Here is a 97,561-nt window from a genome sequence, read left to right on the forward strand (position 1 = left end):
ATAAATAGTGGAAATTATGTTTTTGAGTGTGGGTTAACACTTTTGAGATGAATGAGATAAATTTTGTTATCAATCTCACAACATGGGAGTACATACAGCAGTTCCCCTCACCCTAACCCTCTCCCCAAAGGGGCGAGGGAGAAAAGAGTGCACCACACCATCCCCTCTCCCCTTTGGGGAGAGGGTTAGGGTGAGGGGAAAATGAAATGAAAATTTCGTTACGGCGGAAAATCTTAATACTGACGGGCTTTTTTCACCTGCGCCTGCGTTTGCTCCGCGGCTTCACGCACGGCAGACGATTCCGCCACCTGCGCATCACCGGTTCGCCACCAGGAGGCGTAGTCGTGGGTCATGGTCTTCGGCAGCACCTTGATGTCCAGCAGCGTCGGGCCCGGATGGGTGCGCGACGCCTCCAGCGCCGCCAGCAGGGTTTGCTCGTCGTGCACCCGCCACGCGCGGCAGCCGTAGCTCTCCGCGTTTTTCGCAAAATCGACCTTCACCAGCGGCCCGTCAAGCCGTCCGGTTTCCGGGTTGCGATGGCGGTTTTCCGTGCCAAAGCTTCCCATGCCGTGCCCCATCTGCAGGTTGTTAATGCAGCCGAAGCTGGCGTTATCAAACAGCAGAACGGTGATCTTAATCCCCTCCTGCACAGCGGTTTGCAGCTCGGAGTGCAGCATCATGTAGGAGCCATCCCCCACCATGGCATAAACCGGCTGCTCGGGTTGGGCAAGCTTCGCGCCGATGGCTGCCGCAATCTCGTAGCCCATGCAGGAGTAGCCGTACTCCAGGTGATAGCTGTCCGGCGTTTTGACCTGCCAGAGGCGCTGTAAATCGCCCGGCAGCGAACCGGCCGCGCCCACCACGATGGCGTTATCTTCAATATGCTGGTTGATCAGCCCCAGCACCCGCGTCTGGGTCAGGCGGGTGTTGAGCGTCTCGCCGTACTCCGCCAGCTGCGCGTCCAGGTGCCCCGCCACTTCGGGCGCGTCGTCCGGACGCCACTGGCGATCCCACAGGCGACGGCACTCGTCGCGCCAGGCGGACTTCGCCTCAGCGATCGCCTCTCCCCAGCCGCTGCGGTAATCACCGAGCATGTGGGTCAATGCCTGGAGCCCGGTTTGGGCATCGGCAATCAGCGCCGTGGCATCCAGCTTCAGGGCGTCAAACTCGGCCACGTTCAGCAGCAGAAATTCGACGTCCGGATGGGAAAAGAGCGCCTTGGAGCCGGTGGTAAAGTCGGTCAGGCGCGTGCCGATACCAATCACCAGGTCAGCCTGCGGCGCGAGCTGGTTGGCCGCCATCCCGCCCGTCACCCCTACGCCACCGAGGTTAAGTGGGTGGTCACTCACCAGCGCCCCCTTTCCGGCCTGGGTTTCGGCAAACGGCAGCCGCAGCGTCTCGACAAAGCCGCGAAACGCCTCATGCGCGCCGGAATAGCGCACCCCGCCGCCGCATACCACCAGCGGACGCCGCTTGCGGGCGATCAGCGCCCGTGCCTGCGCCAGACGCTGCGGATCGGGCGGACGACGCTCGATGTGGTGCACGCGACGCGCGAAGAAGCTCAGCGGGTAATCCCACGCTTCCCCCTGCACGTCCTGCGGCAGGCAAATCGTTACCGCACCGGTATCTGCCGGGTCAGTAAGCGTTCGCATCGCGCTGAGCATCGCGCTCATGAGCTGCTCGGGACGGTTAATGCGGTCCCAGTAGCGGGAGACCGGACGGAAGCAGTCGTTGGTGCTGACGCTGAGATCGTGATACTGCTCGATCTGCTGCAGCACCGGGTCCGGCTGGCGGCTGGCGTAAATATCGCCCGGGAGCAGCAGCAGCGGGATGCGGTTCGCCGTGGCGGTTGCCGCCGCCGTGACCATATTGGCGGCGCCCGGCCCGACGGAGGAGGTGACGGCAAAGATGCGCTGACGCCGATGCTGTTTGGCAAATCCCGTCGCCATATGGGCGATGCCCTGCTCGTTGCAGCCCTGCATCACCTGCAGATGGCCGGGATTCTGCTCCAGCGCCTGGCCGATACCCAGCACGTTGCCGTGCCCAAAGATGGTGGCGACGCCCTCCACGAAGGGCGTTTCGTTGCCGTCCACGCTGACGTACTGTTGATTAAGGAACCGGACCAGCGCCTGGGCCATGGTCATACGTTCGGTTTGCATAACGCCTCCTGTCAGCCCAGCGTCGGCATGGAGAACGCAGCGCCTGTCTCCTGCTGCATTTCCGGCCAGCGCGCGGTGATGGTTTTCATTCGGGTGTAGAAACGCACGCCGTCGTTGCCGTGGACGTTGAGCGCCCCGAAGATGGAGCGCTTCCAGCCGCCGAAACTGTGGAATGCCATCGGCACCGGGATTGGCACGTTGACCCCCACCATGCCCGCCTGCACCTCTTCGCAGAAGCGACGCGCGCAGCCGCCGTCACGGGTGAAGATTGCCGAGCCATTACCATATTCATGGCGGTTAATCAGATCCACCGCGCTGGCGTAATCTGCTACGCGCACCACAGAAAGCACCGGGCCAAAAATTTCTTCTTTATAGATGGTCATCTCCGGGGTGACGTTATCGAACAGCGTCGGCCCGACGAAATAGCCCTGCTCGTGCCCCTTCACGCTGAAGCCGCGACCGTCCACGCGAAGTTTCGCTCCCTGCGCTTCCCCGCTGTCGATATAGCCCAGCACCTTGCTGCGGTGTGCGGAGGAGATAAGCGGTCCCATTTCGTTTTCTGGCGTCTGGTCCAGACCCGGCCCGACACGCAGCGCGGCAATCTGTTTTTCCAGCCTGGCGCAGAGGTCATCCGCAGTTTTATCTCCCACCGCCAGCACCACCGAGAGCGCCATGCAACGTTCCCCCGCGGCGCCGAAGCCTGCGCCCATAATGGCGTTGGCCGCCATCTCCATGTCCGCATCCGGCATTAAAATGCAGTGGTTTTTCGCGCCGCCCAGCGCCTGGCAGCGTTTCCCGTGGGCTGACGCGGTCTGGTAAATGTATTCCGCAATTGGCGTGGAGCCGACAAAGCTCACCGCCTGCACGCGCGGGTCGGTCAGAAGCACGTCAACGGACTCTTTATCGCCCTGCACCACGTTGAACACGCCGTCCGGCAGGCCGGCCTCTTTCAGCAGCTGCGCCAGCGCGAGCGCGAGAGAAGGGTCTTTTTCCGACGGCTTCAGCACGAAGGTGTTGCCGGTCGCCAGCGCAATCGGGAACATCCACATCGGCACCATCGCCGGGAAGTTAAACGGCGTGATCCCCGCGCAGACCCCGAGCGGCTGCATCAGCGAGTGGCTGTCGACGCCGGTCCCGACGTTCGCCGAGTGTTCGCCCTTTTGCAGATGCGGAATACCACAGGCAAACTCCACCACTTCCAGGCCGCGGGTCAGTTCACCCACCGCGTCGGAGAAGACCTTGCCGTGCTCTTCGCTGATGAGGCGGGCCAGGCGATCCATGTTCTCTTCCAGCAGCGCCTTGAAGCGGAACATCACGCGCGCGCGCTTAAGCGGAGCATGACGCGCCCACGCAGGAAACGCCTGCTGCGCGGCGGCAATCGCCTGCTCCGTTTCCTGCGCCGTACTCATCACCACCTGGCGGATCTGCTCGCCGGTGGCCGGGTTGAAGATCGCCTGAACGCGCTGGCCTGAACCGGTGACACATTCGCCGTGAATAAAATTCGCTACCGTCTCCATCCTTAACCTCTCGCTGTTGATACGTGACTGTGACCTGAACACTGTGTACTGAACACTATATATGAAACAAATATTCCATTTTAAGTTGAAATAAAATAAATGATGATTATTGTGATCAAGGATGGATTTTTATGTTAACAGCCAGCACCACTGACGCAGCGTGCGCTATTAAGGAATTTCGGGCGAGGAAATGACTGAAGCTTCTGTTTCATTTTTGCTGCCAGATGGATGGCCGACATTTAAAAGACGCGGTTTTGCGTTTAGAATCATAAGACTGTATTTGGGGGAAAAGATGACGACAGCAACCAGCCTGAACGAACTGCAGCAGCAAATCCGCGATCGCTACGATAGCCTGAGCAAGAGGCTGCAGCAGGTCTCCCGCTACGTGCTGGATAACACCAACAGCGTGGCCTTTGATACGGTTGCCGTTATTGCCGAGCGCGCCGACGTGCCGCCCTCGACGCTGATCCGCTTTGCCAACGCCTTTGACTTCACCGGCTTCAACGAAATGAAACAGCTGTTTCGCATGAACCTGGTAGAGGAGACCGCCAGCTACAGCGACCGCGCCCGGCTGTTCCGCGAGATGGAGAGCGAGGCCGTGCCGGAAACGCCGCTCGATATCCTGCAGGAGTTTGCCCGTTCAAACGCGCAGGCGCTGCAGCAGCTGGCCGCCCGCGCCGAGCCGGAGATGCTGGAGCGCGCGGTACAGCTGCTGGCCGACGCCGACACCATCTACATCGCCGGACTGCGCCGCTCCTTTAGCGTCGCCGCGTACCTCACCTATGCCCTGAGCCACCTCGAGTGCCGCCCTATCCTGCTCGACGGTATGGGCGGGATGCTGCGCGAGCAGATCAGCCGCATTAAGGCGCGCGACATCGTGGTGTCGATCAGCTTCTCGCCGTACGCGGAAGAGACGGTGATGGTCAGCGAAACCGCCGCCAGCGTTGGCGCGCGGCAGATTGTGATTACGGACAGCCAAATCAGCCCCCTGGCGACGTTCAGCGATCTCTGCTTTGTGGTGAAAGAGGCGCAGGTGGACGCGTTTCGATCTCAGTCGGCGACGCTGTGCCTGGTGCAGTCGCTGGTGGTGGCGCTGGCGTATCGGTTAGGTGGCGGGGAGAAATAGCCCCAATGCAGTTTAATGGGCCGGGTAAGGCATAGCCGATACCCGACCACCTGAAGAGCATCAGCCAGACATTAACGGCTCCTTATCTCGGGGCAATCAGAATAACTGACGGAAGAGAGGGAATTCAGACGTTGCCCCGTAATCTGTAACACCCGCAGTAAAAGCATAATGCCGCGGCGGGTATCAGGATCGTTAAGCATGGTGAACACCTGCCGAATCGAGATATCACCTTCCCGGTTAATTTGCTCTCCCCAGGCCATGCGTAGCGCGGTTCCCCCTTCCCAGCCGACTGTCACGACATCTTCAAAAACGCCAGCCAGTTTTTCGACCATCGCGCTATCGGCCATTTCCAGCAGGTCTGCGACGACGGCGAGCAGATCAACCAGATTATTCAGGCGATTGCCCGCCATAAGCGGGGCAAGGCTTTTTAGTAACTGTTCCTGGTCACTCATCAGAACATCCCCCTCACGACGCCCCAATACAGTCCACGGTTAAAACCGTTTCGCAGCATGCCGCCGAGTTTAGTCGCCGGCGTGGGGGTCACGTCATTGCGATAGTCATATACCAACGGCATGCCGGCCCAGAGCCCCATCTGCGCGACGGCCTGAACCCGTCCATCATAATGGTTACCGCTTCCGGGCGGTCTGCCGTACAGCTCCGCCACAATGTTGTCAGCAATGATGGGCGCCTGGTTGTGGCACGACCCTCCCGCTTTACTGATCGGGAGGTCAACGGTATCGCCGATCACATACACGCCTTCTAAGCCGTAGACGCCGAGCGTCTGGTGATCCGTCGGCAACCAGCCTTCACCGTTCTGAACCTCACTCAGTCCCGTATCACGCACCGCGTCGACCGCCCTGATGGGAGGCGTTGCCATCAGGATGTCGAAGTTCTGTGAATCGCCCTCGGCGGAATAGGCAATTTTGCTGTCAGGATCGACATGGCTTAGGGTAAAACCGCGCTGATGCTGTATTCCTTTGGCGGCAAAAATATCGCCCAGCGCCTCCCCCACCGGACGCTGCAGGAACAGACAGTTTCGCAGCAACTGCGCGACGGTCGGATAGGTATAAACAATCTCAACCTGATTACGCACCCCACGCTGGCGCAGATAGTCGTCAACCATCAGCGTGGTTTCAATAGGGGCAATGCCGCACTGGTGGGGAACATTCGGCGTTTCAGGAAAAGAGACGGTAATAAATATTCGCCCCTTTTTGATGGTGGAGAGCTTATGCGCTAATTGTCTGGCCGCCGCATATTGATAAAAATGGTCGCCCGCTTCGGCAAGGCCGGGGATTTTTTGTGTAAAAGGTGTGCAGCCGGTAGCAATAATCAGCAGGTCCCAGTCGTAATATCGTTTACTGGCACCGTACAGTCGACGCTGCTTAAAATCGAAAGATTCAATCCTGTCGGTAATAAATTGAATTTCAGGACTCAGTAACTGCCGTTCAGGCCGGGCCAGCTCATGATGATGGAAGAGGTTAAAGGCGACGTACATAAAGGCGGGTTTGTAGTAATGCACCGGTGATTCGGAAATCAGTATCAGCTCTACCTGACCGGCAGCAATTTCACGTCGTAATTTTCTGGCCAGCAGGTTGGCGACAATTGTTCCTCCCGTGCCGCCGCCGACAATCATTATGCGGTTTTTCATTCCTTTATTCGCTCATGGTAGTGAATGGGAATTCACGTAACCAGACCGCTTCACTGTTACGCTCAGCTAAAGGGTAGTAACAGAGCAATATTCCGCAACATAGCCTTTCACGAGAAATTTATTTTTGATAACCACATCATTATTTATAAAATATACTGCAAAATATAATTTATATCCCTATAACGCAGTCTCTTTTCATTACCATTATTCGCCAAAGAGCAGCTTTGTGTACTTTTTAGATACCGCACCGGAGCGCTGTCCGTTCGCGCCATAATAGCGATCTTCACGGCACAGTCGCTCCTTCACATCGCAGAAAACACCGTTTGCAAAGGTGAATTCAGTCAGATCGACATTGCTCGACGTGAACACCTCGTTTGCAGCAGCCTTCTTACCGAGATACGTCTCTGTCAAATCGCGGGATAATCCCTTGTCATTGGCGCATACATATCGGTCGCAGAGCACGCCCGATACTGGCGACTTGAGCCTGGCGGGGGTCCTGGCCTGGGCGGACATGGCGGACACGGCCAGCAGCGCGGCCACAGAGCATGCGAGTATTGACTTGTTCAAGATGATAATCTCCGTTGGTTAATGAGTGCCGGCTTTACGCCGGGCGCGGTGGAACCATGATGAGGGTGAACAACCCTGGAGGGTTTCAAGCTTCAGCAGGGAACGCCCCGTATGGCTTTTTGTCGACCGAAACGTCGTCGAAAGTTCAGTTCGGAGGCAATTGTAAGGGCCCTATCAAGGTGAGTCATGCGATTTTAAAGAGCTGAACTAATATGCTGTATACGGAGTGGGTTTGTGGGGCGGGTTAGGTCCGCTCTGAGCGAGAAGCGGAACATGAATGCCGTGACAGAGATTATCGATAAGAATCTATCAGCCAGGCTCGTGAAACTAGGAGTAAAGACTCATTGCGGCTGCTACGATTGCTTAAAAAATTAGATGGACAAAATCAGGAAATACAGAGATTCTCCTATATATAACCATCAGCTCAAAATGAAAAGTAGTTGCCCGAAATACGTTTTTACGTAAAGGTGAAATTTTATAGGAAAAAATTATGGATTGGAATCGTGTAAATGTTTGGACTCGCACCTTGTATACATTAGTGCACTCATTGCATATGGCAAAAGAAGTTGATTTTGGTGACAAATCATCACTTAATGAACGCATCAGAGATGCGAATAGTTGGATCTCACCAATTTGTTCATATTCCACTACCCTTTTACCACCACATACAAATAAAAAAAGGATTGAGTTTAGGCGAGACCCAAATGTGCATTTTGACGAGATCTCTAGTCAGGTAATTAAGATGCTTATTCAAGATTTGACAGTGATTTTCGATGAGATGATGGCAGATGCTATGGTTAAGTTAAAATTCAATCCCGATGTCTTCCCTCAATCAAAAGTTGAGAAGCTTTCAACGCTACTCCATGCTGACTACGAGTGGTCAAAAAAAGGTTGCCTGGAACTAATCGCCGTTAGAAATTCATTATGCCATGCTAACGGGCGTTGGAATACTAAGTCTCTTAATTTAATATCCGGGTTTATTAATCCAATGCCCGCATCTGGTGATGAAATTATTGTAGGCTTTGAAATGATTTTTAATTACAGAAAAGCAATCCGTACATTTTTGAATGAAACTTGCCCACCAGAGGCGACACCAAAATTAAGAAAAAAGAAGAAGAGATCTTCGCCATCTAAAAAACAGTTAAGAAGAATTTTGAAGCAGGAAAGAAAAGAACGCGGTAGGCAAGCAATGAAAGAATTGTTAAACGAAACCAAGAATTGATTACCATGGAGTTAGATAAATATCCAGATAGCTAAAAATGAAAGTAACGAACCAAGTATTAACACTAGACCGTCCAAAGAACATCGACCGATATGAGCGAGAAGAGAAAGTTCTTGTGTCCATTCTTAGAACAAACCGCGATTCAATTTATGGTATAATATTCCTTCAAATACAAGAGATAATATTTTTATGAAAATGAAGTCAAATAACAATCTAACTGGATATGTAGCGATTAATAATGATCTCGGTTTCTTTCTTGACGTAGAAAAATTCGCACCTTTACTAAGTATAAATGACGAAGCATCAGTTTTGCTAAGACTTAGCCTCTTGATTGAGAATTTCTTAGAAGTATTCATCAACAATGTTAGGAAACCTGGTACTGAGCAGTTCGTTAAACCATCACGATATTTTACTCCAAAACTGGAGATCTGTGTTGCTTTAGGCTTACCTCTCTCTATTGCAAATTCTTTAGTTAAGCTGAATTCTATCCGCAATAAATTTGCTCATAAAATAGACTATTCAATGACAAGTGAAGACTACCTCGATATAGAGAGGTCTGTTAATATCATTGATATTAACGAAGTGAATCCACTAGAGGCTTTTAATATGGAAAGTTTGCAATATATGTTCTCTGCTGGAGTTGATTCTTTAATGTTTATCAAAAATGCTGAATTCTCTATGCCCGAAAAAGTGAGGCGCTTACATCGGCTAGTAGGCGCTATTTACATTTTATCTAATAAATGTGCTTTTTTCACTTTAAATGAGCTTAAGCGCCAAGATCGACTTTCTATGAATAAAGTTCAGGGCTGACAACAAAACTGAATAGCTATTCCTATTTCAAATATCTCACTCATCTGAGAATCCTTATTCATTTTTATGACTGCCAAAATACAGCTTGGCGATTTACTTTTCAATATCGGAATGTCCGCTTCTGGCACGGAGCGGACATACCCATTGAGTTGAAGGCCCACTCTGAGCGAAGAGCGGACACTGGGTTTACCCTTTCGGTAAAACTTAACTGGAAGATTTCGATACGACTCCGGACCCGCTAAACAACATGCGGATACCGAGGCCTATCATGACAACACCTGTAAATCGTTCCTGCCATTTGATAAAGCCAGGGTGTTTACTTAGCCAGTTTCCAAATGTCCCTGATGCCATCGCGACTGACCCCAGGGAAATAATTCCTGCCAGCTTCTGGATACTACCCAGAACAAGCAACTGCAGCCAGACAGGACCCGCGGCAGGATCGACAAACTGAGGAAGAAAAGCAAACATGAACAGCAGGGATTTTGGGTTAGTCAGGCTGTTCAGGGCGCCTTCCTTAACGGCACTCCAGTCAGAAATTTTGGCCGTTTTTCGCAGCCGCGTATCTGTGCCTGAAGTCGCAATCATTTTTATGCCCAGCCACATCAGATAAGCCGCACCAGCCCACCTTAACAGATCTAGTGCAACCGGCCAGGCATGAACAACGGCTACCAGCCCCAGGACAAGAAAAGAAACTTGCACAAAACCAGCTACAAATACATTACCCAGTACCGTAAACAGTGCAATACGTCTTCCCTGACCGACGCCTCTGGCGATAGTTAGCATCATGTCTGGCCCCGGAGAAATCTCCAGAAGCGTTAGCGCGAGAAGAAAAGTGATAAACGTTTCGATGGAAGGCATCTTGGTTGAGTCCGGATAAATATTTCTGCTACGTTACCTCAGTCCGATTCGAGCCGAAAGTGGAATATACTGCAGCGTCTGCTGCAGGCACAGAGCAGACAGAGCAGATACAGAAGCATGATGTCCGCTGTGAGCGAGGTGCGAACGCTGACCTTTCATATTTGTACGATTTACACTCTGGCCTGATCTGACGTATGCATCATAGATACAGGAACTCACTAGCATGATCGGAGATTGCATATGCTGATATATAACGTTTTTGGACGGCATATTGGCGTTCAACGTAAGCATGATCGGTGGCTGGTATTTCGTGCTGACCTGACGGAGAGAAAGTTTTCTCGACTCTATGACATCGCTATTCCAGACGATATGACTGAAGGCGAGATTGCCGGCTGGCTGGGTGACATTTTCCATGAAGCCGCAACCGATCGTCATCCAAATGTGGAACGCATCGAATAAGGATTTAATGGATAGTATTACGTTGCGCCCGCTCCTGGCACTCACCTGAGATGGTGTTGCCAGCCATGGCCCAAAAAAAAGCCCGCAATCCGCGGGCTTAGAGATAATTTAGAACCTGTTAGTACCAGACGTATCCGGTTGGGAAATCATTCCCACTCAATCGTAGCCGGTGGCTTACCGCTGATGTCATACACCACGCGGGAAATACCGTTCACTTCGTTGATGATGCGGTTAGACACGCGGCCTAAGAAGTCATACGGCAGGTGCGCCCAGTGCGCGGTCATGAAGTCGATGGTTTCCACCGCACGCAGGGAAACAACCCAGTCGTACTTACGGCCATCGCCCATCACACCGACGGAGCGAACCGGCAGGAACACGGTGAACGCCTGGCTTACCTTGTTGTACAGGTCAGCTTTGTGCAGCTCTTCGATGAAGATAGCATCCGCGCGACGCAGCAGGTCGCAGTACTCTTTCTTCACTTCACCCAGCACGCGCACGCCCAGACCTGGACCCGGGAACGGGTGACGGTAGAGCATGTCGTACGGCAGACCCAGTTCCAGACCGATCTTACGCACTTCGTCTTTGAACAGCTCGCGCAGCGGTTCAACCAGACCCATCTTCATCTCTTTCGGCAGGCCGCCCACGTTGTGGTGAGATTTGATGACGTGTGCTTTACCGGTAGCGGATGCGGCAGATTCAATCACGTCAGGGTAGATGGTCCCCTGCGCCAGCCACTTCACGTCGTCCAGCTTCAGCGCTTCTTCGTCGAACACTTCCACGAACACGCGGCCGATGATCTTACGTTTCGCTTCCGGATCGTTCTCGCCTTTCAGCGCGTCCAGGAAGCGCTGCTCGCCTTCCACGTGAACGATGTTCAGACCAAAGTGGTCGCCGAACATGTCCATAACCTGCTGGGCTTCGTTCAGGCGCAGCAGGCCGTTGTCCACGAAGACGCAGGTCAGGTTTTTGCCGATGGCGCGGTGCAGCAGCATCGCGGTCACGGAGGAGTCCACGCCGCCGGAGAGACCGAGGATCACTTTGTCATCGCCAACCTGCTGGCGGATACGCTCAACGGCGTCGTCGATGATTTTTGCCGGGGTCCACAGCGCTTCACACTGGCAGATGTCGCGCACGAAGCGCTCCAGCATACGCATACCCTGACGGGTGTGGGTCACCTCCGGGTGGAACTGCACGCCGTAGAAGCGTTTTTCTTCGTTCGCCATGATGGCAAACGGGCAGCTCTCGGTGCTGGCAACGGTGACGAAGTCAGACGGGATAGCGGTGACTTTGTCGCCGTGGCTCATCCACACGTCCAGCAGCGGTTTGCCGTCTGCGGTCAGGGAGTCTTCGATACCGCGCACCAGGGCGCTGTCGGTCACCACTTCTACCTGCGCATAGCCGAACTCGCGCTCGTTAGATCCTTCTACGTGACCACCCAGCTGCATGGCCATGGTCTGCATGCCGTAGCAAACGCCGAATACCGGCACGCCAGCTTCGAACACGTACTGCGGCGCGCGCGGGCTGTTCTCTTCGGTGGTGCTTTCCGGGCCGCCGGACAGGATGATGCCGCTTGGATTGAATTCGCGAATCTGTGCTTCCGTGACATCCCACGCCCACAGCTCACAGTAAACGCCCAGTTCACGTACGCGACGCGCCACCAGCTGAGTGTACTGAGAACCGAAGTCCAGGATGAGAATGCGATGTTTATGAATGTTTTCCGTCATTGACGCTAATTCCGAGGCAAGTGAAACAAAAACAGAGCGCCCGGCAGGAGCCGGGCGCGGAAACTTATCAGGAGCCCAGACGGTAGTTCGGGGACTCTTTGGTGATCGTCACGTCGTGAACGTGGCTCTCCTGGATACCCGCACCGCTGATGCGTACGAATTCCGCTTTAGTACGCAGCAGGTCAATGGTACCACAGCCGGTCAGACCCATACAGGAGCGCAGGCCGCCCATCTGCTGGTGGATGATCTCTTTCAGACGGCCTTTATAGGCAACGCGACCTTCGATACCTTCCGGCACCAGTTTGTCAGCGGCGTTATCGGTCTGGAAGTAACGGTCAGATGAACCTTTGGACATCGCGCCCAGGGAGCCCATGCCGCGGTAGGATTTGTAAGAACGGCCCTGGTAGAGTTCGATTTCACCCGGGGATTCTTCGGTACCGGCCAGCATGGAGCCCACCATCACCGCCGCTGCACCCGCAGCGATCGCTTTCGCGATGTCGCCAGAGAAGCGGATACCGCCGTCAGCGATAACCGGAATACCGGTGCCTTCCAGGGCTTCAACCGCGTCAGACACCGCGGTGATCTGTGGAACGCCCACGCCGGTCACGATACGCGTGGTACAGATAGAGCCAGGGCCGATACCCACTTTCACCGCGCTGCAGCCAGCGTCAGCCAGCGCGCGAGCGCCTGCGCCAGTGGCCACGTTACCGCCGATGATCTGCAGGTCAGGGTATTTGGCACGGGTGTCGCGAATACGTTGCAGAACGCCTTCGGAGTGGCCGTGAGAGGAGTCAATCAGCAGGACGTCAACGCCCGCAGCAACCAACGCGTCAACGCGCTCTTCGTTACCGGCACCTGCGCCAACCGCAGCACCGACGCGCAGACGGCCATGCTCGTCTTTACAGGCGTTCGGTTTACGTTCTGCTTTCTGGAAATCTTTAACGGTGATCATGCCGCGCAGGTGGAAGTTGCTGTCTACAACCAGCGCTTTTTCAACGCGTTTTTCGTGCATTTTTGCCAGCACCACGTCGCGGGTTTCACCTTCGCGAACGGTGACCAGACGCTCTTTTGGCGTCATGTAAACGCTGACAGGCTGGTTCAGGTCAGTCACGAAACGCACGTCACGACCGGTGATGATACCGACCAGTTCGTTCTCTTCGGTCACCACCGGGTAACCGGCGAAGCCGTTACGCTCGGTCAGGGCCTTCACTTCGTGCAGGGTGGTGGTTGGCAGAACGGTCTGTGGATCGGACACGATACCGGATTCATGTTTCTTCACGCGGCGAACTTCTTCCGCCTGACGTTCGATAGACATGTTTTTGTGAATAAAGCCAATGCCACCTTCCTGTGCCAGGGCAATAGCCAGGCGCGCTTCAGTCACGGTGTCCATTGCCGCAGAGAGCATAGGAATGTTCAGGCGAATGGTTTTCGTCAACTGCGTGCTGAGATCGGCAGTATTCGGCAGAACGGTGGAGTGAGCGGGAACGAGGAGGACGTCGTCAAACGTCAGTGCTTCTTTAGCGATACGTAGCATGGGCAATATCTCTGACCTGGGTGGTTAAATATTGCCGTGGCATTATACAGAGCGTAACCGATTGCATCCACACTTTTTTAAAAAAAATGCTTGCGCTCACCTCTCAGCAGGTTACTATCGACTGAATAACTTGCTGATTTAGAATTTGATCCCGCTCACATGTTATCCTCTCAATCCCCCTCAATTTATACCGTCAGCCGCCTGAATCAGACGGTGCGTTTGCTGCTTGAGCAGGAAATGGGGCAGGTCTGGATCAGCGGTGAGATCTCTAACTTCACGCAGCCCTCCTCCGGCCACTGGTACTTTACCTTAAAAGACGACAACGCCCAGGTGCGCTGCGCGATGTTCCGCAACAGCAACCGTCGCGTGACGTTCCGTCCTCAGCACGGCCAGCAGGTTCTGGTGCGCGCCAATATCACCCTGTATGAGCCGCGCGGCGACTATCAGATTATCGTCGAGAGCATGCAGCCTGCGGGTGAAGGCCTGCTGCAGCAGAAGTATGAACAGTTAAAAGCCAGGCTCTCTGCCGAGGGACTGTTCGATCAGCAGTACAAAAAGACGCTGCCCTCGCCTGCCCACTGCGTAGGTGTCATCACCTCGAAAACCGGTGCGGCACTGCACGATATTTTGCACGTACTCAAGCGTCGCGACCCTTCCCTGCCCGTCATCATTTACCCGACCGCCGTGCAGGGTGACGATGCGCCGGGCCAGATTGTGCGCGCCATTGAGCTGGCGAACGCCCGTCAGGAGTGCGACGTATTAATCGTCGGGCGCGGTGGTGGCTCGCTGGAAGACCTGTGGAGCTTCAACGACGAGCGCGTGGCGCGGGCAATCTTTGCCAGCCTTATCCCCGTGGTGAGCGCCGTCGGCCACGAAACGGACGTGACGATAGCCGATTTTGTCGCGGATCTGCGCGCGCCTACGCCGTCCGCGGCGGCGGAAGTGGTCAGCCGAAACCAGCTGGAGCTGCTGCGTCAGATTCAGAACGGCCAGCAGCGTCTTGAGATGGCGATGGACTACTTCCTTGCCAACCGTACCCGCCGCTTTACCCAGCTTCATCACCGTCTTCAGCAGCAGCACCCGCAGCTGCGTCTGGCGCGTCAGCAGACCGTGCTGGAGCGCCTGCGCCAGCGCATGAACGTGGCGGTGGACGCGCAGCTTAAGCGCGCGGTATCGCGCCAGCAGCGCGTGACGCAGCGCCTGAACCAGCAGAACCCGCAGCCGAAAATTTATCGCGCGCAAACGCGGATCCAGCAGCTGGAGTATCGTCTGGCAGAGACTCTCCGCGCCCGACTGAGCACCACCCGCGAACGTTTTGGCAATGCGGTGACCCACCTTGAAGCGGTCAGCCCCCTCTCCACGCTGGCGCGCGGCTATAGCGTGACGACGGCGACGGACGGCAAGGTGCTCAAGCAGACCAAACAGGTAAATACCGGCGATGTGCTGACGACGCGTCTTTCAGACGGCTGGGTAGAAAGCGAAGTTAAATCAATTAAACCGGCGAAAAAGACGCGTCAGCGTAAAACCGGATAATTCTTCGCCAGTTACTTACTATACTGCTGCTATTCCCTTTTTTAATAAGGAGAGCAGCATGCCCCATCTTTATAGCGTTATTCCCCCTTATATTCTTCGTCGTATTATCGAAAGCGGTTCCGAGCCGCAGCAGCGCTGTGCCCGCCAGACCTTAACCCACGTCCAGACGCTGATGGCCCATATGCCGGGCAAACCCGCCGCGCCGCACGTGAATAAAGCCGGACAGCTGGAGCGCGATATTTACGACGCGAAGCAGACCCAGGAGCTGCCGGGTACGCAGGTGCGTTACGAAGGCCAGCCGTCGAACGGCGATGTAGCGGTGGATGAAGCTTACGATTATTTGGGTATTACCCATGATTTCTTCTGGAAAGAATATCAGCGCAATTCGCTCGATAACAAAGGGCTTATTTTAACCGGCACCGTTCACTACGGTCGGGAATATCAGAATGCCTTCTGGAACGGTCAGCAGATGGTATTTGGCGACGGCGACGGGGAAATATTTAACCGCTTTACCATCGCCATCGACGTGGTGGCGCACGAGCTGAGCCACGGCGTGACCGAGACCGAAGCCGGGCTTATCTACTTTGAGCAGTCCGGCGCGCTGAATGAGTCGCTGTCGGACGTGTTTGGCTCCCTGGTGAAGCAGTACCATCTGAAGCAAACCGCCGATAAAGCGGACTGGCTGATTGGTGAAGGGCTGCTGGCGAAAGGGATCAACGGTAAAGGGCTGCGCTCAATGTCTGAACCCGGCACCGCCTACAACGATCCGCTGCTTGGCAAAGACCCGCAGCCCGCGCACATGAAAGATTTCATCAAAACGCGCGAGGATAACGGCGGCGTGCATCTGAACTCCGGCATCCCCAACCGGGCATTTTATCTGGCCGCGACGGCGATCGGCGGCTACGCCTGGGAAAAAGCGGGTTATGCCTGGTACGACACGGTTTGCGATCGCAATCTGGCGCAGGATGCGGATTTTGAGGCCTTCGCAAAACTGACAATCGCGCACGGAGAGAAACGCTCCGGCGGCGACGTTGGGGCGGCCATTAAACAAGCCTGGGAACAGGTGGGAGTGTTGTAAATGCAGGTTCCGGAACTGACGGATGACGCCGTGGTTGAGCTGGCCCGGGAAGGCGGCGTCGCTTATATTCCTAAGCTGAGCGGCCAGCGCACCATCGCGCTCTCCTCGCTCAATGAGGCCCAGCGCCAGCGTCTGGTGAGCATCCTGGAGCAGGCCTTTCCGCGCGGTCAGCCGCCGGGACAGGCCTCGTCACCCGGCAGCGGCGACCAGCGCTATTTCCGCATCCAGATTATCTGGACCGGGCAAAATCAGGCGCACTACGCCGATATCATCGTGCTGGTACCGGAGCAGGAAGCGCCCGAGTCGCTGGTCGAGCTGTGGAAGAAAGGCGAAGGCTGCGTGTGCGATTAACCTTCGGCCCGAACAAACTCCACGCGTTTTTTAGAGATAAGACCGTGGCCGTTCTGGCAGAAATAATCCACCGCCCCGCAGGCTTTTAAGACCTGGAGTGGCTGATGACACTCCGGGCAGCGGGCTTCAAGCGCAATATCCTTATTACAGCTCTCGCAGTGTGCCACCCCGTTCACGGGCTCAAGCGGTGCCTGGCAATCCGGGCAGGTAATCGTCATGGTGACTCCTTCAAAGCGTTGAGGTCTGCGATAATTTTACCACGTTGCGTTCAGTGCGGGCCACGCAGCTGTTGCTGCAAGGTCAGCAGCAGCTCAACTTCCTCAATTCGGCGACGCGTCGTACGGCTCACCTCGTGCGGATCCCGTTCAAACAGGCTGTTGGCGCCCAGGATCTGCTCTGCAAGACAGTGCTCGTAGATCGTGCCGGGAATTGTCCAGCACTGGCGCGTGTCGCCATCGATCATCTCCAGTACATCTTCAGCGCCGCGCCGGTCGTAACTGATGGTCCGCCCGTCACGCAACCAGAGCCGTAAGCCTTTTTGCCCGCCAGCGGGTCCCGCATATTTATTAAGCCAGATATCCACCGGCACGCCGCTGATGCGGCCCTGCAGATGCGCCTCGCCCTCCGCCGTGGTCAGGTCGCCTTTTGCGATATCGCGGCCCAGGCGGTCTTTAGCCGTCACCACCTGCAACGTCATCTCATCATTCCCGCCCAGATATCGCACCGTTTCGCGCAGCATCGCTAGCACGTGCGTACCGATATCCAGAATCACGCCATCAGGGTGACGAAGCGAACGGGTGTCCGGCTCGCCGGTGGCAAAGTTAAGCGCGATGGGTTCCCCAGCGGCGTTAACTCCGCTCGGCTCCTGCAAATAGCCGTCGATTTTGACGATATCAGAGACATTGCCAACCAGCGACCGCTTAACCGTTTCGATGCGCGCCATCCAGTGATCGAGCGCCAGCACGCGGGATGCGACGTCAGGGTTTGCCAGCAGCGCGTTGAGCTTTTCGATTTGGGACAGCGTGGCGACAATCGGTTTTTCAACTACGATGCGGGAAACCGATGAGGCGAGAGCGTGTTCAAGCACCTCAAGATGGTGCAGCGACGCCGTGGTAATAAACAGGGTATCAAGCGGCTGGGAGAGGAGTTCAGCCAGTGTGGCACAACGCGTTACCCCCTCCGGCTGTTTTACGGGCTGGATATCAAAGCCTAAACAGTGAGGGATATTATCAAAGCATTTTCGTATTGCGGGCAGGTAAGCTGTTTCAACGACTGCGCCAAGACCCACAAACCCTAACAGCATATTCTTACCTCGTTGAGTAAATTGCCGGGGCATAACGCCGCCCCGGCAAGCTCGAGGTTTATGAGGCGTTAGCTGCCGGTTTAGTCTGCGCATTTTCCAGCATGCGGCGTACCGGCACAATGAGGACGATCAGTACCGCGGCACAAATCAGCAGCGCGACGGAGCAGCGCGCAAAGAGATCCGGCAGCATATCCAGCTGGTCGGCCTTCACGTGGCCGCCAATCAGGCCCGCCGCCAGGTTACCCAGCGCGCTCGCACAGAACCACAGTCCCATCATCTGACCGCGCATTCTCTCCGGCGCCAGCAGCGTCATGGTCGCCAGACCAATCGGGCTCAGACACAGTTCGCCGAGCGTCAGCATCAGGATGCTGCCCACCAGCCAGAACGGCGACACGCCCGCCCCACCGTTGCTCAGCACGTTTTGTGCCGCCAGCATCATCAGGCCAAAGCCCGCTGCGGCACACAAAATACCGATAACAAACTTGGTGATGCTGCTCGGGCGAATGTTCATGCTCGCCAGCTTCGGCCACGCCCAGCTGAACACCGGTGCCAGCAGGATGATGAACAGGGCGTTGATTGACTGGAACCACACCGCCGGGATTTCAAAATCGCCGATCATGCGGTTAGTGTAGTCGTTGGCAAACAGGTTGAACGAGGTTGGTTTCTGTTCGAACGCGGACCAGAAGAACGCCGCGGAGATCAGCAGAATAAAGCAGACCAGCAGTCTGGCGCGCTCTTTACGGTTCAGGCCCGCAAAAACAAACAGATAAATGAAGTAGAGGGCAACGGACGCCGCGATCACGTAGACCAGCACGCTGGCCACCGCGACCGGGTTAATCACAATCACGCCCTGCGCAATCAGCGTTACGATCGTTGCCACGCCAGCCGCCAGCGCCAGCAGCCAAACGCCCACGCCGTTACGCTTCACCACCGGGCTGTTCCAGGTAGAGTCGAGGCCGACTTCGCCGTCATAGCGTTTCATTGCCGGAACGGCAAACACGCGGAAGATAATCAGCGCCACCAGCATCCCGATACCGCCAATGCCAAAGCCCCAGTGCCAGCCGTGGGTTTTAATCAGCCAGCCGGAAATCAGCGGCGCGATGAACGAGCCCATGTTGATGCCCATATAGAACAGCGAGAAACCGCCGTCACGACGCGCGTCGCCTTTTTTATACAGGGTACCGACCATCACCGAGATACAGGTCTTGAACAGCCCGGAGCCGAGCACGATGAACATCAGGCCGATAAAGAACAGGTTGTTCCCCATCACCGCCGAGAGCGCAATCGACAGGTGACCGAGCGCAATCAGAATCGAACCGTACCAGACGGCTCTCTGCTGACCGAGCCAGTTATCGGCCAGCCAGCCGCCCGGCAGCGCGGCCAGGTACATGGTACCGGCAAAGATACCGACAATCGCCGAGGCGTTTTCACGCGCCAGGCCCATCCCGCCGTCATAGACGGTGGCGGCCATAAACAGGATCAGTAACGGACGAATGCCGTAAAACGAGAAACGCTCCCACATCTCGGTGAAGAACAGGGAACCGAGCGGATACGGATGGCCGAAGAACGTTCGGCTCTCTTTTTGATTAACAGTGGATTGCATAATTCTCCCGAAAGGTATGTCGTCGTGCTTGTAAACACCAGCAGGTACGCCGGCCAGTTACGTATCTGGCCGATTTTTTACGTGCGGCGAAAAGTTAGTTAACCATTTGATAACCAGGCGCTAGTTTTGTCTAGTACCGGACTCTGGACTTTAAGATGAAAATTCGACGATTGTCTACTTTCTTAGATTTAAACATGGTTAAAAGTGAATAGTGATTGACTTCACACAGGGAAAACCGGCGGTATGATTCGGCAAAAAAAAAGCCCGCGATAATCGCGGGCTTTCATGAGAGCGGCAAAGCTTATTTGCTTTTCTTAATGTGCTTAATCAGGCGCTTACGCTTACGCATCTGGTTTGGCGTCAGGGTGTTGCGCTTGTTGGCGAACGGGTTTTCCCCTTCCTTGAACTGGATACGGATAGGCGTGCCCATCACGTCCAGCGATTTACGGAAGTAGTTCATCAGGTAGCGCTTGTAGGAATCCGGCAGGTCTTTCACCTGGTTGCCGTGGATCACCACGATTGGCGGGTTATAACCACCGGCGTGGGCATATTTCAGCTTCACGCGACGGCCGCGCACCAGCGGCGGCTGATGGTCTTCTGCAGCCATGTTCATGATGCGCGTCAGCATCGCGGTGCTCTGACGACGGGTGGAGCTGTCATACGCTTCACGCACGGATTCGAACAGGTTACCGACGCCGCTGCCGTGCAGCGCAGAGATGAAGTGCACGCGGGCAAAGTCGATAAAGCCCAGACGGAAGTCTAGGGTCTCTTTCACCTGCTCACGAACCTCGTTGCTCAGGCCATCCCATTTGTTGACCACGATAACCAGTGAGCGCCCACTATTGAGGATAAAGCCGAGCAGAGAGAGGTCCTGATCGGAGATCCCTTCGCGTGCGTCGATGACGAGCAGCACGACGTTGGCATCTTCAATAGCCTGCAGGGTTTTGATAACGGAGAATTTTTCCACCACATCGGTGATTTTCCCGCGCTTACGCACCCCGGCGGTGTCGATGAGGACATATTCACGCTCATCGCGCTGCATAGGGATGTAGATACTGTCGCGGGTGGTGCCCGGCATATCGTAAACGACCACGCGCTCTTCACCCAGAATACGGTTAGTAAGTGTAGACTTACCTACGTTTGGACGACCCACGATTGCCAGCTTGATCGGCAGATCCTGCGGGTTGAAGTCGTCTTCAGGCTCTTCTTCTTCGCCCTCTTCTCCGTCTTCGAACTGCGCCCAGTATTCAGCGTCTTCGTCTACTTCTTCCGGCGGGTTCACTTCGTCAACCCACGGCAGCAGAACGGTTTCCAGCAGGCTGGTGACGCCACGGCCATGCGATGCCGCAATCGGGTAGATTTCACCCAGGCCCAGAGACCAGAAATCCGCGATGGCCTGATCGGCATCGATGCCGTCGGTTTTGTTCGCCACCAGGAAGGTCGGTTTTTCGCGTGAACGCAGGTGCTTAGCGATAGCGGAATCCGCCGGCATCAGGCCAGCGCGAGCATCCACCATAAACAGCACCACATCCGCTTCTTCAATCGCCAGCAGCGACTGTTCCGCCATGCGGGTTTCAACGCCGTCTTCTGTGCCGTCAATACCACCGGTATCAATACAGATGAACTCGCGTCCTTCCACCTCTGCACGACCGTACTTACGGTCACGCGTCAGCCCCGGGAAATCCGCAACCAGCGCATCACGGGTGCGTGTTAAACGGTTAAAAAGAGTGGATTTTCCAACGTTAGGGCGCCCGACAAGCGCGACCACAGGTACCATGTTTGAAGCCTCATAAAATTCAAAATAACGTCGCTTTCGCGGCGTTTTTAAAAATGTCAAAACGGCTCCTGAGTGAACAGGAGCCGTTTAGTATACTACAACCGCCGGGTAATTAACGCGTGATCGCGTACAGCGTGCCGTCTTTTGCCTGAATCAGCAGCTTGCCATCGGCCACAACCGGATCGGTCAGGAAACCAGAGCTGTCGACTTTTTGCTGTGCAACAAAGCGGCCGTTATCCGGATCGATCCAGTGCATATACCCTTCGCTGTCGCCCACAACCAGGCTACCGTTGTACAGCGCTGGCGAGGTCAGCAGACGGTGCAGCAGGTCGCTTTGCGTCCACAGCGTTACGCCGCCTTCGGTGCTCAGAGCCAGCAGACGGTCGTTCTGGTCAACCATATAGATACGGTTACCCTCAACGATGAAATCGTTCACAGAGCCCAGCTCACGTTTCCACATGATCTGGCCGCTGCGCAGATCCAGCGCGGTCAGGTTGCCGTTATAGGCCAGCGCGTAAACCACACCGTTAACGATGACCGGCGTTGTGTCTACGTCGCTCAGACGGTCAATTTCCGTTGAGCCAGTGGCCTGAGAGATACGCTGCTGCCAGATCATCTGGCCCTGCTGCATCAGCACTGCGCTCACGCGACCGTTGTCACCGCCCACAATGGCAGCGCCAAATGCGGTAGCCGGAGCGGATTCGCCGCGCAGAGAGAGTGCTGGCATATCCAGGTTAACGGTCCATTTCACCAGACCGTCCGCTTCGTTCAGCGCCTGCAGCTGGCCGTTGCTGGTATGAATCAGCACCAGGCCGTCGCTCACCACCGGGCGAGACAGGGATTCACCCGCTACGGTTGTTTGCCAGGCAATGGAGCCGTCGCTGCTGTTCAGGGCATAAACCTGCGCTTTTTCGCTGCCCACGTAGACGTGGCCACCGGCAACGGTCAGGCCGCCAGACAGCAGTGCAGGCTTACGGGAGAACCAGCCGTCTTTTTCCGCCAGGTTAACGGACCACACTTCTTTTCCGTCATCGGCGTTCACCGCTTTCACGGTACCTTTGCGGTCAGCGGCATAGACAACGCTGTCTGCATAGGCCGGATGAAGGTTGGAATAGAAATCACCAATCCCACTGCCCACGGAGACATCCCACGCGGTGGATGGGGTAAACTGGTTTTCAACCGTCGGCAGTGGGGACATTTTCACAACGTCTTCTTCGCCACTGAACAGTGAACAACCACTCAATAACGTAACAGAAAGCAGTCCTGGCAGAAGTAATTTACGCAATTGCATCGGGTCCCTCTCAGACGGACAAATTATTTATTTTCATCTGCATCATTTCGCTCAGCGCAGGTGAAGCATTGCTCTCTACGCCAGCTTGCCACGCTTTACGCGCGCCCGCTTTGTCACCTTTGCTCAGCAGTGCTTCACCGCGCAGATCGGCAACGATGGCAGCAAAACCTTCGCCTTTGATGGTATCGAGCGTTTTCAGCGCATCGTCAGCTTTCTTCTGCTGAACCTGAATACGTGCCAGGCGCAGATTGATCACCGCTTTCAGGTTATCATCGCTGGCCGCAGCAAGGCTCTGAGAGAGCTGAGCAGCGGCTTTATCCAGTTCGTTCTTATCAACGTACTGCTGAGCCACTTCCAGCGCAGCCAGTGCACCGTAGGTGTTTTTGTTGTCAGCCGCAAATTTCTCTGCCGCCGTCAGCGTTTGCGGCTGATCGGCACGAATTGCGCTCACGGTATTTTCATAGGACAGGGACGCGTCGCGCGCAGAATCTGCCTGATGATTGTTCCAGTAACGCCAGCCCACCAGCGCACCGACACCTAAAATAACCCCAACAACCAGCGCTTTGCCGTTTTCAACAAAGAAGCGTTTAATCGCGTCGACCTGATCGTGTTCGTTCTCGTAAATTTCCACGCAGTCCTTCTCCTTAGCCCAATAGTGTGCGCAAGTGCGCCGCAACGCCGTCCTGCGTTACCGTTGTCTGCTCACCAGAGCGCAGGTCCTTCACCACCACTTCGCCGTTAGCCACTTCGGACTCGCCCAGCACCAGTGCAATACTTGCGCCCCACTTATCGGCACGAGCAAACTGTTTTTTGAAGTTGCCGCCGCCATGGTTGGTCATCAGCTTAACGCCCGGCAGCGCATCGCGCACGCGTTCGGCAAGCTGCATCGCCGCAGACTGCGTTTCCGCGCCTGAGGCCACCAGGTATATATCGACAACGGATTCTGCTTTAAATTCCAGATTAACTGCCTGAACCAGCAAAACAAGTCGCTCAAGGCCCATAGCAAAGCCCACAGCAGGCGCTGCGCGACCACCAAGTTGCTCAACCAGACCGTCATAACGGCCGCCCGCGCATACGGTGCCCTGAGAGCCGAGGCTCGTGGTCACCCACTCAAACACGGTACGGTTGTAGTAGTCCAGACCGCGCACCAGGCGCTGGTTCACGGTATAGGCGATGCCTGCCGCTTCAAGCAGCTTGCACAGGCCCGCGAAGTGTTCGCGAGATTCTTCATCCAGGTAGTCGCCAAGCGCAGGCGCATCGTTCAGCAGTGCCTGAACATCCGCGTTTTTGGAATCCAGAACACGCAGCGGGTTGCTGTACATGCGACGCTTGCAGTCTTCGTCCAGCTTCTCTTTATGCTGTTCCAGGAACGCAACCAGCGCATCTCGGTAGTTAGCGCGAGCTTCCAGAGAACCAATAGAGTTCAGTTCAAGGGAAACGTGATCGGCGATACCGAGCGCACGCCACCAGCGGGCGGTCAGCATAATCAGTTCGGCGTCGATGTCCGGGCCCTGCAGACCAAAGACTTCCACACCCAGCTGATTGAACTGGCGATAACGACCTTTCTGAGGACGTTCGTGGCGGAACATCGGGCCGATATACCACAGGCGCTGCTCCTGATTGTACAGAAGACCATGTTCGATGCCGGCGCGTACGCAGCCCGCCGTACCTTCCGGACGCAGGGTCAAGCTGTCGCCGTTGCGGTCCTCAAAGGTGTACATCTCTTTTTCAACCACGTCGGTGACTTCACCAATCGCGCGTTTGAATAACGGGGTCTGCTCTACAATCGGCAAACGGATTTCGCTGTAACCGTAGCTGCCGAGCACCTGCTTCAGTGTGCCTTCAATGCGCTGCCAGATGGCGGTTTCGCCAGGCAGATAATCGTTCATGCCGCGGATGGCTTGAATGTTTTTTGCCACGTTTATTCTCTTTCTATATACAAAAAAAACCCAAAGAATGGGTTCAATCATACATGGGAAGCGGCACGCTTCCCATCACGTTATTTTTCAACCTGCTGAACGCTGATACGCTGTGTTTCGTCCATCATGGCGGCTTTGGCGCGGATGCGGGCTTCAAGCTGGTCGATCATGTCGCTATTATCCAGACGATCTTTACGAACGCCATCTTCATAGAGACCACTTTTCTTGTTACCGCCGGTTACGCCCAGGGTGGACACCAGTGCTTCACCCGGACCGTTTACCACACAACCGATGATGGAAACGTCCATCGGGGTGATAATGTCTTCCAGACGTTGCTCCAGGGCATTCACCGTCCCGATCACATCGAACTCCTGGCGTGAACAGGTTGGGCAGGCAATGAAGTTGATCCCACGCGCGCGAATACGAAGTGATTTCAGAATATCGAAACCGACTTTGATCTCTTCGACCGGATCGGCCGCCAGCGAGACGCGCAGGGTGTCACCGATCCCTTCAGAGAGCAGCAGCCCCAGACCGATCGCGGATTTTACAGAGCCGCTGCGCAGGCCGCCCGCTTCGGTGATCCCGAGGTGCAGAGGCTGGTCGATCTGCTTTGCCAGCAGGCGGTAAGATTCTACGGCAAGGAACACATCGGACGCTTTTACGCTGACTTTAAACTGATCGAAGTTGAGACGATCGAGATGATCGACGTGGCGCATCGCGGATTCGAGCAGCGCCTGCGGCGTAGGCTCACCGTATTTTTCCTGAAGATCTTTTTCCAGGGAACCGGCGTTAACGCCGATGCGGATAGGAATATTTTTATCGCGGGCGCAGTCCACGACCATGCGGATACGCTCTTCGTTACCGATGTTGCCCGGGTTAATACGCAGGCAATCGACGCCGTATTCGGCCACTTTCAGTGCGATGCGGTAGTCGAAGTGGATATCAGCCACCAGCGGAACGCTGACCTGCTGTTTGATCAGTTTGAACGCCTCAGCGGCATCCATGGTTGGGACGGAGACGCGAACAATATCCGCGCCTACACGTTCTAATGCTTTGATTTGATTGACCGTCGCTTCCACATCGGTGGTGCGCGTGTTGGTCATCGACTGAACGGCGATAGGTGCCCCATCGCCGATTGGCACATTCCCAACGTAAATCCGTTTCGATTTTCTACGTTGAATCGGAGCCTGGTTATGCATGAAAAATCTCCCGCGTTGCCCGTCTGTTACTGTGCTGCTGATTGTTCGGCATTAACGGTAAGACGTGCAACCTGGTTAGTTCTGATAAAGCGGCTCAGGTCGACAGGTTTTCCTTGATACTGGATCTGTACCGCTGCCGGAGCGCCGATTTTAAGTTTATAAGGAGCCTGGCCGGTTAGGTTTAACGTGCCATCTTTGCGCTGCAGGCCGCTGAACAGTTTTTTACCTGTCGCGTCAGTTACTTCCAGCCAGCAGTCGGCGCTGAAGTTCATCACCAGCGCGTTGGGATCGGCTGCTGTCGCCGTACCCGCCGGGCTGGTTGGCAGAGTCGCTGCGCTATTGTCTGCAGGCTGGGTAGCCGCAGGCGCGTTCGCCGCCGTATCAACATTCGCCTGAGAAGGGGCAACAACCGCGTTTTGATCCTGAGCCTGCGGCGCAGCGGTGTTAGCCGTTGCTACCGGGGTCTGTGCTGCACCGGTCGCCGACGCGTCTGGCGCTGCGGTCTGTGGCTCGCTGGAGGAAGCTGCACCGTCGGTATTCAACGGCACGCTCTGGCCGTTCTCACTTCCGGCCTGGTTGAGTTCGGCGGAGGATTGATCGGCCATGGTGGTGATCTCTTCCTGTTGCGCCTTGTGGTTTTGCCACCACCATGCACCGGTCAGACCGATGACCACAAACAGCACCAGCCAGGTAAAGCTCATCAGCCAGCCATCACGTTTTTTACGACGTTTCCCCAAGGAGAAGGTCTGCATCGGCGCAACTTTTGCTGCACGGACCGGCGCCTGCTTCTCCATCATTGGCAGTAATTCGTTTTCGGGGATGTGCACCAGTTTTGCGTAAGAGCGGATATAACCGCGCAAGAACGTTGAAGCCAGATCGGCAGGCGCCTTATCTTCTTCAATATCGCGAACCGTGGAAACCTTCAGGCACAAGCGTTCCGCAACGGCTTGCTGGCTGAGTCCGAGTTGTTCACGGGCGTTGCGAAGACGAACGCCAGTGGAGAGTGCTTCATGTTGGTCGTGAGTGGCTTCAGTATTCATTCGCTACAACTACTGGTACGTGAAAAATAAGGGTTCAGGCGCCGGTGAGTCACAATGCCACCCGCACCGCGAAACTTCTGGTCAGTTAACCTTGAACAGAGAGTATAAGACTGTCAGCCCGGAGATGACAGTACAGCCCTGCCCGTACGGCTAAACTGTTGTTACGTCGTTACATACTGCCCGAAAGTCGAATGAAACGCACCGTAATTATTGATCAGTCATCACGAATCTGACTGATTATTCAGTAAGGTTATGCTTCACGGCGCAGATAATGCGCCGCGAGTGCATAATAATCAAACAGCTTTAACCGCGATCGTCTCGCCCTGCATGCGTTTACGCAGGGTACGTTTAGTACGGTCAATGACATCACCTGCCAGCTGTCCGCATGCGGCATCAATGTCATCACCACGGGTTTTACGCACGATGGTGGTGAAACCATACTCCATCAGCACCTTGGAGAAACGGTCGATACGGCTGTTCGAGCTACGGCCATACGGCGCGCCCGGGAACGGGTTCCATGGGATCAGGTTGATTTTGCACGGCGTATCTTTCAGCAGTTCAGCCAGCTGATGCGCATGCTCGGTGCCGTCGTTGACGTGATCCAGCATCACGTACTCGATGGTCACGCGGCCCTGGTTGGCGTTGGATTTCTCCAGGTAGCGACGTACGGCAGCGAGGAAGGTTTCGATATTGTACTTTTTGTTGATCGGCACAATTTCGTCACGAATTTCATCGTTTGGCGCGTGCAGGGAGATCGCCAGCGCAACGTCAATCATGTCGCCAAGCTTGTCCAGCGCAGGCACAACGCCTGAGGTAGACAGCGTGACGCGACGCTTGGACAGACCAAAGCCAAAGTCATCCAGCATGATTTCCATCGCCGGAACGACGTTGGTCAGGTTCAGGAGCGGCTCACCCATCCCCATCATCACCACGTTGGTGATAGGACGCGTGCCAGTCACTTTTGCCGCGCCCACGATTTTCGCGGCACGCCAGACCTGACCGATAATTTCTGAAACACGCAGGTTACGGTTAAAGCCTTGTTGCGCGGTTGAGCAGAATTTGCACTCCAGCGCACAGCCAACCTGAGAGGAGACGCACAGCGTGGCGCGGTCTTCTTCCGGGATGTAGACAGTTTCAACGCGCTGATCGCCGACCGCAATCGCCCATTTGATGGTGCCATCTGCGGAGCGCTGCTCTTCCACCACTTCCGGTGCGCGGATTTCAGCCACTTCTTTGAGCTTGTTGCGCAGGACCTTGTTGATGTCAGTCATGTCATCAAAATTGTCGCTGCAGTAATGGTACATCCACTTCATGACCTGATCGGCACGAAACGGCTTTTCGCCCATCTCTTTAAAGAACTCGCGCATCTGCTGACGGTTCAGATCCAGCAGGTTGATTTTTCCATTTTTATTGGGAACCGCAGGAATGGCGACTTCGGAGGTATTCACTAGTTCAGACATAATATTTTCCGGCCTCGTTGTTACACGTTATGGCCCATGGAGGGTTGAATAGAAACGCCCCGGAAAGCAGTCTGCTCGTCCGGGGCGTTGCATTGTACAAAGTCTGGCGCAGGGATGCCACGTCTGGACGCGGCATTTACGAAAATAATGTGTAAACGAAACCGTTAAATTAACGGGTACGTGGACACACTTCGCCTTCTGCGAAGAAGAAAGCGATTTCGCGTGCAGCAGATTCAACAGAGTCAGAACCGTGGGTGCCGTTCTCGGTGAAGCTGTCCGCATAGTCAGCGCGCAGAGTACCGGCCAGCGCGTTGTCCGGGTTGGTTGCACCCAGCAGGTCGCGGTGACGCTGTACGGCGTTTTCGCCTTCCAGCACGGATACCACGATTGGACCGGAGGTCATGAACTCCACCAAGCCGTCAAAGAATGGGCGACCTTCGTGCTCAGCGTAGAAGCCGCGCGCCTGCTCAACGGTCAGGTGCAGCATTTTGGTGCCAACAATTTTGAACCCTGCAGATTCAAAGCGAGCGAAAATGCTGCCAATAACGTTTTTTGCCACCGCGTTTGGTTTGATGATGGAAAAAGTACGTTCAATAGCCATGATAACCTCTGTCAATGTTCTGTTGTTTTGCATACCTGAGTATGGTGTGGCGCGGATTATAATGAGCAATAGCGCCATTGCCTATGGATTCAGGTAACATTTTTTTAAAATAAGACGAGTTTTAGCAACAGCTCACATCTGAAAGCTGTTTTCAGATCACTGCAGCGTAAAATTCACCGTCGCGACCTGCCCGGTCTCATCCATAACGAGTAACTGATAATCGCCCGACTTATCAAGCTGTAATGTGTAAATCCTTCCCTTCACACTCAGCGGTTCACCGTTCAAAAACCACCAGCGCTCACCGCTGTTGCCGGTCGCCTGAAGCGGCAGCGAAACGCGGGATTCACCCGGGAGACGTTTGATAACGGCCCCTTCGCGCACGCCTGTCAGGATGAGTGGCGCAGGTGCGTCCTGCGACAGCGGAGGACAGGTTGTTGATGAAGGCGGGATCCGTACCGCGCGACGCTCGGTTGCGGGCAGCCACGGTTCCAGCGGCAGCGGCCAGACATCCAGGACTTTTTCAGTTGCATCAGGGCAATCTGCCGCCACACGCTTACCCGTTTTATCCAGCCAGACCGGGAAACGAATGCCGCGTATGCCTTCCTGCTCCGGCAAGAGCAGCGTGGGCGGTTCACTCCCTTCCAGCAGCCAGGTCGACAGGCGACGCCGACAGTTTTCACTCCCTTCCGGCAGCGACTGGCCGCCCGGCCAGCAGATCACGCCCCGCCCGACGCTCTCCGGACGCGGGTCGCGAGGCAGGCGGGCTTCGTCTACCGTTGAGCGCGACTGAAGCAGGTTATTGACCTGGTTTAACAGCGGAACCGCGCTGGCAAACCCAAACTGTCCCGCCACGGGCGTGCCGTCCGGTCGTCCGGTCCAGATGCCGATCACGTAGCGGGCATTCAGACCGATGGCCCAGGCATCACGGTAGCCGTAGCTGGTACCGGTTTTCCACGCCAGCGGCGCAACCTGGGGTAGCGCATTATCCGGCAGCGACTGCGCTTCATTGGCCAGAATACGGCGAATAATCCACGCCGAGCCAGGTGATAACAGCGGACGTTCTGTCAGCGGATCGCCCGGCTGTAAACGCAGCCGTCCCGCCTTACCGTGTCGGGCAAAGGCACTGTAAGCAGCGGCGATATCTGCCAGCCGCGCGCCTGCTCCACCGAGGATCAGGGAGAGATTCGGCTGTGCCCCCGCGGGCAGGATCAGCGGCAAACCTGCGTTACTGAGCATACCGGCAAATCGTTTTGGTCCGTAGGCTTCCAGCACCTGAACGGCAGGCAGGTTGAGGGAGCGCACCAGCGCTTCACTCATGCTGACCGGCCCGTGGAACCCGCTGTCAAAATTCCCGGGGCGATAATCACTGGTTTTTCTGGGAACGTCCTGAAGAAGCGAGGCGGGATGGATCAGGCCATCGTCCAGTGCCATACCGTAGATAAAGGGCTTCAACACCGATCCCGGGGATCGGATCGCATTGACCATATCCACGTGGCTAAAACGACTGTCATCGTTAATATCCACCGATCCGACCCAGCCTCGCACTTTCATATCGGTATGATCCACGACGATCATCGCCAGCGAGCTGCGTGCCGGCAGGCGAGATTTCCAGTTCATCGCCAGCTCTTCCAGCTGCCGCTGTAGCCCGGCATCCAGCGTGGTGACTATTTTCGTGTCGCGGCTTTTACCGAGCATCATGCGTGCAAAAAGCGGCGCCAGCTGCGGCATCTGTCGGGGCGCCAGCCATACCGATTCTTCACGGGACTCTTTGACCTGCTTCGCGGACCAGACGCCCTGCGTCGCCATGCGGTCGAGCACTTTATTGCGCGCCGCTTCGGCCCGTTCAGGCCAGCGATCCGGGCGTAAACGACTGGGTGCCTGCGGCAGCACCGCCAGCAGCGCCGCGTCGGAATAGCTGAGCTGCGACGGCGGCTTGCCCAGATACGTCCAGCTTGCCGCACCCACGCCCTGCAGCGTACCGCCAAACGGCGCGCGGTTGAGATAGAGCGTCAGGATGTCGCGTTTAGAGAGGTGCCACTCCAGCTGCATCGCACGCCAGAGCTGACGAATTTTGCCGCCAAAAGTACGCGGATGCGGGTCCAGCAGGCGTGCCACCTGCATGGTCAGCGTACTGCCGCCAGAGACGACTTTGCCAGAACTGAGATCCTGCCAGGCGGCGCGCAGGACAGAGAGCGGGTTTACGCCGGGGTGATCCCAGAACCAGCGATCTTCGTACTGGATCAGCGCCTCAAGATAACGGGGAGAGACCTCTTCGATCGTCACCGGATAGCGCCAGATCCCGTCGCTGTCCGCAAAGCGCCACAGCGGCGTGCCCTTCTCATCCACCACCACCCGGGCGGGGTTAACCTCTTTCAGCGGTAACGGCCACAGGCGGTCGGCGGCGACAATCAGCCCCCATAAAACGAGAAGCGCTCCCGCCAGCCACAGCCAGCGGGAGCGTGTCAGACGTGCCATTCGCATATTACGGAACAACAATCAGCGGGCCGCTGGCCGCCCCCGTTGCCCGCCACTGCGGCACATACATAGACTCGACCATCGGCACCGGCACCTGGTAGGTTCCTGGCGTCACGGCACGGGCCAGATAGACCAGCGTGACCGGCTGACCTTCGTTTACCGGCACGGCAGCCACAAAGCGGTCATCGCGGAATTCCATATGCTGAATATCCGCCTGCTGCATCTGGCTGAGCAGGTTCTGCACTTCGCTACCGCTGTCCTGCAGGCTGGCGCTGCTGCTTGCCAGGTTCTGGTTTTCCAGCTCCAGACCCGCAGGGAGGAGATCCACCACCAGCGCGTCCGGCACGTTCTGGCTGGCTTTAACTTCCAGCCACACCAGCACCAGTTCGCCGCTCTTCAGGGAAGAGAGCAATTTACTGCTGCCATCGGTTGCCAGGATATGACGTTCAACCTGCAGCACGTTCGAGCTCGGCTGAGGAGCATAGTCAGGATAACCGGTGCTATCAAGGCGGACCCACAGCGGTGTCGTTCCGGTATTGGTGACCTGCAGCGCGCCAAGCTCGTCGCCGTTCACGTTTTGCACCAGTGACTTATCGCCGCCTGATGCTGTCTCAGACAGAGAGGTTTTCGCCTGCCACGTACCGGACAAGGTTTGCAGCGAACGTCCTGCCAGGAACAGCGCGTTGCTCTCCTGCGTTGACAGCCAGCGCTGGCTGAAGGCCTGTTCAGACAGGGCATTCAGCAGCGTATTTTGCGCATCCGGCAGCAGCTTGTACTCCTCGAGAAGAGAGAGCATCAGCGCGTTATCGCGAAGCTGGCTGCCATAATCGGCCATCCAGTTTTTGCTGTCGTTACGCGGCGTTTTAAGTGCCAGGTCCAGCGCCTGCTGGCTGCGCGGCGCATCGCCCATCAGTTTGAGCGCCATGCCCAGCTGCATCAGCGGCAGACCGGAAGCCGCCTGTCCGTGACGATCCCAGATTTCACGCAGCGCGCCCAGCGGCGCTTTTTGCTGACGTGCCAGTACCAGTGCGGCATAGGCCTGCACAGCGAACTTGCTGGCCTGAGTATCGTCGCTATAGCGAATGGACATCATGCCCGGGTCCTGCAGATAGCGCAGCAGGCGGCTATTGGCGTTATTCACTGCATCTGCAGGCACGCTGTAACCCTGCTCGCCCGCGCGCACCAGGAAGTCGGTCACGTAGGCCGTCAGCCAGTACTCTTCCGGACCGTTTTTATCCCACAGCGCGAACCCGCCGTCTTCACGCTGCATCTGCAGCAGACGGGAGATGCCAATATCAATCGCTGCACGGCGCTTGTCATCGGTGTCGCCCTTGATGCCAAGTGCAGTAAGCTGCGCCGCGTTGGTGTAGAGCGACGGGAACAGTCCGCTGGTGGTTTGCTCCAGGCATCCGTACGGGTAGGCCTGCAGTTCACGAATATAGCGCGCCAGGTTGAGCGGTGGTTTGCCGCTCAGCAACAGTTGCCCCTGCAGGGTGGCAGGAGAGAAGCCGTTGCTATGCTGCGCCGGTGCGGTCCACGATTCGCCAGGGTTCAGCATGGCACCGGTATTGACCGTCTGCGCCGGGAACGCCGGACGCACGCCGATTTTCCAGCTCTTTTGCTGCGGTGCGAAAGTCTCGCCCGGAAGCTGCAGGCCGGTCACCTGCGCGGTCACTTCACCGTCACCATAGCCTTCCAGTGCGCGTACCGGAATAAACAGCGTGCTGCGCGCACCTGGCGGCAACTGAACCGGCTGCGGCTGTGCGCCTTCAAGCACCAGTTTGCCGGTAGAGGTCAGGGCAACGTGCAGCGTTTGCGGCTTGTCGGTCAGGTTGGTGATATCCAGCGTCAGCCGCGAGGTATCTCCGCTTGCCAGGAAGCGCGGGGTATTCAGCTCGGTAATGACCGGCGCGGCCACAATAATCTTGCTTTCGCTGCTGCCGAAATCCTCTTCCGTCCAGGCCTGCGCCATCAGACGCAGCTCACCGTTGAAGTCTCCAATCGGCAATGTAATCGTGCCTTCCCCGTTGGCATCCAGCGTGACCGGCTGCGCCTGCTGGGCAATGATGGTGACGTGGTTCACCGGCGGTTTGCCGCCGCGCTTCAGTTCATCCCCATCGCCACCAAAGCGCAGCGCGGCCAGACGGCCCTGCCCTTCAATGACCTGGCCGTAAATATCGTAGATATCCGCGCCGTAACGCTTCTGACCAAAGAAAGCCTGCCACGGATCCGGCGTGACGTAATCGGTAATATTCAGCACGCCGCTGTCCACCGCCGATACCAGGACATTCACCTTCTGCGGCACGGCCCCCTCTTTCACGCTGGCTTTCACCTTCACCGAGAGCGTCTGGTTTGGACGCATTTTCTGCGGGTTATCGAGCGCAATATTCAGGCGGCGATTTTCGTCACCCATCGGCAGATGCAGCAGGCCGACCGCGCGTTTCGGCGTGGCGGATTTGGATTTATCTCCGGGACGTACCACCAGTGTACTCAGGTAGAGGTCGTGACGCTTCCAGGCCTTGTCGACCGGGATAGCGAGATCCAGTCCGTTTGCCGGTACGTCGATCTCTTTCCACCACAGCGGCCCTTCGCTGGACTCGATCATCGCATAGCCCTTGCCTGCGGCTGGCGCGGCAATGTGCAGGTTGATGGTGTCGCCAGGCTGATAGGCTGGCTTATCCAGTTTCAAGGTCACACGGTCAGGGCGTGCCGCGCCGGTGCCGTCGCTGTTATCCTGCCAGCTGTACCCCGCCCAGAAGCGCACGCTGCTGACCATCTCATCAGGCGCTTTCACCTCCAGACGATAAGAGCCCCACTCCACCGGGAAGGTGACTTTACCCGTTTCATCGGCCTTAAGCGTCAGCTCCTGCTCACCTTCGACCAGATCTTTCTGATCGAACTGAGACTGCCAGCCTTCGCTCTCAGACCAGTTCCAGAAGTAGTCCCGACGCTCGCGAATCAGACGAACCTGTAACCCGGAAACGGCCTTTTTCGCGCCGCTAGCATCGGCATACACGATGTCGAAGCTGGCGTTGCCGTTCTCATCAACAATCGGTTGGTTGACGGTCGTATCGGTGCGGTAGTCGTAAACGGCTTTACTGGCGAACTGAGGGCGAATACCCGGCAATTCCGCTGCGGGCCAGATGGCCTGCTCAGCACGACGCGTCACCGGACGACCGCCCGACTCCAGCAGGCTGGCCTGCAGGATCAGTTGCAGCGGAGAGTGCACCTCTTTCCATTGGCTTTCGGTAGTAACCTGCCCACGTCCCTGCTCGTCCAGCGTAAGCTGTACTTCATCCAGGCTGCGGCTCAGATTCTCTTCGGCGATATCACCAAACTGGAAGCCCGGCAGCGCGGCCACCGCGTCACGCAGCGGACGCAGGAAGAGCTGGCCCTGCAGAGAGTTACCGTTGGCCGGAGCGCCATACAGGTAATAGCCGACCACGTTAAAGTCCACGTTATCCTGCGGTGAAACCGGCATTTTTTGTCCGCTCAGGTTGAGCGCCATGCGCTCTGGCATGAAGTCTTCGACGTGGAAGTCCCACAGACGCTGCAGGTTATCGCCCGTGTTGGCGCGGATATGCCACATGCCGGTCTGCGCCCCGCTGTCCAGCGGATAGTTGAAGCGATAGAGACCGTTCTCCGGCTTGACGACGATGGTACGCGCGACCTGTCCATCCGGACGCAGCACGTCAAGCTTCACGGGCTGATCGGGAAGTGGCTTACCGTCACTGTCGCGCAGCAGGCCGTTGAGGATCACCGTTTCGCCCGGGCGGTAGAGATCGCGTGGGCCAAACATAAAGAACTGCTTGCTGTAGCCCGGACTCCCTGCGATATCAAACTCCGCCAGATCAAGAGCCGGCAGCTTGAGGTCAAGCAGCGTGGTCTGGCCGTCTTTACTGGCCAGGATCAGCGCGGCCTCTTTGTCGGTCTCAAGCTTTGCGTGGCCATCGCCGTCGCTTTTCGCTTCGGCAAGCGTCTGCCCTTTATCGTTCAACAGGGTGACGGTGACGCCAGACTGCGCCGCACCGTTCTCCAGACTCTGGGTGAAGATGTCCAGGCGATTATGATAACGGTGAGCGGACAGGCCAATATCGCTTAAGGTAAAGAGCGTCGCGGCGTTGCTATAGTTGTAGTGCCCGGCCTGGTTCATGACCGCAATATAAACGCCAGACTGCTGGAGCGGTTTAATATCCTTCAGGGGCAGCAGCAATTTTTCGCGCGTATTGCGCGCCGGATTAAGATCGAATCGACCGGTGTAAACCAGCTCCGCCATCTTCAGCAGGTTATCGGACTCCCAGTTGGTCAGCGAGTTGCGGTACTCCCACTGGCTGACAAGAGAGGCCAGCGATTCAGGCTTCACGCGGTAAAAGTTGACGTCAACATTGTTGACGTTGAGCGCCATCACCGGCAGACCTTCCACCACCTTACCCGGCAGCAGCGAGCCGCGGCTGGCAAAACCAACGGTGGGTTCAACGTCGCGGGTGGTCAGGGCTTTCTCATAATCAATGCCGAACGTCGCCTTGTTCAACGCCTGCAGGCCCCGTTCAACGGTGACGACCAGGTTGCGGTTGGGCTCCAGATGACGCAGGCGAAGCTCTTTCAGGTTAGGCGCCAGCTCCCACGCCCCGTCAACTTTGCCGCTTTTTTTGTCCACGACATGCACCGTTTTCGCGAAATCCTGATCGGGATTCAGCGGAACCGAGAATGTCAGTACCAGCGTGGCGGCACCGTCGAGCTGAACTTCAGAGGCATCCAGCAGGGTCAGCGCTTTTCCCTGGCTCTGGGCGGCGAGCTTAGCCAGCGTTTCAGCATTTGGCTTTTCCGCGGCTTTCGGTGTGGATGCGGTGGATGCCGCGGGAGCCGCAGCCTGAGATTTATCGTCGCTGTTATCACAGCCGACAAGCGTAAACGTGGTAAGCAGCGCAAGAGAGAGCGCGGCTAAGCGAAACGGTTTCATCCTTTGTCCCTGGCCCATGGAGCCTGTTGGTCGTCGTCCGGATAAGTATTATCCGCAAGTTTCATTAATTCAAAAAGTCCAATTTTAGAATCTGGAAAGCGCCTCGCAGAATGACATCACGCCGCTACGCCGTGATGGAACCGCGATCACAGCACATAACGTCACATGTAACCTTTCGCGTCATTTGTTTTTAAAACAATAAGATAGCTGGATAAGTGCGCCTGAAGACTGCTAGTTTTATGACCATGACGCACCCCGAGTGCGCGGTTCAATAAGAGAGAAAGCCATGAAACGAGCCGTGAACGCCCTACAAAATTTCGGAAAATCATTGTACGGACCGGTACTTATCTTACCGATCGTCGGTCTGTTCATTGCCTTTGGTAACGTGCTGGGTAACGGTAATCTCGCGGAGTATCTGCCGTTTCTTGGCCATCCCCTGATTCAGCATATTGGTCAGCTTATCGCGAAATCTGCCGTGTCGGTGCTGGTGAACCTGGCGCTGGTGTTTGCGGTAGGGATCCCGATTGGTCTGGCGACGCGTGATAAAGGCTATGCCGCGCTGATTGGTCTGGTGACCTTTGTCGTATTCATCAACGCCATGAACGTCACGCTGCAGCTGCAGGGCGCGCTGGCGCCAGCTGCTCAGATGAAAGCGGCCGGACAAACCATGGTGCTGGGCGTGCAGGTGCTGGAGATGGGCGTTTTTGCCGGGATCCTGACCGGTGCGCTCTCCGGCTATCTGTACAACAAATACTCCGGCGTACAGTTTAACGGCGCGATGGCGATTTACTCCGGCCACTGTTTTGTCGCCATTGTGATGCTTCCGGTCTCCATGCTGCTCGGCGTAGTGATGAGCGAACTGTGGCCGTTTGCCCAGCAAGGTATTAGCGCCCTGGCGCTGGCCATCAAAGGTTCCGGACCGTTTGGCGTGGCCATCTACGGCTTCCTGGAACGCATTCTGGTCCCCACTGGCCTGCACCATCTGGTCTATACCCCGTTCCTCTATACCGAACTCGGGGGCACGCAGGAGGTCTGCGGCACGGTGTATCAGGGCGCGCGCAATATCTATTTTGCCGAAATGGCCTGCCCGCAGGTGAAGCAGCTCAGCAGCACCGTGGTGTGGGACGCCCGCGGCATCAGCAAGATGTTTGGCCTGCCCGCCGCGGCGCTGGCGATGTATATGACTGCCAGGCCAGAGCGTAAAGCGGCGGCCAAAGCGATTCTGATCCCGGCGGCGCTGACCTCGCTGCTGGTCGGCGTCACCGAGCCGATTGAATTCTCCTTCCTGTTCGTCGCCCCGCTGCTGTTCGTGGTGCACGCGGTGCTGACCGGCATCGGCATGATGCTGTTCTCCCTGCTGGGCGTTCACGCCATCGGCGCCAACGGGATTATCGACTTCATCCTCTACAACCTGCCGCTCGGCACGGAGAAGTCCAACTGGCCGATGTACATCCTAGTCGGGCTGATCATGTTCGCCCTCTACTTCGTGGTGTTCCGCTTCCTGATCCTGCGCTTCAACATGAAAACGCCGGGCCGTGAAGATGAGGACCAGGAGACGCGCCTCTACAGCAAGCAGGAGTACCAGGCGAAGGGCAATAACGACGGTCTGGGCGAGTCCATCGTGGTGGGGCTGGGCGGCCGGGAAAATATTGAAGTGGTGGACAACTGCTACACCCGCTTACGCATCACGGTAAAGGACGTCGCCATTATCGACGAGCCGCGTCTGAAGACGACCGGCGCGAAAGGGATTATCAAACAAGGTAACAACGTTCAGGTGGTCTATGGGCTGCATGTCAAAAAAATGCGAGAAGCCGTTGAGACGTTTCTCTGAAAGGAGCTAAAGATGTTTACACCCCCATTCATTCTGTCGATTGCCGGCGGCGGCAGCACCTACACGCCGGGCATTGTGAAAAGCCTGATGGTGCGCCTCCAGGATTTCCCGCTGGCCGAAATTCGCCTGTACGATATCGACGAGGCGCGTCAGAACACCATTGCGCCCGTCGTCGAGAAGGTCATTCGCGACCACAGTCAGCGCATCAAATTTACCGTCACCAGCGACCCGGAAGTGGCCTTCAGCGGCGCGCATTTCGTCTTCGCCCAGATGCGCGTCGGCCAGTATAAAATGCGCGAGCAGGATGAGAAGATCCCGCTGCGTCACGGCGTGGTCGGCCAGGAAACGTGCGGACCCGGGGGTCTGGCGTACGGACTGCGCACGATCCTGCCGATGGTGGAGCTTATCGATCTGGTGGATCGCTATGCGCACGAGAAGGCCTGGATCGTGAACTACTCCAACCCGGCGGCGATCGTCGCGGAGGGCGTACGCCGCCTGCGCCCGAACGCGCGGGTGCTGAACATCTGCGATATGCCGGTAGCCGCGATGCGCAATATGGGGGCGATTCTGGGTGTCGATCGCCACAAGCTCGAAGTCGACTACTTCGGCCTGAACCACTTCGGCTGGTTTACCCGCGTGCTGGTGGACGGCGAAGACAAGCTGCCCGAGCTGCGTAAGCATATCGCGAAGTTTGGCCTGCTGACGGAAGATGCGGCCAAAACCGACCCGCAGCATTCCGATCCCTCCTGGGTGAAGACCTGGCGCAACATTAAGCCGATTATGGACAACTTCCCGGAGTATCTGCCGAACCCGTATCTGCAGTATTACCTGATGCCGAACCAGATTGTGGCGCACCAGAACCCGGACTATACCCGCGCCAATGAAGTGATGGACGGGCGCGAGAAAAAGCTGTTCGCCGCCGCCGAAGAGTATAAGCGCACCGGGATCCTGCCGGATGCCTTCCACGTGGGCGTGCACGGCGAGTTTATCGTCGATGTCGCCCGCTCGCTGGCCTTTAACCTGCGAAGCCGCCATCTGGTGATGGTGGAAAACCGCGGCGCGATTACCAACCTGCCTTACGATGCCGTGGTAGAAGTGCCCGCTTATATCACCTCCGAGGGCCCGGAACCGATCCGCATCGGTCAGGTGCCGCTGTTCCATCAGACCCTTTTGCAACAGCAGCTCGCCTCTGAACAGCTGCTGGTGGAGGCGACCATAGAAGGCAGCTATGAGAAAGCCCTGCAGGCATTCACCCTCAACCGCACCGTGCCGACCATGGAACATGCGAAAGCCATTCTGGATGAGATGATCGAGGCCAACCGCGACTATTGGCCTGCGCTGCAAAAAGCCTGGCAGGACGGCGAAACGGTGAAAAAATAGGGGCTTGCTCGCGAGTTGAACGTGGTTTGCTTGTCGGTGTCAGAAAAAACACCGACAATCCTTTTTTACGGAAAAGAATGGAGGCAACTCATGTCCACCTCATATTTTGTCGCTGCCGACTGGCTGATTGAGCACGGCGACGATCCGGAAGTTCAGATTATCGACGCGCGTATGGCCCCTCCGGGACAAGAGCATCGTGACGTGCCCGGTGAATACCGTGCCGGGCATCTGCCTGGCGCGGTATTTTTTGATATCGAAGCCCTCTCCGATCACACCACTCCCCTGCCGCACATGCTGCCGCGCCCGGAAGCGTTTTCCGTGGCGATGCGCGAGCTGGGCATCAGCAAAGACAAACACCTCGTTGTTTATGATGAAGGTAACCTCTTCTCCGCGCCGCGCGCGTGGTGGATGCTGAAAAACTTCGGCGTGGAAAAAGTCTCGATTCTTGCCGGCGGGCTGGCGGGCTGGAAGCGCGACGAGCTGCCGCTTCAGCAGGGCGACGTGACGCTGCCGGAAGGTGAATTCGACGCGACCTTTGACACCCACGTGGTAAAACGCCTGACCGACGTGCTGGTCGTGAGCCATGAAAAAACGGCGCAAATCGTCGATGCCCGTCCTGCTCCACGCTTCAATGCCCAAGCGGATGAACCGCGTCCGGGGCTGAAGCGCGGACATATTCCGGGCGCGCTGAACGTGCCGTGGGGCGACCTGGTGTTTGAGGGCGAACTGAAAACCACCGACGAGCTGCGCGCCATTTTTGACCGTGCTGGCGTGGATTTACATCGTCCGATTATTGCCAGCTGCGGCTCCGGCGTCACGGCCTGCGTGGTGATCCTGGCGCTCGCCACGCTCGGTGCGAACGACGTCACGCTCTACGACGGCGCCTGGAGCGAATGGGGTGCGCGAGACGATCTGCCTGTCGAACCCGCGAAATAATGGATAACCGCCTGGCCACGCTGTTAACGCGCGGGGCATCGCTGACCCGCGCGGAGTATCGCGTCCTCGCCCACCTCACGGAGCATCCGCTGCTGGTGGGCAATATTACGGTTCGCGAGCTGGCACAGGCGACGTTCGTTTCTACCGCCACCATTATGCGGCTGTGCCAGAAGCTGGGGTTCAGCGGCTTTAGCGAGTTTATCTGGCACTGCAAGCAGCTGCTCTCCGACACGCCGCATATTGCCGTTCAGGGGCAATCGCGTCCTGAGTTCCCGGCGCTATTTAATCAGTTTATCGCCAACTATCAGCACACCTTTCAGTGGGTCACGCAGGAGAAGCGACAGCAGTTTGCCGACCTGCTGCGCCAGAAAGAGAGCTTCTTTCTCTACGGCGCCGGGTTTTCCTATCTCTTTGCGGAGTACCTGACCAAGAAGCTGCAGGTGCTGGGCAAAACGGCGTTTATCTCCGGGCCGGGGGACAGCCGGAATATTTTCCTCAGCAACGCCGCGCGCTATCAGGTGTTTATTGCCGTCTCGCGCAGCGGCGAAACAGAGCAGGTGCTGGATAAAGCGCGGATTGCCAAAAACGTCGGCATGACGATCGTCGCGTTTACCCGCGCCTCGGCCAACACGCTGGCGGGGATGGCGGACGTGCACTTTGCCCTCCATGATGAAGCGGTACACTTCGCCGCCGAAGCCGCGGGGGTGACGTCGTTTGAGTCGAATCTGGTGCTGCTGATGGATTTACTGCTGCTGGAAGCAACGGGGTGACATTCACCCCGCTGAAATCAGATGATGCGGTTGGTTTTGAGATCGCGCAGGAAGCCACCCCAGCGACGCTCGTAGAACGGGGTGATGTGCTCGGTAATAAAGTGGCTGATGCCTTTCTCACCGTTTTTCACCTGACAGATATCAATCGGCTCATCGCCCGGTAGCGTATCGGTCGCCACGCTGCCCGCCGCCTGAACGATCTCGTCGAAATCGCCATCGGCTTCAATACCGATCAACAGCACCGGCTTTTCGTCCGCGCGCTCTTTGATAGAGCAGAGAAACGCGCGCCTGACGGGCTTGAGCGTTTTGAACAGCGTCGTCAGGGAATCAATCATCTGCGCGGGCGGCTCGGCCACCTCAGACAGCAGCAGCGTTTCGCCCCCTTCCAGCACTTCCTGCGTGCTGAGCGGGTTGCCCTCTTCGCCAATCAGGTGGCTGATTTCACGCGGCGTGAACTCTTTCCCGGTCGGCAATTTAGCGTTGAGGAACAGCGTCTGGCCCAGCGTCATTTCAAACAGGGTACGCACCGGCATTACCACGAACGCCTGTTCGTCTTCTACCGCTTCCTGCAGGGCTTCCAGCGAAGTAAAGAACGGGATCACCGACGTGCCGTCATCTTTCTCCCAGTGCAGCAGATCCAGCGCGCTGTCTTCGACAACCTGCTCACCTTCCGCCGCGGTGCCCGGCACCCAGACGGTGGATTCCAGCAGCGTGCGGAAAAAAGCCGGACGGTGGGCGGGCTCGGTCGCAGCCTGCTCCAGCAGGGTTTCTAATTCGTTTTTGGTATCTGACATAGTTTGGCTACTTCAAAAAACGCCGGGTGGCGCTTCGCTTACCCGGCCTACAAAACCGTAGGCCCGTGCAAGCGCAGCGCCGCCGGGCAATATGATGACTCCGAAGGCGCGCGTAAGCGCAGCGCCACCCGGCTAAAAAGATTACTCAGCCGTCAGCAGGTTCGCTACGGTACGCACGCCCAGACCGGTTGCGCCCGCAGACCACTGCTCAACCGCGGCTTTACGGTACGTTGCGGAGCAGTCGATGTGCAGCCAGCCTTCATGATAATTCTCGACGAAGTGAGACAGGAAGCCTGCCGCGGTGCTTGCGCCCGCCGGGTACGCCGCGCTGGCGGTATTGTTCAGCTCGGCAAAATTGGACGGCAGCTGGCTGCGGTGGAACTCGGCCAGCGGCAGACGCCAGAACGGTTCATTTTCTGCAGCGGCGCTGGCCAGCAGGCGAGCGGCCAGCTTGTCGTCGAAGCTGAACAGTGCATGGTAGTCGTTACCCAGCGCGGTTTTCGCCGCGCCGGTCAAGGTCGCCATATCGATAATCAGTTCTGGCTTCTGGGCAGACGCGTCGATCAGGCCATCGGCCAGCACCAGACGGCCTTCGGCGTCAGTGTTCATCACCTCAACGTTTTTGCCGTTACGGTAGCGAATGATGTCGCCCAGCTTGAAGGCGTTACCGCTGACCATGTTGTCCGCGCAGCACAGGTACAGCTTCACGCGCTTTTTCAGACCGCGGGTGATGGCAAACGCCAGCGCACCGGTGATGGTGGCCGCGCCGCCCATGTCGGACTTCATGGAGTCCATGAACGCGCTCTGCTTCAGGCTGTAGCCGCCGGTGTCGAAAGTGATGCCTTTACCTACCAGGCAGGCAAAGACAGGGGCGTCTTTATCACCGGTTGGGTTGTAGTCCAGCGCCAGCAGCACCGGTGGACGCTCAGAACCACGGCCCACGGTGTGGATACCCATGTAATTCTGCTCGCGCAGGTCTTCACCCTTGGTGATGCGGTAGGACATCTTGTCGCCCGCCACGCCGCACAGCAGGTCAACGGCGCGCTGCGCCAGCTGCTCAGGGCCTAACTCTTCCGCCGGAGCGTTAATGGTGTCGCGTACCCAGTCGATGATTTGCAGACGGCTTTCCAGCTCTTTCTGACCGGCTTCGTCGAGGTTCGCCCACTCAATTTTGCGGGTGCCTTTCGGGCCTTTGTAGCCTGCCCAGAATGCCCAGCTGCGGTCGGTGTCCCAGCCTTCGCCTTCCAGCGAGACATGCTTAATGCCCAGACCGTCAATTTTACGCGCGGCGCGCTGGATCAGGCCCAAATCATCGTTGCCCGTCAGGTGCAGGGTAATACCGTCGTTGTTGATGCTGTAGCTGGCTTTCTCGCCCCAGCGCGCGTCGGCGGGCTGCGTAGAGAGCGTAATCTTCATCGCTTCGGTCATTTTATTTTTCCTTATTAGCAACTAGCAAACGGGCCGCCTGAAGGCAGCCCGTTTTGTTATTTATTCTGCTTCATCTAACCAGACTAACAGAATCGCCTCCAGAATTTTTTCATTGGATGCGTTTGGATCGTCATCGAAATCTTCCAGATCGCAGATCCACTGATGCATGTCGGTGAATCGTACGGTCTTCGGATCGAGATCCGGGTTCGCGTCGTAGAGCGCTTCGCCGATTTCACGGCTGTCTGTCCACTTCAGTCCCATATCAATGCTCGCGTGCGTGGTTGATGGTGTAGCGTGGGAACTCCACGACCAGATCTTCATCGGTCACCGCAGCCTGGCAGCTCAGGCGGCTGTCTGGCTCCAGACCCCATGCTTTATCCAGCATGTCGTCTTCGTCTTCGGTGCTCTCGGCGAGAGAGTCAAAACCTTCACGCACGATGCAGTGGCAGGTGGTGCAGGCACAGGATTTTTCACAGGCGTGTTCCACTTCGATACCTGCACGCAGGGCAACATCGAGAATGGTTTCACCGGTCTTCGCTTCCAGAACAGCGCCATCCGGACAGAGGTCCGCATGAGGCAAAATTACAATCTTTGGCATATTAAACCTCGTCCACGGACTGGCCTTTCAGCGCGACGCGGACAGATTTGTCCATGCGGCGAGCAGCAAAGTCCTGGGTTTGTTTATCAACGTTTTTAATGGCTTCTTCTATTGCGTCAGCGTCATTGCCTTCAGCGACCACGCTTAAGCGCGCGGCGGCTTCGTCAATCACCTGACGCTCAGCGGCGCTGAGCAGCGCGGCGTCGGCAGCGAGCGCGCCGGTCAGGCTTTCCAGCACGCGGGCGGCTTCAACTTTCTGCTCCGCCAGCATACGCGCCTTCACATCCTGCTCGGCGTAGCTCATTGAGTCCTGAATCATAGAGGCGATTTCGCCATCGGTCAGGCCGTAGGACGGCTTCACCTGGATGGACGATTCCACGCCGGTGGATTTTTCCATCGCCGTGACGCTCAGCAGGCCGTCCGCATCCACCTGGAAGGTGACGCGAATATGCGCCCCGCCTGCAGGCAGCGCCGGGATACCGCGCAGCGCAAAGCGCGCCAGAGAGCGGCAGTCCTGCACCAGCTCGCGTTCGCCCTGCATTACGTGGATGGACATCGCGGTCTGGCCGTCTTTGAAGGTGGTGAACTCCTGCGCGCGCGCCACCGGAATGGTGGTGTTACGCGGGATCACTTTCTCCACCAGGCCGCCCATGGTTTCTAACCCCAGCGACAGCGGGATGACGTCCAGCAGCAGCATTTCGCTGTCCGGCTTGTTGCCGACCAGAATATCGGCCTGGATTGCGGCGCCCACGGCAACCACTTTGTCCGGGTCGATGGAAGTCAGCGGCGTGCGGCCAAAGAATTCGCCCACGCGCTCGCGCACCAGCGGCACGCGGGTCGAACCGCCCACCATGACCACTTCCAGCACCTCGTTCGCCTCAACGCCCGCATCTTTCAATGCGCGACGGCAGGCCAGCAGGGTGCGTTTCACCAGCGGGGCGATCAGATCGCTGAACTGGTCGCGGGTGATGTCACCCTGCCAGCCCGCAACGTTTACGGTAACCGTCTGCGCATCGCTCAGGGCGATTTTGGCGTCAATAGCCGCATCCAGCAGCTCGCGCTGTACGCGCGCATCGCTGCGATCGCTGATGCCCGCCTGCTCGCGAATGTAGTCCGCCAGCAGATGGTCGAAGTCATCGCCACCCAGCGCGGAATCCCCGCCGGTCGCCAGCACTTCAAATACCCCACGGCTCAGGCGCAGGATTGAAATATCAAAGGTACCGCCGCCGAGATCGTAAACCGCAATGACCCCTTCCTGACCGGAGTCGAGGCCGTAGGCAATCGCCGCCGCCGTCGGTTCGTTCAGCAGACGCAGCACGTGCAGGCCCGCCAGACGCGCGGCGTCTTTGGTGCCCTGACGCTGTGCATCGTCAAAGTAGGCAGGAACGGTGATCACCACGCCGTCCAGATCGCCACCGAGCGTTGCCGTAGCGCGCTCAGCCAGCGCTTTGAGGATGTCAGCAGAAACACGAATCGGGTTCAGCAGACCGGCCGCGGTCGCGATCATCGGCAGGCCGTTTTCACTGGCCTGCAGCTGATACGGCAGATGCGGGTAGCGGGTCTGAATATCGGCCAGCGAGCGGCCCATCATGCGCTTGACGGAGCTGATGGTGTTGGCCGGATCGCGCGCGGCGTTGGCGCGGGCGTCATAGCCGACCGCGTGACCCTGCTGCTGGTAGTGGACCACGGAAGGCAGCAGATGGCGGCCCTGCTCGTCAGCCAGCGTTTCCGCCTGGCCGCTACGCACGGTCGCCACGAGGGAATTGGTGGTGCCCAGATCGATACCCACCGCCAGACGACGCTGGTGCGGTGCGGCACTTAAGCCAGGCTCACTAATTTGTAATAAGGCCATAATTGCTTCCGAAATTAAAAATCGAGCAGCTTTTCTTCGAGTTGTTCAGCACTGCTTCGCAGTTTATCGAGAAAACGGAGTTTGCGCACAGTATCTGCCGCCACGTCCCAGGTCTCGTTGTTCAGTTGCTCCACCATCTGCTGATGGCGGGTATCGAACATGCCCTTCACGCGCGTAATAAAGCTTTCCAGACGCGCTTCGTCTTTGGCCTGTTCAATCTCATCGAGCTCTTCGCGAAGCTCCAACTGCTCCATCAGAAACGCCGTGTCGCGCACGGTGTGCTGTTCGCTCGCCAGATCAAAACCGTGGAGCGAGAGCAGATATTCAGCGCGCGCCAGCGGATGACGCAGCGTCTGCCAGGCCTGGTTGATGGTCGCAGAGTGCGATACCGCAGCCAGCTGCTCTGCCTGAGTACCGCTCGCGAATTTGTCCGGATGGTACTGACGCTGCAGATCCTGAAAGCGGATCGTCAGCGCCTGGAGATCAATCGGGTATTGAGCGGGTAGTCCGAAGAGAGTGAAGTAATCCATAACAATCTCAGGGGTAGCCTGTTAAAACAAACCCCACGCGTAGCGGGTAACGCCACGGTGGGGTTTCGGATGACGCGCGGTTAAACGTGGAAGCTTTCGCCGCAACCACACTCGTCTTTGACGTTCGGGTTCGTGAATTTAAACCCTTCGTTCAGGCCTTCTTTAACGAAGTCCAGCTGAGTGCCGTTGAGGAATTGCAGGCTTTTGCCATCGACCACCACCTTCACGCCCTTGTCTTCAAACACGGTGTCGTCAGACGCCGGTTCATCAACAAACTCCAGTACGTAAGCCATACCAGAACAGCCGGAGGTACGTACGCCCAGTCGCAGGCCAAAGCCTTTACCACGGTTCGCCAGAAAAGAGCTTACTCGCGCGGCAGCGCTGTCGCTAAGGGTAATCGACATACTCAAACCTCAATTATTTTGCTTCACGTTTGCTTTTGTAATCCGCAATGGCGGCTTTGATCGCGTCTTCTGCCAGAATTGAGCAGTGAATTTTCACCGGTGGCAGTTCGAGTTCTTCAGCAATATCCGTGTTCTTGATTGCCTGTGCTTCGTCCAGAGACTTGCCCTTCACCCATTCGGTGACCAGGGAGCTGGACGCAATTGCAGAACCGCAGCCGTAGGTCTTGAAGCGCGCGTCTTCAATGATACCTTCATTGTTGACTTTAATCTGCAACTTCATCACGTCGCCACACGCTGGCGCACCGACCATGCCGCTACCAACAGATTCGTCGCTGTTGTCAAAAGAGCCAACGTTGCGTGGGTTTTCGTAATGATCGATGACTTTTTCGCTGTATGCCATGATTGAATTCTCCTTATGTACCGATTAGTGATGTGACCATTCAATGCTGTTCAGATCCACGCCCTGCTTGAACATTTCCCACAGTGGAGAAAGGTCGCGCAGACGGCCAATGGAGTTGCGAACCAGCTTGATGGTGTAGTCAATCTCTTCTTCGGTAGTGAAACGACCTAAAGAGAAACGGATAGAGCTGTGTGCCAGCTCGTCAGTCATACCCAGCGCGCGCAGCACGTAGGATGGCTCAAGGCTTGCAGAAGTACAGGCAGAACCGGAAGAAACGGCCAGGTCTTTCAGCGCCATGATCAGCGACTCGCCTTCAACATAGTTGAAGCTGACGTTGAGGATGTTTGGTGCGCCCTGCTCGAGATCGCCGTTCAGATACACTTCTTCCATATCTTTCACGCCGTCCCACAGACGGTTACGCAGCGTGCGCAGGCGTGCCATCTCGGTTTCCATCTCTTCTTTTGCAATGCGGTAAGCTTCGCCCATGCCCACGATCTGGTGAACAGGCAGCGTACCGGAACGCATGCCACGCTCGTGACCGCCACCGTGCATCTGTGCTTCGATGCGGATACGTGGTTTACGACGAACGTACAGCGCGCCGATCCCTTTCGGGCCATAGATTTTGTGGCCGGAGAAGGACATCAGGTCCACTTTCAGTTGGCTCAGGTCGATAGGCAGTTTGCCCACGCTCTGGGTCGCGTCCACGTGGTAGATGATACCGCGCGCGCGGCACATTTCGCCGATGGTCGCGATGTCCTGCACCACGCCGATTTCGTTGTTGACGTGCATGATGGAGACCAGAATGGTGTCATCACGCATGGCCGCTTCGAGCTCTTTCAGGTCGATGATGCCGTTGCTCTGTGGCGCCAGGTAGGTGACTTCATACCCTTCACGCTCCAGCTGACGGCAGGTGTCCAGCACGGCTTTATGTTCGGTTTTGCTGGTGATGATGTGCTTGCCTTTTTTCTGATAAAAGTTGGCTGCACCTTTGATCGCCAGGTTGTCGGATTCGGTCGCACCGGAGGTGAAAACAATCTCACGCGGGTCGGCACCCACCAGGTCAGCAATCTGATTACGGGCGATATCAACCGCCTCTTCAGCATGCCAGCCAAAACGGTGTGAACGGGAAGCTGGGTTACCAAAGTTTCCGTCCAGGGTCAGACACTGCATCATTTTCTCGGCAACACGCGGGTCCACCGGCGTGGTTGCGGAGTAATCGAGATAAATCGGTAATTTCATTGCTCTTTAAACTCCGTACATCGCTTCAATGCAAGGAATCAGGCAACCGGCTGGATGTACGACCGAGTACACGGGGCGAGTCTTCGCCCCGGCCTGATTCTGAAATACTTATCGTTTTATTACGCGCGCAGTTTGACGTCGATAGCGTCCTGCGCGCGGGTGCTGCGTTGGGAATCCTGACTGTGCTGACGGCCCGAAACATCCAGAACTTCCTGGTTATTGACCAGTTCACCCAGGGTGATGTTGTTCAGGAAGCCGGTGAGACGGTCGCTCAGATCGCGCCACAGCGCGTGGGTCAGGCACTTATCGCCGCCCTGGCAGCCGCCTTTACCCTGGCAACGGGTCGCGTCAACGGATTCGTCAACTGCGCTAATCACTTCACCAACTGCAATACTGCCCGCGTCTTTACCCAGCAGATAACCGCCGCCTGGGCCACGAACGCTGGAAACCAGTCCATTTTTACGCAGTCTGGAGAACAGCTGTTCCAGATAAGAGAGGGAGATCCCTTGTCGTTCAGAAATATCAGCCAACGGAACCGGGCCCGCTTCGGAGTTGAGCGCAACGTCCAGCATCGCGGTCACGGCATAACGCCCTTTAGATGTCAGTCTCATGTCTTACTTAACCTCAAACTCGCCCCTGCCCGGGGTTTTTTATAGTAAAATGGGGTATTGCATAGCAGGGCCAAGTCTGACATTCCTGACTAAAATGGTCAACTATTTACTTGACTGTTTTAGTCAGGTATTTAACCTTCTGTGCCTTCATAATACAGGTGCGGCCTGATGCCCTCACCCCGCCCCTCTCCCACAGGGAGAGAGAAAACAAACCGGCACTACTCTTTATTCTTCTGCTCAATCGACGCCAGAATTCCGCGCAGGATGTTCAGCTCCTGGCTTTCCGGACGCGCGCGGGTAAACATACGGCGCAACTTGTTCATTACCTGGCCCGGGTGGCCTTCACGGATAAAGCCGGTTGAGAGCAGCGTCTGCTCCAGGTGACCGTAGAAACGCTCAAGGTCGTCCACCAGCGGGTAAGCCGTCTCTTCTTTCGGCTCGACCTCTTTTTCCTGCGTTGCCAGCCACGCCATACGGACTTCATAAGCGATAACCTGCACCGCCATCGCCAGGTTCAGCGAGCTGTACTCCGGGTTTGCCGCAATCGCGACGTGATAATGGCACTTCTGCAGCTCGTCGTTGGTCAGGCCAACGCGCTCGCGGCCAAACACCAGCGCAACCGGCGCCTGTTCTGCCTCCGCGACACTTTTCAGGCCGCATTCACGCGGATCGAGCATTGGCCACGGCAGCGTGCGCGAACGCGCGCTGGTACCCACAACGAGGCTGCAGCCGGCCAGCGCTTCGTCAAGGGTATCGACGATCTGGGCATTACCGATCACGTCGCTGGCCCCGGCCGCCAGCGCGATAGCCTGCGAGTCGGGTTTCACCAGCGGGTTAACCAGCCACAGGTTCGTTAAGCCCATGGTTTTCATAGCGCGGGCAACGGAGCCCATGTTGCCGGTGTGCGATGTTTCGACCAGCACGATTCGAATGTTTTGCAGCATAATTTTTAATGTCTGAATTCAGCGTCTGAAGAATATTCGGGCATATTATCATAAACGGGAGACATAATCCGATCCCGCTGCTATACTCTGCGCCGATTTTCCTGTTCTTTAACATCCAGTGAGAGAGACCGATGCATCCGATGCTGACCATCGCCGTGCGCGCAGCGCGCAAGGCGGGTAATGTAATTGCCAAACACTACGAAACGCCAGACTCCGTAGAAACCAGCCAGAAAGGCAGCAATGATTTCGTGACGAACGTCGATAAAGCCGCAGAAGCGATTATTATCGAAACGATCCGCAAATCTTACCCACAGCACACCATCATCACCGAAGAAAGCGGTGAACATGAAGGTACCGATCAGGATGTTCAATGGGTTATCGATCCACTGGATGGCACCACCAACTTCGTCAAACGCCTGCCACACTTCTCTGTGTCTATCGCAGTACGCATTAAAGGCCGTACTGAAGTCGCCGTTGTGTACGATCCAATGCGTAACGAACTGTTCACCGCGACCCGCGGTCAGGGCGCACAGCTGAACGGCTACCGTCTGCGCTGCAGCAACGCACGCGATCTGGACGGCACCATCCTGGCGACCGGTTTCCCGTTCAAGGCAAAACAGCACGCGACCACCTATATGAATATCCTGGGCAAACTGTTCACCGAATGCGCGGACTTCCGTCGCACCGGTTCTGCTGCGCTGGATCTGGCCTATGTTGCCACCGGCCGCGTTGACGGTTACTTCGAACTCTCACTGAAGCCATGGGATTTTGCAGCGGGCGAGCTGATCGCGCGTGAAGCAGGCGCCATTGTTTGCGACTTCACCGGCGGCCATAACTATCTGTCTACCGGCAACATCGTTGCGGGTAACCCACGCGTTGTTAAAGCCATGCTGGCAAACATGCGTGATGAACTGAGCGATGCGCTGAAGCGTTAATCCCGGTAATTCCCTCTCCCTGTGGGAGAGGGAATTGAAACTAAAAAGGCCGCAATCCCCTTCCCACCGGCACCGCACTCATCCACATCGTTACCGCCGCTACCAGCAGAATCACCCCGCCCGCCAGCGCGAGCGTTGTCCAGCCAACCTGCCGCCACAGCACCGGTGTTTTATTGCCGCTGAGTTTGACCGCCAGCTGACGGAAGCTGTGTACCAGCAGCGCTAAAGACGAAATGGTGAGAGAGGTTCCTGCCGCCATCGCCAGCGCGGACAGCATGCCCCAGCCGAACACGCCTATCACCTTACTGAACAGCAGCACCATGATGGCACCCGAACACGGGCGCATGCCCATAGAGAGAACAATCACCAGCCGCGCGCGCCAGTCGTCGCCGTTCTGTAATTGTTCCTGCGTGGGCAAATGCTGATGCCCGCAGCCGCAGTTTTCATCATGAACGTGGTGCGGCGTAAAGGTTTTGAATTTCGGCTTTTGCAGCAGCACGCGCAGCTTTTTGAGCGCCCGCCAGCAGAGGATCAGCCCCAGCAGGCCCACCAGCGCGTAGCTGCCCTTCTCCAGCCAGAAGCTGCTCAAGTGCAGCTGGCGCGCGGGAAGCTGTAACAGCGAAAGCACGACCACCACGAGCGCAATCGCCACGCCGCCCTGAAGCAGCGAGGAGGCCAGCGTCAGGCCGATACTCGATTTCAGCTTTGACGGATGGGTGGCGAGCCAGGTCGTGATGACGATTTTGCCGTGCCCCGGCCCCAGGGCGTGCAGAACGCCATAGACAAAACTGAACGCCAGCAGGGAACCACCCGCTTTGGTCGGGTTCTCCGCCACCGCCTTCAGCAGACCGCTCATCTGCTGGTTAACCTCACGCTGCCAGATAATGCTTTTCATCATGACCTGCGGCCAGGCCTGCCACAGCCACAGCGCACCGCCAGTTGCTAACAGTAAAAAGAGCGCCAGCGGCCAGAGGTGCAGCCAGCGGCGCGGTTTCCGAACCGGAGAGGAGATCACTGACATTGTAACGTCACCTCCTGCGCAAACTGTTTACCCAATTCCATATCCTCGGGCGGTGCATCTTCTTTATCAAGCGAGACCGCAAAGTTCAGCGTCTCTTCGCTGGGTTTGGGGGTGTGCACGCCAATTTTGCAGCTTTTTTGCAGCGCGTCCGGCAGCCGTACGTCGCTGTCTTTGTCATAGCGCATGTCAACATAGTAGGTAGGGTCAAAGGTGGAAAAGCGGTACGTTTGCCCCGCCAGCGGCTGCGGATGCGCCAGCGGAAGCACGAACGTCAGCACCGCCTGGTGCCCTTCACGCGTCATCCCGTATTCCGTGGGTCGGTTCAGAAATTTGACCTTTTGCCCGTTGTGCCAGAATTCAGTGAAGTAGTGCTGGCCGAGTACGTTGGCCATTACTTCCGCCGCCAGCTTTTTCCAGATTTCATCGCCGGGCTTCGCATTTCCCGCATCGTAGAGCAGATCGGCCGAGGTGATTTCATCCATCGTCCAGCGCATTTTCAGGCCGCTCAATTGCGTGCCGTCGGTGACCAGCTCGGTTTTGAGGTCGATAAAGCTGTGAGGGTGTGCGCTGGCGGTTAAGCTGATAACCGCCAAAAATAACGCCATCGCACATTGTTTAACTGTTTGCATCAATTCCTCACGTCAAAAATTCTGTGATGTTCCCCAGCAATCCTGAGTGAAAGGCCTGCCGGCGCGCTTTTCAGCGCTCATCCTTTAGCTATTCTTATCAAACATTCACACTGGATACCCGACAGATGATGACGACGCTTGAAATTCCATCTGTGCTTTCCAGTTCGCAGCGCCGCTGCCAGGTGCTTTTGATGCTTTACCTGCCCGATGCTGCCGTCACCGCACAGAGCATAATCGCTGCCAACGGCGTGGACGACGCGATGGCACGGCAAGATATAGCCGAGACGCGCGATGAAATCCAGCGCTATCACCGGCTGGATATCGTTACGCACCACGACGGCTGCTACCGGATTGAAGGCACAGCCCTGAATCAGCGTTTATGCCTGCTGCACTGGCTGCGCCGGGCGCTGCGGCTTTGCCCGCAGTTCGTCTCGCACCAGTTTACCCCCGCATTAAAAACCGCGCTTAAACAACACGGCATCGCGCGGCCGCTTTACGACGATGCGAACCTGCGGGCACTGATCGGCTTCTGCTCACGCAAGCTCCAGCGCCAGTTTGAATGCCGCGACGTCCAGTTTTTACAGCTTTATCTGCAATACTGCCTTATTCAGCACCAGCTCGGGAATACGCCGCAGTTTTCCCACGTTCAGCGCAGCTGGACCCAGTCGAGAGGGGAGTATTTTACGGCGCAGGAGATCGTGCGCCACTGGAGACGGCGCGTCCCGCAGGGTGCCCACGGGGATGAACAGCTGTTTCTGGCGCTGCTGTTTATGATGCTCCGCACCCCCGATCCGGTGCTTGATAAGCACCAGCAGGATCAGCGTCTACGCCGGGCCATCGTGCGCATGGTGGCCCGCTTTCGTTCCCAGACCGGGATGAACTTCAGCGATGAACAAGGGCTGACCGATCAGCTGTATATCCATCTGGCTCAGGCGCTGGACCGTTCGCTGTTTGAGATCGGCATCGACAATAGCCTGCCGGAGGAGATCCACCGCCTTTATCCCCGACTGTTACGCACCACGAAAGAGGCGCTGTTTGAGCTGGAGGCGGAATTTGGCCTGCGTTTTTCCGATGAAGAGATGAGCCTCGTGGCGGTGATTTTTGGTGCCTGGCTGATGCAGGAGACTGACCTGCATGAAAAACAGGTGATCCTGCTGACGGGAGACGATAAAGCCAGCGAGGAGCAGATCGAACAGCAGCTTCGCGAGCTGACGCTGCTGCCGCTCAACATTCGCTACCTGACGCTGCAGGCTTTTCAGAAAGAGGGGGCGCCGCGCGAAGCCGCGCTGGTTATCACCCCCTACCCTACGGCCCTGCCGCTGTTCTCGCCGCCGTTGATTCATGCCGTTGAGACATTGAACGCGCAGCAGCAAGAACATATTCGCGCCATGCTGGAATCATAGCGACGCGCGGGGAGCCACTTTAGGGCGAACAACGATGGCGGGCAAGGCGACCAGCGCCATCACCCAGAAGACGCCGTGCCCCAGATGCTGATAGAGGAACCCCGCAAACACCGTCATGATCGCGATACTGCCCCCCATCGCCACTGCCGAATAGACGGCCTGCAGACGAATCACGTCCCCGCCCTCGCGCGCTGCGATATAGCGCATCGCCGCCAGATGGCACACGGTAAAGGTGCCGCAGTGAAGAATTTGCGCCACAATCAGCCACGGCAGATCGGTCGTCCAGCCCATAATCCCCCAGCGCGCCACCCCACACACGGCGGAAAGCAGCAGCAGGTCACGCGCGCCAAAGCGACGGAACAGTTTTTTGCTCAGGGCAAAGATAATGACTTCGGCCACCACGCCCAGCGACCATAGATAGCCCACGGCGGAAGCGGAATACCCTGCCCCCTGCCAGTAGATAGCGCTGAAACCATAGTACGCCGCATGTGCCCCCTGAAGGAGGCACACGCACGCCAGAAAACGCCAGCTCTGCGCGACCAGGCTCCGCCATGCGGGCCAGCCGGCGCTCTCCTGATGGCGACTTTCCCCTTGCGGCATCACCGATGGTCGCAGCAGCATACCCAGCAGCATCGAGGCAATGCCGATGCTCAGCAGGGCAAGAATGGCGCGGTAATCGTAAAGGCTGACCAGTTTGCCCACCAGCGCCGAGCCAATCACAAAGGCGATAGAGCCCCACAGACGCACGCGACCGTAGTCCATGGTGATCTGCTTTTGCCAGGTGTTCGCCAGGGCATCCGTCAGCGGCACCAGCGGTGAGAAGAACAGGTTAAAGCCGACCATCACCACCATCAGCCAGGCAAACTGGTGGCTGACCCAGAAGCAGGCCACAAAGACCAGGGTCAGCAGAGCAAGAATGCGCACGGCCTTGATCAGTAAGGAGGGATCGCTGACGCGCGGGGCAATCAGCAGGCTGCCGAGGAAACGCGCCACCAGCCCGGCCCCCAGCAGGACGCCGATGGTCTCGGGCGTCAGGCCGATACCCTTGAGCCAGACGCTCCAGAAGGGCAGAAAAATACCGTAGCTAAAGAAATAGGTGAAATAACTGAGCGCCAGCCAGCGCGTGGAATGCAAGACCATGAATCCCTCCCGAAATCGAGGCCATAGTCTGGCGTTAAATCAAAGCCTGCGCAAGCAACTATTAACAAGTGAATAACACACATATTTAGCAGGGCCATAGCGGCCCTGCGAAACGGCTAGCGAACAAAGACCTGATTAATGCGTTTGGAAACCAGGAAGTAGGGGATCCAGATCGATGCGCCAACAATGGGGGAAAGCACATTGCGAATATCAGCCATATCCAGCCTAGCGTCGAATACCCAGGCAGGTATGCCCACCAAATAGAGCACATAGACAACGCCCATTAAGTAGTAGGGGATGATGATCTTACGGATACCCGACTTTCTTTTAAAGAAATACCAGCCTGCGGTCACGGTCAGAACCAAATCAATTATCACCACCGCGATACCCACCGCTCCAAACAGGTTAATTCCCCCTGACTGGAAAAAGTGGAACACCGCAGCAAAGTAATTCCATGCTCCAATGGGCGTCATGATGAGGTTAATCACCAGGCCCGCCGCTGGGAGATAAAGCAGACCGTTAATTTTCTTTTCATCTGCGCGCTCACACTGATTGCACAGCCCGGACTCTTTATTTGCCTCTTCTTGCTGACATGATATGCACTGCATAAATTTCCCTTGCCAAAGAAAAGAGACAATTTTACACGAAGTCATAATTTAACATCACGCCAATGCCTGATTTATGAAGAAAAGCTGAATGGAAGACTATGGATTTGTGTATTAATTTTAGATTGGGTCCCCTAAAAAATGAGCCAGCTATGAACACTCTACGTTATTTCGATTTCGGTCAGTCACGTCACCTGCTGCTGCTGATTGGCCGCATCGCGCTTGTCGTGTTGTTTATTATCTTTGGTTATCCAAAACTGACGGGATTTAGCGGCACCGTACAATACATGACCTCGCTGGGGACGCCGATGCCCATGCTGGCGGCCATTATTGCGGTGGTGATGGAAGTGCCTGCCGCTATCCTGATCGTACTGGGCTTTTTCACCCGTCCTCTCGCGGTACTGTTTGTGTTCTACACCCTCGGAACGGCGGTGATTGGGCATCACTACTGGGATATGACCGGTGATGCGGTCGTACCGAATATGATTAACTTCTACAAGAATATCAGTATTGCTGGCGCCTTTATTTTGCTGGCGATTGTTGGTCCCGGCGCGATTTCCCTTGACCGGCGTTAAGCCATAAAAAAAGGCCGCAAGCGCGGCCTTTTTTATTTCTGCAAAGCAGAGGAATTATGCGTATACCGGGAAGCGTGCGCAGATATCCAGAACTTTGCCTTTGACGCGCTCGATAACCGCTTCGTCATTGATGTTGTCCAGAACGTCACACATCCAGCCAGCCAGCTCTTTCACTTCTGCTTCTTTGAAGCCGCGGCGAGTCACGGCCGGAGAACCGATACGGATACCGGAGGTCACGAACGGGCTCTTCGGATCGTTTGGCACGCTGTTTTTGTTCACGGTGATGTTGGCGCGGCCCAGGGCAGCGTCAGCTTCTTTACCGGTCAGGTTCTTATCAACCAGATCCAGCAGGAACAGGTGGTTTTCAGTACCGCCGGATACCACTTTGTAGCCACGGTTCAGGAACACTTCCACCATCGCTTTGGCGTTCTTAGCAACCTGCTGCTGATAAACCTTGAACTCAGGCTCCATCGCTTCTTTCAGCGCGACCGCTTTTGCCGCGATAACGTGCATCAGTGGGCCGCCCTGCGCGCTTGGGAACACCGCGGAGTTCAGTTTTTTGTACAGCTCTTCGTCACCGCCTTTCGCCAGGATCAGGCCACCGCGTGGACCCGCCAGGGTTTTGTGGGTGGTGGTGGTCACAACGTGAGCGTGTGGAACCGGGTTCGGGTAAACGCCTGCGGCGATCAGACCCGCAACGTGCGCCATATCAACGAACAGGTAAGCACCGATGCTGTCTGCGATTTCACGCATTTTTGCCCAGTCAACGATACCGGAGTAAGCGGAGAAGCCACCGATGATCATCTTCGGCTTGTGCTCTTTAGCCTGCTTCGCCATGTCTTCGTAGTCAATTTTACCGGACTCATCGATACCGTAAGGGATGATGTTGTACAGTTTGCCGGAGAAGTTAACCGGGGAGCCGTGAGTCAGGTGGCCGCCCTGCGCCAGGTTCATACCCAGAACGGTATCGCCCGGCTGCAGCAGCGCGGTGTAAACCGCGAAGTTAGCCTGAGAGCCAGAGTGCGGCTGCACGTTCGCGTAGTCAGCGCCAAAGAGTTCTTTCGCACGGTCGATAGCCAGTTGCTCAACGATATCAACGTACTCGCAACCGCCGTAATAGCGTTTGCCAGGGTAACCTTCAGCATATTTGTTGGTCAGCTGAGAACCCTGCGCCTGCATGACGCGCGGGCTGGTGTAGTTTTCGGAGGCGATCAGTTCGATGTGCTCTTCCTGACGTACTTTTTCCTGCTCCATAGCCTGCCACAGTTCGGCATCATAATCGGCAATGTTCATTTCACGCTTTAACATCCGCATCTCCTGACTCAGCTAACAAGTAAATTTTGGCCTGAAAAGGCAGTCCTGTTGGACGACGGGCAACAGTATAACTGATTAGTTCTGTGATAACAGGTCTTGACAAACGATTTTACGCAAACGTTTTCCTACCCGCCACGCAAGGGTTTGAGGAATAAAGCTCTCGCCCTTTCCAGCGGATTTCTTTTCAGGTTTGTGATGCATATTTTTCATCTTGCAAAGAGCCATTTACAACGCAGGGGTATTTTTTATAAGATGCATTTAAAATACATCATTAAAGTGACATCAAAAGGACGCGCTCATGCTCGACGCTCAAACCATCGCTACCGTAAAAGCCACCATTCCCCTGCTGGTGCAAACCGGCCCTAAACTCACCGCTCATTTCTACGATCGCATGTTCACGCACAACCCGGAGCTCAAAGAGATTTTCAACATGAGCAACCAGCGTAACGGCGATCAGCGTGAAGCGCTGTTCAACGCCATCGCGGCCTACGCCAGCAATATTGAAAACCTGGCTGCACTGCTGCCCGCGGTGGAAAAAATCGCGCAGAAGCACACCAGCTTCCAGATCCAACCCGAGCAGTACAACATTGTGGGCGGCCACCTGCTGGCCACGCTGGACGAGATGTTCAGCCCGGGCCAGGAGGTGCTGGACGCGTGGGGTAAAGCCTACGGCGTGCTGGCAAACGTGTTTATCAACCGTGAAGCACAGATCTACAGTGAAAACGCCAGCAAGAACGGTGGCTGGGAAGGCACGCGGGCGTTCCGCATCGTCGAGAAAACCCCGCGCAGCGCATTGATTACCAGCTTTGAGTTTGAGCCGGTGGACGGACAGCCGGTGGCCGATTACCAGCCAGGGCAGTATCTGGGCGTGTGGCTGAAGCCAGAAGGCTTCCCGCATCAGGAGATCCGTCAGTATTCTCTTACCCGCAAGCCAAACGGCCAAGGCTACCGCATTGCGGTGAAGCGTGAGGACGGCGGTCAGGTTTCCAGCTGGCTGCACAACGAAGCGAACGTGGGCGACGTGGTCCATCTGGCCGCGCCGGCGGGCGACTTCTTTATGGCCGTTGAAGCAAACACCCCGGTTACGCTGATCTCTGCGGGCGTCGGCCAAACGCCAATGCTGGCGATGCTCGATACGCTGGCAAAATCACACCACGGTGCGCAGGTAAACTGGTTCCACGCTGCGGAAAACGGCGACGTGCACGCCTTTGCGGATGAGGTGAAAACGCTCGGGGCCTCCCTGCCGCGCTTTACCGCGCACACCTGGTATCGCCTGCCGACGGAGGCAGACCGCGCAGCTGCACGCTTTGACAGCGAAGGTCTGATGAATTTAAGCCAGATGGAAGGGGCGTTTAGCGCGCCGGACATGCAGTTCTACGTCTGTGGGCCGGTGGCGTTTATGCAGTATGCCGCGCAGCAGCTGGTGGGGCTGGGCGTGAACAAAGACAGCATTCATTACGAGTGCTTCGGCCCGCATAAGGTGCTGTAATGCAAAAAGCCCCTCGGTCGAGGGGCTTTTTTTTCGCCGGGTGGCGGCTGCGCCTTACCCGGCCAGGAAAATGTTTAAATCGCCGCGTCGTCTTCTTCGCCGGTACGGATACGGATCACGCGCGCCACGTCAAAGACGAAGATTTTACCGTCGCCAATTTTGCCCGTCTGCGCGGTGCGGATGATGGTATCCACGCAGGTATCGACGATATCGTCGCTGACCACGATTTCAATTTTTACTTTCGGCAGAAAGTCGACCATGTACTCTGCGCCACGGTAAAGCTCGGTGTGGCCCTTCTGACGACCAAAACCTTTCACTTCCGTCACGGTCATCCCGGTGATGCCAACTTCCGCCAGCGCTTCACGCACATCATCCAGTTTGAAAGGTTTAATAATCGCATCAATCTTTTTCATGGTGGGTCCTTAAACTCTTGCCTGTAAGCTGCCTCGTAATCGATTGCTCACAGTACCATACGGCATTACTCTTTAAAATCGTTTGCTTCCAGCTCGTGGCGCGACAGCAGCTTGTAGAACTCGGTGCGGTTGCGTCCGGCCATGCGCGCGGCGTGGGTCACATTGCCTTTGGTGATCTGCAATAGCTTGCGCAGATAGTTGAGCTCAAACTGATTCCGCGCTTCGGCAAACGTCGGCAGCGCCGTGTTTTCCCCTTCCAGCGCCTGCTCCACCAGCGCGTCGCTGATGACCGGTGAAGAGGTCAGCGCCACGCACTGCTCAATCACGTTGACCAGCTGACGCACGTTGCCCGGCCAGCTTGCGGCCATCAGCCGCTTCATCGCATCGGTGGAAAACGCGCGCACGAACGGTTTATGACGATCGGCCGCCTGGCGTAAAAGGTGGTTCGCCAGCAGCGGAATGTCTTCCGCACGTTCGGCCAGCGCCGGGATCTTCAGGTTGACCACGTTCAGACGGTAGTAGAGATCTTCGCGGAACTCGTTGCGGGCCATCACTTTTGGCAGATCGCGGTGGGTAGCGGAGATAATTCGCACGTTAATATCGATATCGCGGTTGCTGCCCAGCGGGCGCACTTTGCGCTCCTGCAACACGCGCAGCAGCTTAACCTGCAGCGGCGCGGGCATATCGCCAATCTCGTCCAGGAACAGCGTGCCGCCTTCCGCGGCCTGGAACAGCCCTTCCCGGCTGCTTACCGCCCCGGTGAATGCCCCGCGGGCGTGACCAAACAGTTCAGATTCAAGCAGCTGTTCCGGAAGCGCGCCGCAGTTAATGGCGATAAAGGCGTTTTTACTTCGCGGGCTGGCGTTATGGATCGCCTGGGCCAGGATCTCTTTCCCGGTGCCGCTCTGGCCGTTGATGAGCACGCTGACGTCGGACTGCGCCACCATCCGGGCCTGTTCAAGCAGACGCAGCATCACGGGGCTGCGGGTGACGATGGACTCCCGCCACGCTTCATCCCCCGCCGGGACGGCGTGTTCCAGCGCGCTGTCGATTGCCTTATACAGCGCGTCTTTATCTACCGGCTTGGTCAGGAAGCTGAATACTCCCTGCTGCGTCGCGGCAACCGCATCCGGGATCGACCCGTGCGCCGTCAGGATAATCACGGGCATACCCGGCTGCTGCTTCTGGATCTCCGCGAACAGCTGCAGGCCATCCATTTCGTCCATCCGCAGGTCGCTTATCACCAGATCGATTTTCTCGCGGCTGAGGATCTTAAGCCCCTCCATCCCGCTTTCCGCGGTCACGACGCTGTAGCCTTCACTCACCAGACGCATGCCCAGCAGCTTTAACAGCCCGGGATCGTCATCCACCAGTAACAGATGGGCAGGTTTACGGCTCGTCATGCTTCACATCCTCTTGTTTCGGCGTATCGCTGTCCGGTGCCGCAGATGAACTCCCCGGCTGATATTTGCGCGACGAGAGCTGCCTTTCGATATCGGTCAGGTTTTCCAGCTTACGCGTTGTGGTATCGAGCTGCGTACGTAAATGTTGCTGCTGCTGACGCAGCGTATCAAGCTCGCTGTCGGTTGACTGTTGCAGCTTGCTGTAGCGGGAGCGCTCTTCAGACAGCTGAAGCTGTAATGTCTGCCCATCGCGCCAGAGCTGGTATACCGGGCGTACCTGCACGGGAAGATTGACCACGAACGTGTCCAGTCGGGTCACGTTGGCGCGCCGTTCGACGGGGGTGATTTTCGCATCAGCCAGCAAAATGCCGCGCTTGAAAGCGTCCTGCCAGGTGTCGTCATCCAGCATCGCCGCCTTCGAGCGAGCGTCTACCGGGGCCAGACGCTGGGCGCAATCTATTCCACGCAGCCAGAACAGCGGGTTGCTTTCAACGTCATGACCTGACAGGTTCCAGATATCGTCACAGCGGGTTGAGAGGAAATCGGCCAGCTGGTTATCAGGCCATTTATCTTCTTGTTTATCGCTAATTGCACTTTGTGGCGCATGGGAAACACACCCTGCCAGAAATAAACAGGGCAGGCTCAGGCGAAGCGTGTTGCGGGAAAACACCGCGCGTACGGCGCGGGAAAAGACGTGTGACATACTCACCAGACATAGATTCATTTTATTGATTTTTCCGGCTCAGGGGCAGTTCAATACGGAAGCAAACATCCGAACGTTCGTCCGTGGCAATGTTTAGCTCACCCTGCATGCGTCGTATGCAGTCCCGGGCGATGCTCAAGCCCAGACCACTGCCTTTCACCGCACCTTTCCGCTGATGACTCCCCTGGAAAAAGGGCTCGAAGATCATGGTTTTTTCGTCATCGGGGATCGGGGTGCCGGTGTTAGCGACGTCTATAAACACCCGGGAACCCTTCGTATAACTTCGGATATAAATGTTACCGGATTCAGTACCATAGTGCACCGCATTGGAATAAAGATTATCCAGCACGCTCATTAAGAGCATGGGTTCAGCGAGACAGGTCGGCGCATTTAGTTCTACACCGGTATGCATCATTTTAGCTCTTGCTGGCAAGCTATGGGCGGATATCACCATATCCACCAGCGGCTCAATCTCAACGTTTTCCAGAACGACCGCCCCGTCAGCCAGCTTGCGGTTGTAATCCAGCAGTTGCTCAATCAGCTTTTGCAGATTGCGGCTGCTGTTATCCAGGATCTCGACAATTTCTTTCTGTTCTGGCGTAAGGGGGCCTGCCACTTCGTCCGCCAGCAGCTCCGTCCCTTCGCGCATGCTGGCCAGCGGCGTTTTAAGCTCATGGGAGATATGGCGCAGGAACTGATGGCGCTGTGATTCAAGCCACGCCAGGCGCTCGGACAGCCAGATAATGCGCTGGCCAACGGATCGCAGCTCGCGCGGACCTTTAAAGGCGACCGTATCTCCGAGCGATTTCCCCTCACCCAGGCGGTTGATCATCCGCTGAATGCCCTTCACCGGGCCGATGATCATGCGGGTAAAGAGCAGAACCAGCCCGAGGCTCACGAGGAACAGCACCAGCGCCTGCCAGCCGAAGAACTGGCCGCGCTCGGCAATCTCCTGCTGGAGCTGCTGGCCGCGAGAGAAAATGACCGTGCGCGTTGACTGCACCATCTCGGTGTTGGCGCTGGCAAAAGCTTCAAGACGCGCGGCGGCGGCGGCATCCGGGCCGCTGTTACTGCACTGTAGCTGCGCAAGATCGTTTAAATCCTGACGTAACGCCTGATAGAGCTTGTCGTCAGGCAATACGCCGGCGTGGGCATCCAGCATTTCGCTGTAGCGCTTGCGCTGACTCTGGTACACCTTTTCCAGCGTCCGATCGTCAAGCACGCAATACTGACGATAGCTACGTTCCATCTCCAGCGCGGCGTTGGTCATCGCTTCACTGCGTCTGGCGTCGATGAGCGTCGTGCGGTTGGTCAAAGCCGCCTGCGCGCTCAGCGCGTTCAGACTTTGCCACGCCTGCCAGGCAAGGATCAGCAGCGGCAGCAGGATCAGCAGGAAGGCCATCATGACAAGCTGTCGCAGGGAGCGGGGAAAAACGGGCCAGCGTTTCAACGCATTACTCTCTTAATGGGGGTTTACGCAGAGCGTAACTGAGTCTGCCCTTCAGATACAACAAAGCCGGGTAAAAACCCGGCTTTGTCATGGAATGAGGCGGTGCCTAACTCGACGTTTCGCCCTGGCCTGATAAAGCATCGCTATGATCAGTAGTTGGACGGCAGGCACCTTTTTGTGCGTCATTCGAAGTTTATGTAGCGCGTCCCGAAGGGGCTGACATAAGAAGGTGAATGAGCCACTGGTTAATATTATGCAACACCCGTGCCAGAACGCAAAACAAAATATTAACACATTGAAATATATGATTTTTACTTGTTAAACCTGTTAATTATCGGTTGAATGATTTCCAGGCTAAGTGTCGCTATTAAGCAACACCTTAATGGGAACCTTTACTGCCATATATAAATCAATAAGTTAAATGTCTCCTTTTGGAGACACTCAAACCAGAGGGTTGTCGCGATTTTGCGACAGAGACAAAAAAGCCCGGTAGCGCTCGCGCTTACCGGGCCTGCAGGTGTTGCCTAAAACTTAACCCAGCTGTTTACGCGCGTTGCGGAAGATACGCATCCACGGGCTGTCCTCGCCCCAGTTTTCAGGGTGCCAGGAGTTGCTCACGGTGCGGAACACACGTTCCGGATGCGGCATCATGATGGTTGCACGACCGCTTTCGCTGGTCACCGCGGTAATACCGTTGGCGGAGCCGTTCGGGTTGGCCGGGTAGGTTTCCGTGACCTTGCCGAAGTTATCGACAAAGCGCAGCGCCACCAGACCTTTGCTCTCCAGCTGAGCCAGATGCGCGGCATCACGCACTTCTACCTGACCTTCGCCGTGGGAGACCGCGATTGGCATCTGTGAACCGACCATTCCCTGCAGCAGCAGAGACGGGCTTTGGGTCACTTCCACCAGGCTGAAGCGCGCTTCGAAGCGGTCAGACTGGTTACGCACAAAGCGCGGCCAGGCTTCGCTGCCCGGGATCAGCTCGCGCAGGTTGGACATCATCTGACAACCGTTACACACGCCCAGCGCCAGGGTCTGCGGACGGTGGAAGAAGGTTTCGAACTCGTCACGCACGCGGCTGTTGAACAGGATGGACTTCGCCCAGCCCTCGCCCGCGCCCAGCACGTCGCCGTAGGAGAAGCCGCCGCACGCCACCAGCGCCTGGAAATCTTCCAGACCGGTACGTCCGGCCAGCAGGTCGCTCATGTGAACGTCGATAGCGTCAAAGCCCGCGCGGTGGAAGGCAGCCGCCATCTCAACGTGGGAGTTAACGCCCTGCTCGCGCAGCACGGCCACTTTCGGACGCGCGCCGGTCGCAATGTACGGCGCGGCAATGTCTTCGTTGATGTCGAAGGAGAGCTTCACGTTCAGGCCAGGATCCTGGTCATTGGCCTTCGCGTTGTGCTCCTGATCGGCACATTCCGGGTTATCACGCAGGCGCTGCATCTGCCAGGTGGTTTCCGCCCACCACATACGCAGCGTGGTGCGGCTTTCGCTGAACACGGCGTGACCGTCTGCTTCAATGACGAAGCGGTCGCCCTGAACGGCTTTACCCAGATAGTGCACGCAGTCTGCCAGACCGTGCTTCGCCAGAATCGCTTCAACCGCGTCGCGATCTGCCGCGCGCACCTGAATCACGGCGCCCAGCTCTTCGTTAAACAGCGCCGCCAGACGGTCTTCGCCCAGCGTTGCAATGTTGGCTTCAACCCCACAGTGGCCGGTGAAGGCCATCTCTGCCAGCGTCACCAGCAGGCCGCCGTCGGAACGGTCATGGTAGGCCAGCAGCTTACGCTGCGCCACCAGCGCCTGGATGGCGTCGTAGAAGCCTTTCAGCTGCGCCACGTCGCGCACGTCGGCTGGCTTGTCGCCGAGCTGACGGTAAACCTGCGCCAGAGCGGTGGCACCCAGCGCGTTGTTGCCTTTACCCAGGTCAATCAGCAGCAGGGCGTTGTCTTCGGTGGAAAGCTGCGGCGTAACGGTATGACGCACGTCTTCCACGCGGGCAAACGCGGTAATCACCAGCGACAGCGGAGAGGTCATCTCGCGCTGCTCGCTGCCTTCCTGCCAGCGGGTTTTCATCGACATGGAGTCTTTACCCACCGGAATGGTCAGGCCGAGAGCAGGACACAGCTCCTCGCCCACCGCCTTCACGGCTTCATACAGGCCTGCATCTTCGCCAGGGTGACCGGCAGCGGCCATCCAGTTTGCGGAGAGTTTGATACGTTTGATGTCGCCAATCTGCGTCGCGGCGATGTTGGTCAGCGCTTCACCGACCGCCAGACGGGCAGAGGCCGCGAAGTCCAGCAGCGCCACCGGGGTGCGTTCGCCCAGCGCCATCGCTTCGCCGTAGTAGCTGTCGAGGCTCGCGGTGGTCACGGCGCAGTTCGCCACCGGGATCTGCCACGGGCCAACCATCTGATCGCGCGATACCATACCGGTCACGGTGCGGTCGCCGATGGTCACCAGGAAGGTTTTCTCAGCGACTGCCGGCAGGTGCAGCACGCGATTAACGGCTTCAGCTACGGTAATGCCCTGGCGATCCAGCGCTTTGCCCGCCGCTTTACGGGTTGTTACGTCGCGGGTCATCTTCGGCGTTTTACCGAGCAGAACGTCGAGCGGCAGATCGATAGGCTGGTTGTCGAAATGGGTGTCGCTCAGAGTCAGGTGCTGCTCTTCGGTCGCTTCACCGATGACGGCATACGGCGCGCGCTCGCGGCGGCACAGCTCGTCAAACAGCGGAAGCTGGTCCGCGGCAACCGCCAGCACGTAGCGCTCCTGGGATTCGTTACACCAGATTTCCAGCGGGCTCATGCCCGGCTCATCGCTCAGGATATCGCGCAGGTTGAAACGACCACCGCGGCCGCCGTCGCTCACCAGCTCCGGCATGGCGTTAGACAGACCGCCCGCGCCCACGTCGTGGATGAAGAGGATCGGGTTAGCGTCGCCCAGCTGCCAGCAGCGGTCGATCACTTCCTGGCAGCGACGCTCCATCTCAGGGTTGTCACGCTGCACGGAGGCGAAATCGAGATCCGCGTCAGACTGGCCGGAGGCCATAGAAGAGGCTGCTCCGCCGCCCAGACCGATGTTCATCGCCGGGCCGCCGAGCACGATCAGCTTCGCGCCGACGACGATCTCGCCTTTCTGCACGTGATCGGCACGGATGTTGCCGATCCCGCCCGCCAGCATGATCGGTTTGTGGTAGCCGCGCAGCTCTTCGCCGTTGTGGCTGTCCACTTTCTCTTCATAGGTACGGAAGTAACCGTTCAGCGCCGGACGACCAAATTCGTTGTTAAACGCCGCGCCGCCCAGCGGGCCTTCGGTCATGATATCCAGCGCGGTCACAATGCGCTCTGGCTTGCCGAAATCCTCTTCCCACGGCTGTTCAAAGCCCGGGATACGCAGGTTGGAGACGGAGAAACCGACCAGACCCGCTTTTGGTTTTGCACCACGACCGGTCGCACCTTCATCACGGATTTCACCGCCGGAGCCGGTCGCCGCACCCGGCCACGGGGAGATCGCGGTCGGGTGGTTGTGGGTTTCCACTTTCATCAGGATATGCGCGGGCTCCTGATGGAAGTCATAGCGCCCTGCTTCGCGATCGGCGAAGAAGCGGCCCACCTCGGATCCTTCCATCACCGCGGCGTTGTCCTTATAGGCAGACAGAACGTGGTCAGGCGTTTGCTCCATGGTGTTTTTGATCATTTTGAACAGCGACTTCGGCTGCTGTTCGCCGTCAATAATCCAGTCGGCGTTGAAAATCTTGTGGCGGCAGTGCTCAGAGTTCGCCTGCGCGAACATGTAGAGTTCGATGTCGTTCGGGTTACGGTTGAGCTTAACGAACGCATCCTGCAGGTAGTCGATTTCGTCTTCTGCCAGCGCCAGGCCGAGACGCAGGTTGGCGTCAATCAGCGCCTGACGGCCCTGCCCCAGCAGGTCTACGCTCTGTACCGGCGCAGGCTGATGGTGAGAGAAAAGCTTCTGCGCGTCATCGAGAGAGGCAAATACGCTCTCCATCATGCGGTCGTGCAGTTCAGCCGCAACCGCCTGCCACTGTGCTTCGCTCAGGGTAGAGGCTTCCACGTAGTACGCCACGCCGCGTTCCAGACGGTTAATCTGGCTCAGGCCACAGTTGTGGGCGATGTCGGTGGCTTTGGAAGACCAGGGGGAGATGGTGCCCGGACGAGGCGTCGCAAGGATCAGTTTGCCGGTTGGCGTATGGCTGCTCAGGCTTGGGCCATACTTGAGCAGGCGTTCCAGCTGTACGCGCTCCTCTGCATTCAGGGGGGCATTCAGGTCAGCAAAATGGACATACTCAGCGTAAATATTGCTTACCGGAAGGTCGGCCGCCTGAAAACGTGCCAGCAGTTTAGTGATACGGAAGGCAGACAGTGCAGGCGAACCACGCAGAATTTCCATCATAAGTCTCTCGTCTTCGAAGCGCCGGGGCGCTTACAGTGTGCGCAAGGGGGGAAAACGGGCGTCATTATAGAGAATCCTGAGCGCCGACGAAACCGTTTGCGTCGAAATAAAATTTGCACAGAGATTTAACAATAGATGTGACCAGTCTCTCTAATTGGTTGCCAAGTGGCGCAAGTTTACGCAAAATGCCGCTCATTCAATGGCAAACCTTATGATTAACATGGCTACAGCAGACTGAGGCAACCGGCGTCGCAGAGAATTAACTAATTGAAAAAATTAAAGATTAATTATCTGCTCATCGGCATTGTAACGTTGCTGCTGGCAGTGGCCCTCTGGCCTTCCATCCCCTGGTTCGGCAAAGCCGAAAACCGTATCGCCGCCATTCAGGAGCGGGGGGAATTGCGCGTCAGTACCCTCAACTCTCCGCTGATTTACAGCGACATCAACGGTAAAATCATTGGTCTGGATTACGAGCTGGCACAACAGTTCGCCGATTATCTTGGCGTGAAGCTTAAAATCACCGTCCGCCAGAATATCAACCAGCTGTTTGACGACCTCGATAACGACGATGCCGATATGCTTGCCGCCGGGCTGGTGTATAACAGCGAGCGCAGCAAGAACTACCAGCCAGGCCCGACCTACTACTCCGTTTCGCAGCAGCTGGTTTACCGCGTCGGGGGCCTGCGCCCGCGTTCGCTGGCCTCGATTGACGATCGGCAGCTGACGATTGCGCCTGGCCACGTGGTGATTGACGATCTGCGTGAGCTCAAGGAGAAGAAATATCCCGACCTGAGCTGGACGGTGGATCCGAAACTCGGCACGACGGAGCTGCTGGAGCAGGTAAAAGACCAGAAAGTGCCCTACACCATCGCCGATTCGGTCGCGATCAGCCTGTTCCAGCGGGTGCATCCTGAAATCGCCGTGGCGCTGGACGTCACCGACGAGCAGCCCGTGACCTGGTTTAGCCAGCTTGATGACGATCAGACCTTCTCTGCCGCGATGCTTGATTTCTTCAACACCATCAATGAAGACGGTACCCTGGCGCGCCTGGAGGAGAAGTACCTCGGTCACGGTGACGACTTTGACTACGTTGACACCCGCAGCTTCCTGCGCGCGGTAGACAGCGTCCTGCCAGATCTGCAGCCGCTGTTCGAAAAATACGCCCAGGAGATTGACTGGAAACTGCTGGCGGCTATTTCGTATCAGGAATCCCACTGGGATACCCAGGCCACGTCTCCGACTGGCGTACGTGGTTTGATGATGTTAACCAAAAATACCGCGCTGAGCCTGGGCGTCAATGACCGTACCGATGCCGAACAGAGCATCAGCGGCGGTGCGCGCTATCTGCAGGATATGATGGCCAAAGTCCCGGAAACGGTGCCGGAAGAGGAGCGGATCTGGTTCGCGCTGGCGGCCTACAATATGGGCTACGCACATATGCTGGATGCGCGGGCGTTGACGGCCAAAACGAAAGGTAACCCGGACAGCTGGTCAGACGTTAAGCAGCGCCTGCCGCTGCTGAGCCAGAAGCCATGGTATAACAAGCTGACTTACGGCTACGCGCGCGGACATGAAGCCTACGCCTACGTGGAAAATATCCGTAAATATCAAATTAGCCTGGTCGGGTATCTGCTGGAGAAAGAGAAAGAGGCAACGGAGGCCAAACAGTTGGCCCAAAGTTACCCGGTCGTGGCGCCGGACGAGCTTAATCGTCCGACAGCTTCAATTCTGCCTTTTGCTGCTTTTTCTGCTGACGGCGCATTCGAAAGAAATCGCTTAATAGCCCCGAACACTCTGGTGCAAGCACCCCGCCGATAGTCTTCACCTGGTGGTTCATCCCCGGGTGACCCAGCACGTCCATCAGCGAACCGGCCGCACCGGTTTTTTCATCCCGCGCACCGAAGACCAGAGTCCCGATCCGGCTGTGTACCATCGCGCCGGAGCACATCACGCACGGCTCCAGCGTCACATACAACGTAGTATCAAGCAGGCGATAATTTTGCAGCACCAGACCGCCCTGGCGAAGCGCCATGATTTCGGCATGTGCAGTAGGATCGTGGCGGCCAATCGGACGGTTCCACCCTTCACCAATCACCTGGTTATTGTGGACCAGCACGGCGCCTACGGGCACTTCGCCCTCGTCCCAGGCACGCTGAGCCAGCGTCAGCGCATGGCGCATCCAGTATTCATGGTCGAGTTCAGGGTTGGACAACGGTTGATACTCCAGTCGAAAAGCGGGCGGCATTATACACGCCCATTATGGATAAGACTATTCGAGTTGCTGGAGTTCACCTGATGGCGTGACGCGCCAGCGATGCTGGCAAAAATAGAGCAGCGGGTTGTCCTGTTTACTGTCGCTGTAGCCGCTGTACAGGCGCAGCGGCGTACCGATGCGTTTCTCCAGCTGGACCACTTTTTCATGCCCCAGGCAGCGCATCGTCAGCACCCAACCGCCGTAACCGCGGGCAATTTGCGTGGCAATAAGATTCACGCGCGGAAGCCAGGGGGTATCAAAATAGACCTGCTCCACCAGCGTCTGCGGGGAGCCGGTAATCAGCCAGATGTCGGCATCGTTCGCGTCGAGGTAGCCGGTCAGGCGCGCCTGCACCACCGGAAAGGCGGCGACGTGGCCGCGGAACCAGTGCGCAAAATCCTTTTCGAGCTGTTTGAGGCGCGCTTCGCTGTGCCCAAAGGTACATCCCCACAGCAGCAGACTCATCGGCCATCGCGCCGCACGGCCTTTCACCAGCAGCGCGATACCGATAACCGGTAAGAGCGGTAGCACGAGCAACGCATTCAGGGGCTGACGCCGCAGCAGGTAACGCATAAACGTACCAAACATATCCTGCTGATGCAGCGTTCCATCCAGGTCGAAAAAGACAACGCGACGCGCGTGATTTGCCAAACCTTACTCCTCTGGATCGTTGAAACCTAACAGCCAGGTAAACAGGAACCCGGCTATCACCGCTACTAAATAGCCTAACAGATAGAGCATCACTTTTCCGGTCACGATGGTTAATGCCAGCGGTAAACCGGAAAGCCCAAAGGTGATCACGGTGGCGACCTTCCAGTAGCTAATAAGCGCCCCGCCTACCGCGCCGCCCAGACAGGCGGCGAGGAACGGTTTACCCAGCGGCAGCGTAACGCCGAAAATCAGCGGCTCGCCAATGCCGAGCAGTCCAACCGGGAGTGCGCCTTTAATCACTTTCTTCAGTCGCGCGTTGCGGGTTTTCATCAGTACGGCAATCGCCGCGCCGACCTGCCCCACGCCCGCCATCGACAGGATAGGCAGCAGCGCGTTATAGCCGTGCGACTGCACCAGCTCGACGTGGATCGGCACCAGCCCCTGGTGCAGGCCCGTCAGCACCAGCGGCAGGAAGGTACCCGACAGCACCGCCCCCACTAACAGGCCGCCGCGATCAATCGCCAGCGACGCGCCGTGGGCGATGGCTTCAGAGATCCCCCCGCCTAACGGCTGGAGGGCCACAATCGCTACGCTACCGGTAATCAGCGTGGTCAGCAGCGGGTTGAGGATAAGCTCAATCGAGCCGGGCAGAACCGCGCGCAGCCTTTTCTCGATCCAGCACATCAGGATGACCACCAGCAGCACGGCGATCACCCCACCGCGGCCCGGCTGGAGCGCCTCACCAAACAGCGTGATCTGCGCCAGCTGCGGGCTGGACAAGATGCCCGCCATCACGCCGCCCATGGCCAGCGATCCGCCAAACACCTTCGCGGTATTGACCCCAACCAGAATGTTCATAATGGCGAACACCGCGCTGCCGAAGATCCCGAGAATCCCCAGCAGGTTCGGATACTGCGTGGCGAAATCCCCCACAATATCCGGCCGCTTGAGAATATTGATGATCCCGGTGATTAGGCCTGAGGCAATAAACGCCGGGATCAGCGGAATGAAGACGTTTGCCAGCTGACGCAGCGCATCGCTCATCGGGGCTTTGTATTTGGCCTTCGCCTGCGCTTTGGTGCGCTCCGCATCGTCAATCGACACGCTCGCGCTAACGCCCATCAGCGCCCGCATGGCATCGACAACCTGCGCCGCTTTCCCCGGCCCGACGATCAGCTGATGCTGCTGGCCCTGTTTCACGTAGCCGCTGACGCCGGACAGTTGCTTCAGGCGCGGCACGTCAAGCTGGTCGTCGTTATGCACCTCGACGCGCACGCGCGTCATGCAGTTTTCGAGACGCTGAATATTTTGTTCCCCACCGATCCCCTGCAGGATATCGCTGGCGAGCGCTGCTGTTTTGTCCATACACGCCTCTGTTAGTTTTCTAATGCCGCCCGTAAGAAGCCGTTATGCGCATCGAGTTTGGCTCTGGCGCTTGCCGCATCCAGCCCGCTTAAGATCATCAGAATGGCAGGCTTAACATCGTGATCGGTCTGCTTGAGTACCGCTTCTGCCTCTTCACGTCCTGCGCCCGTCGCCTCCATCACCATGCGGCAGGCTCTGTCCACCAGCTTGACGTTGGTGGCCTGCATATCCACCATCAGGTTCTGATACACCTTCCCAAACTTCACCATCGCGCCGGTGGAGATCATATTGAGCACCAGCTTTTGCGCGGTCCCGGATTTCAGGCGCGTGGAGCCGGTGAGCGCTTCCGGCCCAACCACCGGAGAGATAGCGATAGCGGCCACCTGTGCAATCGGTGAGCCTGGGTTACAGGAGATGGCGACCGTCGTGCAGCCGGTCTGGTTAGCGTATTCCAGCCCGCCAATCACGTACGGCGTGCGCCCGGATGCCGCCAGCCCGACCACCAGATCCTTTGCCGTCAGATTCAGCGCCTTCAGGTCATCCTCGCCCAGCTGTTTGTTATCTTCCGCCCCTTCAACGGCTTTCAGCAGCGCACCGGGTCCACCGGCAATCAGCCCAACCACCAGACCATGCGGCACCCCAAAGGTTGGCGGGCATTCTGACGCGTCCAGGACCCCAAGACGCCCGCTGGTGCCCGCGCCCATGTAAATAATGCGTCCACCGGCCTTGAGGGATTTCGCCGCCGCATCGACCGCTTTCGCCACCTCGGGTAATGTCTCTTTCACAGCCTGCGCGACCAGCGTATCCTGTTGATTAAAGCGGTGAACCAGCTCCAGGGTGGAGAGCGCATCCAGATCCATGGTTTGCGGGTTACGCGTTTCAGAAACAAGTGAGCCAAGATTCATTTTTGTACCTCAAGAATTTTTAATTCATAATAATCACACTATAATGGAATATAAAATTCATTCAGGCGAGCAAAATCCGTATTTGCGCAGATAATCACATTTTCGCCAGGAGACCGTATGAACTGTTTAATTCGCATTCGCCAGCGCTACGCAGGCTTTGCCCAAAGCGACAAGAAGCTGGCGGATTTTCTGCTTTCTCAACCCGATCGCGCGCGCCATCTCAGCTCGCAGCAGCTGGCGAGTGAGGCCGGCGTGAGCCAGTCCAGCGTAGTGAAATTTGCGCAGAAGATTGGCTTTAAAGGGTTCCCCGCCCTCAAGCTGGCGATCAGTGAAGCGCTGGTCAGTAACCCCAATCCGCAGTCCATGCCGGTGCATAATCAGATCCGCGGAGACGATCCGATGCGGCTGGTCGGCGAAAAGCTGATCAAAGAGAACGTGGCGGCCATGCATGCGACGCTGGATGTGAATACGGAAGAGAAGCTGCTGGAGAGCGTTGCGATGCTGCGCGGCGCGCGGCGGATCATTCTGACCGGCATCGGCGCGTCCGGGCTTGTGGCGCGTAACTTTGGCTGGAAGCTGACAAAAATTGGGCTTAACGCCATCGTCGAGCAGGATATGCATGCCCTGCTGGCGACCGTACAGGCGATGGATCCTGACGATCTGCTGCTGGCGATCTCCTATTCCGGCGAGCGCCGCGAGATCAACATGGCCACCGATGAAGCGCTGCGCGTCGGCGGTAAAATTCTGGCGATCACCGGTTTTACGCCGAATGCCCTGCAGCAGCGGGCCACGCGCTGTTTATATACCATTGCCGAGGAGCAGGCCACGCGCAGCGCGGCTATCTCGTCCACCAGCGCACAAATGATGCTGACGGACCTGCTGTTTATGGCGCTGGTGCAGCAGGATCTGGAGCGTGCGCCAGAACGTATTCGCCACAGCGAAGAACTGGTAAAGAAACTGGTTTGACGCGTATAATGCCCGCCCAGTTTGTGTTGTTTCTGAGAATTTCCTGATGGCGCTGTTAATTACCAAAAAATGCATTAATTGCGATATGTGCGAGCCCGAATGCCCAAACCAGGCGATTTCGATGGGCGACAGCATTTATGAGATTAACAGCGACCGCTGCACGGAATGCATCGGCCACTATGAAACGCCGACCTGTCAAAAAGTGTGCCCGATCCCGAATACCATCCTGAAGGATCCGGCACACGTCGAGAGCGAAGAACAGCTGTGGGATAAATTTGTCCTGATGCACCACGCGGACAAGCTTTAACTTTCGATGATCACCGTTGCGCTGGCATAGTGGCGTTCATCGGCGATCGTCACGTGCACGTGATTCACCCCCAGCTTTTCTGCCAGCTTTTGCGCCTCACCCCATAAGCGCAGGCTTGGTTTACCCAGCTCATCGTTAAACACTTCAAACTGGTTGAACGCCAGACCGTTACGAATGCCGGTCCCGAAGGCTTTGGCGGCCGCCTCTTTTACCGCAAAGCGCTTTGCCAGAAAGCGCACCGGCTGCTGATGCGCTTCCCAGATGGCCCATTCGTTATCGCTCAGCACGCGTCTCGCCAGGCGATCGCCGCTACGGGCGATCACCGCTTCTATGCGGGCTATTTCAACGATATCGGTGCCTAAGCCCAGAATGGCCATTACTGACGCGCTTCCTGCATCAGGCGTTTCATTTCTGAAACCGCCTCTTTCAGGCCGCTCATCACCGCGCGGCCAATGATGGCGTGGCCGATGTTCAGCTCGTGCATTTCAGGCAGGGCGGCAATGGCCTTCACGTTGTGGTAGGTCAGACCGTGACCGGCGTTAACCTTCAGACCCAGGCTTGAGGCATACGTAGCCGCTTTAGCAATACGCTCCAGCTCTTTGGCCTGCTCTTCATCGTTTTTGGCATCGGCATAGCAGCCGGTGTGAATTTCGATATACGGCGCGCCCACGTCGGCTGCCGCTTTAATCTGGGTGAAATCGGCGTCAATAAACAGCGAAACCAGGATACCGGCATCCGCCAGGCGCTTGCAGGCATCGCGCATTTTGTCGAGCTGACCGGCCACATCCAGACCGCCTTCGGTCGTGACTTCCTGGCGTTTTTCCGGCACCAGGCAGCAGAAGTGCGGCTGGGTCTCACAGGCAATCGCCAGCATCTCTTCGGTGACCGCCATCTCCAGATTCATACGGGTATCCAGCGTCTTGCGCAGAATGCGCACGTCGCGGTCGGTGATGTGGCGACGGTCTTCACGCAGGTGAACGGTAATGCCGTCGGCGCCAGCCTGTTCAGCGATAAACGCCGCCTGAACCGGATCGGGATACGCCGTACCGCGCGCATTACGCAGCGTGGCGATGTGATCGATGTTGACGCCTAACAGTAATTCAGCCATGACAATCCTCGGTTTTCTTTTCGATTCTGTGGTCTAACGTTTCGGCACAAACTGCCTGAATAATTCGCGGCTCTTTAAGGGCTTGCCGCCAAGATACGGCTTGAGGGCAATCCGGGTAAAGCGTTTTGCTGCGCGCAGGGTATCCTGATCGGGAAACTCGCGCTCATACAGCGCCCGGAGCTGGCGCCCGGTAAAGGTGCTGTTGTCGATCACGATGCTGGCAATAAAGCCCTTTTCTTCGCGGTAGCGGTAGGTCATGGTGTCTTCAACTTCGTCACCGCTGCCCGCACAGTGCAGAAAATCGACCCCGTACCCAAGATGGCCCAGCAGCGCCAGTTCAAAACGCCGCAGCGCAGGCTCGGGCGTACCGGTTGCGCCAGCCAGCGCCTGGATACAGTGCAGATAATCAAAGAAAAGTTCAGAGAAGCGCGTCTCATGTTCAAGAACGCGTGAGATGAGTTCATTGACATACAGGCCGCTGTAGAGCGTGATGCCTGAGAGAGGAAGCGCCAGGGAGACGGCTTCGGCGCTGCGCAGGGTTTTAACTTCCCCTCGCCCACCAAAACGTACCAGCAGCGGCGTGAAAGGCTGTAGGGCGCCTTTCAGATTAGAACGTTTGGAACGTGCGCCTTTCGCAACAAGGCGCACGCGGCCCGACTCTTCCGTGAAGACGTCCAGCATCAGGCTGGTTTCGCTCCAGGGACGACTATGCAGGACGAAAGCACGCTGCCATCCATCCATATGCTCGTCGTCTTGAGTTACTGGTCTTCGCCGTAACCGAGGCTGCGCAGAGCACGCTCATCATCGGCCCAGCCAGATTTCACTTTCACCCAGAGTTCGAGGTGAACCGGCGCTTCGAACATCTCCTGCATGTCCTTACGGGCTTCAATGCCGATGGTTTTGATCTTGGCGCCTTTGTTGCCGATCACCATCTTCTTCTGCCCTTCGCGCTCAACGAGGATCAGGCCGTTGATGTCGTAGCCGCCACGCTCGTTGCTCTGGAAACGCTCGATCTCCACCGTCACAGAGTACGGCAGTTCAGCACCCAGGAAACGCATCAGCTTTTCACGGATGATTTCTGACGCCATAAAACGCTGAGAACGATCGGTGATGTACTCTTCCGGGAAGTGATGAATCGCTTCCGGCAGATGCTTACGCACGATGTCCGCGATGGTGTCCACGTTCAGCCCCGTCTCCGCAGACAGCGGGACGATATCAAGGAAGTTCATCTGGCTACCGAGCCACTGCAGATGCGGCAGCAAATCGGCCTTTTCCTGCACGTTGTCAACTTTGTTGACGGCGAGGATGACCGGCGTTTTGCCGTCGCGCAGCTTGTTCAGCACCATCTCGTCGTCCGGCGTCCAGCGGGTGCCTTCCACAACGAAAATCACCAGCTCTACGTCGCCAATCGAGCTGCTCGCCGCCTTGTTCATCAGGCGGTTGATGGCACGCTTCTCTTCCATGTGCAGGCCCGGGGTATCGACGTAGATCGCCTGATACGCGCCTTCAGTATGGATACCGACGATGCGGTGACGCGTGGTCTGCGCCTTACGCGAGGTGATAGAAATCTTCTGCCCAAGCAGATTATTCAGCAGAGTAGATTTGCCAACGTTCGGACGTCCGACGATGGCAATAAATCCGCAATAGGTCTTTTCTTCGCTCATTCCAGCTCCAGCATTTTTAACGCCTGTTCGGCGGCAGCCTGTTCAGCCTTACGACGGCTTGAACCTGTGCCCACCACCGGTTCACTCAGGCCACTGACCTGGCAATGGATGGTAAATTCCTGATCGTGCGCTTCGCCACGAACCTGCACCACCAGATAAGATGGCAGCGGCAGATGACGACCCTGCAAATATTCCTGCAGACGCGTTTTCGGATCTTTTTGTTTATCGCCCGGGCTGATTTCGTCCAGACGGGTCTGATACCAGTTCAGGATCAGCTTTTCTACGGTCTGGATATCGCTGTCCAGGAACACACCACCAATTAATGCTTCGACCGTATCGGCAAGAATAGATTCACGACGGAAGCCGCCGCTTTTCAGTTCACCCGGTCCAAGACGCAGACATTCGCCCAGTTCAAATTCGCGCGCGATTTCCGCAAGGGTATTACCCCGAACCAGCGTGGCACGCATGCGGCTCATATCACCTTCATCCACGCGCGGGAAACGATGATAAAGCGCATTCGCAATCACGAAACTTAAAATAGAGTCGCCTAAAAACTCGAGACGCTCATTATGTTTGCTGCTGGCACTGCGGTGGGTTAATGCCTGTTGCAACAACTCCTGATGATGAAAAGTGTAGCCCAGCTTCCGTTGAAGCCGATTAATTACGATGGGGTTCATGCGATACCAATAAATGAATGCGTCAAAAATGCAGCACACGAAACCGACCTGAGAAAACCAACGCGGTTTCGTGTGCCGTGGCACCCTTGCAGGGCCAACCTTAAACTTCGGGGGAATATTCTATACACAACGACAGGGGATGTCGTTAGTTCGAAGAGATTTATCGGTGAAATAATTCGTGTAGCCGCTTTAATTAGCGGCTACACGTTCATTTAGTGAGAATTAATGGATTCCGCCGATACGACTCAGGCGAACACCGGTCGGCCATTCGCCTTCCTGTTTCTCAAAACTCATCCAGATGGCGGTGGCTTTACCGACCAGATTCGCTTCCGGCACAAAGCCCCAGTAACGGCTGTCCGCAGAGTTATCGCGGTTGTCACCCATCATGAAGTAATGTCCTGGCGGTACAATCCAGCTCGCCAGCTGCTGGCCCGGCTGACGATAGTACATACCCAGCTGATCCTGCGCGATTGGCACGGTGAGGATCCGGTGCGTCACATCGCCCAGCGTCTCTTTGCGCTCAACCAGACGGATGCCGTCCTCTTTGGTTTCACCTTTCGGTACCTGGAAGAATCCGCTGGTCGCTTCGCCGCCGTTACGACGGGCGAAAGTCTGCACAAAATCACTTGGCTCAACGTTTGAGTAGGTGATTGGCAGCGCGTTTTCACATGCGGTACCGGAGCTGCAGCCCGGCTGAACGGTGACTTCTTTCGCAACCGGATCGTAAGTCACTTTATCACCCGGCAGACCTACCGCGCGCTTGATGTAGTCCAGGCGCGGATCTTCCGGATATTTGAACACCACAATGTCGCCACGTTTCGGATGACCGGTTTCGATCAGCGTTTTCTGGTAGATCGGGTCTTTAATGCCGTAGGCAAACTTCTCTACCAGAATAAAATCACCAATCAGCAGCGTTGGCATCATTGAACCTGATGGGATCTGGAACGGCTCGTAAATAAACGAACGTACCACCAGCACAATCGCCAGCACCGGAAATACCGAGGCGCCCGTTTCCAGCCAGCCCGGTTTCGGGCCGACTTTCTTCAGGGTTTTTGCGTCAATCCCATCGCCAGTGGCTGCCTGTGCGGCAGCCTGACGTTCGCGACGTTTTGGAGCGAAGATAAACTTATCCAGACACCACAGCAGACCTGTCACCAGGGTAGCAATGACCAGGATCAGGGCAAACATGTTCGCCATGCCAACTCCTTAGGGTTATTTGCCGTCTTTACCAACATGAAGGATGGCAAGGAATGCTTCCTGCGGCAGCTCGACGTTACCGACCTGCTTCATACGCTTCTTACCTTCTTTCTGCTTCTGCAGCAGCTTTTTCTTACGGCTGACGTCACCGCCATAGCACTTCGCCAGAACGTTTTTACGCAGCTGTTTCACGGTGGAACGTGCGATAATATGGTTGCCAATGGCCGCCTGAATCGCGATATCGAACTGCTGACGCGGGATCAGATCTTTCATCTTCTCAACCAGCTCGCGGCCACGGTACGGCGCATTGTCGTTGTGGGTGATCAGCGCCAGCGCATCCACACGCTCGCCGTTGATCAGCACGTCCACACGCACCATGTTGGAGGCCTGGAAGCGTTTGAAGTTGTAATCCAGCGACGCATAGCCACGGGAGGTGGACTTCAGACGGTCGAAGAAGTCGAGTACCACTTCCGCCATCGGGATTTCGTAGGTCAATGCGACCTGGTTACCGTGGTAAACCATGTTGGTCTGCACGCCACGCTTCTCAATACACAGCGTAATAACGTTACCCAGGAATTCCTGCGGCAGCAGCATGTGACACTCTGCAATAGGCTCACGCAGTTCCTGAATGTTGTTCAGCGGCGGCAGCTTGGACGGGCTATCGACGTAGATCACTTCTTTCGAGGTGGTTTCAACTTCATAGACTACGGTCGGTGCCGTGGTGATCAGGTCCAGATCGTATTCACGCTCCAGACGCTCCTGAATGATCTCCATGTGCAGCAGACCGAGGAAGCCACAGCGGAAGCCGAAGCCCAGCGCCGTTGAGCTTTCTGGCTCGTAGAACAGGGACGCATCGTTCAGGCTCAGTTTACCGAGCGCATCACGGAAGTTTTCGTAGTCGTCAGAGCTAACCGGGAACAGACCCGCGTAAACCTGCGGTTTTACCTTTTTAAAGCCTGGCAGCGCTTTATCTGCCGGGTTACGCGCACCGGTCAGGGTATCGCCCACCGGCGCGCCGAGGATGTCTTTGATGGCGCATACCAGCCAGCCTACCTCGCCGCATGTCAGCTCGGTACGGTCAACCTGTTTTGGCGTGAAGATGCCCAGACGGTCGGCGTTGTAGACCTGTCCGGTACTCATAACCTTGATTTTGTCGCCTTTGCGCATGGTGCCGTTTTTAATACGCACCAGGGAGACAACGCCCAGATAGTTATCGAACCAGGAGTCGATAATCAGCGCCTGCAGCGGCGCATCCGGATCGCCTTCCGGGGCCGGAATGTCACGCACCAGGCGTTCCAGCACGTCGGTCACGCCCACACCGGTTTTCGCGGAGCAGCGCACGGCATCGGTCGCGTCAATGCCGACAATATCTTCAATCTCTTCCGCAACGCGCTCAGGATCGGCGGCTGGCAGGTCGATCTTGTTCAGAACCGGCACAACTTCGAGATCCATTTCCATCGCGGTGTAGCAGTTTGCCAGGGTCTGGGCTTCTACGCCCTGCCCGGCATCCACCACCAGCAGCGCGCCTTCACAGGCCGCGAGCGAACGTGAAACCTCATAGGAGAAGTCAACGTGGCCTGGGGTGTCGATAAAGTTCAGTTGATAGGTTTCACCATCAGCCGCTTTATAATCAAGCGTAACGCTCTGCGCTTTGATAGTGATACCGCGTTCGCGTTCCAGGTCCATGGAGTCCAGAACCTGGGCTTCCATTTCACGATCAGACAGGCCACCGCAAATCTGGATAATACGGTCAGACAGCGTCGACTTACCGTGGTCAATGTGAGCAATGATCGAAAAGTTACGTATGTTCTTCATATAGTTAAATAATTATGCCTTACGAATTCCTGGAGGCCGCTGTTCTTAGCCTGACGTTTTTCAGTGCGAAAACGCAGCATTCTACACTACATCCACGCTACCTGGAAATGCACTTAGAGGCAGCTATAGCGTGAAGAAAGGACGTTTTCTGTTATGGAACGTAAAAAATGATAAAGCCCGATGGATCACCGGGCCTCAGAAGAGAGTGTTTCAACACGAAGCTGGTCTGGCGCCAGCCCAACGCTGAGAATGACAGGCTGCCACTCCTCGCGTGCGGCGAGCGTCGGTGATAGGCCTTTGGCGAGCCAGAATCCCCCCAGACCACCTAATGCGGCACCGCACATGGCGGCTCCGTCGGTGCCAAACAGCATCTGGAAAACGCCGCCCATGATAAACAGACCGACCAGCGGAGAGAGATACACCAGCATGGCGGAGCTGAGCAGACTGCCTTCCGCGATGCCCAGCTCTACCTTTTGCCCCGCCATCAGCGGCTGTTCACTTGGCACAGAAATCGTGTGCGATGTCTGCGGCCCGAGCTTATTCAGCACGCGGCTACCGCAGCCGGCGCGGGATGCACAGCTATTACATGAGGCTTTTACATCGCAGCTCACCAGCGCAATGCCGTTCTGCCACGAGACAACCGTCGCCCACTCTTTGATCATTGTGCGGCCCTGAATTTAATGCTGTCGGAGATGCGCTTCGCCGTTTGCGGAGGAAGTTCACCCACAATGGTGATCTCCGCGTTATCGCGTACCGTTGTACTTACCGTACGACGACCGGTACGCAGCATTTGTTCGGCGCTGTTTGCCGTTGCGCGATTAATATTCACCGAGAAACTGAACAAACCATCGGAATAGAGGCGCGATTCCACCGGCGTTTCAATCGTTGGAAGCTGACGACGGCTGCTGGACACTTCGCTAAACCCTTGCGGGATCCAGGCAGGTACCCAGTTGAAATTAACGGAGTCTCCTGCCGGAACAGAAAGCAGCGGCGGCAGGCTGGCCTTAGCCAGGTTCTGCATGCTGTTACCAACCTGATTGTTCACGCTGAAGGAGATCACCCGGAACTGTTCCAGCGTTTCACCGTCACGGTCGAGGAGATCAACACGCATGGGGAGTTTGGTTTCCGCGTCGATCCAGACAATATAGCTGTAGCGCGTTCCGTCCCGGGCAACAACCCGAATCACCTCGCACAGTCTGTCCGCGATGCGGGTACGCCCTACCGAAATAAAATCGTAGTAAGGGGCAAGCCGTTTGAAATCGGTGTAAATGAGTGACGGCAGAGAATCAACGATATAATCGCCATTCAGCGTGAAAGGTTCCAGGCCTGGCTCGAAATAGCTGATTTCATTACCACGCTGGACAACTTCCCGACGCGGGCCATCCATCTGTAAAAGCTGGGCGAGCGGCTGGTTATCAAGACGGGCATGACGATAGCGTAACGACTCGACGCCCTGCTTATTGATGCTGATAAATGCCAACTCGTAATTGAGTGACTGGCTGGCCAGATTCATTTGCTGCAACAACGCCCCGGATGATACATCAGCCGAGGCGTTGGCAGAGAAGAACAGGCTACCCGCCATCAGAGACATGGCGAACCAAAGTTGCTTCATTACTGCGATTGCGTTCCTAAAGTTTGGTTTCCGGGCACCTGCACAGCAGCTTGCTGTGTCTGGGCCTGCTCAAACTGAAGCTGTTCAGAGTGCAGGCGACGCTGCAACTCGTAATCCTGCAACATCGCATTAATGCGACGGCGCTGCTCCTGAACCTGCTGCTGCTGACCGCCGCTGGCGGAAGCATCAGCCGGTACGCCCAGGCTTACCGGGCTGGCTTTGCCCATCATCGGCAGTGTGTTAAACACTGGCGCTTCTGGCTGCTGATTAGTTTCAGACTGAGTATTATAGTGCTGGACGCCAACGATAACTGCAAGCGATACGCATGCAGCCACACCCATTTGGGTAAGCTGGCTGGCCCACGGACGCACCTTTTGCCAGAACGGCATTTTCTGCCACTGGTGAGGTGCGGGTTGAGCTTCAGGAATCAGCGGAGTGGTCTGATGAACAGGCTCATTCTCAATCGCCGCCATGACGCGGGCTGAGATATCGAAATGGAGAACCTCGCCGGTGTCACCGCGAAGGGTGTCACGGATGAGATGGTAACTCTCCCAGGTCTCTTGCATTTCGGGAGAATGAGACAGCTCGTTGAGCAGCTCACTATCAACCGTTTCACCATCCATTAAAGCGGAAAGTTTTTCTTTCTGCATGCCTAATACCTTTTCCAGTATCCCGCTATCGTCAACGCCTGATAAGCGGTTGAACTTTATTATCAATAGCTTCTCGCGCACGGAAAATTCGTGAACGTACCGTGCCGACCGGACAATCCATGATAGCGGCTATCTCTTCATAGCTCAGACCATCAAGCTCCCGTAACGTAATTGCCATGCGTAAATCTTCCGGGAGCGACTCGATCGTGCGAAAAACGATTTGTCTCAGTTCTTCTGACAACATTAAGTTCTCAGGGTTCGAAATTTCTTTCAATGCGCCGCCACTTTCGAAGTTTTCGGCGTCGATTGCGTCCACATCACTAGAAGGCGGACGACGGCCCTGAGCGACCAGATAATTCTTTGCCGTATTGACCGCAATACGGTACAGCCAGGTATAAAAAGCACTATCTCCCCGGAACGAATCCAGCGCGCGATAGGCCTTAATAAAAGACTCTTGCACCACATCAGGCACATCGCCTGACGGTACATAGCGGGAAACCAGGCTCGCCACCTTATGCTGGTAGCGCACCACCAGTAAGTTAAAGGCTTTCTGATCTCCCTTCTGGACCCGTTCAACCAGGACCTGGTCCGTTAACTGCTCGCTCATCCGAGGTAATGTCTCCCCAAACCTAAATTCCACGCGTTATCGAAACGCCACTCTAAAAATACCGCACTTTGAGCAAGCACCGAATTAGAGTGTCTGATCTTCAATAAGTTCCGTAACGCCTTTGTTTTTGTTCATCGCGCCGCAGACTGTTCATTTTCTCTCATTATAAGTCTGTTCACGATACGCACCACTTTCTGACAAGAAACATCTTTTTCCCGCCAGAAGAGTAACGCAACACAGGCTTTATTTCACCACAAAATCTGACGCTAACGATCTGCTTCGCAAAATAATTTCACTCATTTACCCTCCGTTTACCTCCGCTTACGCGTTTAGCCATTGCAACATCCGCTAAAAAAAACGTGCGATATATCGCATTCGAGTGCTATTCTGACTCAACACTGTTTAGTAAATTAAACAACAATCATGAACACAACACCTGAACTCCATTGTGATGTACTGATCATCGGCAGCGGCGCTGCCGGTCTCTCTCTGGCGCTGCGCCTGGCCGAGCATCAAAACGTTATCGTTCTGAGTAAAGGACCGATAAGTGAAGGTTCCACGTTTTATGCCCAGGGTGGCATTGCCGCCGTGTTTGATGAGACAGACAGCATTGCTTCCCACGTCGACGATACGCTGATTGCCGGGGCCGGGATCGTGGATGCGCATGCCGCAGAGTTTGTCGCCAGCAATGCCCGCCACTGCGTGCAGTGGCTCATCGACCAGGGCGTATTGTTCGATACGCAGGTTCAACCCAATGGTGAAGAGAGCTACCACCTGACGCGCGAAGGCGGCCATAGCCACCGCCGCATCCTGCACGCAGCGGATGCCACCGGTAAAGAAGTGGAAACGACGCTGGTCAGTAAAGCGCTGAACCATCCTAATATTCGGGTGCTCGAGCGAAGTAACGCCGTCGACCTGATTATCTCCGACAAGATTGGCCTGCCGGGCACGCGTCGCGTGGTGGGCGCCTGGGTCTGGAACCGCAATAAAGAGAAGGTGGAAACCTGCCGGGCGAAGGCCGTGGTGCTGGCCACGGGCGGCGCCTCTAAAGTGTATCAGTACACCACGAACCCGGACATTGCCTCCGGAGACGGTATCGCGATGGCCTGGCGCGCCGGCTGCCGGGTGGCGAACCTCGAGTTTAATCAGTTTCACCCAACCGCCCTGTTCCACCCTCAGGCGCGCAACTTCCTGCTGACGGAAGCCCTGCGCGGTGAAGGCGCTTATCTGAAACGCCCTGACGGCACCCGCTTTATGCCGGACTTTGACTCTCGTGGCGAACTGGCTCCGCGCGATATCGTTGCCCGCGCCATCGACCATGAAATGAAGCGTCTTGGCGTGGATTGCATGTATCTTGATATCAGCCACAAGCCTGCAGAGTTTATTCGCCAGCACTTCCCGATGATTTACGAAAAGTTGCTCAACCTTGGCATCGATTTAACGCGCGATCCGGTGCCGATTGTGCCAGCCGCCCACTATACCTGCGGTGGGGTCATGGTTGACGATCATGGGCGTACCGATGTCGATGGCCTGTATGCTATCGGTGAGGTCAGCTATACCGGGCTACACGGCGCGAACCGTATGGCCTCTAACTCACTGCTTGAGTGCCTGGTGTACGGCTGGTCAGCAGCGGAAGACATCGCGAAGCGCATGCCTTATGCCCGTGAAACAGAGCATCTGCCTGCCTGGGATGAAAGTCGGGTGGATAATCCGGACGAGCTGGTCGTGATCCAGCATAACTGGCATGAGCTACGGCTGTTTATGTGGGACTACGTGGGGATTGTGCGCACCACGAAACGCCTGGAGCGCGCCTTGCGCCGCATCACCATGCTGCAGCAGGAAATTGATGAGTATTATGCCAATTTCCGCGTATCCAATAACCTGCTGGAGCTGCGCAATCTGGTGCAGGTTGCCGAGCTGATCGTTCGCTGCGCGATGATGCGTAAAGAGAGCCGTGGACTGCACTATACGCTGGACTACCCGGATCAGCTTGCTGAATCCGGCCCCTCGATCCTCGCCCCTCAGGTTTACATAAACAGATAAAACGCCTGGGTCAGAGCAGTGTAATCTTCGGAATAACGCTGGTCTGGCCCACGGATCACCATTCGGTCATTAAAGCATTCACCCTCTTTTGGCGAGAGCGCCAGCAGCACGCGGTGCGGCAGTCGTCCTTCCGTATCCGAAATATCGGTACGCAGACGTAACGTCCAGCCGATCTCCTGCGCGATACCGATGAACGTGTTGCCGGTACTCTCAGGCAGGACCACGCAGAAAAAACCTTCTTCGGAGATGAGTTCCGCCGCACTGGTGAGCAGCGCTTTATGATCGAGGGAGCCGGTATAACGCGCCTGTTCACGCTCGGGTGTCCCGCACTCAACGCCGGGCTCGTAGTAGGGAGGGTTGCTGACGATCAGATCGTAACGCGCGGTTTGTTCAGGCGCCCAGGCGAGCACATCGGCGCAGTCCACTTTCATGCGGGCAGCCCAGGGGGATTCGGCCACATTTTCACTTGCCTGCTCTGCCGCCTGCGCATCCAGTTCGACGGCATCGATGGTGACATGTTCTTCCGTGCGCTGCGCCAGCATTAACGCCACCAGCCCGCTGCCGGTACCGATATCAAGAATACGCTTAACCCCTGCGACAGGCGCCCACGCGCCCAGTAAAATACCGTCCGTACCGACCTTCATGGCACAGCGATCGTGAGCGACAAAAAATTGTTTAAACGTAAAACCATCGCGGCGCAGCTGCGCTTTGAGTTGAGACATGTCGGAGCAACCTTCTAAGTGAAACTGGAGTAGCATAGGGGAAAGCGAAGTGGCCGAAAAGCGATATCCATACAAACAGATGAAGATTACAGCCGTAACGTCTATAATCAGCGCCCCACACAGAGGTAGAACATGACTGTAACGACTTTTTCCGAACTTGAACTCGATGAAAGCCTGCTCAATGCACTTGAGAGCAAAGGCTTTACACGCCCGACCGCCATTCAGGCAGCGGCCATTCCGCCTGCGCTTGAGGGCCGCGATGTGCTCGGTTCTGCGCCAACCGGCACGGGGAAGACAGCAGCCTATTTGCTGCCTGTGTTGCAGCATCTGCTCGATTTTCCACGTAAAAAATCTGGCCCGCCGCGTATTTTAATCCTGACGCCGACGCGCGAACTGGCCATGCAGGTGGCCGAGCACGCGCGTGAACTCGCGGCAAATACCCATCTGGATATCGCGACCATCACCGGCGGCGTTGCGTATATGAACCACGCCGAAGTGTTCAGCGAAAACCAGGACATCGTCGTTGCGACGACGGGCCGCCTGCTGCAGTATATTAAAGAAGAGAACTTCGACTGCCGCGCGGTTGAAACGCTGATCCTCGACGAAGCCGACCGTATGCTGGACATGGGCTTCGCACAGGATATCGAGCACATTGCCGGGGAAACGCGCTGGCGTAACCAGACGATGCTGTTCTCTGCCACCCTCGAAGGGGAAGCGATTAAAGACTTCGCAGAGCGTCTGCTGGAAGATCCGGTGGAAGTGTCGGCGACGCCGTCCACCCGTGAGCGTAAGAAGATCCACCAGTGGTACTACCGCGCGGACAACCTTGAGCACAAGGTCGAATTGCTCAAACACCTGCTGAAGCAGGAAGATGCGCTGCGCACAATCGTGTTTGTCCGTAAGCGCGAGCGCGTGCATGAGCTGGCAGAAATGCTACGTAACGCCGGGATCAACAACTGCTATCTCGAAGGCGAGATGGCGCAGATCAAGCGTACCGAAGGCATTAAGCGCCTGACCGATGGCCGCGTTAACGTGCTGGTTGCCACAGACGTGGCCGCTCGCGGGATCGACATTCCGGACGTCAGCCACGTCATTAACTTCGATATGCCGCGCAGCGGCGATACCTATCTACACCGTATTGGCCGTACCGGCCGCGCGGGCCGCAAAGGGATTGCTATCTCACTGGTCGAAGCGCATGACTACCTGCTGCTGCAGAAAATTGGCCGCTATGTTGACGAGCCGCTGAAAGCGCGGGTTATTGACGGCTTGCGCCCAACCACACGTGCGCCGAGTGAAAAAATGACGGGTAAGCCGTCCAAGAAAGCGCTCGCGAAACGTGCTGAGAGAAAAGAGAAAGAAAAAGAGAAACCGCGCGTGAAGCAGCGCCACCGCGATACCAAAAATATTGGTAAGCGCCGTAAGCCAAGCTCTGCCGCACCAGAGACAAAAACGGAAGAGTAAAAAAAGCCGGGGAAATCCCCGGCTTTTTTATTCCCCCCGTCGCTGAAGCCTTACAGGCTTTCAGTAAAGGTACGCGCGATAACGTCGCGCTGCTGTTCTGGGGTCAGAGAGTTGAAGCGTACCGCATAGCCGGACACGCGAATGGTCAGCTGTGGGTATTTTTCTGGGTGCTCAACCGCGTCCATCAGCGTTTCGCGACGCAGTACGTTTACGTTCAGGTGCTGACCACCTTCCACGCGCACTTCCGGTTTCACTTCCATTGGAATTTCACGGTACTCGATTTCGCCCAGTTTGCTCACCGGCACGATTTCATCTTCAGCAAAACCCGCTTTCGCGACGACACAGCGCGCTTCGTTTTTCTCGCTGTCCAGCAGCCAGAAAGAGTTGAGCAGATCGTCATTTGCAGCTTTAGTAATCTGGATACCTGTAATCATGTGTTGCCTCCCTTAGGCTACATTAACTGATGTCGGCCTCTCGCGGCCAATTGGTAAAACCATTGTTTCTTGTGTGTATATATATCATTCACACCCCGGTGATTTATTGATTTAAATCAACAAAAACACCAACCACATAAAGAGTGTGGTTTGAATTTATTGCTTTAGATCAATTTCACGACCTTACCAATTCAATTTAACCTGCACATTTTCAACATAAATTTAGCCACTTAGCGCGCATTTCAGTGTGCTATTTTGCTCACCGGGCTTTAACAGGTAAGCTAGTCAAAGATTGAAATTCGCAGGAGAGCGAGATGACGACACCTTTAACCTGGCATGACGTGCTGGCAGAAGAAAAGCAGCAGCCCTATTTTATCAATACGCTCAGCACCGTTGCGGCTGAGCGCCAGTCCGGACAGACGATTTACCCGCCGCAGAAAGATGTGTTCAACGCCTTTCGCTACACCGAACTGAGCGATGTGAAAGTGGTCATTCTGGGTCAGGATCCCTATCACGGCCCGGGTCAGGCGCATGGGCTGGCGTTTTCCGTACGTCCCGGCGTGGCGATCCCCCCTTCTCTGCTCAACATGTATAAAGAGCTTGAGGGAACCGTGCCCGGGTTTACCCGGCCAAACCATGGCTACCTGGAAAGCTGGGCGCGTCAGGGCGTGCTGTTATTGAACACGGTACTCACCGTTCGGGCCGGCCAGGCGCACTCGCACGCCAGCCTGGGCTGGGAGACGTTCACCGATAAAGTCATCAGCCTGATCAACGAACACCGTGAAGGGGTCGTGTTTTTACTCTGGGGATCGCATGCGCAGAAGAAAGGGGCGATTATTGACCGTCAGCGTCATCACGTGTTGAAAGCGCCGCACCCGTCACCGCTGTCTGCACATCGCGGTTTCTTTGGCAGTAATCATTTTGTTCTGGCGAACGAATGGCTGGAAAAACGTGGCGAAACGCCCATTGACTGGATGCCTGTGTTACCGGCAGAGAGCGAATAGTATTTGAATGTGCCGGGTCTGACCCGGCACATGAAGGGGCTTATGCCTTATTCTGACGCCACCATTCGGCCAGCAGCACGCCGGTCGCAACGGATACGTTCAGACTTTCCACATTGCCTGTCCCATCAATAGAGACGCTCAGATCCGCACTGGAGAGCGCCGCATCAGACAGACCATCGCGTTCCTGACCTAATACCAGCACCATTTTACGCGGCAGCGTCGCTTTAAACAGCGGCGTACCGGCATGGCTCGAGGTGGTCACGATGGAATAACCCGCTTTACGGAACTGCTCAAGAGCATCCAGCACGCTGTCGCCGGTGATCGGCTGTACGTGCTCGGCTCCGCCTTCCGCAGTACGGATCGCGGCACCGGACTCCAGCAGCGCGGCATCCTGCAACAGCACGCCTTTCACGCCAAAGTGCGCGCAGCTGCGCATCATTGCGCCCAGGTTGTGCGGGTTACCCACATCTTCCAGCGCCAGCACGCAGTCATCGGCATCCGCCTGGCTGACCCACTGCTGTACGGTCGTGCCGTTACGTTTTTTGATCAGGAAGCAGACGCCGCCGTGGTGTTCAGTACCGGAGGCTTTGGTCAGCTCGGCATCATCCACAACGTGGTAGGCTTTACGGTTCGCGGCCATCCAGCGCAGCGCTTCTTTAAAGCGCGGAGTCACGCTCTGGATGAACCAGGCGCGGACGATACACTCAGGACGGCTCTGGAACAGCGCCTGGCAAGCATTCTCGCCGTACACGCGGGTCTCTTCCGCACGCTGACGGCGCAGCACTTCCGGATCGATAAAGCTTTTACCGCTGATACCGCCGTGATCGGCTTTTTCCGGCGTCTCATCGCCAGGGGCGCGAGAAACGGTGCGCCACGGGGAGCCGTTATCACGCGAGAAGTCATCACGCGGACGATCGTCGCGTGGACGGTCACTACGTGGGCGGTCGGAACGCGGACGGTCATCGCGTTTGCGATCGTCACGTTTGCGGTCATCACCGCGGGAATTTCTGTCATCGCGGGCGGGGCGACGGCCACCGTCTGCACGAGAAGACGCCGGACGCCCGCCACCTTTTCCGGTACGCGGATTTTGGGTGCGTTTATCAGAGTCATCATCACTGCGGACATACATCACTTTGACCTTGCCGCTTTTGTTTTTCATTTCGTCGTTCATGCTTTTCTCCACCAGCGCTGCGCGAAGCGCGCAGATTACCCGATGTGCCAGCGCATAGCCATAATTTCGTACAAAAGCCTGTGACTATTGTTCTCATTGAATAAAACGCATTGTTGTTTCAAACAGGCTCATTGATAATATGTAACATATTAGAAACATTATCGGCGTTCTGCCGCTGTCCCACGGCTCTATCAGAGGTTAGTTATGAATACCGTATGTGCCAACTGTCAGGCTCTTAACCGCATTCCGGACGATCGGATGGAAGATGGTGCGAAATGCGGACGTTGTGGCCATGAATTATTTGATGGCGAGGTCATTAATGCGACGGGTGCTACGCTGGACAAACTCCTCAAGGACGATCTTCCTGTCGTGATCGATTTCTGGGCGCCATGGTGCGGCCCATGCCGTAGCTTCGCGCCAATCTTCGAAGACGTGGCCGAAGAGCGCAGCGGAAAAATACGCTTCGTGAAGGTCAATACCGAAGCCGAACCCGAACTGAGCGCCCGTTTTCGTATTCGCAGCATCCCGACCATCATGATTTTCAAAAATGGTGAAGTGATCGATATGCTTAACGGTGCGGTTCCAAAAGCACCTTTTGAAAGCTGGTTAAACGAGTCGCTTTAACATTCACGGGGCACATCTTGTGCCCCGCTCCCGCCTCTGCGAAAATAGTGTTTTTCCTGCATTTCGCCCATGACTGATAACGCTGTTCTTCAATTACGCGCCGAACGCCTTGCGCGCGCTACCCGACCGTTCCTCGCCCGAGGCAACCGTATTCGCCGCTGTCAGCGCTGCCTGCTGCCGCTGAAGGTTTGTCTGTGCGAGACGCTGGCCCCGAGTACGGCGGAGAGTCGTTTTTGTCTGGTCATGTTCGATACCGAGCCGATGAAACCCAGCAATACGGGGCGTCTTATCGCCGATATTCTGCCGGATACCGCCGCGTTTCAGTGGTCCCGCACGGAGCCGCCTCAGGCCCTGCTCGACTTAGTGGCAAGCCCGGACTATCAGCCGATGGTCGTTTTCCCCGCGTCATACGCAGGTGCGGATCGCCAGGTGCTTTCAGTGCCGCCATCCGGTAAACCACCGCTGTTTATTATGCTGGACGGCACCTGGACCGAAGCGCGAAAAATGTTTCGCAAAAGCCCGTATCTCGACGCACTGCCGGTGATTTCTGTCGATCTTTCCCGCGTCTCCGCCTACCGCCTGCGTGAAGCGCATGCTGACGGGCAATACTGCACCGCTGAAGTAGCCATTGCGCTTCTGGATTTAGCGGGAGATACCGCTGCGGCTGGGGCTCTTGGTAACCATTTCTCATGCTTCCGGGAGCGCTATCTGGCGGGAAAAACCGTTCATAAGGGCAGCGTCACAGCAGCCGAGACGGAAAGCGTTTAAAATCATCAGGTCGCTTGCATTCACAGGAGGCCTGCATGAGCCAGCGAGGGTTAGAAGCGCTACTTCGTCCTAAATCCATTGCCGTCATTGGCGCATCAATGAAACCGGATCGTGCTGGCTATCTGATGATGCGTAACCTGCTGGCCGGGGGGTTTAATGGCCCCGTCATGCCCGTCACGCCGGCGTATAAGGCGGTTCAGGGAGTGCTTGCATGGCCCGATGTACGGAGCCTGCCTTTCGTGCCGGATCTTGCCGTACTGTGTACAAACGCGAAGCGTAATCCGGAACTGCTGGAATCGCTCGGCAAGAAAGGCTGTAAAACCTGTATTATTCTCTCGTCTCCGCCTGAACAGAAAGCCGAGCTTCTGGCCTGCGCCAGCCGCTATCAAATGCGTATTCTTGGGCCAAACAGTCTTGGACTGCTCGCCCCCTGGCAGGGGCTGAACGCCAGTTTCTCTCCGGTTCCGATCCGCAAAGGCAAACTCGCGTTTATCTCGCAGTCGGCTGCGGTATCGAACACCATCCTTGACTGGGCGCAGCAGCGCGAAATGGGATTTTCCTATTTCATTGCCCTTGGCGACAGTCTGGATATCGACGTTGATGAGCTCCTGGATTTTCTGGCGCGCGACGGTAAAACCAGTGCGATCCTGCTTTATCTTGAGCACCTCAGCGACGCGCGTCGTTTTGTCTCGGCTTCGCGAAGCGCGTCGCGCAATAAGCCGATCCTGGTGATCAAAAGCGGACGCAGCCCTGCGGCACAGCGTCTGCTGCATTCGCATTCCGGCATGGATCCCGCCTGGGACGCCGCCATCCAGCGCGCGGGGTTGCTGCGGGTACAGGATACGCACGAGCTTTTTTCCGCCGTTGAGACCTTAAGCCATATGCGCCCGTTGCGCGGCGAGAAGTTAATGATTGTCAGTAACGGTGCAGCCCCTGCGGCACTCGCCCTGGATGAGCTGTGGCGGCGCTTCGGCAAGCTGGCAACGCTGAGTGAAGAGACGCTGCAGCGCCTGAAAGACGCGCTTCCGACCAGCGTGACGCCCGGCAATCCGCTTGATTTGCGCGATGATGCCAGCAGCGAGCGCTATATCAAGGCAATTTCCATTTTGCTGGATAGCCAGGATTTCGATGCGCTGATGATTATCCACTCCCCCAGCGCGGTCGCGCCTGGCAGCGAAAGCGCGCGCGCGCTCATTGACGCCGTGCACAATCATCCACGAGGCAAATATGTCACCCTGCTGACCAACTGGTGCGGTGAGTTTTCTTCGCAGGAGGCTCGGCGTTTGTTCAGCGAGGCCGGGCTGCCAACCTACCGCACGCCGGAAGGCACCATCACCGCCTTTATGCATATGGTGGAATATCGCCGCAACCAGAAACAGCTGCGTGAGACGCCGGCTTTGCCGGGAAATCTAACGGCGAACACCGTCGACGTTCACCGGCTGTTGCAGCAGGCCATTGAAGAAGGCGCGACGTCGCTGGATACGCATGAGGTCCAGCCCATTCTGGGCAGCTACGGGATGCAAACCCTGCCGACCTGGATCGCCAGCGACAGCGCTGAGGCCGTGCATATTGCCGAGCAAATTGGCTATCCGGTTGCCCTGAAGCTGCGCTCCCCGGATATCCCGCATAAGTCTGATGTTCAGGGGGTGATGTTATACCTGCGTACGGCGACTGAGGTGCAGCAGGCCGCCGATGCCATTTTCGATCGGGTCAAAATGGCCTGGCCGCAGGCAAGGATCCACGGATTGCTGGTGCAAAGCATGGCCAACCGCGCAGGCGCTCAGGAATTACGGGTGGTGGTCGAACACGATCCCGTCTTCGGCCCGCTCATCATGCTGGGAGAAGGTGGCGTGGAGTGGCGTCCGGAGGAGCAGGCCGTGGTCGCATTACCGCCGCTGAACATGAACCTGGCGCGTTATCTGATCATTCAGGCGATAAAAAGTAAAAAGATCCGTGGCCGGAGTGCGCTGCGTCCGCTTGATATTGCCGGGTTAAGTCAGTTCCTGGTGCAGGTCTCTAACCTGATTGTGGACTGTGCCGAGATCCAGCGGCTGGACATTCATCCGCTTCTCGCCTCCGGCAATGAGTTTACGGCGCTGGACGTGACCCTGGATATCGCGCCCTTCGAAGGAGACAGAGAGAGCCGTCTGGCGATCCGCCCGTATCCCCTGCAGCTGGAGGAGTGGGTTGAGATGAAGAATGGGGAACGCGCCTTGTTCCGCCCTATCCTGCCGGAAGATGAGCCCCAGCTGCGGGCTTTTATCTCTCAGGTCACGAAAGAGGATCTTTATTATCGCTATTTTAGCGAAATCAACGAATTTACCCACGATGATTTAGCCAATATGACCCAGATCGACTACGATCGAGAAATGGCGTTTGTTGCCGTTCGCCGCTCCGAAAAGGGAGATGAGATCCTCGGCGTCACGCGTGCTATTTCTGACCCGGATAACGTCGATGCAGAGTTTGCGGTGCTGGTGCGCTCCGATCTTAAAGGCCTGGGTCTGGGAAGACGGCTGCTGGAAAAACTCATCAGTTATACGCGAGATCACGGATTGTTACGCCTCAATGGCATTACTATGCCTAACAATCGCGGTATGGTGACCCTGGCGCGAAAACTTGGGTTTGACGTTGATATTCAGCTGGACGAAGGTATTGTGGCTTTGTCCCTCAGTCTGACATCAGCAGACAAACGCGAGTAAGCTACTGGAAATGTTACCCACTTTGGACGGGACTGGTGGTATCATTGTCCGCTTATGTTGTTTGCATGGTACAGACAACCCTTCAATGAACAGAGAAGAAACGCACTGTGATGTTGTCAAAATTTAAGCGTAATAAACATCAACAACACCTTGCTCAACTACCGAAGATTTCTCAGTCAGTTGATGATGTAGAGTTCTTTTACGCTCCCGCTCATTTTCGGGAGACGCTTCTGGAAAAGATTGCCAGCGCCACGCGACGCATTTGCATTGTGGCGCTTTATCTTGAACAGGATGAAGGCGGGCGCGCGATCCTGAACGCGCTCTATGAAGCCAAACGTCAGCGGCCGGAACTTGATGTTCGCGTGCTGGTCGACTGGCATCGCGCTCAGCGTGGCCGTATTGGCGCTGCCGCGTCAAACACCAATGCCGACTGGTATTGCCGCACGGCGCAGGAAAATCCTGGCGTTGATGTGCCTGTTTATGGCGTCCCGGTGAATACCCGTGAAGCGCTCGGCGTTCTTCATTTTAAGGGGTTTATCATTGATGACAGCGTGCTTTACAGCGGCGCAAGTCTGAATGATGTTTACCTTCATCAGCTCGATAAATATCGCTACGACCGCTACCATCTGATCCGTAATCCGCAGATGGCCGATATCATGTTCAACTGGGTTGATAAAAATCTGGTCCATGGCCGCGGCGTTAATCGCCTTGACGATCCCGAGCGCCCTAAAAGCCCGGAAATCAAAAATGATGTTCGCGCCTTCCGCCAGGAGCTGCGTGATGCGGTGTATCATTTCCAGGGTGATGCGAACAACGAAGAGTTATCCGTTACCCCGCTGGTAGGGCTCGGCAAATCGAGCCTGCTGAACAAAACGATTTTTCATCTGATGCCGTGCGCGGAGCAGAAACTCACCATCTGTACGCCGTACTTCAACCTTCCTGCCGTGCTGGTGCGTAATATCATTCAGCTGCTGCGCGACGGTAAAAAAGTGGAAATCATCGTGGGTGATAAAACGGCAAACGACTTCTTCATTCCTGAAGATCAGCCGTTCAAAATCATCGGTGCGCTGCCTTATCTCTATGAGATTAACCTGCGCCGTTTCCTGAGCCGTTTACAGTATTACGTCAATACTGACCAGCTGGTTGTGCGTCTCTGGAAAGATGAAGACAACACATACCATCTGAAAGGAATGTGGGTCGACGATGAGTGGATGCTGCTGACCGGTAACAACCTGAACCCACGCGCGTGGCGACTGGATCTGGAAAACGCTATCCTGATCCATGACCCGCAGCATGAGTTAGCCGCAAAACGTGAACGTGAGCTGGAGCTGATTCGCACCCACACGACAGTGGTTAATCATTACCGAGAACTGCAGAGCATTGCCGATTATCCGGTGAAAGTCCGCAAGCTTATCCGCCGCTTACGTCGTATCCGTATCGACCGACTTATCAGCCGTATTCTGTAATATCCAGGCCCTGCCACCCGCAGGGCTTTTTTATGGGGCCCGTGGATGCGTATTCCTCTGTTACTGAGCGTCTTCTTCCTGAGCGGCTGTAGCCATATGGCCAACGATAACTGGTCCGGACAGGATAAAGCACAGCATTTCCTCGCTTCTGCGATGTTGTCCGCAGCCGGTAATGAATATGCGCAGCATCAGGGATACAGTCGGGATCGTAGCGCGGCGATAGGGCTGATGTTCTCAGTGGGTCTTGGGGCATCAAAAGAACTGTGGGATAGCCGCCCCGCAGGGAGCGGCTGGAGCTGGAAAGATTTCGCCTGGGATGTCGCCGGCGCAACGACCGGCTATGCCGTGTGGCAGATGGCGCGCTATTAAAGTCGAATACCTTTCCCTTTGCGATGCAGCATCAGGGAAACAACAAAGGCCAGTGCACCCATTATCGTTACGTACCAGAAGAATGTCGTTTCACTTCCCCATGATTTAAGCGACAACGCAACGTACTCCGCCGATCCGCCAAATAGCGCATTAGCCACCGCATAAGAGAGCCCTACCCCTAAAGCACGTACCTGCGCCGGGAACATTTCAGCTTTCAGTATCCCGCTGATAGAGGTATAGAAACTGACAATCACCATCGCCAGCATCACCAGTGCAAACGCGGCATAGGGCGAAGTCACATGCTGAAGGGCAGACAGAATAGGTACGGTACATAATGCCGACAGCCCGCCAAAAATCAGCATCGACGTACGTCGACCGATTTTATCCGAGAGCGCACCGATAACGGGTTGTATGAGCATAAAGACAAACAGCGCAACGGTCATGACTACGCTGGCGACATTTGCGTGCATGCCGGTAGTGTTCACCAGGTACTTCTGCATATAGGTGGTGAACGTGTAGAAACTGAGAGAGCCGCCCGCAGTAAAGCCAAGCACCATAAGGAAAGCTTTGCGGTTACGCCATAACCCTTTGAATGTTCCCGCCTCCTTCAGCATCCTGACCTCTTTCTGAGAGGTTTCATCTAGCTGACGGCGTAGCCAAAGTGCAACGACCGCCAGTACAGCGCCCATTGCGAAAGGAATTCGCCATCCCCAGGCATGAAGTTGTTCGTCCGTCAGAATCTGCTGCAGGATCACCACCACAAGAATGGCCAGCAGTTGACCGCCAATCAGCGTGACGTACTGGAATGAGGCGTAAAAACCTTTACGGCCCTCGAGGGCAATCTCACTCATGTAGGTCGCACTGGTACCGTATTCACCACCCACCGATAATCCCTGGAACAAGCGGGCCAGTAAAAGTAGCGCCGGTGCCCAGGTGCCAATTGATTCATATCCCGGTAAGCAGGCGATCACCAGAGAGCCAAAGCACATCATACAGACCGAGATCAGCATTGAAGCCTTACGCCCGCGACGATCCGCAATGCGACCGAACAGCCAGCCTCCGATGGGGCGCATTAAAAACCCTGCGGCAAAAACCCCCGCCGTTTGCAGCAGTTGCGTTGTGGTGTTGCCGGATGGGAAGAAAATATGTGCGAAGTAGAGTGAACAGAATGAGTAGACGTAAAAGTCGAACCATTCAACCAGATTCCCTGAAGAGGCGCTGATGATTGCCCATACCCTTCTTCGGGTATCACTGTGAGCCAGCGTCCCGTTTGATGTCATGCTTTCTGTCATTGTGATTATGCTCCTGCCATAAACTGCGGCGTATTGAGCCAGAAGACTCAACAACCTCGTAAATGAAATGTTATAATTTTGTTATAAATCACATTGAGACAGAGATCACACATTCCATTAGCAGGATAAGGGATTAGGAGAAAGGCCAGAGTGGGAAAGCACAAAGCAAAAAACCCCGCACCTTTCGGTACGGGGTTCTTCTTAATTGATGCCTGGCAGTTCCCTACTCTCACATGGGGAGACCCCACACTACCATCGGCGCTACGGCGTTTCACTTCTGAGTTCGGCATGGGGTCAGGT

The 97,561-nt window shown here is 56.5% G+C and carries 88 protein-coding genes and 1 rRNA gene; 26 read left to right on the plus strand and 63 right to left on the minus strand.

The genetic code is table 11. The features are described 5' to 3' along the window. Nucleotides 1-233: 233 nt before the first annotated feature. A complete protein-coding gene (gene iolD / locus OTG14_RS12805; protein ID WP_267215157.1) occupies nt 234-2,159 on the minus strand; it encodes a 3D-(3,5/4)-trihydroxycyclohexane-1,2-dione acylhydrolase (decyclizing) in 1,926 nt (641 codons plus the stop codon). Between the two features lie 11 nt (nt 2,160-2,170). Then, on the minus strand, nt 2,171-3,676 hold the full coding sequence (locus tag OTG14_RS12810) for a CoA-acylating methylmalonate-semialdehyde dehydrogenase (RefSeq protein WP_267215158.1): 1,506 nt from the start codon (nt 3,674-3,676) through the stop codon (nt 2,171-2,173). Nucleotides 3,677-3,968: 292 nt separating this feature from the next. On the opposite strand from OTG14_RS12810, the gene OTG14_RS12815 reads away from it, so the two are divergent. Next, nucleotides 3,969-4,802 (plus strand): MurR/RpiR family transcriptional regulator, encoded by an 834-nt coding sequence (locus OTG14_RS12815; RefSeq protein WP_023338648.1) that lies wholly within the window; start codon nt 3,969-3,971, stop codon nt 4,800-4,802. Between the two features lie 71 nt (nt 4,803-4,873). Here OTG14_RS12815 and OTG14_RS12820 read toward each other — a convergent pair whose 3' ends face one another. From OTG14_RS12820 to OTG14_RS12830, 3 genes are all read right to left on the minus strand, one after another. Further along, entirely contained in the window at nt 4,874-5,254 is a 381-nt protein-coding gene (locus tag OTG14_RS12820) for a helical membrane plugin domain-containing protein (RefSeq protein ID WP_267215159.1), read from the minus strand. Next, complete coding sequence (locus tag OTG14_RS12825; RefSeq protein WP_267215160.1) at nt 5,254-6,450, minus strand: NAD(P)/FAD-dependent oxidoreductase; 1,197 nt, start codon at nt 6,448-6,450, stop codon at nt 5,254-5,256. Before OTG14_RS12825 ends, OTG14_RS12820 begins: the two co-directional genes overlap by 1 nt. 204 nt (nt 6,451-6,654) lie before the next feature. Beyond that, nucleotides 6,655-7,017, minus strand: coding sequence for a YcgJ family protein (locus tag OTG14_RS12830; RefSeq protein ID WP_280924543.1), 363 nt, complete (start codon nt 7,015-7,017; stop codon nt 6,655-6,657). Between the two features lie 490 nt (nt 7,018-7,507). On the opposite strand from OTG14_RS12830, the gene OTG14_RS12835 reads away from it, so the two are divergent. Next, nucleotides 7,508-8,239 (plus strand): hypothetical protein, encoded by a 732-nt coding sequence (locus tag OTG14_RS12835; RefSeq protein ID WP_248273271.1) that lies wholly within the window; start codon nt 7,508-7,510, stop codon nt 8,237-8,239. A 189-nt stretch (nt 8,240-8,428) separates the two neighbouring features. Beyond that, nucleotides 8,429-9,049 carry a hypothetical protein gene (locus OTG14_RS12840; protein ID WP_248273270.1) on the plus strand — a complete coding sequence of 207 codons (621 nt, stop codon included), beginning with the start codon at nt 8,429-8,431 and terminating at the stop codon, nt 9,047-9,049. Nucleotides 9,050-9,253: 204 nt separating this feature from the next. Here the strand turns inward: OTG14_RS12840 and OTG14_RS12845 are convergent, their stop codons facing one another. Beyond that, entirely contained in the window at nt 9,254-9,907 is a 654-nt protein-coding gene (locus OTG14_RS12845) for a LysE family translocator (RefSeq protein ID WP_032675326.1), read from the minus strand. Between the two features lie 240 nt (nt 9,908-10,147). Here OTG14_RS12845 and OTG14_RS12850 point away from each other — a divergent pair, with 240 nt between their 5' ends. Continuing rightward, nucleotides 10,148-10,366: a DUF7661 family protein gene (locus tag OTG14_RS12850; RefSeq protein ID WP_032648750.1), complete on the plus strand. Its 219-nt coding sequence runs from the start codon at nt 10,148-10,150 to the stop codon at nt 10,364-10,366. 146 nt (nt 10,367-10,512) lie between these two features. Here the strand turns inward: OTG14_RS12850 and guaA are convergent, their stop codons facing one another. Then, nucleotides 10,513-12,090, minus strand: coding sequence for a glutamine-hydrolyzing GMP synthase (guaA, locus tag OTG14_RS12855; RefSeq protein WP_024908661.1), 1,578 nt, complete (start codon nt 12,088-12,090; stop codon nt 10,513-10,515). Between the two features lie 67 nt (nt 12,091-12,157). Continuing rightward, nucleotides 12,158-13,624: an IMP dehydrogenase gene (guaB, locus tag OTG14_RS12860; protein ID WP_008502128.1), complete on the minus strand. Its 1,467-nt coding sequence runs from the start codon at nt 13,622-13,624 to the stop codon at nt 12,158-12,160. A 159-nt stretch (nt 13,625-13,783) separates the two neighbouring features. Here guaB and xseA point away from each other — a divergent pair, with 159 nt between their 5' ends. The 3 genes from xseA to OTG14_RS12875 are packed head-to-tail and all read left to right on the plus strand — an operon-like array spanning nt 13,784 to nt 16,586. After that, entirely contained in the window at nt 13,784-15,157 is a 1,374-nt protein-coding gene (gene xseA / locus OTG14_RS12865) for an exodeoxyribonuclease VII large subunit (RefSeq protein ID WP_248273269.1), read from the plus strand. Nucleotides 15,158-15,215: 58 nt separating this feature from the next. Further along, nucleotides 15,216-16,235 (plus strand): M4 family metallopeptidase, encoded by a 1,020-nt coding sequence (locus OTG14_RS12870; RefSeq protein ID WP_090420188.1) that lies wholly within the window; start codon nt 15,216-15,218, stop codon nt 16,233-16,235. Next, nucleotides 16,236-16,586 carry a protealysin inhibitor emfourin gene (locus OTG14_RS12875; RefSeq protein ID WP_021241848.1) on the plus strand — a complete coding sequence of 117 codons (351 nt, stop codon included), beginning with the start codon at nt 16,236-16,238 and terminating at the stop codon, nt 16,584-16,586. Here OTG14_RS12875 and OTG14_RS12880 read toward each other — a convergent pair. From OTG14_RS12880 to OTG14_RS12940, 13 genes are all read right to left on the minus strand, one after another. Further along, nucleotides 16,583-16,804: a zinc ribbon domain-containing protein gene (locus tag OTG14_RS12880; protein ID WP_148768817.1), complete on the minus strand. Its 222-nt coding sequence runs from the start codon at nt 16,802-16,804 to the stop codon at nt 16,583-16,585. The two genes, OTG14_RS12875 and OTG14_RS12880, sit on opposite strands and share 4 nt — an antisense overlap. Nucleotides 16,805-16,854: 50 nt before the next feature. Continuing rightward, nucleotides 16,855-17,889, minus strand: a complete 1,035-nt coding sequence (locus OTG14_RS12885; protein WP_267215161.1) for a Gfo/Idh/MocA family oxidoreductase — start codon at nt 17,887-17,889, stop codon at nt 16,855-16,857. Between the two features lie 58 nt (nt 17,890-17,947). Beyond that, a complete protein-coding gene (locus tag OTG14_RS12890; RefSeq protein WP_024908656.1) occupies nt 17,948-19,492 on the minus strand; it encodes a peptide MFS transporter in 1,545 nt (514 codons plus the stop codon). Nucleotides 19,493-19,793: 301 nt separating this feature from the next. Beyond that, complete coding sequence (der, locus tag OTG14_RS12895) at nt 19,794-21,269, minus strand: ribosome biogenesis GTPase Der (protein ID WP_024908655.1); 1,476 nt, start codon at nt 21,267-21,269, stop codon at nt 19,794-19,796. 112 nt (nt 21,270-21,381) lie between these two features. Beyond that, a complete protein-coding gene (gene bamB, locus OTG14_RS12900; RefSeq protein ID WP_024908654.1) occupies nt 21,382-22,560 on the minus strand; it encodes an outer membrane protein assembly factor BamB in 1,179 nt (392 codons plus the stop codon). A gap of 10 nt (nt 22,561-22,570) precedes the next feature. Next, a complete protein-coding gene (locus tag OTG14_RS12905; protein ID WP_248273266.1) occupies nt 22,571-23,191 on the minus strand; it encodes a YfgM family protein in 621 nt (206 codons plus the stop codon). A gap of 13 nt (nt 23,192-23,204) precedes the next feature. After that, nucleotides 23,205-24,479: a histidine--tRNA ligase gene (hisS, locus tag OTG14_RS12910; protein ID WP_267215162.1), complete on the minus strand. Its 1,275-nt coding sequence runs from the start codon at nt 24,477-24,479 to the stop codon at nt 23,205-23,207. A gap of 80 nt (nt 24,480-24,559) precedes the next feature. Further along, nucleotides 24,560-25,678, minus strand: coding sequence for a flavodoxin-dependent (E)-4-hydroxy-3-methylbut-2-enyl-diphosphate synthase (ispG, locus tag OTG14_RS12915; protein WP_023308814.1), 1,119 nt, complete (start codon nt 25,676-25,678; stop codon nt 24,560-24,562). Between the two features lie 26 nt (nt 25,679-25,704). Further along, nucleotides 25,705-26,718: a cytoskeleton protein RodZ gene (gene rodZ / locus OTG14_RS12920; RefSeq protein WP_248273264.1), complete on the minus strand. Its 1,014-nt coding sequence runs from the start codon at nt 26,716-26,718 to the stop codon at nt 25,705-25,707. A 293-nt stretch (nt 26,719-27,011) separates the two neighbouring features. Next, complete coding sequence (rlmN, locus tag OTG14_RS12925) at nt 27,012-28,178, minus strand: dual-specificity RNA methyltransferase RlmN (RefSeq protein ID WP_014171168.1); 1,167 nt, start codon at nt 28,176-28,178, stop codon at nt 27,012-27,014. A 169-nt stretch (nt 28,179-28,347) separates the two neighbouring features. After that, entirely contained in the window at nt 28,348-28,779 is a 432-nt protein-coding gene (ndk, locus tag OTG14_RS12930; RefSeq protein WP_003860625.1) for a nucleoside-diphosphate kinase, read from the minus strand. Between the two features lie 156 nt (nt 28,780-28,935). Then, the gene (gene pbpC, locus OTG14_RS12935; protein WP_267215163.1) at nt 28,936-31,260 is read right to left on the minus strand and encodes a peptidoglycan glycosyltransferase PbpC; all 2,325 of its coding nucleotides are present in this window, start codon (nt 31,258-31,260) and stop codon (nt 28,936-28,938) included. 1 nt (nt 31,261) lies between these two features. Further along, a complete protein-coding gene (locus OTG14_RS12940) occupies nt 31,262-36,214 on the minus strand; it encodes an alpha-2-macroglobulin family protein (RefSeq protein ID WP_267215164.1) in 4,953 nt (1,650 codons plus the stop codon). A gap of 286 nt (nt 36,215-36,500) precedes the next feature. Between OTG14_RS12940 and OTG14_RS12945 the strand changes: the two genes are divergently transcribed. The 4 genes from OTG14_RS12945 (at nt 36,501) to OTG14_RS12960 (ending at nt 41,131) form a co-directional block, all read left to right on the plus strand. Further along, nucleotides 36,501-38,045 (plus strand): PTS transporter subunit EIIC, encoded by a 1,545-nt coding sequence (locus OTG14_RS12945; RefSeq protein ID WP_267215165.1) that lies wholly within the window; start codon nt 36,501-36,503, stop codon nt 38,043-38,045. A 12-nt stretch (nt 38,046-38,057) separates the two neighbouring features. Next, entirely contained in the window at nt 38,058-39,425 is a 1,368-nt protein-coding gene (locus OTG14_RS12950) for a 6-phospho-alpha-glucosidase (protein WP_267215166.1), read from the plus strand. 90 nt (nt 39,426-39,515) lie between these two features. Beyond that, nucleotides 39,516-40,361 carry a 3-mercaptopyruvate sulfurtransferase gene (gene sseA / locus OTG14_RS12955; RefSeq protein ID WP_267215167.1) on the plus strand — a complete coding sequence of 282 codons (846 nt, stop codon included), beginning with the start codon at nt 39,516-39,518 and terminating at the stop codon, nt 40,359-40,361. Continuing rightward, nucleotides 40,361-41,131, plus strand: a complete 771-nt coding sequence (locus OTG14_RS12960) for a MurR/RpiR family transcriptional regulator (RefSeq protein ID WP_267215168.1) — start codon at nt 40,361-40,363, stop codon at nt 41,129-41,131. Before sseA ends, OTG14_RS12960 begins: the two co-directional genes overlap by 1 nt. A gap of 17 nt (nt 41,132-41,148) precedes the next feature. On the opposite strand, the gene sseB is transcribed toward OTG14_RS12960, so the two are convergent. The 11 genes from sseB to trmJ form a co-directional block, all read right to left on the minus strand. Beyond that, nucleotides 41,149-41,925 (minus strand): enhanced serine sensitivity protein SseB, encoded by a 777-nt coding sequence (gene sseB / locus OTG14_RS12965; RefSeq protein WP_032648693.1) that lies wholly within the window; start codon nt 41,923-41,925, stop codon nt 41,149-41,151. A gap of 141 nt (nt 41,926-42,066) precedes the next feature. After that, nucleotides 42,067-43,353: an aminopeptidase PepB gene (pepB, locus tag OTG14_RS12970; RefSeq protein WP_024908644.1), complete on the minus strand. Its 1,287-nt coding sequence runs from the start codon at nt 43,351-43,353 to the stop codon at nt 42,067-42,069. Nucleotides 43,354-43,413: 60 nt separating this feature from the next. After that, nucleotides 43,414-43,614: a Fe-S cluster assembly protein IscX gene (iscX, locus tag OTG14_RS12975; protein WP_003860650.1), complete on the minus strand. Its 201-nt coding sequence runs from the start codon at nt 43,612-43,614 to the stop codon at nt 43,414-43,416. 1 nt (nt 43,615) lies between these two features. After that, nucleotides 43,616-43,951 carry an ISC system 2Fe-2S type ferredoxin gene (fdx, locus tag OTG14_RS12980; RefSeq protein WP_003860652.1) on the minus strand — a complete coding sequence of 112 codons (336 nt, stop codon included), beginning with the start codon at nt 43,949-43,951 and terminating at the stop codon, nt 43,616-43,618. A 1-nt stretch (nt 43,952) separates the two neighbouring features. Next, nucleotides 43,953-45,803 carry a Fe-S protein assembly chaperone HscA gene (gene hscA, locus OTG14_RS12985; RefSeq protein ID WP_024908643.1) on the minus strand — a complete coding sequence of 617 codons (1,851 nt, stop codon included), beginning with the start codon at nt 45,801-45,803 and terminating at the stop codon, nt 43,953-43,955. 14 nt (nt 45,804-45,817) lie between these two features. Beyond that, nucleotides 45,818-46,333, minus strand: a complete 516-nt coding sequence (gene hscB / locus OTG14_RS12990) for a co-chaperone HscB (protein WP_024908642.1) — start codon at nt 46,331-46,333, stop codon at nt 45,818-45,820. Nucleotides 46,334-46,413: 80 nt separating this feature from the next. Then, a complete protein-coding gene (gene iscA, locus OTG14_RS12995; RefSeq protein ID WP_003860659.1) occupies nt 46,414-46,737 on the minus strand; it encodes an iron-sulfur cluster assembly protein IscA in 324 nt (107 codons plus the stop codon). Nucleotides 46,738-46,750: 13 nt separating this feature from the next. Then, nucleotides 46,751-47,137 carry a Fe-S cluster assembly scaffold IscU gene (gene iscU, locus OTG14_RS13000; protein ID WP_003860661.1) on the minus strand — a complete coding sequence of 129 codons (387 nt, stop codon included), beginning with the start codon at nt 47,135-47,137 and terminating at the stop codon, nt 46,751-46,753. 24 nt (nt 47,138-47,161) lie between these two features. After that, nucleotides 47,162-48,376: a cysteine desulfurase gene (iscS, locus tag OTG14_RS13005; protein ID WP_008502157.1), complete on the minus strand. Its 1,215-nt coding sequence runs from the start codon at nt 48,374-48,376 to the stop codon at nt 47,162-47,164. A 119-nt stretch (nt 48,377-48,495) separates the two neighbouring features. Beyond that, a complete protein-coding gene (gene iscR / locus OTG14_RS13010) occupies nt 48,496-48,987 on the minus strand; it encodes a Fe-S cluster assembly transcriptional regulator IscR (RefSeq protein WP_024908641.1) in 492 nt (163 codons plus the stop codon). A 218-nt stretch (nt 48,988-49,205) separates the two neighbouring features. Continuing rightward, nucleotides 49,206-49,931 (minus strand): tRNA (cytosine(32)/uridine(32)-2'-O)-methyltransferase TrmJ, encoded by a 726-nt coding sequence (gene trmJ / locus OTG14_RS13015; protein WP_267215169.1) that lies wholly within the window; start codon nt 49,929-49,931, stop codon nt 49,206-49,208. Between the two features lie 131 nt (nt 49,932-50,062). Between trmJ and suhB the strand changes: the two genes are divergently transcribed. Further along, nucleotides 50,063-50,866, plus strand: coding sequence for an inositol-1-monophosphatase (gene suhB, locus OTG14_RS13020; protein WP_024908639.1), 804 nt, complete (start codon nt 50,063-50,065; stop codon nt 50,864-50,866). A gap of 40 nt (nt 50,867-50,906) precedes the next feature. On the opposite strand, the gene OTG14_RS13025 is transcribed toward suhB, so the two are convergent. Both OTG14_RS13025 and OTG14_RS13030 read right to left on the minus strand, forming a co-directional pair. Next, nucleotides 50,907-51,887: a nickel/cobalt transporter gene (locus OTG14_RS13025; RefSeq protein WP_267215170.1), complete on the minus strand. Its 981-nt coding sequence runs from the start codon at nt 51,885-51,887 to the stop codon at nt 50,907-50,909. Further along, a complete protein-coding gene (locus tag OTG14_RS13030; RefSeq protein ID WP_024908637.1) occupies nt 51,878-52,516 on the minus strand; it encodes a DUF1007 family protein in 639 nt (212 codons plus the stop codon). Before OTG14_RS13030 ends, OTG14_RS13025 begins: the two co-directional genes overlap by 10 nt. A gap of 125 nt (nt 52,517-52,641) precedes the next feature. Here OTG14_RS13030 and csiE point away from each other — a divergent pair, with 125 nt between their 5' ends. Then, complete coding sequence (gene csiE / locus OTG14_RS13035) at nt 52,642-53,919, plus strand: stationary phase inducible protein CsiE (protein WP_126534752.1); 1,278 nt, start codon at nt 52,642-52,644, stop codon at nt 53,917-53,919. On the opposite strand, the gene OTG14_RS13040 is transcribed toward csiE, so the two are convergent. Both OTG14_RS13040 and OTG14_RS13045 read right to left on the minus strand, forming a co-directional pair. Further along, nucleotides 53,914-55,059: a 3-phenylpropionate MFS transporter gene (locus tag OTG14_RS13040; RefSeq protein ID WP_024908635.1), complete on the minus strand. Its 1,146-nt coding sequence runs from the start codon at nt 55,057-55,059 to the stop codon at nt 53,914-53,916. The genes csiE and OTG14_RS13040 overlap by 6 nt on opposite strands. 116 nt (nt 55,060-55,175) lie before the next feature. Continuing rightward, nucleotides 55,176-55,667 carry a DUF2569 domain-containing protein gene (locus OTG14_RS13045; protein ID WP_157189596.1) on the minus strand — a complete coding sequence of 164 codons (492 nt, stop codon included), beginning with the start codon at nt 55,665-55,667 and terminating at the stop codon, nt 55,176-55,178. 149 nt (nt 55,668-55,816) lie between these two features. Between OTG14_RS13045 and OTG14_RS13050 the strand changes: the two genes are divergently transcribed. Then, nucleotides 55,817-56,239, plus strand: coding sequence for a DoxX family protein (locus OTG14_RS13050; protein WP_248165398.1), 423 nt, complete (start codon nt 55,817-55,819; stop codon nt 56,237-56,239). 54 nt (nt 56,240-56,293) lie between these two features. Here OTG14_RS13050 and glyA read toward each other — a convergent pair whose 3' ends face one another. Next, the gene (gene glyA, locus OTG14_RS13055) at nt 56,294-57,547 is read right to left on the minus strand and encodes a serine hydroxymethyltransferase (RefSeq protein WP_008502165.1); all 1,254 of its coding nucleotides are present in this window, start codon (nt 57,545-57,547) and stop codon (nt 56,294-56,296) included. A 304-nt stretch (nt 57,548-57,851) separates the two neighbouring features. On the opposite strand from glyA, the gene hmpA reads away from it, so the two are divergent. After that, nucleotides 57,852-59,042 carry an NO-inducible flavohemoprotein gene (gene hmpA, locus OTG14_RS13060; protein WP_148768702.1) on the plus strand — a complete coding sequence of 397 codons (1,191 nt, stop codon included), beginning with the start codon at nt 57,852-57,854 and terminating at the stop codon, nt 59,040-59,042. Nucleotides 59,043-59,116: 74 nt separating this feature from the next. Here hmpA and glnB read toward each other — a convergent pair whose 3' ends face one another. The 5 genes from glnB to purL form a co-directional block, all read right to left on the minus strand. Further along, a complete protein-coding gene (gene glnB, locus OTG14_RS13065) occupies nt 59,117-59,455 on the minus strand; it encodes a nitrogen regulatory protein P-II (RefSeq protein ID WP_003860685.1) in 339 nt (112 codons plus the stop codon). Nucleotides 59,456-59,520: 65 nt separating this feature from the next. Continuing rightward, the gene (gene glrR, locus OTG14_RS13070; RefSeq protein ID WP_267215171.1) at nt 59,521-60,858 is read right to left on the minus strand and encodes a two-component system response regulator GlrR; all 1,338 of its coding nucleotides are present in this window, start codon (nt 60,856-60,858) and stop codon (nt 59,521-59,523) included. Next, nucleotides 60,845-61,582, minus strand: a complete 738-nt coding sequence (gene qseG, locus OTG14_RS13075; protein WP_024908631.1) for a two-component system QseEF-associated lipoprotein QseG — start codon at nt 61,580-61,582, stop codon at nt 60,845-60,847. The genes glrR and qseG overlap by 14 nt, the downstream gene beginning before the upstream one ends. Nucleotide 61,583: 1 nt before the next feature. Further along, complete coding sequence (gene qseE / locus OTG14_RS13080) at nt 61,584-63,011, minus strand: two component system sensor histidine kinase QseE/GlrK (RefSeq protein WP_024908630.1); 1,428 nt, start codon at nt 63,009-63,011, stop codon at nt 61,584-61,586. Nucleotides 63,012-63,542: 531 nt separating this feature from the next. Beyond that, nucleotides 63,543-67,430: a phosphoribosylformylglycinamidine synthase gene (purL, locus tag OTG14_RS13085; RefSeq protein ID WP_048991357.1), complete on the minus strand. Its 3,888-nt coding sequence runs from the start codon at nt 67,428-67,430 to the stop codon at nt 63,543-63,545. Between the two features lie 267 nt (nt 67,431-67,697). Between purL and mltF the strand changes: the two genes are divergently transcribed. After that, nucleotides 67,698-69,248 (plus strand): membrane-bound lytic murein transglycosylase MltF, encoded by a 1,551-nt coding sequence (mltF, locus tag OTG14_RS13090; protein ID WP_032648672.1) that lies wholly within the window; start codon nt 67,698-67,700, stop codon nt 69,246-69,248. On the opposite strand, the gene tadA is transcribed toward mltF, so the two are convergent. Genes tadA through murQ form a run of 4 tightly spaced genes read right to left on the minus strand, consistent with a single transcriptional unit; the run spans nt 69,136 to nt 72,605 of the window. After that, nucleotides 69,136-69,675, minus strand: a complete 540-nt coding sequence (gene tadA / locus OTG14_RS13095; RefSeq protein WP_032645359.1) for a tRNA adenosine(34) deaminase TadA — start codon at nt 69,673-69,675, stop codon at nt 69,136-69,138. The genes mltF and tadA overlap by 113 nt on opposite strands. Nucleotides 69,676-69,699: 24 nt before the next feature. Further along, the gene (gene yfhb / locus OTG14_RS13100) at nt 69,700-70,335 is read right to left on the minus strand and encodes a phosphatidylglycerophosphatase C (protein WP_090420230.1); all 636 of its coding nucleotides are present in this window, start codon (nt 70,333-70,335) and stop codon (nt 69,700-69,702) included. Between the two features lie 3 nt (nt 70,336-70,338). Continuing rightward, a complete protein-coding gene (locus tag OTG14_RS13105; protein ID WP_267215172.1) occupies nt 70,339-71,700 on the minus strand; it encodes a PTS transporter subunit EIIC in 1,362 nt (453 codons plus the stop codon). Nucleotides 71,701-71,711: 11 nt separating this feature from the next. Continuing rightward, nucleotides 71,712-72,605, minus strand: coding sequence for an N-acetylmuramic acid 6-phosphate etherase (murQ, locus tag OTG14_RS13110; RefSeq protein ID WP_061714622.1), 894 nt, complete (start codon nt 72,603-72,605; stop codon nt 71,712-71,714). Between the two features lie 117 nt (nt 72,606-72,722). Between murQ and OTG14_RS13115 the strand changes: the two genes are divergently transcribed. Both OTG14_RS13115 and OTG14_RS13120 read left to right on the plus strand, forming a co-directional pair. Beyond that, nucleotides 72,723-73,571, plus strand: coding sequence for a MurR/RpiR family transcriptional regulator (locus OTG14_RS13115; protein ID WP_023333056.1), 849 nt, complete (start codon nt 72,723-72,725; stop codon nt 73,569-73,571). A 46-nt stretch (nt 73,572-73,617) separates the two neighbouring features. Continuing rightward, nucleotides 73,618-73,878, plus strand: coding sequence for a YfhL family 4Fe-4S dicluster ferredoxin (locus tag OTG14_RS13120; protein ID WP_008502177.1), 261 nt, complete (start codon nt 73,618-73,620; stop codon nt 73,876-73,878). Here OTG14_RS13120 and acpS read toward each other — a convergent pair. The 12 genes from acpS to rseD all read right to left on the minus strand — a co-directional run bounded on the left by acpS (nt 73,875) and on the right by rseD (nt 83,288). Continuing rightward, the gene (gene acpS, locus OTG14_RS13125; RefSeq protein WP_008502178.1) at nt 73,875-74,255 is read right to left on the minus strand and encodes a holo-ACP synthase; all 381 of its coding nucleotides are present in this window, start codon (nt 74,253-74,255) and stop codon (nt 73,875-73,877) included. The genes OTG14_RS13120 and acpS overlap by 4 nt on opposite strands. Next, nucleotides 74,255-74,986, minus strand: a complete 732-nt coding sequence (pdxJ, locus tag OTG14_RS13130) for a pyridoxine 5'-phosphate synthase (protein ID WP_267215173.1) — start codon at nt 74,984-74,986, stop codon at nt 74,255-74,257. Before pdxJ ends, acpS begins: the two co-directional genes overlap by 1 nt. 33 nt (nt 74,987-75,019) lie before the next feature. Beyond that, nucleotides 75,020-75,727: a DNA repair protein RecO gene (recO, locus tag OTG14_RS13135; protein WP_023333058.1), complete on the minus strand. Its 708-nt coding sequence runs from the start codon at nt 75,725-75,727 to the stop codon at nt 75,020-75,022. Between the two features lie 17 nt (nt 75,728-75,744). After that, complete coding sequence (gene era, locus OTG14_RS13140) at nt 75,745-76,650, minus strand: GTPase Era (RefSeq protein ID WP_267215174.1); 906 nt, start codon at nt 76,648-76,650, stop codon at nt 75,745-75,747. Further along, nucleotides 76,647-77,327 carry a ribonuclease III gene (rnc, locus tag OTG14_RS13145; RefSeq protein ID WP_003860711.1) on the minus strand — a complete coding sequence of 227 codons (681 nt, stop codon included), beginning with the start codon at nt 77,325-77,327 and terminating at the stop codon, nt 76,647-76,649. Before rnc ends, era begins: the two co-directional genes overlap by 4 nt. Before the next feature lie 222 nt (nt 77,328-77,549). After that, entirely contained in the window at nt 77,550-78,524 is a 975-nt protein-coding gene (gene lepB, locus OTG14_RS13150) for a signal peptidase I (protein WP_024908620.1), read from the minus strand. A gap of 15 nt (nt 78,525-78,539) precedes the next feature. Then, on the minus strand, nt 78,540-80,339 hold the full coding sequence (lepA, locus tag OTG14_RS13155) for a translation elongation factor 4 (RefSeq protein ID WP_024908619.1): 1,800 nt from the start codon (nt 80,337-80,339) through the stop codon (nt 78,540-78,542). A gap of 185 nt (nt 80,340-80,524) precedes the next feature. Beyond that, complete coding sequence (rseC, locus tag OTG14_RS13160; protein WP_061714620.1) at nt 80,525-81,001, minus strand: SoxR-reducing system protein RseC; 477 nt, start codon at nt 80,999-81,001, stop codon at nt 80,525-80,527. After that, nucleotides 80,998-81,951 (minus strand): sigma-E factor regulatory protein RseB, encoded by a 954-nt coding sequence (gene rseB / locus OTG14_RS13165; protein WP_023308851.1) that lies wholly within the window; start codon nt 81,949-81,951, stop codon nt 80,998-81,000. The genes rseC and rseB overlap by 4 nt, the downstream gene beginning before the upstream one ends. Then, the gene (rseA, locus tag OTG14_RS13170) at nt 81,951-82,601 is read right to left on the minus strand and encodes an anti-sigma-E factor RseA (RefSeq protein WP_008502186.1); all 651 of its coding nucleotides are present in this window, start codon (nt 82,599-82,601) and stop codon (nt 81,951-81,953) included. Before rseA ends, rseB begins: the two co-directional genes overlap by 1 nt. Before the next feature lie 31 nt (nt 82,602-82,632). Then, nucleotides 82,633-83,208: an RNA polymerase sigma factor RpoE gene (gene rpoE / locus OTG14_RS13175; RefSeq protein ID WP_006176728.1), complete on the minus strand. Its 576-nt coding sequence runs from the start codon at nt 83,206-83,208 to the stop codon at nt 82,633-82,635. After that, nucleotides 83,205-83,288, minus strand: a complete 84-nt coding sequence (gene rseD, locus OTG14_RS23835; protein WP_223605340.1) for a rpoE leader peptide RseD — start codon at nt 83,286-83,288, stop codon at nt 83,205-83,207. The genes rpoE and rseD overlap by 4 nt, the downstream gene beginning before the upstream one ends. A gap of 343 nt (nt 83,289-83,631) precedes the next feature. Here rseD and nadB point away from each other — a divergent pair, with 343 nt between their 5' ends. Continuing rightward, the gene (gene nadB, locus OTG14_RS13185; protein WP_267215175.1) at nt 83,632-85,251 is read left to right on the plus strand and encodes an L-aspartate oxidase; all 1,620 of its coding nucleotides are present in this window, start codon (nt 83,632-83,634) and stop codon (nt 85,249-85,251) included. Here nadB and trmN read toward each other — a convergent pair. Continuing rightward, nucleotides 85,236-85,973: a tRNA(1)(Val) (adenine(37)-N(6))-methyltransferase TrmN gene (gene trmN, locus OTG14_RS13190; RefSeq protein WP_267215176.1), complete on the minus strand. Its 738-nt coding sequence runs from the start codon at nt 85,971-85,973 to the stop codon at nt 85,236-85,238. The genes nadB and trmN overlap by 16 nt on opposite strands. A 132-nt stretch (nt 85,974-86,105) precedes the next feature. Between trmN and srmB the strand changes: the two genes are divergently transcribed. Next, entirely contained in the window at nt 86,106-87,434 is a 1,329-nt protein-coding gene (gene srmB, locus OTG14_RS13195; protein WP_267215177.1) for an ATP-dependent RNA helicase SrmB, read from the plus strand. Nucleotides 87,435-87,484: 50 nt separating this feature from the next. Here srmB and grcA read toward each other — a convergent pair whose 3' ends face one another. Next, nucleotides 87,485-87,868 (minus strand): autonomous glycyl radical cofactor GrcA, encoded by a 384-nt coding sequence (grcA, locus tag OTG14_RS13200; protein ID WP_008502190.1) that lies wholly within the window; start codon nt 87,866-87,868, stop codon nt 87,485-87,487. A 314-nt stretch (nt 87,869-88,182) separates the two neighbouring features. Between grcA and ung the strand changes: the two genes are divergently transcribed. Next, nucleotides 88,183-88,872: a uracil-DNA glycosylase gene (gene ung, locus OTG14_RS13205; RefSeq protein ID WP_023333064.1), complete on the plus strand. Its 690-nt coding sequence runs from the start codon at nt 88,183-88,185 to the stop codon at nt 88,870-88,872. 40 nt (nt 88,873-88,912) lie between these two features. Here ung and OTG14_RS13210 read toward each other — a convergent pair whose 3' ends face one another. Further along, nucleotides 88,913-90,043: a tRNA/rRNA methyltransferase gene (locus OTG14_RS13210; protein ID WP_032648656.1), complete on the minus strand. Its 1,131-nt coding sequence runs from the start codon at nt 90,041-90,043 to the stop codon at nt 88,913-88,915. Between the two features lie 204 nt (nt 90,044-90,247). On the opposite strand from OTG14_RS13210, the gene trxC reads away from it, so the two are divergent. The 5 genes from trxC (at nt 90,248) to OTG14_RS13240 (ending at nt 95,969) form a co-directional block, all read left to right on the plus strand. Next, nucleotides 90,248-90,667 (plus strand): thioredoxin TrxC, encoded by a 420-nt coding sequence (gene trxC, locus OTG14_RS13215; RefSeq protein ID WP_024908614.1) that lies wholly within the window; start codon nt 90,248-90,250, stop codon nt 90,665-90,667. A gap of 69 nt (nt 90,668-90,736) precedes the next feature. Next, complete coding sequence (gene tapT, locus OTG14_RS13220) at nt 90,737-91,435, plus strand: tRNA-uridine aminocarboxypropyltransferase (RefSeq protein ID WP_267215178.1); 699 nt, start codon at nt 90,737-90,739, stop codon at nt 91,433-91,435. 35 nt (nt 91,436-91,470) lie between these two features. Beyond that, complete coding sequence (locus OTG14_RS13225; RefSeq protein WP_267215179.1) at nt 91,471-94,134, plus strand: bifunctional acetate--CoA ligase family protein/GNAT family N-acetyltransferase; 2,664 nt, start codon at nt 91,471-91,473, stop codon at nt 94,132-94,134. Nucleotides 94,135-94,244: 110 nt separating this feature from the next. Further along, complete coding sequence (gene pssA, locus OTG14_RS13235; protein WP_023333068.1) at nt 94,245-95,600, plus strand: CDP-diacylglycerol--serine O-phosphatidyltransferase; 1,356 nt, start codon at nt 94,245-94,247, stop codon at nt 95,598-95,600. 45 nt (nt 95,601-95,645) lie between these two features. Continuing rightward, nucleotides 95,646-95,969: a YfiM family lipoprotein gene (locus tag OTG14_RS13240; RefSeq protein ID WP_024908611.1), complete on the plus strand. Its 324-nt coding sequence runs from the start codon at nt 95,646-95,648 to the stop codon at nt 95,967-95,969. On the opposite strand, the gene OTG14_RS13245 is transcribed toward OTG14_RS13240, so the two are convergent. Both OTG14_RS13245 and rrf read right to left on the minus strand, forming a co-directional pair. After that, nucleotides 95,966-97,261: an MFS transporter gene (locus OTG14_RS13245; RefSeq protein WP_024908610.1), complete on the minus strand. Its 1,296-nt coding sequence runs from the start codon at nt 97,259-97,261 to the stop codon at nt 95,966-95,968. The genes OTG14_RS13240 and OTG14_RS13245 overlap by 4 nt on opposite strands. 210 nt (nt 97,262-97,471) lie before the next feature. Beyond that, nucleotides 97,472-97,561 (minus strand): 5S ribosomal RNA (gene rrf, locus OTG14_RS13250); the annotation flags it as partial.

This window comes from Enterobacter pseudoroggenkampii, assembly GCF_026420145.1.
Lineage (GTDB): Bacteria > Pseudomonadota > Gammaproteobacteria > Enterobacterales > Enterobacteriaceae > Enterobacter > Enterobacter pseudoroggenkampii.

What these genes read in the sequence shown, in the direction of transcription:
- csiE (WP_126534752.1), top strand. Translation starts at nt 52,642, where the DNA reads ATGATGACGACGCTTGAAATTCCATCTGTGCTTTCCAGTTCGCAGCGC.
- xseA (WP_248273269.1), top strand. Translation starts at nt 13,784, where the DNA reads ATGTTATCCTCTCAATCCCCCTCAATTTATACCGTCAGCCGCCTGAAT.
- iolD (WP_267215157.1), bottom strand. Translation starts at nt 2,159, where the DNA reads ATGCAAACCGAACGTATGACCATGGCCCAGGCGCTGGTCCGGTTCCTT.
- OTG14_RS12875 (WP_021241848.1), top strand. Translation starts at nt 16,236, where the DNA reads ATGCAGGTTCCGGAACTGACGGATGACGCCGTGGTTGAGCTGGCCCGG.
- guaB (WP_008502128.1), bottom strand. Translation starts at nt 13,624, where the DNA reads ATGCTACGTATCGCTAAAGAAGCACTGACGTTTGACGACGTCCTCCTC.
- glyA (WP_008502165.1), bottom strand. Translation starts at nt 57,547, where the DNA reads ATGTTAAAGCGTGAAATGAACATTGCCGATTATGATGCCGAACTGTGG.
- iscS (WP_008502157.1), bottom strand. Translation starts at nt 48,376, where the DNA reads ATGAAATTACCGATTTATCTCGATTACTCCGCAACCACGCCGGTGGAC.
- nadB (WP_267215175.1), top strand. Translation starts at nt 83,632, where the DNA reads ATGAACACAACACCTGAACTCCATTGTGATGTACTGATCATCGGCAGC.
- ung (WP_023333064.1), top strand. Translation starts at nt 88,183, where the DNA reads ATGACGACACCTTTAACCTGGCATGACGTGCTGGCAGAAGAAAAGCAG.
- trxC (WP_024908614.1), top strand. Translation starts at nt 90,248, where the DNA reads ATGAATACCGTATGTGCCAACTGTCAGGCTCTTAACCGCATTCCGGAC.
- OTG14_RS13245 (WP_024908610.1), bottom strand. Translation starts at nt 97,261, where the DNA reads ATGACAGAAAGCATGACATCAAACGGGACGCTGGCTCACAGTGATACC.
- ndk (WP_003860625.1), bottom strand. Translation starts at nt 28,779, where the DNA reads ATGGCTATTGAACGTACTTTTTCCATCATCAAACCAAACGCGGTGGCA.
- OTG14_RS13240 (WP_024908611.1), top strand. Translation starts at nt 95,646, where the DNA reads ATGCGTATTCCTCTGTTACTGAGCGTCTTCTTCCTGAGCGGCTGTAGC.
- lepA (WP_024908619.1), bottom strand. Translation starts at nt 80,339, where the DNA reads ATGAAGAACATACGTAACTTTTCGATCATTGCTCACATTGACCACGGT.
- qseG (WP_024908631.1), bottom strand. Translation starts at nt 61,582, where the DNA reads ATGAATCTATGTCTGGTGAGTATGTCACACGTCTTTTCCCGCGCCGTA.
- rpoE (WP_006176728.1), bottom strand. Translation starts at nt 83,208, where the DNA reads ATGAGCGAGCAGTTAACGGACCAGGTCCTGGTTGAACGGGTCCAGAAG.
- pssA (WP_023333068.1), top strand. Translation starts at nt 94,245, where the DNA reads ATGTTGTCAAAATTTAAGCGTAATAAACATCAACAACACCTTGCTCAA.
- iscX (WP_003860650.1), bottom strand. Translation starts at nt 43,614, where the DNA reads ATGGGACTGAAGTGGACAGACAGCCGTGAAATCGGCGAAGCGCTCTAC.
- OTG14_RS12885 (WP_267215161.1), bottom strand. Translation starts at nt 17,889, where the DNA reads ATGCTGTTAGGGTTTGTGGGTCTTGGCGCAGTCGTTGAAACAGCTTAC.
- OTG14_RS12950 (WP_267215166.1), top strand. Translation starts at nt 38,058, where the DNA reads ATGTTTACACCCCCATTCATTCTGTCGATTGCCGGCGGCGGCAGCACC.
- OTG14_RS12845 (WP_032675326.1), bottom strand. Translation starts at nt 9,907, where the DNA reads ATGCCTTCCATCGAAACGTTTATCACTTTTCTTCTCGCGCTAACGCTT.
- OTG14_RS12815 (WP_023338648.1), top strand. Translation starts at nt 3,969, where the DNA reads ATGACGACAGCAACCAGCCTGAACGAACTGCAGCAGCAAATCCGCGAT.
- OTG14_RS12890 (WP_024908656.1), bottom strand. Translation starts at nt 19,492, where the DNA reads ATGCAATCCACTGTTAATCAAAAAGAGAGCCGAACGTTCTTCGGCCAT.
- rseB (WP_023308851.1), bottom strand. Translation starts at nt 81,951, where the DNA reads ATGAAGCAACTTTGGTTCGCCATGTCTCTGATGGCGGGTAGCCTGTTC.
- hscA (WP_024908643.1), bottom strand. Translation starts at nt 45,803, where the DNA reads ATGGCCTTATTACAAATTAGTGAGCCTGGCTTAAGTGCCGCACCGCAC.
- murQ (WP_061714622.1), bottom strand. Translation starts at nt 72,605, where the DNA reads ATGAATCTTGGCTCACTTGTTTCTGAAACGCGTAACCCGCAAACCATG.
- OTG14_RS13045 (WP_157189596.1), bottom strand. Translation starts at nt 55,667, where the DNA reads ATGCAGTGCATATCATGTCAGCAAGAAGAGGCAAATAAAGAGTCCGGG.
- lepB (WP_024908620.1), bottom strand. Translation starts at nt 78,524, where the DNA reads ATGGCGAACATGTTTGCCCTGATCCTGGTCATTGCTACCCTGGTGACA.
- iscR (WP_024908641.1), bottom strand. Translation starts at nt 48,987, where the DNA reads ATGAGACTGACATCTAAAGGGCGTTATGCCGTGACCGCGATGCTGGAC.
- suhB (WP_024908639.1), top strand. Translation starts at nt 50,063, where the DNA reads ATGCATCCGATGCTGACCATCGCCGTGCGCGCAGCGCGCAAGGCGGGT.
- ispG (WP_023308814.1), bottom strand. Translation starts at nt 25,678, where the DNA reads ATGCATAACCAGGCTCCGATTCAACGTAGAAAATCGAAACGGATTTAC.
- fdx (WP_003860652.1), bottom strand. Translation starts at nt 43,951, where the DNA reads ATGCCAAAGATTGTAATTTTGCCTCATGCGGACCTCTGTCCGGATGGC.
- rseC (WP_061714620.1), bottom strand. Translation starts at nt 81,001, where the DNA reads ATGATCAAAGAGTGGGCGACGGTTGTCTCGTGGCAGAACGGCATTGCG.
- OTG14_RS12880 (WP_148768817.1), bottom strand. Translation starts at nt 16,804, where the DNA reads ATGACGATTACCTGCCCGGATTGCCAGGCACCGCTTGAGCCCGTGAAC.
- srmB (WP_267215177.1), top strand. Translation starts at nt 86,106, where the DNA reads ATGACTGTAACGACTTTTTCCGAACTTGAACTCGATGAAAGCCTGCTC.
- rnc (WP_003860711.1), bottom strand. Translation starts at nt 77,327, where the DNA reads ATGAACCCCATCGTAATTAATCGGCTTCAACGGAAGCTGGGCTACACT.
- OTG14_RS13210 (WP_032648656.1), bottom strand. Translation starts at nt 90,043, where the DNA reads ATGAACGACGAAATGAAAAACAAAAGCGGCAAGGTCAAAGTGATGTAT.
- pepB (WP_024908644.1), bottom strand. Translation starts at nt 43,353, where the DNA reads ATGACCGAAGCGATGAAGATTACGCTCTCTACGCAGCCCGCCGACGCG.
- tapT (WP_267215178.1), top strand. Translation starts at nt 90,737, where the DNA reads ATGACTGATAACGCTGTTCTTCAATTACGCGCCGAACGCCTTGCGCGC.
- iscA (WP_003860659.1), bottom strand. Translation starts at nt 46,737, where the DNA reads ATGTCGATTACCCTTAGCGACAGCGCTGCCGCGCGAGTAAGCTCTTTT.
- trmN (WP_267215176.1), bottom strand. Translation starts at nt 85,973, where the DNA reads ATGTCTCAACTCAAAGCGCAGCTGCGCCGCGATGGTTTTACGTTTAAA.
- acpS (WP_008502178.1), bottom strand. Translation starts at nt 74,255, where the DNA reads ATGGCCATTCTGGGCTTAGGCACCGATATCGTTGAAATAGCCCGCATA.
- guaA (WP_024908661.1), bottom strand. Translation starts at nt 12,090, where the DNA reads ATGACGGAAAACATTCATAAACATCGCATTCTCATCCTGGACTTCGGT.
- sseA (WP_267215167.1), top strand. Translation starts at nt 39,516, where the DNA reads ATGTCCACCTCATATTTTGTCGCTGCCGACTGGCTGATTGAGCACGGC.
- pbpC (WP_267215163.1), bottom strand. Translation starts at nt 31,260, where the DNA reads ATGCGAATGGCACGTCTGACACGCTCCCGCTGGCTGTGGCTGGCGGGA.
- OTG14_RS12960 (WP_267215168.1), top strand. Translation starts at nt 40,361, where the DNA reads ATGGATAACCGCCTGGCCACGCTGTTAACGCGCGGGGCATCGCTGACC.
- recO (WP_023333058.1), bottom strand. Translation starts at nt 75,727, where the DNA reads ATGGATGGATGGCAGCGTGCTTTCGTCCTGCATAGTCGTCCCTGGAGC.
- glrR (WP_267215171.1), bottom strand. Translation starts at nt 60,858, where the DNA reads ATGACGAGCCGTAAACCTGCCCATCTGTTACTGGTGGATGACGATCCC.
- purL (WP_048991357.1), bottom strand. Translation starts at nt 67,430, where the DNA reads ATGATGGAAATTCTGCGTGGTTCGCCTGCACTGTCTGCCTTCCGTATC.
- rodZ (WP_248273264.1), bottom strand. Translation starts at nt 26,718, where the DNA reads ATGAATACTGAAGCCACTCACGACCAACATGAAGCACTCTCCACTGGC.
- OTG14_RS13105 (WP_267215172.1), bottom strand. Translation starts at nt 71,700, where the DNA reads ATGGACAAAACAGCAGCGCTCGCCAGCGATATCCTGCAGGGGATCGGT.
- bamB (WP_024908654.1), bottom strand. Translation starts at nt 22,560, where the DNA reads ATGCAATTGCGTAAATTACTTCTGCCAGGACTGCTTTCTGTTACGTTA.
- OTG14_RS13115 (WP_023333056.1), top strand. Translation starts at nt 72,723, where the DNA reads ATGAACTGTTTAATTCGCATTCGCCAGCGCTACGCAGGCTTTGCCCAA.
- tadA (WP_032645359.1), bottom strand. Translation starts at nt 69,675, where the DNA reads ATGCCGCCCGCTTTTCGACTGGAGTATCAACCGTTGTCCAACCCTGAA.
- rseA (WP_008502186.1), bottom strand. Translation starts at nt 82,601, where the DNA reads ATGCAGAAAGAAAAACTTTCCGCTTTAATGGATGGTGAAACGGTTGAT.
- OTG14_RS13225 (WP_267215179.1), top strand. Translation starts at nt 91,471, where the DNA reads ATGAGCCAGCGAGGGTTAGAAGCGCTACTTCGTCCTAAATCCATTGCC.
- OTG14_RS12870 (WP_090420188.1), top strand. Translation starts at nt 15,216, where the DNA reads ATGCCCCATCTTTATAGCGTTATTCCCCCTTATATTCTTCGTCGTATT.
- OTG14_RS12825 (WP_267215160.1), bottom strand. Translation starts at nt 6,450, where the DNA reads ATGAAAAACCGCATAATGATTGTCGGCGGCGGCACGGGAGGAACAATT.
- sseB (WP_032648693.1), bottom strand. Translation starts at nt 41,925, where the DNA reads ATGTCAGATACCAAAAACGAATTAGAAACCCTGCTGGAGCAGGCTGCG.
- OTG14_RS13050 (WP_248165398.1), top strand. Translation starts at nt 55,817, where the DNA reads ATGAACACTCTACGTTATTTCGATTTCGGTCAGTCACGTCACCTGCTG.
- OTG14_RS12945 (WP_267215165.1), top strand. Translation starts at nt 36,501, where the DNA reads ATGAAACGAGCCGTGAACGCCCTACAAAATTTCGGAAAATCATTGTAC.
- OTG14_RS13025 (WP_267215170.1), bottom strand. Translation starts at nt 51,887, where the DNA reads ATGTCAGTGATCTCCTCTCCGGTTCGGAAACCGCGCCGCTGGCTGCAC.
- OTG14_RS12840 (WP_248273270.1), top strand. Translation starts at nt 8,429, where the DNA reads ATGAAAATGAAGTCAAATAACAATCTAACTGGATATGTAGCGATTAAT.
- OTG14_RS12850 (WP_032648750.1), top strand. Translation starts at nt 10,148, where the DNA reads ATGCTGATATATAACGTTTTTGGACGGCATATTGGCGTTCAACGTAAG.
- der (WP_024908655.1), bottom strand. Translation starts at nt 21,269, where the DNA reads ATGGTACCTGTGGTCGCGCTTGTCGGGCGCCCTAACGTTGGAAAATCC.
- OTG14_RS13030 (WP_024908637.1), bottom strand. Translation starts at nt 52,516, where the DNA reads ATGCAAACAGTTAAACAATGTGCGATGGCGTTATTTTTGGCGGTTATC.
- OTG14_RS12835 (WP_248273271.1), top strand. Translation starts at nt 7,508, where the DNA reads ATGGATTGGAATCGTGTAAATGTTTGGACTCGCACCTTGTATACATTA.
- rlmN (WP_014171168.1), bottom strand. Translation starts at nt 28,178, where the DNA reads ATGTCTGAACTAGTGAATACCTCCGAAGTCGCCATTCCTGCGGTTCCC.
- hmpA (WP_148768702.1), top strand. Translation starts at nt 57,852, where the DNA reads ATGCTCGACGCTCAAACCATCGCTACCGTAAAAGCCACCATTCCCCTG.
- iscU (WP_003860661.1), bottom strand. Translation starts at nt 47,137, where the DNA reads ATGGCATACAGCGAAAAAGTCATCGATCATTACGAAAACCCACGCAAC.
- OTG14_RS12940 (WP_267215164.1), bottom strand. Translation starts at nt 36,214, where the DNA reads ATGAAACCGTTTCGCTTAGCCGCGCTCTCTCTTGCGCTGCTTACCACG.
- trmJ (WP_267215169.1), bottom strand. Translation starts at nt 49,931, where the DNA reads ATGCTGCAAAACATTCGAATCGTGCTGGTCGAAACATCGCACACCGGC.
- grcA (WP_008502190.1), bottom strand. Translation starts at nt 87,868, where the DNA reads ATGATTACAGGTATCCAGATTACTAAAGCTGCAAATGACGATCTGCTC.
- hscB (WP_024908642.1), bottom strand. Translation starts at nt 46,333, where the DNA reads ATGGATTACTTCACTCTCTTCGGACTACCCGCTCAATACCCGATTGAT.
- era (WP_267215174.1), bottom strand. Translation starts at nt 76,650, where the DNA reads ATGAGCGAAGAAAAGACCTATTGCGGATTTATTGCCATCGTCGGACGT.
- OTG14_RS13120 (WP_008502177.1), top strand. Translation starts at nt 73,618, where the DNA reads ATGGCGCTGTTAATTACCAAAAAATGCATTAATTGCGATATGTGCGAG.
- pdxJ (WP_267215173.1), bottom strand. Translation starts at nt 74,986, where the DNA reads ATGGCTGAATTACTGTTAGGCGTCAACATCGATCACATCGCCACGCTG.
- OTG14_RS13040 (WP_024908635.1), bottom strand. Translation starts at nt 55,059, where the DNA reads ATGGTCTTGCATTCCACGCGCTGGCTGGCGCTCAGTTATTTCACCTAT.
- glnB (WP_003860685.1), bottom strand. Translation starts at nt 59,455, where the DNA reads ATGAAAAAGATTGATGCGATTATTAAACCTTTCAAACTGGATGATGTG.
- OTG14_RS12820 (WP_267215159.1), bottom strand. Translation starts at nt 5,254, where the DNA reads ATGAGTGACCAGGAACAGTTACTAAAAAGCCTTGCCCCGCTTATGGCG.
- OTG14_RS12810 (WP_267215158.1), bottom strand. Translation starts at nt 3,676, where the DNA reads ATGGAGACGGTAGCGAATTTTATTCACGGCGAATGTGTCACCGGTTCA.